112 protein-coding genes and 14 pseudogenes (2 of these 126 cut by a window edge) are annotated in these 112053 nt (G+C 63.5%); 51 read left to right on the forward strand and 75 right to left on the reverse strand.

From position 1 onward, the window contains the following. On the reverse strand, positions 1 to 740 hold the 5' portion of the coding sequence (dctP, locus tag ACFQDL_RS03825; RefSeq protein WP_379907886.1) for a TRAP transporter substrate-binding protein DctP. It extends 268 nt beyond the left edge of the window; only the first 740 of its 1008 coding nucleotides appear in the window; the start codon lies at positions 738 to 740; its stop codon lies off the left edge, out of view. Positions 741 to 1297: 557 nt separating this feature from the next. On the opposite strand from dctP, the gene ACFQDL_RS03830 reads away from it, so the two are divergent. The 5 genes from ACFQDL_RS03830 (at position 1298) to ACFQDL_RS03850 (ending at position 4731) form a co-directional block, all read left to right on the forward strand. Next, positions 1298 to 2410: a Glu/Leu/Phe/Val family dehydrogenase gene (locus ACFQDL_RS03830; RefSeq protein ID WP_379907887.1), complete on the forward strand. Its 1113-nt coding sequence runs from the start codon at positions 1298 to 1300 to the stop codon at positions 2408 to 2410. A gap of 16 nt (positions 2411 to 2426) precedes the next feature. Further along, entirely contained in the window at positions 2427 to 3248 is an 822-nt protein-coding gene (locus tag ACFQDL_RS03835; protein ID WP_379907888.1) for an NAD(P)-dependent oxidoreductase, read from the forward strand. Next, entirely contained in the window at positions 3191 to 3355 is a 165-nt protein-coding gene (locus ACFQDL_RS03840; protein WP_379912859.1) for a hypothetical protein, read from the forward strand. Before ACFQDL_RS03835 ends, ACFQDL_RS03840 begins: the two co-directional genes overlap by 58 nt. A gap of 123 nt (positions 3356 to 3478) precedes the next feature. After that, the gene (locus ACFQDL_RS03845) at positions 3479 to 4429 is read left to right on the forward strand and encodes a DnaJ C-terminal domain-containing protein (protein ID WP_379907889.1); all 951 of its coding nucleotides are present in this window, start codon (positions 3479 to 3481) and stop codon (positions 4427 to 4429) included. Further along, entirely contained in the window at positions 4426 to 4731 is a 306-nt protein-coding gene (locus tag ACFQDL_RS03850) for a chaperone modulator CbpM (protein WP_379907890.1), read from the forward strand. Before ACFQDL_RS03845 ends, ACFQDL_RS03850 begins: the two co-directional genes overlap by 4 nt. A 164-nt stretch (positions 4732 to 4895) precedes the next feature. Here the strand turns inward: ACFQDL_RS03850 and ACFQDL_RS03855 are convergent, their stop codons facing one another. The 4 genes from ACFQDL_RS03855 to ACFQDL_RS03870 all read right to left on the reverse strand — a co-directional run bounded on the left by ACFQDL_RS03855 (position 4896) and on the right by ACFQDL_RS03870 (position 8308). Beyond that, positions 4896 to 6245 carry a diguanylate cyclase domain-containing protein gene (locus ACFQDL_RS03855; protein ID WP_379907891.1) on the reverse strand — a complete coding sequence of 450 codons (1350 nt, stop codon included), beginning with the start codon at positions 6243 to 6245 and terminating at the stop codon, positions 4896 to 4898. Positions 6246 to 6396: 151 nt separating this feature from the next. Beyond that, a complete protein-coding gene (locus ACFQDL_RS03860; RefSeq protein WP_379907892.1) occupies positions 6397 to 6855 on the reverse strand; it encodes an EVE domain-containing protein in 459 nt (152 codons plus the stop codon). 95 nt (positions 6856 to 6950) lie between these two features. Further along, the gene (locus tag ACFQDL_RS03865; protein ID WP_379907893.1) at positions 6951 to 7745 is read right to left on the reverse strand and encodes a GGDEF domain-containing protein; all 795 of its coding nucleotides are present in this window, start codon (positions 7743 to 7745) and stop codon (positions 6951 to 6953) included. Between the two features lie 65 nt (positions 7746 to 7810). Beyond that, positions 7811 to 8308, reverse strand: coding sequence for a CHASE domain-containing protein (locus ACFQDL_RS03870; RefSeq protein WP_379907894.1), 498 nt, complete (start codon positions 8306 to 8308; stop codon positions 7811 to 7813). A gap of 505 nt (positions 8309 to 8813) precedes the next feature. On the opposite strand from ACFQDL_RS03870, the gene ACFQDL_RS03875 reads away from it, so the two are divergent. The 6 genes and pseudogenes from ACFQDL_RS03875 (at position 8814) to ACFQDL_RS03900 (ending at position 13111) form a co-directional block, all read left to right on the forward strand. Further along, positions 8814 to 9917: a polyamine ABC transporter substrate-binding protein gene (locus tag ACFQDL_RS03875; protein ID WP_379907895.1), complete on the forward strand. Its 1104-nt coding sequence runs from the start codon at positions 8814 to 8816 to the stop codon at positions 9915 to 9917. An 85-nt stretch (positions 9918 to 10002) separates the two neighbouring features. Next, entirely contained in the window at positions 10003 to 10851 is an 849-nt protein-coding gene (locus ACFQDL_RS03880; RefSeq protein ID WP_379907896.1) for an ABC transporter ATP-binding protein, read from the forward strand. Positions 10852 to 10859: 8 nt separating this feature from the next. Continuing rightward, entirely contained in the window at positions 10860 to 11120 is a 261-nt protein-coding gene (locus tag ACFQDL_RS32915; RefSeq protein WP_379907897.1) for a TOBE domain-containing protein, read from the forward strand. Continuing rightward, positions 11117 to 12014, forward strand: a pseudogene (locus ACFQDL_RS03890) (ABC transporter permease subunit). The gene ACFQDL_RS32915 and the pseudogene ACFQDL_RS03890 overlap by 4 nt, the downstream one beginning before the upstream one ends. Positions 12015 to 12090: 76 nt before the next feature. Beyond that, positions 12091 to 12306: an ABC transporter permease subunit gene (locus tag ACFQDL_RS03895; protein WP_379907899.1), complete on the forward strand. Its 216-nt coding sequence runs from the start codon at positions 12091 to 12093 to the stop codon at positions 12304 to 12306. Then, on the forward strand, positions 12299 to 13111 hold the full coding sequence (locus tag ACFQDL_RS03900; protein WP_379907900.1) for an ABC transporter permease subunit: 813 nt from the start codon (positions 12299 to 12301) through the stop codon (positions 13109 to 13111). The genes ACFQDL_RS03895 and ACFQDL_RS03900 overlap by 8 nt, the downstream gene beginning before the upstream one ends. A 77-nt stretch (positions 13112 to 13188) precedes the next feature. Here ACFQDL_RS03900 and ACFQDL_RS03905 read toward each other — a convergent pair whose 3' ends face one another. The 5 genes from ACFQDL_RS03905 to ACFQDL_RS03925 form a co-directional block, all read right to left on the reverse strand. Further along, the gene (locus ACFQDL_RS03905; RefSeq protein ID WP_379907901.1) at positions 13189 to 13554 is read right to left on the reverse strand and encodes a hypothetical protein; all 366 of its coding nucleotides are present in this window, start codon (positions 13552 to 13554) and stop codon (positions 13189 to 13191) included. Positions 13555 to 13601: 47 nt separating this feature from the next. After that, positions 13602 to 14045, reverse strand: a complete 444-nt coding sequence (locus ACFQDL_RS03910) for a hypothetical protein (protein WP_379907902.1) — start codon at positions 14043 to 14045, stop codon at positions 13602 to 13604. Between the two features lie 313 nt (positions 14046 to 14358). After that, complete coding sequence (locus ACFQDL_RS03915) at positions 14359 to 14970, reverse strand: response regulator (protein ID WP_379907903.1); 612 nt, start codon at positions 14968 to 14970, stop codon at positions 14359 to 14361. 207 nt (positions 14971 to 15177) lie between these two features. After that, complete coding sequence (locus ACFQDL_RS03920) at positions 15178 to 15840, reverse strand: LysR substrate-binding domain-containing protein (RefSeq protein ID WP_379907904.1); 663 nt, start codon at positions 15838 to 15840, stop codon at positions 15178 to 15180. After that, positions 15798 to 16070, reverse strand: coding sequence for a LysR family transcriptional regulator (locus ACFQDL_RS03925; protein ID WP_379907905.1), 273 nt, complete (start codon positions 16068 to 16070; stop codon positions 15798 to 15800). The genes ACFQDL_RS03920 and ACFQDL_RS03925 overlap by 43 nt, the downstream gene beginning before the upstream one ends. Before the next feature lie 99 nt (positions 16071 to 16169). Between ACFQDL_RS03925 and ACFQDL_RS03930 the strand changes: the two genes are divergently transcribed. Together ACFQDL_RS03930 and ACFQDL_RS03935 are read left to right on the forward strand one after the other, a co-directional pair. Beyond that, complete coding sequence (locus ACFQDL_RS03930; protein ID WP_379907906.1) at positions 16170 to 17144, forward strand: TDT family transporter; 975 nt, start codon at positions 16170 to 16172, stop codon at positions 17142 to 17144. A 59-nt stretch (positions 17145 to 17203) separates the two neighbouring features. Continuing rightward, entirely contained in the window at positions 17204 to 17764 is a 561-nt protein-coding gene (locus ACFQDL_RS03935; RefSeq protein WP_379907907.1) for a gamma-glutamylcyclotransferase family protein, read from the forward strand. 112 nt (positions 17765 to 17876) lie between these two features. On the opposite strand, the gene cysG is transcribed toward ACFQDL_RS03935, so the two are convergent. The 5 genes and pseudogenes from cysG to ACFQDL_RS03960 all read right to left on the reverse strand — a co-directional run bounded on the left by cysG (position 17877) and on the right by ACFQDL_RS03960 (position 23871). After that, entirely contained in the window at positions 17877 to 19310 is a 1434-nt protein-coding gene (gene cysG / locus ACFQDL_RS03940; protein ID WP_379907908.1) for a siroheme synthase CysG, read from the reverse strand. 563 nt (positions 19311 to 19873) lie between these two features. Further along, positions 19874 to 20593, reverse strand: coding sequence for a phosphoadenylyl-sulfate reductase (locus tag ACFQDL_RS03945; protein ID WP_379907909.1), 720 nt, complete (start codon positions 20591 to 20593; stop codon positions 19874 to 19876). 79 nt (positions 20594 to 20672) lie between these two features. Further along, the gene (locus tag ACFQDL_RS03950; protein WP_379907910.1) at positions 20673 to 21002 is read right to left on the reverse strand and encodes a DUF934 domain-containing protein; all 330 of its coding nucleotides are present in this window, start codon (positions 21000 to 21002) and stop codon (positions 20673 to 20675) included. Positions 21003 to 21149: 147 nt separating this feature from the next. After that, positions 21150 to 22813: pseudogene (locus ACFQDL_RS03955) on the reverse strand (nitrite/sulfite reductase). A gap of 272 nt (positions 22814 to 23085) precedes the next feature. After that, a complete protein-coding gene (locus tag ACFQDL_RS03960) occupies positions 23086 to 23871 on the reverse strand; it encodes a sulfite exporter TauE/SafE family protein (RefSeq protein ID WP_379907911.1) in 786 nt (261 codons plus the stop codon). A 266-nt stretch (positions 23872 to 24137) separates the two neighbouring features. Between ACFQDL_RS03960 and cysD the strand changes: the two genes are divergently transcribed. From cysD to nth, 10 genes and pseudogenes are all read left to right on the forward strand, one after another. Continuing rightward, positions 24138 to 25055, forward strand: a complete 918-nt coding sequence (gene cysD / locus ACFQDL_RS03965; RefSeq protein WP_379907912.1) for a sulfate adenylyltransferase subunit CysD — start codon at positions 24138 to 24140, stop codon at positions 25053 to 25055. A gap of 221 nt (positions 25056 to 25276) precedes the next feature. Next, complete coding sequence (cysN, locus tag ACFQDL_RS03970; protein ID WP_379907913.1) at positions 25277 to 27001, forward strand: sulfate adenylyltransferase subunit CysN; 1725 nt, start codon at positions 25277 to 25279, stop codon at positions 26999 to 27001. Between the two features lie 237 nt (positions 27002 to 27238). Further along, positions 27239 to 27820 carry an electron transport complex subunit RsxA gene (gene rsxA, locus ACFQDL_RS03975; protein ID WP_379907914.1) on the forward strand — a complete coding sequence of 194 codons (582 nt, stop codon included), beginning with the start codon at positions 27239 to 27241 and terminating at the stop codon, positions 27818 to 27820. Between the two features lie 14 nt (positions 27821 to 27834). Next, positions 27835 to 28433: pseudogene (gene rsxB / locus ACFQDL_RS03980) on the forward strand (electron transport complex subunit RsxB). Between the two features lie 27 nt (positions 28434 to 28460). After that, positions 28461 to 29783: pseudogene (gene rsxC, locus ACFQDL_RS03985) on the forward strand (electron transport complex subunit RsxC); the annotation flags it as partial. Positions 29784 to 29790: 7 nt separating this feature from the next. Beyond that, entirely contained in the window at positions 29791 to 31122 is a 1332-nt protein-coding gene (locus ACFQDL_RS03990) for a hypothetical protein (protein WP_379913474.1), read from the forward strand. A gap of 11 nt (positions 31123 to 31133) precedes the next feature. Further along, positions 31134 to 32191: pseudogene (gene rsxD / locus ACFQDL_RS03995) on the forward strand (electron transport complex subunit RsxD). Beyond that, positions 32191 to 32841, forward strand: coding sequence for an electron transport complex subunit RsxG (gene rsxG, locus ACFQDL_RS04000; protein ID WP_379907915.1), 651 nt, complete (start codon positions 32191 to 32193; stop codon positions 32839 to 32841). Before rsxD ends, rsxG begins: the two are co-directional and overlap by 1 nt. After that, positions 32834 to 33540 (forward strand): annotated as a pseudogene (locus tag ACFQDL_RS04005) (electron transport complex subunit E). Before rsxG ends, ACFQDL_RS04005 begins: the two are co-directional and overlap by 8 nt. A 73-nt stretch (positions 33541 to 33613) precedes the next feature. Continuing rightward, positions 33614 to 34249 carry an endonuclease III gene (nth, locus tag ACFQDL_RS04010; protein ID WP_379907916.1) on the forward strand — a complete coding sequence of 212 codons (636 nt, stop codon included), beginning with the start codon at positions 33614 to 33616 and terminating at the stop codon, positions 34247 to 34249. Positions 34250 to 34555: 306 nt separating this feature from the next. Here the strand turns inward: nth and ACFQDL_RS04020 are convergent, their stop codons facing one another. The 16 genes and pseudogenes from ACFQDL_RS04020 to ACFQDL_RS04095 all read right to left on the reverse strand — a co-directional run bounded on the left by ACFQDL_RS04020 (position 34556) and on the right by ACFQDL_RS04095 (position 48367). Then, positions 34556 to 36046 (reverse strand): alkaline phosphatase PhoX, encoded by a 1491-nt coding sequence (locus tag ACFQDL_RS04020; RefSeq protein ID WP_465263945.1) that lies wholly within the window; start codon positions 36044 to 36046, stop codon positions 34556 to 34558. A 308-nt stretch (positions 36047 to 36354) separates the two neighbouring features. Further along, complete coding sequence (locus tag ACFQDL_RS04025; protein ID WP_379907917.1) at positions 36355 to 36846, reverse strand: NAD(P)(+) transhydrogenase (Re/Si-specific) subunit beta; 492 nt, start codon at positions 36844 to 36846, stop codon at positions 36355 to 36357. After that, positions 36825 to 37720, reverse strand: a pseudogene (locus tag ACFQDL_RS04030) (NAD(P)(+) transhydrogenase (Re/Si-specific) subunit beta). Before ACFQDL_RS04030 ends, ACFQDL_RS04025 begins: the two are co-directional and overlap by 22 nt. 2 nt (positions 37721 to 37722) lie before the next feature. Then, positions 37723 to 38010, reverse strand: coding sequence for an NAD(P) transhydrogenase subunit alpha part 2 (locus ACFQDL_RS04035; RefSeq protein WP_379907918.1), 288 nt, complete (start codon positions 38008 to 38010; stop codon positions 37723 to 37725). Further along, positions 38007 to 39134: an NAD(P) transhydrogenase subunit alpha gene (locus tag ACFQDL_RS04040; protein WP_379907919.1), complete on the reverse strand. Its 1128-nt coding sequence runs from the start codon at positions 39132 to 39134 to the stop codon at positions 38007 to 38009. The genes ACFQDL_RS04035 and ACFQDL_RS04040 overlap by 4 nt, the downstream gene beginning before the upstream one ends. Before the next feature lie 837 nt (positions 39135 to 39971). Continuing rightward, a complete protein-coding gene (locus ACFQDL_RS04045) occupies positions 39972 to 40982 on the reverse strand; it encodes a cysteine synthase A (protein WP_379907920.1) in 1011 nt (336 codons plus the stop codon). Positions 40983 to 41594: 612 nt separating this feature from the next. Then, the gene (locus tag ACFQDL_RS04050; RefSeq protein WP_379912863.1) at positions 41595 to 41759 is read right to left on the reverse strand and encodes a 2Fe-2S iron-sulfur cluster-binding protein; all 165 of its coding nucleotides are present in this window, start codon (positions 41757 to 41759) and stop codon (positions 41595 to 41597) included. An 18-nt stretch (positions 41760 to 41777) separates the two neighbouring features. Continuing rightward, on the reverse strand, positions 41778 to 42011 hold the full coding sequence (locus tag ACFQDL_RS04055; RefSeq protein ID WP_379912865.1) for a 2Fe-2S iron-sulfur cluster-binding protein: 234 nt from the start codon (positions 42009 to 42011) through the stop codon (positions 41778 to 41780). Between the two features lies 1 nt (position 42012). Beyond that, entirely contained in the window at positions 42013 to 42252 is a 240-nt protein-coding gene (locus ACFQDL_RS04060) for a hypothetical protein (protein WP_379907921.1), read from the reverse strand. Between the two features lie 69 nt (positions 42253 to 42321). After that, positions 42322 to 42555, reverse strand: a complete 234-nt coding sequence (locus tag ACFQDL_RS04065) for a 2Fe-2S iron-sulfur cluster-binding protein (RefSeq protein ID WP_379912867.1) — start codon at positions 42553 to 42555, stop codon at positions 42322 to 42324. A 129-nt stretch (positions 42556 to 42684) separates the two neighbouring features. Next, positions 42685 to 42849: a 2Fe-2S iron-sulfur cluster-binding protein gene (locus ACFQDL_RS04070; RefSeq protein ID WP_379912869.1), complete on the reverse strand. Its 165-nt coding sequence runs from the start codon at positions 42847 to 42849 to the stop codon at positions 42685 to 42687. Between the two features lie 252 nt (positions 42850 to 43101). Then, entirely contained in the window at positions 43102 to 43314 is a 213-nt protein-coding gene (locus tag ACFQDL_RS04075) for a 2Fe-2S iron-sulfur cluster-binding protein (RefSeq protein ID WP_379907922.1), read from the reverse strand. 61 nt (positions 43315 to 43375) lie between these two features. After that, entirely contained in the window at positions 43376 to 44506 is a 1131-nt protein-coding gene (gene nrdB, locus ACFQDL_RS04080) for a class Ia ribonucleoside-diphosphate reductase subunit beta (protein ID WP_379907923.1), read from the reverse strand. 94 nt (positions 44507 to 44600) lie between these two features. After that, positions 44601 to 46865 carry a class 1a ribonucleoside-diphosphate reductase subunit alpha gene (gene nrdA, locus ACFQDL_RS04085; protein WP_379907924.1) on the reverse strand — a complete coding sequence of 755 codons (2265 nt, stop codon included), beginning with the start codon at positions 46863 to 46865 and terminating at the stop codon, positions 44601 to 44603. Between the two features lie 405 nt (positions 46866 to 47270). Then, positions 47271 to 48104: a sterol desaturase family protein gene (locus tag ACFQDL_RS04090; protein WP_379907925.1), complete on the reverse strand. Its 834-nt coding sequence runs from the start codon at positions 48102 to 48104 to the stop codon at positions 47271 to 47273. 77 nt (positions 48105 to 48181) lie between these two features. After that, complete coding sequence (locus tag ACFQDL_RS04095) at positions 48182 to 48367, reverse strand: EamA family transporter (RefSeq protein ID WP_379907926.1); 186 nt, start codon at positions 48365 to 48367, stop codon at positions 48182 to 48184. Between ACFQDL_RS04095 and ACFQDL_RS04100 the strand changes: the two genes are divergently transcribed. After that, entirely contained in the window at positions 48350 to 48517 is a 168-nt protein-coding gene (locus tag ACFQDL_RS04100) for a hypothetical protein (RefSeq protein WP_379907927.1), read from the forward strand. The two genes, ACFQDL_RS04095 and ACFQDL_RS04100, sit on opposite strands and share 18 nt — an antisense overlap. A 112-nt stretch (positions 48518 to 48629) precedes the next feature. Here the strand turns inward: ACFQDL_RS04100 and ACFQDL_RS04105 are convergent, their stop codons facing one another. Continuing rightward, a complete protein-coding gene (locus ACFQDL_RS04105; protein WP_379907928.1) occupies positions 48630 to 48827 on the reverse strand; it encodes a hypothetical protein in 198 nt (65 codons plus the stop codon). A gap of 376 nt (positions 48828 to 49203) precedes the next feature. On the opposite strand from ACFQDL_RS04105, the gene ACFQDL_RS04110 reads away from it, so the two are divergent. After that, complete coding sequence (locus ACFQDL_RS04110) at positions 49204 to 49851, forward strand: TetR/AcrR family transcriptional regulator (protein ID WP_379907929.1); 648 nt, start codon at positions 49204 to 49206, stop codon at positions 49849 to 49851. 81 nt (positions 49852 to 49932) lie between these two features. Here the strand turns inward: ACFQDL_RS04110 and ACFQDL_RS04115 are convergent, their stop codons facing one another. Beyond that, positions 49933 to 51189, reverse strand: a complete 1257-nt coding sequence (locus ACFQDL_RS04115) for a GGDEF domain-containing protein (RefSeq protein ID WP_379907930.1) — start codon at positions 51187 to 51189, stop codon at positions 49933 to 49935. A 236-nt stretch (positions 51190 to 51425) separates the two neighbouring features. Here ACFQDL_RS04115 and ACFQDL_RS04120 point away from each other — a divergent pair, with 236 nt between their 5' ends. Together ACFQDL_RS04120 and ACFQDL_RS04125 are read left to right on the forward strand one after the other, a co-directional pair. Continuing rightward, complete coding sequence (locus ACFQDL_RS04120) at positions 51426 to 51929, forward strand: globin domain-containing protein (protein ID WP_379907931.1); 504 nt, start codon at positions 51426 to 51428, stop codon at positions 51927 to 51929. Between the two features lie 193 nt (positions 51930 to 52122). Beyond that, entirely contained in the window at positions 52123 to 52635 is a 513-nt protein-coding gene (locus ACFQDL_RS04125) for an NO-inducible flavohemoprotein (RefSeq protein ID WP_379907932.1), read from the forward strand. Between the two features lie 50 nt (positions 52636 to 52685). On the opposite strand, the gene ACFQDL_RS04130 is transcribed toward ACFQDL_RS04125, so the two are convergent. After that, positions 52686 to 53285 (reverse strand): hypothetical protein, encoded by a 600-nt coding sequence (locus ACFQDL_RS04130; protein WP_379907933.1) that lies wholly within the window; start codon positions 53283 to 53285, stop codon positions 52686 to 52688. Between the two features lie 307 nt (positions 53286 to 53592). On the opposite strand from ACFQDL_RS04130, the gene ACFQDL_RS04135 reads away from it, so the two are divergent. From ACFQDL_RS04135 to ACFQDL_RS04145, 3 genes and pseudogenes are all read left to right on the forward strand, one after another. After that, positions 53593 to 54951, forward strand: a complete 1359-nt coding sequence (locus ACFQDL_RS04135) for an 8-oxoguanine deaminase (RefSeq protein ID WP_379907934.1) — start codon at positions 53593 to 53595, stop codon at positions 54949 to 54951. A gap of 198 nt (positions 54952 to 55149) precedes the next feature. Further along, positions 55150 to 55640 (forward strand): annotated as a pseudogene (gpt, locus tag ACFQDL_RS04140) (xanthine phosphoribosyltransferase). Between the two features lie 70 nt (positions 55641 to 55710). After that, positions 55711 to 56730: an adenosine deaminase gene (locus tag ACFQDL_RS04145; RefSeq protein ID WP_379907935.1), complete on the forward strand. Its 1020-nt coding sequence runs from the start codon at positions 55711 to 55713 to the stop codon at positions 56728 to 56730. Positions 56731 to 56766: 36 nt separating this feature from the next. Here the strand turns inward: ACFQDL_RS04145 and ACFQDL_RS04150 are convergent, their stop codons facing one another. The 16 genes and pseudogenes from ACFQDL_RS04150 to ACFQDL_RS04225 form a co-directional block, all read right to left on the reverse strand. Further along, positions 56767 to 59103 carry a DNA polymerase II gene (locus tag ACFQDL_RS04150; RefSeq protein ID WP_379907936.1) on the reverse strand — a complete coding sequence of 779 codons (2337 nt, stop codon included), beginning with the start codon at positions 59101 to 59103 and terminating at the stop codon, positions 56767 to 56769. Position 59104: 1 nt separating this feature from the next. Beyond that, positions 59105 to 60103, reverse strand: coding sequence for a diphosphomevalonate decarboxylase (gene mvaD, locus ACFQDL_RS04155; protein ID WP_379907937.1), 999 nt, complete (start codon positions 60101 to 60103; stop codon positions 59105 to 59107). Beyond that, positions 60090 to 60602: a mevalonate kinase family protein gene (locus ACFQDL_RS04160; protein WP_379907938.1), complete on the reverse strand. Its 513-nt coding sequence runs from the start codon at positions 60600 to 60602 to the stop codon at positions 60090 to 60092. The genes mvaD and ACFQDL_RS04160 overlap by 14 nt, the downstream gene beginning before the upstream one ends. 10 nt (positions 60603 to 60612) lie before the next feature. Beyond that, positions 60613 to 60978: pseudogene (locus tag ACFQDL_RS04165) on the reverse strand (GHMP family kinase ATP-binding protein); the annotation flags it as partial. Between the two features lie 311 nt (positions 60979 to 61289). After that, positions 61290 to 61511, reverse strand: coding sequence for a hypothetical protein (locus tag ACFQDL_RS04170; RefSeq protein ID WP_379907939.1), 222 nt, complete (start codon positions 61509 to 61511; stop codon positions 61290 to 61292). After that, positions 61511 to 62290 carry a mevalonate kinase family protein gene (locus ACFQDL_RS04175; protein ID WP_379907940.1) on the reverse strand — a complete coding sequence of 260 codons (780 nt, stop codon included), beginning with the start codon at positions 62288 to 62290 and terminating at the stop codon, positions 61511 to 61513. The genes ACFQDL_RS04170 and ACFQDL_RS04175 overlap by 1 nt, the downstream gene beginning before the upstream one ends. Next, entirely contained in the window at positions 62284 to 63450 is a 1167-nt protein-coding gene (locus tag ACFQDL_RS04180; RefSeq protein ID WP_379907941.1) for a hydroxymethylglutaryl-CoA synthase, read from the reverse strand. Before ACFQDL_RS04180 ends, ACFQDL_RS04175 begins: the two co-directional genes overlap by 7 nt. Before the next feature lie 14 nt (positions 63451 to 63464). Continuing rightward, a complete protein-coding gene (gene fni, locus ACFQDL_RS04185) occupies positions 63465 to 64496 on the reverse strand; it encodes a type 2 isopentenyl-diphosphate Delta-isomerase (protein WP_379907942.1) in 1032 nt (343 codons plus the stop codon). Further along, complete coding sequence (locus ACFQDL_RS04190) at positions 64496 to 65530, reverse strand: hydroxymethylglutaryl-CoA reductase (protein ID WP_379907943.1); 1035 nt, start codon at positions 65528 to 65530, stop codon at positions 64496 to 64498. Before ACFQDL_RS04190 ends, fni begins: the two co-directional genes overlap by 1 nt. Positions 65531 to 65663: 133 nt before the next feature. Beyond that, entirely contained in the window at positions 65664 to 66974 is a 1311-nt protein-coding gene (locus ACFQDL_RS04195; RefSeq protein ID WP_379907944.1) for a TolC family outer membrane protein, read from the reverse strand. A gap of 73 nt (positions 66975 to 67047) precedes the next feature. Then, the gene (locus ACFQDL_RS04200) at positions 67048 to 67680 is read right to left on the reverse strand and encodes a helix-turn-helix transcriptional regulator (RefSeq protein WP_379907945.1); all 633 of its coding nucleotides are present in this window, start codon (positions 67678 to 67680) and stop codon (positions 67048 to 67050) included. Between the two features lies 1 nt (position 67681). Continuing rightward, complete coding sequence (locus ACFQDL_RS04205; RefSeq protein ID WP_379907946.1) at positions 67682 to 68158, reverse strand: HlyD family efflux transporter periplasmic adaptor subunit; 477 nt, start codon at positions 68156 to 68158, stop codon at positions 67682 to 67684. After that, a complete protein-coding gene (locus ACFQDL_RS04210) occupies positions 68095 to 68970 on the reverse strand; it encodes a biotin/lipoyl-binding protein (protein WP_379907947.1) in 876 nt (291 codons plus the stop codon). The genes ACFQDL_RS04205 and ACFQDL_RS04210 overlap by 64 nt, the downstream gene beginning before the upstream one ends. 132 nt (positions 68971 to 69102) lie before the next feature. Further along, a complete protein-coding gene (locus ACFQDL_RS04215) occupies positions 69103 to 70107 on the reverse strand; it encodes an ATP-binding cassette domain-containing protein (protein ID WP_379907948.1) in 1005 nt (334 codons plus the stop codon). After that, positions 70071 to 70337 (reverse strand): 6TM ABC transporter family protein, encoded by a 267-nt coding sequence (locus ACFQDL_RS04220; RefSeq protein WP_379907949.1) that lies wholly within the window; start codon positions 70335 to 70337, stop codon positions 70071 to 70073. The genes ACFQDL_RS04215 and ACFQDL_RS04220 overlap by 37 nt, the downstream gene beginning before the upstream one ends. Further along, a complete protein-coding gene (locus tag ACFQDL_RS04225; protein WP_379907950.1) occupies positions 70310 to 71221 on the reverse strand; it encodes an ABC transporter transmembrane domain-containing protein in 912 nt (303 codons plus the stop codon). Before ACFQDL_RS04225 ends, ACFQDL_RS04220 begins: the two co-directional genes overlap by 28 nt. A gap of 69 nt (positions 71222 to 71290) precedes the next feature. On the opposite strand from ACFQDL_RS04225, the gene ACFQDL_RS04230 reads away from it, so the two are divergent. Further along, positions 71291 to 71671, forward strand: a complete 381-nt coding sequence (locus ACFQDL_RS04230; protein WP_379907951.1) for a hypothetical protein — start codon at positions 71291 to 71293, stop codon at positions 71669 to 71671. Between the two features lie 257 nt (positions 71672 to 71928). Here ACFQDL_RS04230 and ACFQDL_RS04235 read toward each other — a convergent pair whose 3' ends face one another. From ACFQDL_RS04235 to ACFQDL_RS04245, 3 genes and pseudogenes are all read right to left on the reverse strand, one after another. After that, the gene (locus ACFQDL_RS04235) at positions 71929 to 73410 is read right to left on the reverse strand and encodes a tetratricopeptide repeat protein (RefSeq protein WP_379907952.1); all 1482 of its coding nucleotides are present in this window, start codon (positions 73408 to 73410) and stop codon (positions 71929 to 71931) included. Between the two features lie 303 nt (positions 73411 to 73713). Next, a pseudogene (locus ACFQDL_RS04240) lies at positions 73714 to 74939 on the reverse strand (argininosuccinate synthase). A gap of 160 nt (positions 74940 to 75099) precedes the next feature. After that, positions 75100 to 75933: a flagellar protein MotY gene (locus tag ACFQDL_RS04245; protein ID WP_379907953.1), complete on the reverse strand. Its 834-nt coding sequence runs from the start codon at positions 75931 to 75933 to the stop codon at positions 75100 to 75102. 260 nt (positions 75934 to 76193) lie between these two features. Here ACFQDL_RS04245 and rnt point away from each other — a divergent pair, with 260 nt between their 5' ends. Continuing rightward, positions 76194 to 76823 carry a ribonuclease T gene (gene rnt, locus ACFQDL_RS04250; protein ID WP_379912871.1) on the forward strand — a complete coding sequence of 210 codons (630 nt, stop codon included), beginning with the start codon at positions 76194 to 76196 and terminating at the stop codon, positions 76821 to 76823. 74 nt (positions 76824 to 76897) lie between these two features. On the opposite strand, the gene ACFQDL_RS04255 is transcribed toward rnt, so the two are convergent. Beyond that, positions 76898 to 77500 carry a peroxiredoxin gene (locus ACFQDL_RS04255; protein WP_379907954.1) on the reverse strand — a complete coding sequence of 201 codons (603 nt, stop codon included), beginning with the start codon at positions 77498 to 77500 and terminating at the stop codon, positions 76898 to 76900. 131 nt (positions 77501 to 77631) lie between these two features. Next, a complete protein-coding gene (gene grxD / locus ACFQDL_RS04260; RefSeq protein ID WP_379907955.1) occupies positions 77632 to 77967 on the reverse strand; it encodes a Grx4 family monothiol glutaredoxin in 336 nt (111 codons plus the stop codon). 308 nt (positions 77968 to 78275) lie between these two features. On the opposite strand from grxD, the gene ACFQDL_RS04265 reads away from it, so the two are divergent. From ACFQDL_RS04265 to ACFQDL_RS04305, 9 genes and pseudogenes are all read left to right on the forward strand, one after another. Then, positions 78276 to 79469, forward strand: a complete 1194-nt coding sequence (locus ACFQDL_RS04265; RefSeq protein WP_379907956.1) for an aspartate aminotransferase family protein — start codon at positions 78276 to 78278, stop codon at positions 79467 to 79469. A gap of 46 nt (positions 79470 to 79515) precedes the next feature. Further along, positions 79516 to 80427 carry an ornithine carbamoyltransferase gene (argF, locus tag ACFQDL_RS04270; protein WP_379907957.1) on the forward strand — a complete coding sequence of 304 codons (912 nt, stop codon included), beginning with the start codon at positions 79516 to 79518 and terminating at the stop codon, positions 80425 to 80427. A gap of 206 nt (positions 80428 to 80633) precedes the next feature. Next, positions 80634 to 81548, forward strand: a complete 915-nt coding sequence (locus ACFQDL_RS04275; RefSeq protein ID WP_379907958.1) for a LysR family transcriptional regulator — start codon at positions 80634 to 80636, stop codon at positions 81546 to 81548. Between the two features lie 145 nt (positions 81549 to 81693). Further along, positions 81694 to 83052 (forward strand): class II 3-deoxy-7-phosphoheptulonate synthase, encoded by a 1359-nt coding sequence (locus ACFQDL_RS04280; protein WP_379907959.1) that lies wholly within the window; start codon positions 81694 to 81696, stop codon positions 83050 to 83052. Next, the gene (locus ACFQDL_RS04285; protein ID WP_379907960.1) at positions 83049 to 83375 is read left to right on the forward strand and encodes a YqcC family protein; all 327 of its coding nucleotides are present in this window, start codon (positions 83049 to 83051) and stop codon (positions 83373 to 83375) included. Before ACFQDL_RS04280 ends, ACFQDL_RS04285 begins: the two co-directional genes overlap by 4 nt. Positions 83376 to 83645: 270 nt before the next feature. Continuing rightward, positions 83646 to 84344, forward strand: a complete 699-nt coding sequence (locus ACFQDL_RS04290; protein WP_379907961.1) for a cation:proton antiporter domain-containing protein — start codon at positions 83646 to 83648, stop codon at positions 84342 to 84344. 20 nt (positions 84345 to 84364) lie between these two features. Next, the gene (locus tag ACFQDL_RS04295; RefSeq protein ID WP_379907962.1) at positions 84365 to 84685 is read left to right on the forward strand and encodes a cation:proton antiporter; all 321 of its coding nucleotides are present in this window, start codon (positions 84365 to 84367) and stop codon (positions 84683 to 84685) included. A gap of 35 nt (positions 84686 to 84720) precedes the next feature. Then, entirely contained in the window at positions 84721 to 85614 is an 894-nt protein-coding gene (locus ACFQDL_RS04300; RefSeq protein WP_379907963.1) for an NAD-binding protein, read from the forward strand. Positions 85615 to 85732: 118 nt separating this feature from the next. Next, positions 85733 to 86709, forward strand: a pseudogene (locus ACFQDL_RS04305) (DUF3549 family protein). A 246-nt stretch (positions 86710 to 86955) separates the two neighbouring features. On the opposite strand, the gene ACFQDL_RS04310 reads toward ACFQDL_RS04305, so the two are convergent. The 6 genes from ACFQDL_RS04310 to purU form a co-directional block, all read right to left on the reverse strand. Beyond that, positions 86956 to 87249 carry a hypothetical protein gene (locus ACFQDL_RS04310; RefSeq protein ID WP_379907964.1) on the reverse strand — a complete coding sequence of 98 codons (294 nt, stop codon included), beginning with the start codon at positions 87247 to 87249 and terminating at the stop codon, positions 86956 to 86958. Further along, entirely contained in the window at positions 87216 to 87761 is a 546-nt protein-coding gene (locus ACFQDL_RS04315; protein ID WP_379913476.1) for a hypothetical protein, read from the reverse strand. Before ACFQDL_RS04315 ends, ACFQDL_RS04310 begins: the two co-directional genes overlap by 34 nt. After that, positions 87679 to 88356, reverse strand: coding sequence for a DnaT-like ssDNA-binding domain-containing protein (locus ACFQDL_RS04320; RefSeq protein WP_379907965.1), 678 nt, complete (start codon positions 88354 to 88356; stop codon positions 87679 to 87681). Before ACFQDL_RS04320 ends, ACFQDL_RS04315 begins: the two co-directional genes overlap by 83 nt. 59 nt (positions 88357 to 88415) lie before the next feature. After that, positions 88416 to 88556 (reverse strand): hypothetical protein, encoded by a 141-nt coding sequence (locus tag ACFQDL_RS04325; protein ID WP_379907966.1) that lies wholly within the window; start codon positions 88554 to 88556, stop codon positions 88416 to 88418. Positions 88557 to 88719: 163 nt separating this feature from the next. Then, positions 88720 to 89127 carry a CBS domain-containing protein gene (locus tag ACFQDL_RS04330; protein ID WP_379907967.1) on the reverse strand — a complete coding sequence of 136 codons (408 nt, stop codon included), beginning with the start codon at positions 89125 to 89127 and terminating at the stop codon, positions 88720 to 88722. 128 nt (positions 89128 to 89255) lie between these two features. Further along, on the reverse strand, positions 89256 to 90110 hold the full coding sequence (gene purU / locus ACFQDL_RS04335; RefSeq protein WP_379907968.1) for a formyltetrahydrofolate deformylase: 855 nt from the start codon (positions 90108 to 90110) through the stop codon (positions 89256 to 89258). Positions 90111 to 90258: 148 nt separating this feature from the next. On the opposite strand from purU, the gene ACFQDL_RS04340 reads away from it, so the two are divergent. From ACFQDL_RS04340 to nfsA, 5 genes and pseudogenes are all read left to right on the forward strand, one after another. Beyond that, complete coding sequence (locus ACFQDL_RS04340) at positions 90259 to 91791, forward strand: thymidine phosphorylase family protein (RefSeq protein ID WP_379907969.1); 1533 nt, start codon at positions 90259 to 90261, stop codon at positions 91789 to 91791. Then, a pseudogene (locus ACFQDL_RS04345) lies at positions 91788 to 92072 on the forward strand (ribose-phosphate pyrophosphokinase-like domain-containing protein); the annotation flags it as partial. The gene ACFQDL_RS04340 and the pseudogene ACFQDL_RS04345, both read left to right, overlap by 4 nt. 233 nt (positions 92073 to 92305) lie before the next feature. Then, complete coding sequence (locus ACFQDL_RS04350; protein WP_379907970.1) at positions 92306 to 92674, forward strand: phosphoribosyltransferase family protein; 369 nt, start codon at positions 92306 to 92308, stop codon at positions 92672 to 92674. Beyond that, a complete protein-coding gene (locus ACFQDL_RS04355; RefSeq protein WP_379907971.1) occupies positions 92671 to 93291 on the forward strand; it encodes an alpha-ketoglutarate-dependent dioxygenase AlkB family protein in 621 nt (206 codons plus the stop codon). Before ACFQDL_RS04350 ends, ACFQDL_RS04355 begins: the two co-directional genes overlap by 4 nt. Before the next feature lie 54 nt (positions 93292 to 93345). Further along, positions 93346 to 94083 carry an oxygen-insensitive NADPH nitroreductase gene (gene nfsA, locus ACFQDL_RS04360; RefSeq protein WP_379907972.1) on the forward strand — a complete coding sequence of 246 codons (738 nt, stop codon included), beginning with the start codon at positions 93346 to 93348 and terminating at the stop codon, positions 94081 to 94083. A gap of 176 nt (positions 94084 to 94259) precedes the next feature. On the opposite strand, the pseudogene ACFQDL_RS04365 reads toward nfsA, so the two are convergent. Further along, positions 94260 to 94628 (reverse strand): annotated as a pseudogene (locus ACFQDL_RS04365) (flavodoxin domain-containing protein); the annotation flags it as partial. A 169-nt stretch (positions 94629 to 94797) separates the two neighbouring features. Here ACFQDL_RS04365 and ACFQDL_RS04370 point away from each other — a divergent pair. Together ACFQDL_RS04370 and ACFQDL_RS04375 are read left to right on the forward strand one after the other, a co-directional pair. Next, complete coding sequence (locus ACFQDL_RS04370; RefSeq protein ID WP_379907973.1) at positions 94798 to 95127, forward strand: hypothetical protein; 330 nt, start codon at positions 94798 to 94800, stop codon at positions 95125 to 95127. Between the two features lie 77 nt (positions 95128 to 95204). Beyond that, positions 95205 to 95483 (forward strand): hypothetical protein, encoded by a 279-nt coding sequence (locus ACFQDL_RS04375; RefSeq protein WP_379907974.1) that lies wholly within the window; start codon positions 95205 to 95207, stop codon positions 95481 to 95483. Between the two features lie 205 nt (positions 95484 to 95688). On the opposite strand, the gene ACFQDL_RS04380 is transcribed toward ACFQDL_RS04375, so the two are convergent. The 13 genes and pseudogenes from ACFQDL_RS04380 to ACFQDL_RS04440 all read right to left on the reverse strand — a co-directional run bounded on the left by ACFQDL_RS04380 (position 95689) and on the right by ACFQDL_RS04440 (position 107859). Beyond that, positions 95689 to 97194: a fumarate hydratase gene (locus ACFQDL_RS04380; protein WP_379907975.1), complete on the reverse strand. Its 1506-nt coding sequence runs from the start codon at positions 97192 to 97194 to the stop codon at positions 95689 to 95691. Positions 97195 to 97406: 212 nt separating this feature from the next. After that, entirely contained in the window at positions 97407 to 98666 is a 1260-nt protein-coding gene (locus tag ACFQDL_RS04385) for an amidohydrolase (protein ID WP_379907976.1), read from the reverse strand. A gap of 130 nt (positions 98667 to 98796) precedes the next feature. Then, entirely contained in the window at positions 98797 to 99237 is a 441-nt protein-coding gene (locus ACFQDL_RS04390; RefSeq protein WP_379907977.1) for an aldehyde dehydrogenase family protein, read from the reverse strand. Continuing rightward, the gene (locus ACFQDL_RS04395; protein ID WP_379907978.1) at positions 99132 to 100004 is read right to left on the reverse strand and encodes an aldehyde dehydrogenase family protein; all 873 of its coding nucleotides are present in this window, start codon (positions 100002 to 100004) and stop codon (positions 99132 to 99134) included. Before ACFQDL_RS04395 ends, ACFQDL_RS04390 begins: the two co-directional genes overlap by 106 nt. A gap of 8 nt (positions 100005 to 100012) precedes the next feature. Next, on the reverse strand, positions 100013 to 100222 hold the full coding sequence (locus ACFQDL_RS04400; protein ID WP_379907979.1) for an aldehyde dehydrogenase family protein: 210 nt from the start codon (positions 100220 to 100222) through the stop codon (positions 100013 to 100015). An 85-nt stretch (positions 100223 to 100307) separates the two neighbouring features. Further along, positions 100308 to 101342 carry a threonine aldolase family protein gene (locus ACFQDL_RS04405; protein ID WP_379907982.1) on the reverse strand — a complete coding sequence of 345 codons (1035 nt, stop codon included), beginning with the start codon at positions 101340 to 101342 and terminating at the stop codon, positions 100308 to 100310. 9 nt (positions 101343 to 101351) lie between these two features. Next, on the reverse strand, positions 101352 to 102614 hold the full coding sequence (locus ACFQDL_RS04410) for a M24 family metallopeptidase (RefSeq protein WP_379907983.1): 1263 nt from the start codon (positions 102612 to 102614) through the stop codon (positions 101352 to 101354). Between the two features lie 203 nt (positions 102615 to 102817). Then, positions 102818 to 103252: an OsmC family protein gene (locus tag ACFQDL_RS04415; RefSeq protein ID WP_379907984.1), complete on the reverse strand. Its 435-nt coding sequence runs from the start codon at positions 103250 to 103252 to the stop codon at positions 102818 to 102820. Positions 103253 to 103323: 71 nt separating this feature from the next. Continuing rightward, a complete protein-coding gene (locus tag ACFQDL_RS04420; RefSeq protein ID WP_379912873.1) occupies positions 103324 to 103716 on the reverse strand; it encodes a U32 family peptidase C-terminal domain-containing protein in 393 nt (130 codons plus the stop codon). Beyond that, positions 103708 to 104661, reverse strand: a pseudogene (gene trhP, locus ACFQDL_RS04425) (prephenate-dependent tRNA uridine(34) hydroxylase TrhP); the annotation flags it as partial. The pseudogene trhP and the gene ACFQDL_RS04420, both read right to left, overlap by 9 nt. Before the next feature lie 33 nt (positions 104662 to 104694). Beyond that, on the reverse strand, positions 104695 to 105273 hold the full coding sequence (gene thpR, locus ACFQDL_RS04430) for an RNA 2',3'-cyclic phosphodiesterase (protein WP_379907985.1): 579 nt from the start codon (positions 105271 to 105273) through the stop codon (positions 104695 to 104697). 102 nt (positions 105274 to 105375) lie between these two features. Then, the gene (locus tag ACFQDL_RS04435; protein WP_379907986.1) at positions 105376 to 106350 is read right to left on the reverse strand and encodes a coiled-coil domain-containing protein; all 975 of its coding nucleotides are present in this window, start codon (positions 106348 to 106350) and stop codon (positions 105376 to 105378) included. Positions 106351 to 106455: 105 nt separating this feature from the next. Further along, positions 106456 to 107859, reverse strand: a complete 1404-nt coding sequence (locus ACFQDL_RS04440; RefSeq protein WP_379907987.1) for a sodium-dependent transporter — start codon at positions 107857 to 107859, stop codon at positions 106456 to 106458. 378 nt (positions 107860 to 108237) lie between these two features. On the opposite strand from ACFQDL_RS04440, the gene ACFQDL_RS04445 reads away from it, so the two are divergent. The 3 genes from ACFQDL_RS04445 to ACFQDL_RS04455 all read left to right on the forward strand — a co-directional run. Beyond that, on the forward strand, positions 108238 to 110397 hold the full coding sequence (locus ACFQDL_RS04445; protein ID WP_379907988.1) for a transglycosylase domain-containing protein: 2160 nt from the start codon (positions 108238 to 108240) through the stop codon (positions 110395 to 110397). Positions 110398 to 110566: 169 nt separating this feature from the next. After that, positions 110567 to 111373 (forward strand): hypothetical protein, encoded by an 807-nt coding sequence (locus ACFQDL_RS04450; protein ID WP_379907989.1) that lies wholly within the window; start codon positions 110567 to 110569, stop codon positions 111371 to 111373. Positions 111374 to 111734: 361 nt separating this feature from the next. After that, positions 111735 to 112053 carry the 5' portion of a CHRD domain-containing protein gene (locus tag ACFQDL_RS04455; protein WP_379907990.1) on the forward strand. It continues 215 nt past the right edge of the window, so only the first 319 of its 534 coding nucleotides appear in the window; the start codon lies at positions 111735 to 111737; its stop codon lies beyond the right edge, outside the window.

Consider the following 112053-nt stretch of genomic DNA (forward strand, 5'->3'; position numbering starts at 1 on the left):
TCGAGGTTCATCGTCAGGATGCCGGTCATGAAGAAGTGCTTGGTGCGCACGTAGTAGTCGAGGGAGTCGCGGAAGTATTCGTAATCCCAGTAGATGACGTTGCCGGCTTCGCCGTCGACCACGCCGGTCTGCAGCGCGGTGTAAACTTCGCCCCAGTCGATTGCGGCTGTCTGGTAGCCCAGCGCCTGCATGGTCTGGGGAGCCGGGAAGACGGTCATGGTGCGGACCTTGAGGCCGTCGGCCTGCCCGATGTCGAGGGCATACTTGCCACGCGTCGCGACGCCGTTGAAGCCTTCCGGCCAGGGGCCGAAGAATTTCAGGCCTATATCCTCGTAGATGCCGCCGAGCATGTTGTTGACCCAGCCGCCCGGGCTGTAGGCCTTGATCGCCTCGTCCCAGGACAGGGTCATGTACGGGGTGTAGATGACGCCGATACGCTTGTCGTAGGAGGTCATCGGCCAGTTCAGCATGATGTCGATATCACCGGCCACCAGCAGGTCGAACACTTCCTGCTGTCCGCCCAGCTCGTTCTGGTAGAACACCTTGACGTCGAGGTCGCCGTTGGATTTCTCCTCGATCAGCTCGCCCCAGCGCTTCAGTGCATCGCCGGCCGGCGAGCCCTTGGTACCGGAATCGGTCGCCAGTTTCAGGGTTTCGGCCTGGGCAGCGCCGGCCAGCAGCGCGGTCGCGGCGGCCATTGCGGTGACCAGGGAGCGGAATTGTTTTTTGATCTGCGCCATCTCGAACCTCGTAGTAGCTGTGTGCGATGTCGAGTCGGCTTTTATCACGGGCACTTTTTCAGCGGCAATGACGGCGGACAATCGGAAATTTCAGCAAATACAACTGCCTTTTTAACCAAAAAACCGCTTTTTATGCCACCTATTTCAAAACAGACAGGGCAAAACAATCAACACTCCGTATCAGGCCCCTCGGATTACCTGAACGAGGTTTCCAGGCCTGTTCGTAACCGGTACCGTCACGGGTCGCAACCGGAATGCTCAAATGAAAGGCATTCTCATCCTGATCGCCCTCCCGACCCGGAAAAGCGCCTCCAGGCCCGGGAAAAGCGCCTCCAGTCCCGGGAAAAGGCCCGGCGATAATCTTACAATTTATTGATTCATATCATTTTTTCGCCTGATCCGAGCAATGCCTCATCGTCCGGACGACATACTGAAAAGGCGCGCATACGACCTTTACGGGAGGGCGACGGCGCCCATTGAGGCCGCCCTAAAAAGGGCATCCACCATCAGCCACGCGAAAAGCTGCTTTACTTAGCCTGAAACGGAGGAGACTGCAGATGAAGCTGGATTTCGACGGCGGCGACCGTCTCGGCCCCACCCGGATCATCCAGGTGCGGGAGCCGGGCATCGGCCTGGAGGGCGTGCTGGTGATCGACAATGTCGCGGCGGGGCCGGCGATCGGCGGCCTGCGCATGGCACCGGACGTGAGCCTGACCGAGTGCGCGCGTCTGGCACGCGCCATGACGCTGAAGAATGCTGTGGCCTCGCTCTGCCATGGTGGTGCCAAGTCGGTGCTGGTGGGCGATCCGCGCATGCCGCCCGGCGACAAGGAGCGCCTGATCAGGGCCTTCGCCTGCGCGCTGCGCGACTGCCGGGACTATATCTTCGGCCCCGACATGGGCACCGACGAGTCCTGCATGGCCTGGGTCCGGGACGAGATCGGCCGGGCCGTCGGTCTGCCCTCGGAACTTGGCGGCATCCCGCTGGACCAGATCGGCGCGACCGGTTGGGGCCTGTTCCAGGCCATCGACGAGGCGGCACCGGACTGCAGTCTCGAACTCGATGGCGCCCGTGTCGCGGTGCAGGGTTTCGGCGCCGTCGGCCGCCATGTCGCCCGCTTTCTCGCCGAGCGCGGTGCCCGCATTGTCGCCGTCTGCGACTCCCGCGCCAGTCTCTCCGATCCCGCCGGGCTCGATCTCGAGCGACTCGAAACACTGAAGCGCGAGGGACGTTCGGTGGGCGAGTACGGCGAGGGTCGGGTCGCGGCCGCCGAGGCCATCGTCGATATCGAGTGCGACATCTGGATACCGGCGGCGCGCCCCGACGTGATCCGCGCCGACAACGTCGACCGGCTGCGGACCCGTATGGTGGCCCAGGGCGCCAATATCCCGGTGACGCCCGAAGCCGAGGCCCGGCTGCACGCACGCGGCATTCTCAGCCTGCCGGATTTCATCGCCAACGCCGGCGGCGTGATCTGCGCCGCCATGGAATACCGCCATCTGAGCCAGTCGGTCGCCTTCGAGAGCATTCGCGACAAGGTCAGAAGCAACACCCGGGCCATGCTCGATGCCGCCCGGGCAGGCGGCCTGGCACCACGCCAGGCCGCCGAACAGCTCGCCACCGAACGGGTACAGAAGGCGATGCAACTGAAACGCTGGGCCCTCTATTGAGCCAGGAGTTCGCCTGATGAAGATTCTTTTTTACGGCCAGGGACTCGACAGCGAGCGCTGGCTCGATGCGATCCGTCAGCACCTGCCGACCCAGGACATACAGCTCTGGTCGCCCGGGCTGTCGCCGCAGTGGCAGGCCGACTATGCACTGCTCTGGCATCCGCCGGTCGAGCTGTTCGCACAGCAGACGCGCCTGCGTGCCATTTTCAATCTGGGTGCCGGCGTCGATGCGCTGTTGAGCCTGCCGGGACGCCCCACCGAGGTGCCGCTGATCCGGCTGCGCAACGCCGGCATGGACCGGTGGATGCTCGAATATGTGCTCTACGGCATACTGCATTTCGGGCGCGACTTCGACCGCTACCGGCAGCAGCAACAGCAGCAGCATTGGCAACCGCTGCAGGCCCGCGCGCGGGAGACCCTGCGCATCGGCCTGCTGGGACTCGGCGCCCTCGGCAGCCGGGTCGGCCAGTCACTGCAACAGCTGGGCTATTGTGTTCAGGGCTGGAGCCGTACACCGAAATCGATCGACGGCATCGACACCTATTCGGGCCTGGAGCACCTCGATCATTATCTCGGGCACTGCGACTTCCTCGTCAACCTGCTGCCGGCCACGAACGAGACCCGGGACCTGCTCGATGCCCACCGCCTCGCCCAGCTGCCCCGGGGCGCGGTGCTGATCAACCCCGGCCGCGGCGACACCCTGGACCCGGGAGCCCTGCTCGCCGCCCGGAGGCCGGCCACCTGCGCGGCGCCCTGCTCGATGTCTTCGCCGAGGAGCCGCTGCCGGCCGGTCACCCGCTATGGTCACGCCCCGAGGTCATCGTCACGCCCCATATAGCCGCCCCGACACTGATCGACGGGGCGCTGGAACAGATCGCCGGCGACATCCAGGCACTGGAGGAAGGGCGTTATGTACCGCGGGTCGATGAGGCAAGGCAATATTGAGAGGTAGGGTGGAATGAGCGAAGCGAATTCCACCAGAGATGTCGGGAGTTATCTGAAAACACCGGTGGAATTCGCAAGCTCATTCCACCCTACGTAGCGTGCACCTTTGAGCGAAGCGAAACTATGGAGTTCAAGGATTATTACAGGATCCTCGGGGTCGATCCCGAGGCCGACAAGACGGCGATCAAGGCCGCCTATCGCAAGCTGGCACGCCGTTACCATCCCGACGTCAGCAGCGAAGAGGACGCCGAGGCGCATTTCAAGGAGGTCTCCGAAGCCTACGAGGTGCTGAAGGATGCCCAGAAGCGCGCCGAATACGACGAACTGCGTCGTTATGGCCGTCACGGCAAGCCGTTCGAACCGCCACCGGGCTGGCAATCGTCGGCCGAATTCCGTGCCGATACCGACCCCTTCGGCGGCTTTTCGGACTTTTTCGAGTCGATCTTCGGCGGTGCCCGCCAGCAGCACCGGCCCCGCGGTGAAGCCCGCGGTTTCGCCAGCCGCGGCCGGGATATCGAGCTCGATCTGCCGATCTTTCTCGAGGATACCCTATCGGAGGAGTCCAAGCCGATCAGCTTCGAAGTGCCACAGGTCGATGCCAGCGGTCACCTGGTGCAGAAGCGGCGCCGGCTCAACGTCAGGATCCCGGCCGGCGTCGTCGACGGCGAACGCATCCGCCTCAAGGGTCAGGGCGCACCGGGTCTGCAGGGCGGCACCCCCGGCGACCTCTATCTGCGCATCCGCCTGGTGCCCCATCCGCTGTTCGACGTCGAGGGGCACAACCTGATCATCACGGTACCCCTGACGCCCTGGGAGGCGGCGCTCGGGGCCCGCATCCAGGTACCGACCCTGAACGGCCGCATTCAGCTGAAGATACCGCCTTCCAGCCAGACGGGGCAGCGCCTGCGCATTCGCGGCAAGGGACTGCCCGGACGCGGTGGCGCAAGGGGCGATCTTTATGCGGTACTCAAGGTGGTGATGCCGCCGGCCGGCGATACGCAGGCAGAAAAGCTGTGGCAACAGCTGGCCGACGCCGTCCCGTTCGACCCGCGTGCAGACTGGAGCAAGTCATGACCCCTGTGCAGATAGAACTGAGCTTCGAGGAGTTCAGCCTGGCCTCGGACCTGCCGGAGAAAGTCCTGCTGCGGATGGTCGAGGAAGGCATCCTCGAACCTGGCGGCGCGTCGCCCGACCGCTGGCGTTTCGAGTCCACGATGATCGTGACAGCACGCAGGGCCTCACGCCTGCATCGCGACCTCGGCATCGACTGGTCCGGTATTGCACTGGCACTGGAACTGCTGGAGGAACTGGAGCGTGCGCGCCTCGAAAACCGCCTGTTGCGCCAGCGCCTCGGACGTTTCATCGAAGAGCCGTAGCCTGGAATGAACGGAGTGAATTCCGGGTTTCCCCAAGCGCGTGCCACAACGGCATGGGCCGCCACCCCATGGACCGTCCCCGTGGAGCGCCACCCGGAATGCGATTCACCGGTCGGAATTCGCCCCTTCGGGGCATCATTCCAACCTACCGGCATCATTCCAACCTACATAGCGTAGTCCGCCAGGGCGGATTTTCGCCTTGCCTTGACCTGATACATCCGGCTGTCGGCCAGCGCCATCAGGTCGTCGAGGTCATCGGCTTCGGACGGGAACAGCGCCCAGCCCATGCTGGCACCGACCGATATCCGTTGCGATTCGCAATCGAACGGCTCGTCCAGTGCCAGGCGCAGTTTGTCGACCACCTGGTCGGCCTCGCGGGCGTTGCGCACCATCGGCAGCAGCAGTACGAACTCGTCTCCACCGGTCCGGGCCACGGTATCGGAGGCGCGGGATACCCGGCGCAGCCGGGCGGCGACTTCCAGCAGCACCAGGTCGCCGGCGTGATGGCCGAAGCGGTCGTTGACCGGTTTGAAACCGTCCAGGTCGATATAGCAGAGACAGAATTCGAGGCGTCCCCGCCGGCTCAGGGCCAGCAGTTGGGCTGCACGCTCCAGCAGCAGCCGCCGGTTCGGCAGGCCGGTCAGGGGGTCGTGGGTCGCTCGGCGCTCGAAACGGCGGAAGGTCTGCATCAGTTGCAGCAGCAACACCAGGATGATCAGCAGCAGACCATAGGCGAGAATGCGGACCCGCATCGCCGCGAGCCCGCTGTCCGAGTCGTCCGGCAACAGGCCGAGCTGCCAGGCACTGTGCTGGAAAATCACCTCCTGGGTCAGCACGCCCGGCCGCTCGAAAAGTCCCGGCGGGCCGAAGAACTGGGCCCCCTCGGCACCCAGGCCGTCCACCCCGCGGATGGCGACCGTCCCGGCGAGTTCACCGGCGATACCGGCCCCCTGCAGCAACGCCTCCATGTCGATCACGATCGAGGCCATGCCCCAGTACCGGTGGCTGGTGCCGTCATCGACGAACACCGGGGTACGGACGATCAGCCCCAGGCCGCCCTGAACCAGCGCCACCGGGCCGACGACCAGGCTGCTCTGGCGCTCGATCGCCTCCCGTACCGCCGGCCACTGGTCGGGGTTATGACGATAATCGAACCCCAGCACCTTTTCGTTGCCTTCACGGGGATAAACGAAACGCACCACATTATCGGGCGCCAGGGCGATATTGCGGATGTAGGTACCGTCCTGCACCATCCGTGCAGCGACGAACTCGAACTCCGCGCGCGTCAGGTAGGGACGATATTCCAGATAGGCCATCAGGCCCCGGGTGAAATGGATGACCGAATTGATCTCGCTCTCGAGCCGGGCCCTCAGTTCGGCAAGGCGTGCCAGAGACTCGCGCTGACGTGACTCCTGGACCCGCTCGGAGGCCAGCCCCGCAACATACTCGGTCACCAGTGTACCGCTCATCGTAACCAGCAGCAGGCACAGGAGCGGTACCAGGCGCCGGCGCATCAGGCTTCTCCAGCCGAGAAGCATCATAACTGACGGTCGCTGTCGCAGAGATAGACGATCGCTTTCATTGCATTCCCTGTCCGAGCGGCAGTTCCTTCGATTCGTGGGCTTTCAGCAACATATCCGGAAAATCTGGAAAAAACAATTCCGATCAGTCCGCCATCGACAGCAATATCTCCCATTCCTGCGGCCGCACCGGCTGCACCGAAAGCCGCCCCTGACGCAACAGCACCATCTCGGCGAGTGCAGGTTCGCGTTTCAGCTCCTTCAGCGGCAGCACCCGGGCGAAGCGCTGCAGCAACCTGACATCGACGCAGAACCAGCGCGGCGCCCCGGGCGTCGCTCGCGCGTCGAACAACGTATGCTGCGGATCGAACTGGCTGGGGTCGGCATAGGGATCGCTCACCACCTCGGCGATGCCGGCAATGCCGACGTCCTTGCAGCTGCTGTGGTAGATCAGTACCCGATCGCCCGTACGCACCCGGTCACGCAGGTAGTTGCGCGCCTGGAAATTGCGAATCTCATCCCAGCGTGCGGTCTGCTGCGGGCACGCGGCCAGGTCCTCAATTCCGAACACATCGGGCTCGGTCTTGAACAGCCAGTAGTTCATGGCGGAGTCTCATGCAATCGATAACGGCGGCCAGTATAACCGATACCATTGACGCTTCTGTGCCATGATGAGCGACTCCTGCCCTCCCAATAGGGTCAGGCCTGTTTCGAGTAGGCTTTCATCTCGTACATCCGCGTATCAGCGACGGCCATCAGTGCTTCCAGATTCTCCGCGTCGGTGGGATAGAGCGCGCAACCGAAACTGGCGCCGATATCGATCTGATGGCCACGGTAGCTGATCGGTGGCTCAAGTGCCTGCGCCAACTTGCGGATGACCTGCCGAGCCTCGTCCGCGCCCTGCATCAGCGGCAGCAGGATAACGAACTCGTCGCCGCCGGTACGGGCAACGGTATCGGACTGGCGCAGCGCCCCGAGGAGGCGCTTCGCGACCTCGAGCAGTACGGCATCGCCTGCATGATGCCCTAACTTGTCGTTGACCGGCTTGAAGCCGTTCAGATCCACATAGCAGAGCCCGAACCCGAGCCCGCTGCGATTGCTGAGCGACACCAGTTGCCGGGCACGTTCCAACAGCAGTCGCCGGTTGGGCAAGGCGGTCAGGGGGTCACGCGTTGCGCGCTCTTCGGCACGGTGAAAAATCCGCACCAGCTGCAAAGACAGCGCCACCATTGCCAACAGCAGGCCGTAGCTGAGCGCTTTTACCCGCAACCCCGCGGCAAGCGCGCCTCTGGCCCGGGGCACAACGCCCAACTGCCACCAGTTGCGCCGGAAAGATACCACCTGGGTCTGCACGCCTTCCGTCTCGAAAATTCCCTCGTCGCCCCAGAACTGGTCCTGATCCGCCCCCAGGGTATCGACATGCCGGATAGCCAGGGGCCCCAGCTCCTGCTCATAGACGCCGGCCGCCCGCAACACCGATTCGATATCGATCACGACCGAGCTCATGCCCCAGTAGCGGCTGTCCTTGCCTTCGTCGACGAATATAGGGGTCCGGGCAATCAGTCCAGTTCCCCCTGTACCAGCTCGAGCGGACCGGCCACCATCGTATCGTTACGATCGATCGCCTGCAGAATCGCCGGCCACTGCCGTCGATCCTTTTCGTAATTGAGGCCCAGAACCGCTTCATTGCCCTGGCGGGGATAGACGAAACGCACCACATTGTCCGGTGCCAGTCCGATATTGCGGATATGTTGGCTACCGCGCAGGATATGCGAGGCGATGATTTCCAGCTCCCCCGGAGCAGCGTCGGGTCTGGCGACAATATAGGCGCTCAGCCCACGGGTCAGATAAAGCACCGAGTTGATCTCGCTCTCGATCCTTGCCCTCAACTCCGACAGTTGCGCCTGCGTTTCGCGCTGCTGGGACTCAAGCACCCGCTGAGTGGCCAGACCGGCGACATACTCGGTACCCAGAATCCCGCAGACCACCATCAACAGAATGCCAAGATAGGGTATCCAGCGCTTTCTCCATCTGGCCCTGTCCTTGTGTTTTTCCATGCCTCCAACACCCCGGCTTGCCTGAAGCCCTCAGGCAAAAGTCTCCGAACAGCGACAGTCAAACGCTCGCAATCCCCACCCAAGCATATGATTTATTGAGAATAATTCCAGAAATCAGGCGTGCCAAATGTATATTTAATGCCAAGAGACGGACGGTTCGCAGCTCTGTGAATATCCTGCGGGCGGCAACAGCCCCCTACCTTACCGCCCGCTTGACGTCGTCACAATCCCTGTCTAGCTTGAATCGGACGGGCGCAGACAGCCGTTCCACAACCCGCCACTCCTGCCGCCGCGCCGGTCGGGACCGGGGCGCCGCCGGTGCAAACACGGTCGCCACCTTACCAAGGCGAAAACGGGCTAGCAGCAGAAAAAAATGTTGGTGTTTTTTTCCCGTTTTGTTCATATTCGGCGCTGCAAACAGGCGCTGTACCGGGTCTTTTTCGCCCGACCCCGCAAAGCGTTTTACAGCATCCATTTTCCTATTGTTGATGGGGGATCCCATTCGATGAAAAGCCGGTTGTTCGGATTGAAAACTCTCGCCGCGGCCCTGGCGCTGGGCATGTCGCTGCAGGCCTCGGCCGAAGAGGAATTGCATGTCTATAACTGGTCCGATTATATCGCCGAGGATACGATCGACAGGTTCCAGCAGGAGACCGGCATCAAGGTGCTGTACGATGTCTACGACTCCAACGAGGTGCTCGAAGCCAAGCTGCTGGCCGGCAGCAGCGGCTACGACCTGGTCTTCCCGACCGCCCGCCCGTTCGCCGACCGCCAGATCAGCGCCGGTATCTTCCAGCCGCTGGACAAGTCCAAGCTGAGCAACTACGGCAACCTGGATCCGGTGATCCTGGGCTCGCTCGGCGATATTGATGCCGATCACGCCCACCTGGTGCCCTATATGTGGGGTACCACCGGCATCGGCATCAACGTCGGCAAGGTACGGGAGATTCTCGGCGAGGATGCGGCCCTGGACAGCTGGCGGCTGGTGTTCAATCCTGAGGTCAGCGCCAAGCTTTCGGCCTGCGGCGTATCGCTGATGGACGACCCGACCGAGGTGCTGGTCGCGGCCCGCGCCTACCTGGGCAAGAACCCGAACGACTATGGCAGCGAAGCGCTGGATGAAGCGGCCGCCGTGGTCAATGCGGTGCGTCCGAACATCCGCTACTTCCACAGCTCGCAGTACATCAACGACCTGGCCAATGGCGACCTCTGCGTTGCCCACGGCTACAGCGGCGATATACTCCAGGCCAAGGCCCGCGCCGAAGAAGCCGGCAACAATGTCGAGATCGCCTACCTGGTGCCGTCCGAAGGTGCCGTCGTCTGGACCGACGTCATGGCGATTCCGGCCGATGCACCGAACGCCGCCGCCGCCCACAAATTCATCGACTTCCTGATGCGCCCCGACGTCATCGCGCCGATCAGCAACTATGTGGCCTACGCCAACGCCAATGCCGCGGCCACGGAACTCGTCGACGAGGCGGTACGCCAGGATCCGGGTATCTACCCGCCCCAGGCGACCCGCGAGCGCTTCATCACGCTGAAAACGCCGAGCAACCGCGAAACCAAGGCGATCAACCGCCTCTGGACGCGAATCAAGACCGGCCAGTAAGTTCCTTCCAGTGCCCCCGCCAGCCGTCTGGCGGGGGCATTATTGACCCGGAGTACAATCAGAGTTGATGAACCAGGCACGGAACTTGGCCCGCGACACCGACTGGCAGGGGTCCGACAGCGAACCGGCCATCCGCATCCAGAACGTCACCAAGACCTTCGGCAACACCTACGCGGTGGACGATGTCAGCCTAGACATCCACCGCGGCGAGTTCTTCTCGCTGCTGGGGCCGTCCGGCTGTGGCAAGACCACCTTGCTGCGCATGCTGGCCGGCTTCGAAACCCCGACCAGCGGCCGCATCCTGATCGATGGCGTCGACGTCACCGAGGTGCCGCCGTACGAGCGCCCGATCAACATGATGTTCCAGTCCTATGCGCTCTTTCCGCACATGACGGTCGCCGACAATATCGCCTTCGGCCTGAAACAGCAGCGTATGCCGCGCGCCGAGCGCGACGTTCGTGTGCAGGAGATGATGGAGCTGGTGCAGATCGCGGCATTCGGCAAACGCAAGCCCCACCAGCTCTCGGGCGGCCAGCGTCAGCGTGTCGCCCTCGCCCGGGCCCTGGCACGCCATCCCCGCATCCTGCTGCTCGACGAACCCCTCGGGGCGCTGGATAAGAAGCTGCGCGAGAAAACCCAGTTCGAACTGGTCAATATCCAGGAACGCCTGGGCATCACCTTCATCATCGTCACCCATGACCAGGAAGAGGCGATGACGATGTCCTCGCGCATCGCCCTGATGCGCGAGGGCCGCGTCGAGCAGGTGGATCCGCCACGGCGCCTCTACGAATTTCCGGTCAGCCGCTATGCCGCCAACTTCATCGGCTCGGTCAACCTGTTCGAGGGGTGGTGCTGGAGCAGGACGGTGACGAGATCCTGCTGCAATGCGACGAAGCGGGCACCCTATTGCGGGTGCGTGACAGCCGCAGGGTGAGCCACGGCATGCCGCTGTGCCTGGCCGTGCGACCGGAGAAGATTCGCCTGCTGCCGGCCGGCACCGAAGGCCCGAACCGCCTGCAGGGGGTCATCAAGGAGATCGCCTATCTGGGTGACGTCTCGATTTACCATGTCGAGCTCGAAACCGGCAAGCGGGTCCAGTTCACCCAGTCCAACGTGCTGGCCCTGGCCGAACAGCCCCTGAGCTGGGACGACGAGGTCGCCCTCAGCTGGCAGCCGGACAGCTGCGGAGTCCTGACCGAATGAGGCGCCCTGCTCTGCCCCGGGGCCGCCACTGGATCATCGGCCTGCCCTCGTTCTGGCTCGGGCTCTTCTTTCTGCTGCCGTTCCTGTTCGTATTGAAGCTCAGCCTGTCCGAATCGGTACTGGCCCAGCCGCCCTACCTGGACCTGATCCGCGAATTCCAGGACGGCCTGATCACCCTGACGATCAACCTCGGCAACTACCAGTTGCTGCTCGAGGACAGCCTCTACGTCAAGGCACTGATCAGTTCGCTGGAGATCGCCGCCTTGTCGACCCTGCTGACGCTGCTGCTGGGCTATCCGATGGCCTACGCCATCGCCCGTTCGCCGCGCCACTGGCGGCTGCCGCTGATGATGCTGATCATCCTGCCGTTCTGGACCTCCTTCCTGATCCGCGTCTATGCCTGGATCGGCATTCTCAAAAACAATGGCCTGATCAACCAGACCCTGATGGCGCTGGGGCTGATCGACAGCCCGCTGGAGATCCTGCACACCCCGGTGGCGGTCTATATCGGCATCGTCTACAGCTATCTGCCGTTCATGGTACTGCCGCTCTACGCGACCCTGATCCGGCTCGACCTGACACTGCTGGAAGCCGCGGCGGACCTCGGCTGCCGCCCTGGAAGCAGTTCGTCACCATCACCCTGCCGCTGTCGATGCCGGGGGTGCTGGCCGGCGCCCTGCTGGTGTTCATTCCGGTGATGGGCGAGTTCGTCATTCCGGACCTGCTCGGCGGCCCCAATACGCTGATGCTGGGCAAGCTGATGTGGACCGAGTTCTTCAGCAACAAGGACTGGCCCTGGCCTCGGCGCTCGCCGCCGTGCTGCTGGTGGTGCTGATCATACCCTTCATGCTGCTGCGACATTTCGAACAGCGCGCCGAGGAGGGGCAGCAATGATGTCTCAACCGACCTGCTGCGCCCTCATGCTGCTGCGTCGCTCTCGAAAGTCACCGCAACGTGCCGAGGAGGGACAATGATGCTGCGCCGTTCCCCACTCCTGCTCACGGCGTTGATCTTCGGCTACGCCTTCCTCTACGGCCCGATCATCAGCCTGATGGTCTATTCGTTCAACAAAAGCCGGCTGGTGACCGTGCTCTTGGGAAAGGCTGGGTTCAGCACCAAGGAGTACCTTGAGCCACTGCAACGCTATCCTTGGAATTCGCTGATACTTGGGGGCCGATATGCTTAAACGCTCTCCGTTGCTGCTCACGGCGCTGATCTTCGGCTACGCCTTTCTCTACGGCCCGATCATCAGCCTGATGGTCTATTCGTTCAACGAAAGCCGGCTGGTGACCGTCTGGGGAGGCTTCAGCACCAAGTGGTATTTCGAGCTGCTCCAGAACCAGCAGATCCTCGGGGCCGCCTGGCTCAGCGTGAAGATCGCCGCGCTCAATGCCAGTATCGCCGTGATCCTCGGCACCCTGGCGGCACTGGCACTGGTGCGCTACCGGCGCTTTCGCGGCCGCGCCACCCTCGAAACCATGGTCACGGCACCGATGGTGATGCCCGATGTCATTATCGGCCTGTCGCTGCTGCTGCTGTTCATCTCGATGGAGGACCTGATCGGCTGGCCCCAGGGTCGCGGCCAGACCACCATCACCCTGGCCCATATCACCTTCTCGATGGCCTATGTCACGGTGGTGGTGCGCAGCCGCCTGGCCCATATGGACCGCTCTCTCGAGGAAGCGGCACTGGACCTGGGCGCCCGGCCGCTGAAGGTGTTCTTCGCCATCACCCTGCCGATCATCGCGCCGGCGCTGGTCGCCGGCTGGCTGCTGGCCTTCACGCTGTCGATGGACGACCTGGTCATCGCCAGCTTCGTCTCGGGCCCGGGTGCCACGACGCTGCCGATGGTGGTTTATTCGAGCGTGCGTCTGGGTGTCAGCCCGCAGATCAATGCCCTGGCCACCATCATCGTGGTGATTGTCAGCATCGCGGTGGCGATCGCCGGCGTGCTGATGTACCGGCAGGAAAAGCGTAGCCAGTCGTCGTAGGAGCCTCGCCCCGAGGCGAAACGGTCCAGCACTGCGGTCGTTCGCTGCGGGGCGCTGCACCTACGGGGACGTCGCTCCTACGATAAGCGGGTGGAAACTTCGGGAACATCCGTGGTCGGCAGGCTGATGTTGACGCGCCCCTGGGCGACCTGGCCGCGCATGCGCAGGCTGCCACCGTACATTTCGATCACCTCGCAGGCCTGGACCTGGTCGAGGGGCGCGCCCTGCCAGTGTCCGTCGATTTCCAGCCGGCGCATGCCCGGCAACTCCATATCACCGATATCCTGGACGTTGATCAGCAGCTGCTCCGGCTCCTGGCGCAGACGCACCAGCAGGCGATGGCTTCGATGCCTAAGCACCAGCTCCTCGGTAAGACTGCGCAGCGCGGCCGCCAGTCCCGCCGTTCTCCCCTGCAGCCTGCCGAGCGGCAGCGGCACTTGCACGTAAAGTGCCGGCGCGCCCTTGAGCGGCGGCGCCAGCGCCTCGCGTATCAGATCCAGCGGATCCAGCCCCGGGACGCCTTCGTCTGCTCGGCCGGTTGTATCGAAGTTCGGGATGAACCCAGCACCGACTGAAGCGCCAGCCTGTCCGCGGCCGACAATGCGGCCTGAAACCGGGGCTGGCGACAGAGCTCGGTCAACATCCGGTGCCGGACGGCCAGTTCGCTGTCGATGCCGACAGGAGGCGCCTGAAACAGCACGAATTCGAATGCGGCCCAGCGCAGACCTGTCGCCGAGTGCAACTGCTGCGTGCATGGCTGACGCACCAGCAGCCGCTCTCCCTCGCGGTGCAGCACTTCGAGGCGGGTGCCCGGCTCAAGTTCCAGCTGACGACGGGCCAGTTGGCTGGATAGCGCGATTTCGCCATCGCTCCTGATGACCGCCACCCTTGCACACAACAGGTCGAGGAGGCGCTGGAAAAACTGGATTCGCATAGTCCGGTCTAGTTACCCAAAGTCCATTTCCGAGTTTGCGAGATATTACCAGAATTTCCGAATTATAAAAATGAGGATCTTGAGGCCTGAGGCCTGAGGTCTGAGGTCTGAGGCGAAAAGCGTGGGAAGTAGCCTGGAATGAGCCGAAGGCGAATTCCGGGTCCCGAAGCCCAGGCCCTGCATTGGAACGCCTGGGTTTGCGTGGAGCCCACCCGGTGGGGTGCCACCCGGTCGGAATTCGCCCCTTCGGGGCATCATTCCAACCTACGCCCAGCCGACGGGCCCCGGGGTTAAACGTATCCTGGACTCCGGCTCAGCGCTCAAGCAGAGACTCGAGGCGTTCGCGAATCAGTTCGAAGGGCACCGGCTTGGGCAGGACCCTGCACTCGACGCCGACCGGCATGCCGGCAAGCACTTCGTTTTCCTCGAGAGCGGAGATCACCATCAGCTCCATGCGGTCGAGCAGGCCGCTCTGCTTGAGCGCCGAGATCATCTGGAAACCGTCGATATTCGGCAGGTTGAGGTCGAGCAGCAGCAGCTGCGGTTCGACCTGGCCGACCGTCAGCAGGCCAGTGTAGCCATTGTCCGCCAGATGCAGGTCGAGCGGCAGGTGCCAGCTCTTCAGCGTCAGCTCATAAAGCCGCAGCAGTGTCGACTCGTCCTCGACCACGAGTACCTTCAGTGGCGGAGGTGATGCTTTGTCGCCATCGCTGGCACCGGGCCCAGGCAGGACCGGCCCCGCGCCCGAACGCAGCTCCTGCGCCAGCTTGTGGACGTCGGTCAGGCTGAAGCGACGATGACCGCCCGGGGTCTTCCAGCTCGCAATTACGCCGGCATCGGCCCAGAGCTGTACGGTTCTGGCCGAAACACCAAGCAACTCCGCTGCCTTGCGACTGGTGCAGATATCATCCTGTCTGATCGTCATCGTATTCTCTGTGCTGCAAAACTTTCTGCGATTGGCATTCTACACCTTTTCAATGCTTCTTTTATGCCTTTCAAAAAAACCTGTCAAATCAGGCACTGGCCGGCAGCCAGACGCTGACCCGGGAGCCTTCTCCGATAGTACTCTGAATCTCGATCAGGCCACCATGGCGCTCGACGATTTCTCTGCTGACCGACTCGAACATGGTACCTATTGGACCGGGCGCCAGTCACGGCTGTAATCGAGAAATCGCTCGAGCAGGGGGCTGCGGTATTTGTCACGATGACAGATGAGGCTTAGCTGGCGCGAAAAGTGCCTTTCCAGCCGGACCTCGCGCAGTTTCCTGGCCTCGCAGAGTGCCTCGGTCGCCAGACGGGACATGAAACCGAGCCCGAGCCCCGCGGCGACGCTGTTGTTGACCCCCTCGTTGGCATTCATCTCCAGCGCCAGGTGCCAGCGTTCGAGCCTGGGCAGGAGCAGCCGCTCGAACTGTTCGCGGGTACCGGAGCGGGGTTCACGCAGCACCCAGCGCTGATCGTTCAGCGCCGCCAGCGGATGGGAACGGCCGTCCGCCAGCGGATGGTCAGGGGATGCGACCACATGCATTTCGTCTTGCCCCCAGGGCATGATCAGGAGTTCCTCTTCGCCGGACATGCCCTCGATAAAGGCCAGGTCCAGTTCGAAGCGCTGCAGCTGCTCGATCAACAGCGCCGTGCTGCGAATCGTCACCCGGGGCCGGCGGCACGGCACCTGTGCCATAAAGCCTGCCAGCAGGCGCGGCAGCAGATTGTTGCCGATGGTATGGCTGGCGCCGATGCGCAGCTGCCCGGTCAGCGGTCCCTGGGTGCCGAACAGCCCGGTAACCCCCGCCATCCGCTCCAGCAGTTCGTCGGCCAGGGCACCAGTTGCTCGCCGGCGGGATTGAGCACCAGCCGGTTGCGGATCCTGTCGAACAACCGCGTATCGAGCTGCCGCTCGAGTTCCTGCAGCGCCATCGAGACGGCGGCCCGGGTCAGATGCAGTTCCTCGGCGGCGCGCGCCAGCGAGCCCTGCCGCGCCACACTGGCGAACACCCTGAGCTGCTTGAAAGTCACGGCCGACATGTTCAATTTATCTTAACTTTATATAAAAAACGTTTAGATATGCTTTATATCAAGATTTCACTAGGATAGCCGAACGATTTATGCACCGGGGATACATTTATGCTCAGAGCCGTCCGAGAAACGCTGCGTCAGCTGCCCACGCCGCTGGCCGGACTGGCGCTGGGCATCGCCGCACTGGGTGCCAGCTGGGAACTGCTGCTGCCGCTGCAGGACAGGGCCCAGCTGGCAGGTGCCGCCGTGGCGGCACTGCTGCTGCTGCTGATACTGTGCAAGTTCGTGCTGCACCCCCTGCTGCTCTGGCGCGAACTGGCACACCCCGTGGTTGGCGGCGTCGTGCCGACCTTCAGCATGGGCACCATGCTGATCAGTCACGCCCTCTATCCGCTGGCCCCGGCGGCCGCCACCTGGCTCTGGCTGCTGGCGGTGGCGCTGCACCTGACGTTCCTGGTGCTGTTCGTACTCCATCGCCTGCATAGGTTCGAATTGCATCACATGGCGCCAAGCTGGTTCGTGCCGCCGGTGGGGATCGTCGCGTCCGCGCTGACATGCCCGCCCGAAGCGACGGAGCTGGCGCGCAACCTGATGTGGTTCGGCCTCTGCTGCTACTGCCTGCTGCTGCCACTGATGCTGTACCGGCTGATCTTCGCCCGCCGCCTGCCCCGCGCCGCTCGACCGATACTGGCAATTCTGGCGGCACCGGCGAACCTCTGTCTGGCCGGCTATATCAGCATCATCGATCAGCCGTCGCTGCTGCTGATCGCGGTACTCGGCACCGTCGCCCAACTGATGACTCTGGTGATCTACCTGGCATTCGTCGAGCTGTTGCGGCTGCCGTTCAGCCCGGCCTATGCCGCCTTCACCTTCCCGGTGGTGATCAGCGCCACCGCCATGCTGAAACTGGAGCAGCTGCTGCTGTCGCTCTCGGCCCCGGCCGATGTCGTCGGACCGGTACACTGGCTGGCCGAGGCGGAACTCGCCGGCGCCAGCCTGATGGTGGCCTATGTCGCGCTGCGCTACCTGCTGCACTACGGCAGGTTTCTGGTACCCGCACAGTGGCGCCTGCGCACCGCCTGAGCGGTTGCCTGGCGCGCCCCGTTGCGGCACTCTTGGAATGCAGGAGGAGGAAAAGCCGCATGACTGTCTGTGCACCTGAACGCCGAAACAGCCGGTGCCGAGCCCGGAACCGGTCCCTGCACGATCCGCTGCTCTACTTCGCTTATGGTTCCAACATGGCGGTCGAACGCCTGCGCGCACGGGTGGCCGAAGCCGAACGGCTGTCGCCCGGGCTGTTGCAGGGCCACAGCCTGCGCTTTCACAAGATCGGCCGCGACGGCTCCGCCAAGTGCGATGCCTTCGAGACCGGCAATGCACCGGATCGCGTCCACGGCGTGCTGTTTCATATAGAGCGCCGCAGCCGGGTCTGGCTCGACCGGGCCGAAGGGCTCGGGATGGGCTACGATATCCGCGAAGTCGAAATCCAGCTGGACAGCGGTGAACGCCTGACCGCATTCACCTACTGCGCCAGCCTGATCGATCCCCGATTGCACCCTTTCGACTGGTACCTGGAGCATGTGCTGCACGGCGCCCGCCAGGCCTGCCTGCCACCTGACTACATCGAGGCGCTCCTGCGCCAGCCCTGCATCCCGGATCCCGATACCGAACGTGCCGCCCTGGAGCGGGCGATCTATCGATAGAGCCCCTCTGCGGTCAAACTGCCGTTAGCCCCTGTGGGAGCCCACTCCGTGGGCGAATCGCTATTCGCCCGGAGGACCGGGCTCCCACAGGCTCCATGGGCCTCAGACCGCATCAATGCTCGTGGTGCACGCGCATCAGGCTGTGATTGCTGCCCTCGACGAGGTCGTCGCCGAACCAGGACAGGCTTTCGTGCATGTCGACCACCTCACCGACGATGATCAGCGCCGGCGCCGGCAACTGCGCCACCGCCTGCAGCTCGGCGATATTGGCCAGGGTGCCGGTCAGCACCTTCTGGTCCCGCGCCGTGCCTTTCGAGACGATCGCCACCGGCGTCTCGGCCGGCTTGCCGTGGGCCACGAGCTTCGAGGCCAGCTCCGGCAGCGTATGCAGCCCCATATAGAGGACGATGGTCTGGTTCGGATGCACCAGTTCGGCGAAGTTGAGGTCGCTGGTGCGGTTTTTCAGCTGGCCGGTGACAAACTTCACCGACTGAGCAACATGACGGTGCGTCAGCGGAATACCGGCATAGGTGGCGCAGGCACTGGCGGCGGTGATGCCCGGAACGACCTGGAACGGAATACCGTGGGGCTTGAGCGACTGCAGCTCCTCAGCGCCGCGGCCGAAGATAAAGGGATCGCCACCCTTGAGGCGCAGGACCCGCTTGCCCTCGAGGGCATGCTTCACCAGCAGATCGTTGATCCCCTCCTGCGGCAAGGCATGATTGTCGCGTTTCTTGCCGACAAAGACGAGATCGGCATCGCGGCGGCACAGCTCCAGCACGTCCTTCGACACCAGCGCATCGTAGAGCACCACGTCGGCCTGCTGCATCAGCCGCAGCGCCTTGAAGGTCAGCAGCTCGGGATCGCCGGGACCGGCCCCCACCAGGTAGACCTCGCCCACCTGGTGCTCGGGATCCGCGACGTCGAGCTTGGACTGCAGCAGTTGCTCGGCGGCACCGAGACGGCCGGCAAACACCTGTTCGGCCACCTGACCCTGCAGCACCGACTCCCAGAACTTGCGGCGCTGGTTGACACCGGAAAAACGCGTCTTGACCCGGTCGCGGAAACGCCCGGCGAGCTTGCCGAGCTGGCTGTAGCCGTTCGGAATCAGCGTCTCGAGCCGGGCCCGCAGCATCCGCGCCAGTACCGGCGAGTCGCCACCGGAGGAGATCCCGATCACGATCGGCGAGCGGTCGACAATGGCCGGAAATACGAAGGTGCACAAACGCGGACAATCGACGACATTGACCGGAATATTGCGCGCAACGGCATCGTAATGGATGCGTTCGTGCAGAGCCTCGTCATCGGTTGCGGCCACCACCAGCACACGGCCCTCGAGCAGGGCGCTGTGGTACTCACCGACAATCAGCTGCCCTCCCTCGTTCTCGACCAGTTCCGCCAGCTCCGTCCCGATCTGCTGCGCCACCACGGTGAGCCGGGTACCGGCCCGCACCAGCAGCCGCGCCTTGCGCAGCGCCACCTGGCCGCCACCGACCAGCAGCGCCGACTGATCCCTGAGGCGGAAAAAGAGAGGAAGGTACTCCACGTGCTCTACTCCTGCGTCCGAACTTACTCTGTAGTGTAATGCAACTCGCTGCTCTGAAATCGGTCAGCCTGTTCTTCCATGATGCAAGATTGCGGCCAGCCCGGGATAACGCGCCGAAAGGGCTCGGGAGCTGCCTCCGCCTTCCGGGCTGCACCATAACAAGGCACCATGCCGCACTCCTTTGGTGCAAGCCGAAACAAACGCCCGGGGCCTGGAATGAGCGAAGCGAATTCCGGGTTTCGAAGCGCATTCGGGGTCCCAGCCGACGTGCCATATCCGTGCGGAACTCCTTTGGTGCAACCTGAAACAAATTCGCCCGTAGCCTGGAATGAGCGAAGCGAATTCCGGGGGCTCGGCTCGTCGGAATTCGCCCCTTCGGGGCATCATTCCAACCTACAGACAAGCCCCCGCTCCTTCACATCCATATGATCGCGGGATAAATACATCCTTGTACAAGCCCCGCTCCTTCACATCCATGTGATCGCGGGATAAGTACATCCTTGTACAAAAACGCCGCTGCGGCAGAACCGCAGCGGCGTTCGAGCATGCAAAACCGCTTTTCGTTACTTGAACTTCAGCGGCGTGGCCGGGTGCAGACCGCACTCGCGGTTTTCCGGGTTTTCCCACCACCAGCGGCCCGAACGCACATCCTCGCCCATGGAGATCGCACGGGTGCAGGGCGCACAGCCGATGCTCGGGTAGTGACGGTCGTGCAGTTCGTTGTAGGGCACCTCGTTGGCGCGGATATAGGCCCAGACCTCTTTCTCGCTCCAGTCGGCCAGCGGGTTCAGTTTCTGCAGACCGTTGCCCTCGTCCCATTCGCTGAAGGCGATCTCGTCGCGGGTGACCGACTGCTCCCGGCGCAGACCGGTGATCCAGGCCTGCTGACCCGACAATGCGCGCTTGAGCGGCTTGATCTTGCGCACGAAACAGCAGCCCTTGCGCAGCGCCTGGGACTCGTAAAAGGCGTTGATGCCGTTCTCGGCCACGTACGCCTCGACATCGGCGGCTTCCGGATAGTACACGTCCAGCTTCAGGTTGCCGTAATGGCTGCGCACCTGGGCCAGCAGCTTCAGGGTTTCCTCCGGCAGCCGGCCGGTGTCCAGTACGAACATCCGGATCCCGGGCGCATACCGGCTGATCAGGTCGGTCAGCACCACGTCCTCGGCACCGAGGCTGTTGGCGAAAACGATGCCGTTGGCATAGTCGGCCTCGGCCTGTTTCAGCAGGCCGGCGACGTGCTCGATCTTGGCCTGGAGTTCGGCGCTTATCTGCTCGCTCATCACAAATTCCTCACCTCGAATGACAACGGCCGCTGCCCGCCTCCAGTTACGAAAAAGGGAGCCGCGGCCGTTCGGATACTCAGCGGCCCTGGCGGTAGATCGGCCGCGGATCGTCGGCGGCGCCCTGGTAGTAGGCACCCACTTCACCGAAGGCGTTCAGCGTCTCCGGCTTGAAGCGGTCTTCGGGCACCTGGAGGGCATCGAAACCGCAGCGCTGCAGATATTCGAAGCGGTCACGGGTGATGTCGCCCACCGCGCGCAGCTGCCCCTTGAAGCCCGCCCGGCGCACCAGGCGTGCCTGGCTGAAGCCACGGCCGTCACGGAACACCGGGAACTCGATGGCAACCAGCGCCAGTCTGTCGAGATCCTGCAGCACCGGCTCGACCTCGTCGTCGCCATTGAACTGCACGCCCAGGGCACCTGGCGGTTCGCGAGGATCTCGCGGTTTTCCAGGTAGAGTGCCAGCGGCACGACGACATCGCCGTCCTTCGGCAGCTGCTCGATAGTGGCTTCGGCGTCCACGAACTGCCAGTTGTCCTGGCTGACGACTTCGCGATTAATGAGCAGCGGCATAGACCTTCTCCTTGAACGGGTTGACACCGATGCGGCGGACGGTGTCGATAAAGAGTTCGTTTTCCTGGCGATTCTCGACATAGACCAGCAGGATCTTCTCCAGCGTATCGGCGACCTCGTCGGCGGCGACGGACTTGCCCAGCACCTTGCCCAGCGAAGCATCTTCCTTGTCGGAGCCGCCGAGGGTGATCTGGTACCAGTCCTCGCCGTTCTTGTCGACACCGAGAATGCCGATATGGCCGACATGGTGATGACCGCAGGCATTGATGCAGCCGGACATGTTCAGACGGATCTCGCCGAGATCGTACTGGTAGTCCAGGTCATCGAACTTCTCGTTGATCTGGTCGGCGATACCCAGCGTCTTGGCATTGGCCAGCGCGCAGAAGTCGCCGCCCGGGCAGACGATCATGTCGCTCAGGGTGTTGATGTTCGGGCGCGCCATATTGTGCTCGGCCAGCACCTGCCAGACCGCGTAGAGGTCGGCGTTCCTGACATCGGCCAGCACCAGGTTCTGGGTGTGGGTGACGCGGATTTCGCCCCAGCTGTATTTCTCGGCCAGATCGGCCACCACATCCATCTGCAGGTCGGTGGCATCCCCGCCGGCGCCAGCATGGGCTTCAGCGACACGACCACGCCGCGATAGCCCGCGACCTTGTGCTCAACGGTGTTCTTCTCGTACCAGACACGGAAACCGCTGTCGGCCTCGAGCTTGCCGGCGAGGCTCTGGTCGGACGCAGCGGACGCATCGTAGTCGAACGGCCTGAAGAAGCTCTGCACGCGCTCGATCTCTTCGACGGGCAGTTTCAGTTCCGGCTGTTCGGCCTTGATCTGCTCCCACTCCGCCTCGACCAGGCGCGCGAATTCCTCGGCCCCCAGGGCCTGCACCAGAATCTTGATGCGGGCCTTGTACTTGTTGTCGCGGCGTCCCTTGAGGTTGTAGACACGCAGGATCGCCTCGAGGTAGGACAGCAGGTCCTCCCGCGGCAGGAATTCGCGGATCGTCTTGCCGATCATCGGGGTACGGCCCAGGCCGCCGCCGACCAGCACCTCGAAACCGACTTCACCGGCGTCGTTCTTCACCAGGTGCAGCCCGATGTCGTGGACCTGGGACGCGGCGCGGTCCTCCGGACCTCCGGTCACCGCCATCTTGAACTTGCGCGGCAGGTAGGCGAATTCCGGGTGGAAGGTCGACCACTGGCGAATCAGTTCGCAGTACGGACGCGGATCCTCGATCTCACTGGCGTTGATGCCGGCGAAATGGTCGGTGGTGGTGTTGCGAATGCAGTTGCCCGAGGTCTGAATGGCGTGCATCTGCACTTCGGCGAGTTCCGCCAGGATATCGGGCACGTCTTCCAGCTTCGGCCAGTTGAACTGGATGTTGGTACGGGTCGTGAAGTGGCCATAGCCCTTGTCGTAGGTGCGGGCAATGTGCGCGAGCTTGCGCAACTGTTGCGACGACAACAGCCCATACGGGATCGCGACACGCAGCATCGGCGCATGGCGCTGGATGTACAGGCCGTTCATCAGGCGCAACGGCAGGAATTCTTCATCGGGCAGTTCGCCCGCCAGGAAACGGCGAGTCTGGTCGCGAAACTGGGCGACGCGGTCATCGACCACTTTCTGATCTACTTCGTTATATAAATACATGCTCCAACACCTTGCCTGGCGGCGGCGCCGCCATTCACCTCAAATTCTGTGGACATTGACCCGGCTTGTCCGGGTCAATCCTGTAATGCATGGATGCATCACCATTGGTCGAAGACCAATGCGAGCCCTTGACATAAAATTGCTCCTGCATTTTTTGCATACAGGCCATCCATGGCCTTCAAAATCAAGGGATTTCGCAAAATTCCGCCCGATTTTCAAGGGCGGCCATCCAACAGGCAAGGATGCCTGTTGGGTGGCTGGTCAAAAGCCGATCAGCCCGCGAGTACGAAACGCAGTCCGATCGCAAACAGAATGGAACCCATGATCGGCTGCATCACCTTGGGCGAGAGCCGCACCCCGACATGACTGCCCAGAAAAACCCCCGGCAGCGAACCGGCGAGCAAGTATATCAGCAGTGACAGGTCGACATTACCCATGGTGTAGTGTCCGGCCCCGGCGATGCTGGTCAGTACCACCGCATGCACCAGGTCGCTGCCGACGATTGCCGGCATGGTCATGCGCGGATACAGCAGTATCAGCATCGCCGTGCCCAGGGCACCGGCGCCGACCGACGACAGCGTTACCAGGCAGCCGAGCAACAGCCCCATCAACACCGTCGCATAGGGGCGCACGAGACGCGCCCGGTGGGCCAGCGGATGATGCTCGAAGCTCAAGGCCTTCTCGCGAATGCGATTGCGCAGAAACACCGCCACCGAGGTCAGCACCAGCGACACACCCAGCGTCATGTTCATCAGCGACTCGATGCTTTCGAGCGCCTCGAGCCCCTTCAGGTAATTCAGCGTCAGCAGGCTGCCCGGAATACTGCCGGCCAGCAACAGCCCGACGACTTTCCAGTACACCATTTTCTTGCGGGCATAGGACCACATGCCGCCGAACTTGGTGATCGCGGCATAGAGCAGGTCGGTACTGACGGCGACCACCGGGGCGATACCGAACACCACGATCAGGATCGGGGTCATCAGAGCCCCGCCGCCGATCCCGGTCAGGCCGACGATAAAGCCCACCACCAAACCTGCAAAGCTGTATGCGACTTCCATGCTGGCAACCCACTTCTAATAACAGGCGCCCATCATACTGATCGCCGTTTATAACGCAAAATACTAATTAGAAATTTTGTTATAACCATCAGGCAGAAGCAGAACCGGCCAGCGACGCCTTCGCATATTCCTAAAAGACATAAATGAATTTGAATTTATTCTTTTTGATTGTATGTAAATCTCTGTAATAATGCGCCGCAAAATGGCCTGCGTGCGCAAGTGAAGCCGCGGCCCAGATTTACACCTATAAAGGAAGGGCTCGATTCATGAATCAGTTGCCGGAACACCGTCTGACGCATCTAAGACAGCTGGAAGCCGAGAGCATCCACATCATCCGGGAAGTCGCCGCGAGCTTCGACAACCCGGTCATGCTCTACTCCATCGGCAAGGACTCGTCCGTGATGCTGCACCTGGCCCGCAAGGCCTTCTATCCGGGCAAGCCGCCGTTTCCGCTGATGCACATCGACACCACCTGGAAGTTCCGGGAAATGATCGAGTTCCGCGACCGCATGGCCGAGAAAGCCGGCATGGACCTGATCGTCCATATCAACCCCGAAGGCGTCGAGATGGGCATCAGCCCCTTCGTCCACGGCTCCAAGAAGCACACCGATATCATGAAGACCCAGGGCCTGAAACAGGCACTGGACAAGTACAAGTTCGATGCAGCCTTCGGCGGCGCCCGTCGCGATGAAGAGAAGTCCCGCGCCAAGGAGCGCGTGTTCTCGTTCCGCGACAAGCACCACCGCTGGGATCCGAAAAACCAGCGCCCGGAGCTCTGGAACATCTTCAACACCCGTATCGACAAGGGCGAGAGCATCCGCGTCTTCCCGCTGTCGAACTGGACCGAACTGGATATCTGGCAGTACATCTACCTCGAGCAGATCGAGATCGTGCCGCTGTACTACTCCGCCCTGCGCCCTGTGGTCGAGCGCGACGGCATGCAGATCATGGTCGACGACGACCGCCTGCCGCTGAGCCCGGGCGAAGAGCCGGTGATGAAGAAAGTCCGCTTCCGCACCCTGGGCTGCTACCCGCTGACCGGCGCCGTCGAGTCCGAGGCCGATACCCTGCCGGAGATCATCCAGGAAATGCTGCTCACCACCACCTCGGAACGCCAGGGCCGCGCCATCGACCACGACAGCGCGGGATCGATGGAGCAGAAGAAGATGGAAGGATATTTCTGACGAAGTAGGAGCGCCGCCCCGGTGCGAACGGGGGTTGATCCGGCACCGCGCCACAACCCTTCGCCGCGAGGGCGCGGCTCCTACAACGACATGCAGCAAAGAACCTGGCGCTGTTCCGGTATTTAACACCCGATACAGCCCACGCTGAACAAGATCCGCGAGCCCTGAACGCCGGCACCTGCCGCTTGGGGCTTGCCGCTAAAAGCCTGGAGCTTTAAGAAATGAGTCATCAAAGCGACCTGATCGCCACCGATATCGAAGCCTATCTGGCACAGCACGAGAACAAGGAACTGCTGCGGTTTCTGACCTGCGGCAGCGTCGACGACGGCAAGTCGACACTGATCGGCCGGCTGCTGCACGATTCCAAGATGATCTACGAGGATCAGTTGGCGGCGATTCAGTCCGACAGCAAGAAGGTCGGCACCACCGGCGACGAGATCGACCTGGCGCTGCTGGTCGACGGCCTGCAGGCGGAGCGCGAGCAGGGCATCACCATCGACGTGGCCTACCGCTACTTTTCCACCGCCAGGCGCAAGTTCATCATCGCCGATACCCCGGGGCACGAGCAGTACACCCGCAACATGGCGACCGGCGCCTCCACCTGCGACCTGGCGATCATCCTGATCGACGCCCGTCACGGCGTCCAGGTGCAGACCAAGCGCCACAGCTTCATCGTATCCCTGCTGGGCATCAAGCATGTCATCGTCGCGGTCAACAAGATGGACCTGGTCGATTTCAGCGAAGAGCGCTTCGAGCAGATCAAGGCCGACTATCTCGACTTCACCAAGTCGCTGAATCTGCCGGACATTGAATTCGTGCCGCTGTCGGCGCTCAAGGGCGACAACGTCGTGACCCTGTCGGAGAAGTCCCCCTGGTACCAGGGCGAGCCGCTGATGAGCCTGCTCGAGTCGATCGAGATCGCCAACGACGCCAACTTCGACGAGCTGCGTTTCCCGGTCCAGTACGTCAACCGTCCGCACCTGGACTTCCGCGGTTACTGCGGCACCCTGACCGCCGGCACCGTCAAGCCCGGCGACGCCGTTACCGTGCTGCCGTCGGGCAAGTCGAGCAGGGTCAAGTCGATCGTCACCTTCGACGGCGACCTGGACGAGGCCTTCCCGCCGATGTCGGTCACCCTGACGCTGGAAGACGAGATCGATATTTCCCGCGGCGATATTCTCGTGCCGAGCGACAAGGTACCCGATGTCACCAGCCGCTTCGATGCGATGGTGGTCTGGATGGCCGAGGCGGAACTGGTGCCGGGCCGGACCTACGACATCAAGCTCGCGACCCAGACCGTCGCCGGCGGCATCAGCCATATCCGCCACCGCATCGACGTCAACACCCTGGAGCAGTCGCCTGCGACCAGTCTGGGCCTCAACGAGATCGCCCGCTGCGAACTGAGCGTCGAGCGCCCGATCATCGCCGATGACTATCGCCAGCATGCAGGCACCGGCTCCTTCATCATCGTCGACCGGCTGAGCAATGCCACCGTGGCCGCCGGCATGATCGTCGCCGACGGCCAGCAGACGCTGCTCGAGGATATCGATGTCGTCAGCGCCGAGCCGCTGGTGAGCCGCGCCGACAAGGAGCGCCGCTACGGTCAGCGCGCCGGCGTCGTCGCCGTCAGTGGCGGCAGCGAGGAAGCCCGCGCCCAGCTGCTCTTTACCGCCGAGAAGCGTCTGTTCGACGCCGGCCGCGCGGTGGCGGTACTGAACAGCCGGACACTGCCGGCGTCGCTGCAGCCGAACCTGGCCGAAACGGCCCAGCTGCTGGCCAACAACGGCCTGGTGGTGCTGGTCGAAGGTGTCACGGAGCTGCCCGGCGCGCTGAGCGTCGACCTCAACGGCCAGAGCGGTGACCTGCGCATCAACAGCGAGGCGCAGAGCCCGGCCGAACAGGTCAAGGCCCTGCTGGCACTGCTCAAGGCCCACGCGCTGGCATAATCACCGCCCACGCCGCGCAACTCCCAGGCCCGGGTGCAGTTCGCTGCCCCGGGCCTTGGTTTTGGGCCAAGAGCGTAGGGTTGTGGCCCGTTAAAATGGTTGCGGACCTTACCGCAGGCGCCGCAATCCGGTAAAATTTGGCCCGCTGCTTTTATCGGCTGATCGAAAATCGACCAGCCTTCACGACCTGGACGGACCAAGGAACGGTATGTTTATACCGGCTTATTAGGCATCGCGATGACGGAATTTCTGCTTATTCTGATCAGCACCGTGCTGGTGAACAACTTCGTACTGGTGCAGTTTCTTGGACTCTGTCCGTTCATGGGCGTGTCCAACAAGCTGGAAACCGCGATGGGCATGTCGCTGGCGACCACCTTCGTGCTGACCCTCTCGTCCGTCTGCAGCTACCTGGTCTACAGCTATCTGCTGGCGCCGCTGGACATGGCCTTCCTCAAGACCATCTCCTTCATCCTGGTGATCGCCGTGGTGGTGCAGTTCACCGAAATGGTGGTGCGCAAGACCAGCCCGCTGCTGTACCGGGTACTGGGCATCTTCCTGCCGCTGATCACCACCAACTGCGCGGTGCTCGGCGTCGCGCTGCTGAACATCAAGAAGATGAACGGCTTCATGGAGTCGATCGTCTATGGTTTCGGCGCCGCTGTCGGCTTCTCGCTGGCGCTGATCCTGTTTTCCGCCATTCGCGAGCGTGTCGCCGTCGCCGACGTGCCGGTACCCTTTCGCGGCGCCGCCATCGGCATGGTCACCGCCGGGCTGATGTCGCTGGCCTTCATGGGCTTCACCGGCCTGGTTTCGTTCTGAGCGGAGAGACAAGCATGAGTGCTGTAGTTATCGCCATTCTGGTCCTGCTTGGGCTTGCCACCGTTTTCGGTATCCTCCTCGGTTTCGCCTCGGTGCGCTTCAAGGTCGAGGGCAATCCCATCGTCGACCAGATCGACGCCCTGCTGCCCCAGACCCAGTGCGGCCAGTGCGGCTATCCGGGCTGCCGGCCCTATGCCGAGGCGATCGCCGGCGGCGATGCGATCAACAAGTGCCCGCCGGGCGGTCAGTCCACCATCGAGGCACTGGCCGACCTGCTCGACGTCGAGGCAGTGCCGCTCGATGACGAACACGGCGAGGAAAACCGCGCTCGGTCGCCTATATCCGCGAAGACGAGTGCATCGGCTGCACCAAGTGCATCCAGGCGTGCCCGGTCGATGCGATCCTCGGCGCCGCCAAGCAGATGCATACCGTCATCGTATCCGAGTGCACCGGCTGCGACCTCTGCGTAGAACCCTGCCCGGTTGACTGTATCGACATGATCCCGATCGAGACCACCCTGAACACCTGGAAATGGCCGGCACCGACGCCCGGCATCGAGCTGATCGCCACCGATCTCGGTCGCGGCCGGCTACAACACGGAGACGCTGCCTGATGGGCCATATCTTTGCCTTTCACGGCGGTGTCCATCCGCCCGAGAACAAGCGCCAGTCCACGCGCCTGCCGATCCGCCGCGCCGCTGCCGCAGCACCTCATTCTGCCGCTGGCGCAACATATCGGCGCGCCGGCCGAGCCGCTGGTGAAAGCGGGCGACCGGGTCCTCAAGGGACAGCGCATCGCCGAACCGGCCGGCCGCGTCAGTGCCGCGCTGCATGCGCCCACCTCGGGCGTCATCACCTCGATCGGTCCCTACCCGGTGCCGCACGCCTCGGGCATGGAGGGCACCTGCATCATGCTCGAGGCCGACGGTGAGGACCGCTGGATCGAGCGCCAGGGACTGGCCGATTATCGCCGCCTGCCCAAGGCCGAGCTGATCGAGCATATCCGTCTGAGCGGCATCTCCGGCATGGGTGGCGCGGGCTTTCCGACCGACGTCAAGCTGCACCTGGGCGAACACCATATCGTCAACACCCTCGTCATCAATGCCGCCGAGTGCGAGCCCTATATCACCGCCGACGACATGCTGATGCGCGAGCGCGCCGACGAGATCCTCGCCGGCATCGAGATCATCGCGCACCTGCTGGAGCCCAGCCATGTACTGATCGGCATCGAGGACAACAAGCCCCAGGCGACCCGGGCGCTGGAAAAGGCACTCAAGGGCTGCAAGCTGAATATCGACATCCGGGTGGTGCCGACCAAATACCCGTCCGGCGGCGAGAAGCAGCTGATCAAGCTGCTGACCGATGTCGAAGTCCCGGCCGGGCGCATTCCGGCCGATGTCGGCATCGTCTGCCAGAACGTCGGTACCGCCTATGCGATCGCCCGGGCGGTGCACCGGGGCGAACCGCTGATCTCCCGCATCGTCACCCTGACCGGCGAGGCCCTGGGTCAGCCGCAGAATTTCGAAACCCTGATCGGGACGCCCTACCGGCTGCTGCTCGAAGCCAGCCGCGTCAACCGCAATGCCCTCTACCGCCTCGTGGTCGGCGGCCCGATGATGGGCTTTTCGGTCGACAACGACGAGATCCCGGTGATCAAGACCACCAACTGCCTGATCGCCTCGAGCCTGGACGAAATGCCGCCGGCACCTCCGGCCCAGGAATGCATCCGCTGCGGCCTGTGCGAGCAGGTCTGCCCGGCCGAGCTGCTGCCACAGCAGCTGTACTGGTTCGCCAAGGGGCGCGAGCTGGACAAGGCGAAGCACCACAACCTGTTCGACTGCATCGAGTGCGGCGCCTGTTCCTATGTCTGCTCCAGCTATATCCCGCTGGTGCAGTATTACCGCAATGCCAAGGCCGAGATCCGCACCGAGGAGGCCGAGCAGCGCAAGGCCGAGCACGCGCGTCAGCGCTTTGAGGCACGCCGGCCCGTCTCGAGGCGGAGAAAGCCGAGAAGGAAGCGCGCCGCAAGGCCCGTGCCGAAGAGGCCGCCCGCAGCCAGGCCAAGCGCAAGGACCAGGACGCCGTCAAGACGGGCGCCGCCGCCCCGCTGGCGAAACCGATATCAAGACGCTGAAAACCGCTGCCGCCGTTGCCCGCACCAAGCTGAAGAAGGCCCAGAAGGCGGTCGACGATGCCCGCGCCGCCGAGGCCGGCGATCTGGCCGGGCTGGAAGCGGCACTGAAACAGGCGCAGCAGAAGGCCGACGCGGCGCAGCAGGCGCTGGACGCGGCCGAACGTGGCGAGGCGACGCCGGCCGGCGCCCCGGATCTGAAGCAGCTGAAGACCGCGGCGGCCGTCGCGCGCACCAAGCTCAAGCAGGCCGAGAAGGCGCTCAAGAGCGCCGAGGACAAGGGCCTCGACGGGGTCGAGGCGCTGCGCGCCACGGTGCAGGAACTGACGGCGAAAGCCGAAACCGCCCAGCGGGCCTACGAGGCCGCCGACAAGGGCGAAGGTGGCGGCGCGGATGCAGCGAAGCTGGCCGAGCTGAATGCCGACATGGAGGCCGCGAAAGCCAAGGTCGAGAAGGCTCGGAAGGCGCTCGACGACGCCATTGCCAGCGGCAGCCCGGCGGCCGAGAAGATGAAAGCCGGTGTCGAGAAGCTGCAGGGCAAATACGACGAGGCGAAAGCCGCCTGGGAACAGGCCTCGGCCGCGACCCCGGCTGTCGACAGCGCGCGCCTCGACGATCTGAAAGCCGATATGGATACGGCGCAGGCCAAGGTCGAGAAGGCGAAGAAGGCGCTCGATGACGCCATCGCCAACGGCAGTCCGGCGGCCGAGAAGATGAAGGCCGGTGTCGCGAAGCTGCAGGGCAAGTTCGAGGAGGCGCGTCAGGCCTGGCGCGATGCCGGTGGCCAGGACAGCCCCGAGGCCGCAAAACCCGACCTGAAGGCGCTGAAACAGCAGGTGTCGATCATGCGCACCAAGCTGAAAAAGGCCGAAAAGGCTCTCGAAGAGGGTGAAGGCGACGAGGCGGAGGTCCGGGAACTGCAGGAGCGTCACGATGCCGCCAGGGCAGAGCTCGATGCGGCCGAGCGCGCCCGAATCGAGGATGCGGCGGCCGCCGGTGTCGACCTCAAGCAGCTGCAGATAGACGCCGCGCTGGCCCGTGCCGCCGTCACCAAGGCCGAGCGCGCCCTCGACAAGGCGGGCGACGACGAGCGGGGCGCGCTCGAGCAGGCCCTGAAAGCCGCCAGTGCCCGCGCCGACGAACTGAACCAGACGCTCAGTCGTTTTGAATAGGACTTGAAACAATGGCACTGATCCGTTCCAGTTCACCTCACCTGCATAATGCCGGCAGCACCGCCAGCATCATGCGGCTGCTGCTGATCGCAACACTGCCCGGCCTCGCGGCGATGACCTTCTTCTTCGGCTGGGGCACCCTGCTCCAGGTTGGCTGGGCCATGCTGCTGGCGGTCGGTTTCGAAGCCGCGGTGATGAAGTTGCGCCGGCGTCCGATCGGTTTCTACCTGCGCGACTCCAGTGCCCTGGTCACGGCGATTCTGCTGGGCCTGGCACTGCCGCCGTTCTCTCCCTGGTGGCTGATGATGGTCGGTATCTTCGTCGCCATCGTCATCGCCAAGCACCTCTATGGAGGCCTCGGCAACAACCCGTTCAATCCGGCGATGGTGGCCTATGCGCTGCTGCTGGTGTCCTTCCCGGTCGAGATGACGCGCTGGACGGCGCCCTTCGTACTGCAGGGGGATGAAGGCTGGCAGGTGCTCGGTCTGGTCGACACCTTCAAGCTGATCTTCGGCGCCCTCGATCACAGTGCCGTCGATGCCTTCACCTCGGCCACGCCGCTCGACGAGCTGCGCCACCGCGGCGGCCTCACCACCGAGGAGGCGTTCCGTCAGTCCGAGGTGCTCGCCAACGGCGTCGGGGCCTGGCATGCGGTTGCCGCCGCCTACTTCATGGGCGGTGTCTTTCTGCTCTACCGCAAGGTCTTTACCTGGCACACGCCGATATCCATGCTGGGAACCCTGGCGGCGGTCTCGACGCTGTTCTATCTGTTCGTACCGGACAGCTACGCCGATCCGTTTTTCCACCTGACCATGGGCGCGACCATGCTCGGGGCCTTTTTCATCGCCACCGATCCGGTCACGGCCGCCACCAGCAATCGCGGCAAGCTCATCTACGGCGCCGGTATAGGCCTGCTGGTGTTCATCATCCGCACCTGGGCAGCTACCCCGACGCCGTCGCCTTCGCAGTGCTGCTGATGAACCTGGCCGCGCCCTTTATCGATCAGTACACCCAGCCGCGCACCTATGGCCATGCCAGGGCCAAGCGCGGCCTGAAGGAGAACGCCTGATGCAGATGCTCAGCGCCATCAGCCGCAGCACGACCGGCATTGCGATCTTCGCCGTCGTCACCGCCGGGCTGATCGCCATCACCCAGGTTGGCACCGCCGATCGCATCCGCCAGAACGAACTCGAACAGCAGGCCCGGGCACTGTACGAGATCGTGCCACGGGACAGCCTCGACAGCGACCTGCTGGAGCATCCGGTGGAGTTCGTCGCACCCGATCTGCTCGGCCATGAGCGCCCCGAGACCGCCTACCGGGCCTTCCGCGACGGCGAACCGGTGATGGTGATCCTGCCGGTGACCGCGCCGGACGGCTATACCGGCGAGATCAGCATGATCGTCGGCATCAACCGGGACGCCAGCGTAGCCGGCGTCCGGGTGCTGGCCCACAAGGAAACCCCGGGCCTTGGCGACAAGGTCGACCTGAAGAAATCGAAATGGGTGCTGGGCTTCGAGAACCAGTCCAAGGCCGAGGGCGAGGATCCGAGCTGGGCCGTGCGCAAGGATGGCGGCCGCTTCGATCAGTTTACCGGTGCCACCATCACGCCGCGGGCTGTCGTCACGGCCGTCGGCCGCGCGGTCGACTATTTCCGCGAGCACCGCGCCGAACTGCTCGGCCTGCCGGAACAGACGCAACAGGAGGTCAGCAATGGCTGATTACAGAAAGATCACCCTCGACGGCCTCTGGCACAACAATCCGGCGCTGGTTCAGCTGCTGGGACTCTGCCCGTTGCTGGCGGTCACCGGCACCGTGGTCAACGCCATCGGCCTGGGACTGGCCAGCACCCTGGTGCTGACCGGCTCGAACCTCACGGTCTCGCTGTTCCGCCATTTCGTGCCCGATGCGGTGCGGCTGCCGATCTTCGTCATGATCATCGCCGCCTTCGTCACCTCGATCGAGCTGCTGATGCAGGCCTTTACCTACGAGTTGTACCAGATTCTCGGCATCTTCATCCCGCTGATCGTCACCAACTGCGCCATCATGGGTCGCGCCGACGCCTTCGCCTGCAAGAATCCGGTCGGCGCCTCGGTACTCGACGGCCTGATGATGGGCATCGGCTTTACCGCGGTACTGATGATACTCGGCGCCATGCGCGAGGTGCTGGGTCTGGGCACCCTCTTCTCCGACATGCAGCTGCTGTTCGGGCCGATGGCGGAAAGCTGGAAGATTACCCTTGTGGGCGACTATTCCGGCTTCCTGTTCGCAATCCTGCCCCCGGCGCCTTCGTCGGCATGGGCCTGCTGATCGCATTGAAGAACATCATCGACACGCGTCTCGAAGAACGCCGACGCGCGCTCAAGCCAAAGGCCGAAGGCGGTTCCAAGCGGGTCCGCGTTACCGGACACATCAGCTAGAAGCGACAAGCGGCAAGCAGGCCGCTGCCACGCTTGTCGCTTGTCGCTTAAAACTTGCAGCTGTCTTTAAACCATGAACGCAACCAAACGCCACCAGATATTCAGCCGCCTGCGCGACGACAATCCCGAGCCGACCACCGAACTCGAGTACCGGACGCCGTTCGAGCTGTTGATCGCCGTGATCCTCTCGGCCCAGGCCACCGACGTCGGGGTCAACAAGGCCACACGCAGGCTGTTTCCCGTCGCCAATACCCCGGAGGCGATCCTGGCCCTGGGCGTCGACGGCCTGAAGGAATACATCAAGACCATCGGCCTTTTCAACAGCAAGGCCGAGAACGTCATCAAGGCCTGCCGCATGCTCATCGAGCGTCACAGCTCCGAGGTGCCCGAGACCCGCGAAGCCCTCGAGGCCCTGCCCGGCGTCGGTCGAAAGACCGCCAACGTGGTACTCAATACCGCTTTCGGCCAACCCACCATGGCGGTCGACACCCACATCTTCCGCGTCTCCAACCGCACCGGCATCGCCCCGGGCAAGACGGTGCTCGAGGTCGAGAAGAAGCTGATGCGTTTCGTGCCGAAGGAGTTTCTGCAGGATGCCCACCACTGGCTGATTCTGCACGGCCGCTACGTCTGTGTCGCACGCCGCCCCCGCTGCGGCGCCTGCCTGATCGAGGATCTGTGCGAGTACAAGCACAAGACGGAGATTTAGGGATCCCATCGTAGGTTGGGTGGAGTCCGAAGGACGAAACCCAACATTGGCGCGAGGCGCGAGGCGTAGGGTGCCGGTGACCGCCACGGACGGTGGAAGGCCGCCCCGCTGAAATGTTGTAAACGCAGGAGCGCTTTACAGTGAAGTGAAGCGAAGCGCACCATCTCTATCGGTGCGCTTCGCTGCGCGCAGGACGCATTGAGCGAGGCAACCGCCATGGACGGCGGGAGGCCGACCGGCATTGCAGGAGCAAATGCCAGCGAACTGCGCCATGCCCCCGGCAGGTTTCGCTCCGCTCAAGGTGCCCTACCACTCACAAATAGATCGAGCGGCCGTCGTCGCGCCAGATGGCATAGGTGATGCCCGCGCCCTGGCCGTTGACGAACATGAACTTGCCGTCGGGCGAGAAGCAGGCGCCGCAGAACTCGCTGGTATCCAGGTTGTTGTGGGCGAACTGGAACAGGCCGCCGCTGGCATCGACGCCGACGATATACTGGCCGTAGCGTGCCTCGCCCGGCTGACCGCCGCTGCCGTCCTCGCACAGATAGAGGGTGCCGTCGCGCGCGACGGTAATGTTGTCGGGGCCGTCGAGCAGGTTTTCGTCGGTGGACTCGACCACCAGCCTGATCGTCTCGTTGCGCGGGTTGTAGCACCAGACCTGCCCTCCCCTTCGTCGCCGGCATTGCTGGCGACGAAGTAGATGCTGTTCTGGTGAGTCCAGGCGCCTTCACCGCGGTAGAACAGTGCTGCGCCCTTGAACTGGGCTTCGTGACGCAGCGTATCGCCGGCCGGATCCACGTCGTCCAGCCTGACCCAGCGAACCTTCAGTTCCTGGCCGAGGAACGGCAGCATGCTGCCGGCGGCGCCGCCGCCATAGCCGCGGGTATCGACCTGGGATCCGTTTGAAAGATTGTTGAGCGGCAGCAGATCACCGTTGCAGTCCGACGCCTGGTCCGGCTCGATCACCATCGCGTAGAGGTCGCCGCCCTGCTGCAGGTCGCCGAAGCCGTTCGGCCGCTTGTGCGGCACGAAGCGGTAGAAGGCGCTGTCGCCGCGGTCTTCGGTCTCGTAGACGAAGCCGGTCTGCGGATCGACGGCGATCGCCTCATGGTTCATCCGTCCCATCGCCACCAGCGGCACCGGCTCGACGGCTTCGCCCAGCATCGACGGCACCTCGAAGTTGTAACCGTGCTTGCGGGTCGCGCGGCCGTCCGTATCCGGGGTGGTCATGTTTTCCTCGCAGCTGATCCAGGAGCCCCAGGGCGTCTCGCCGCCGGCACAGTTGCGGATGGTGCCGCCGAGGGAGACATAGTCCTGCACGACCCGCCCCTGGCGATCCACGATCAGAGTGCTGGTACCGCCGCCGCCCAGGCCGCCGAAGTCGTCGTAGTTCTGGCCGTTCGGCGCCACGCATTTCAGGGAGCTGCCGATGCTGCACTCATGGTTGCGCACCAGCACATAGCTGCCGGCACGGCCCTGGAAACAGCCCATGCCGTCGTGTTTTTCGGGCACCAGGGTGCCATCGTTCATCTGCGATCCCTTGATCGAAATGGCGCTGTAGCTGAACCCCTGCGGCAGGCGCAGCAGCGGCATGTTGATCAGATCGCCGAGCTCCAGACTATTGACCGGGATCTTTTCGACCAGGGCACCGAAACCGGGGACCAGGAAGCTGGCCGGGCTGCAGCCGGGCGCAGCCAGGGCTCGGCGGCTGTGCAGCAGCCCGAGCGGGCTCAGGGCGGTGCCGGCCGCGGCAGCGGACACCAGACTGACGAACTGACGACGGGACATCTTCGACATGGAGTTTGCCTCTCGTAAAGCCTTGATTAGGTTCGTGAGTTGCGCGAGAGCGGCAACAACGTTCGCACTCAGGACGACAGCGGCGCGAAAGCCGCTCCTTAAGGCAAGATGGTTTCAGCGCCACCCGGCGGGCAGCGCAAACAGAATAGGCGTTCAGGAAGTCGGTTCGGTGAAGGAAAGGTGACGGTCGAATGAAGGGCCAAGGCGTGAGGCGTGAGGCGTGTTGTGGGAGCCCACTCTGTGCGGCGAATGACCTCGGTGCCAAACACATTCGCACGGAGGCCGCGCTCCTACACACTTGTAGCTCTTCATAACGTCTTCACCGCCGCGATCAGGTGACCGATCACCTTCTGGGCATCGCCGTAGACCAGCCGGCAGTGGTCGAGGTAGAAGAGCGCGTTCTCGATGCCGGAGAAGCCGGTGCCCTGCCCCCGCTTGATGACCACCACATTGCGTGCCTGGTCGACGTTGAGGATCGGCATGCCGTAGATGGGACTGTCCGGACTGGTACGGGCCATCGGATTAACGACATCGTTGGCGCCGACCACCAGCGCCACGTCGGCGGTCTCGAATTCGCTGTTGATCTCGTCCAGGTCGAAGATCTTGTCGTAGGGCACACCGGCCTCGGCCAGCAGCACATTCATATGGCCGGGCATGCGTCCGGCCACCGGATGGATGGCGAACTTCACCTCGACACCGCGCTCCTCCAGCAACTCCACCAGCTCCCAGACCTTGTGCTGGGCCTGGGCCACCGCCAGGCCATAGCCCGGCACGATGATCACCTTGCCGGCGTAGGCCATCTGAATCGCCGCATCCAGGGTTCGAACGAACGGATGCTGCCCTCGACGGTCTGCTCCGCGGCAACCGCACCCGGTCCGAAGCTGGAGAAGAGCACGTTGCGGATGGAGCGGTTCATCGCCCTGGCCATCAGCTGGGTCAGCAGGGTGCCGGCGGCGCCGACCACGGTGCCGGCGATGATCATCGCCGAGTTCTCCAGCACGAACCCCTCGAAAGCGACCGCCAGCCCGGTGAAGGCGTTGAACAGCGAGATCACCACCGGCATATCGGCGCCGCCGATCGGCAGTGCCATCATGACGCCGAACGCCAGTGCCAGCGCAAAGAACAGCAGCAGCGTGAAACCACCGGGGTGACCGAAACAGATCACCAGCCCCAGCATCAGCATCAGCGCGAAGACCGCCAGATTGATGCGCTGCTGATGCGCGAAGCGCACCGCACGCTGGATGCGGCCATCGAGTTTGGCCCAGGCTACCACGGAACCGGCGAACGAGACGGTACCGATCATCGCGCCAATTACGGCCAGCAGGACCACCAGCAAGGGATGGTCACCGCCGCGCAGCAGCTCGACCGCGGCGATGGCGCCGGCCGCGCCACCGCCCATGCCGTTGTAGATCGCGATCATCTGCGGCATATCGGTCATCGCCACCCGGCGTCCGCTGCGCCAGGCCAGCCCGCCCCCAGCACGATCGCGACGACCATCAGCAGATAGTTGCCGGCGATCTGCGGGTGCAGGAAGCTCACCACCGTGGCCAGTATCATCCCGGCGCCGGCCCAGACCACCCCGCTGCGGGCGGTCCTGGGCGACGACATTCGCTTCAGGCCGAGTATGAACAGCACCGCCGTGGCGAAATAGCTGATCTCGATAAGTTGCAGCATGCTCAGTCCTCCCGACTGGACTTGAACATCTCGAGCATGCGTTCGGTTACGACGTAACCGCCGACGGCGTTGCCGGCCCCCAGCAGCACGCCGACAAAGCCGATCAGCTGCTCGAGGAAGGTCTGTGCCTGCCCCAGCGCGACCATGGCGCCGACCAGCACGATACCGTGGACGAAGTTCGAGCCGGACATCAGCGGCGTATGCAGGATCACCGGTACCCGCGAAATAACTTCGTAGCCCACGAAGCCGGCCAGCATGAAGACATAGAGCAGAATAAATCCATCGATCATGACTCGGTCTCCAGCAGTTTGAGTGTCGGTTCATGGCGGACTTCACCGGCATGCGTCAGGACGCTCCGGGCAATCACTTCGTCTTCCCAGTTCAGTTCCAGCCTGCCGTCGCTGATCATCGGCGACAGGAAATTGAACAGGTTGCGGGCATACATCTCGGTCGCATGCACCGGAATCAGGCTGGGGACATTGAGCGGGCCATGGATGATGACGTCCTGGTGGACCAGGGTTTCGCCCGGGCGGGTCAGTTCGCAGTTGCCACCGGACTCTGCCGCCAGGTCGACGATCACGGCACCGGGCTTCATGGCCTCGACCATGGCGGCGCTGACGATCCGCGGGGCCGCTCGTCCCGGAATCGCCGCCGTCGAGATCACCGCATCGGCCAGGGCAATGTGTCGGGCCAGCACCTCGGTCTGAATCCCGAGCTCTTCGGCCGTCAGCTCCCGGGCATAGCCACCGCTACCTTCGGCTTTCACACCGGTATCGATCAGCCGGGCGCCGAGGCTCTCGACCTGCTCCTTGGCTGCCGGTCGGATATCGTAGGCCTCCACCTGGGCGCCGAGCCGTCTCGCGGTGGCGATCGCCTGCAACCCGGCGACACCAGCACCGATCACCACGACCTTCGCCGGCCGCACGGTACCGGCGGCGGTGGTCAGCATCGGGAAAAACACGCTCGAGAGTTCCGCCGCCATCAATGCGGCCTTGTAACCCGAGATCGATGCCTGGGAGGACAGCGCATCCATACTCTGGGCCCGGGAAATCCTCGGTACCAGTTCCATGGCAAAGCTGGTGACCTTGCGATCGCGCAACAAACGCACCATTTCAAGATGACGATGCGGCTGGAGAAAGCCGACGAGTACAGCACCTTCGCGCAGCTGCCCTGCCTCTTCGGGCGTCGGCGGCTGAACCTTGAGTAACACCTCAGCCTCGGCAAGAGGCGGCTGCTCGACCAGTCGTACCCACTCCTGGTAGGCAGCATCGGGAAAGTGGGCCCCCGCCCCCGCGCCACGCTGGAACAGCACCTCGGCGCCAAGCTGAGCAAAACGCGCAGCCATGCCCGGATCCAGTGCCACTCTGCGCTCTCCCGGAAATATTTCGCGCGGGACCGCTATCCGTACCCCCATGATCGACCTCCCGTTGCAACCTGACGCCCCTGCGTCACCTGCGGATCCTAGTGTACTGTTTCACCCTAATAGATACTTATAGAGTCCACCAATTCGTGTCCGGCAAGGCGCCGTTCGCCGGGAATAGTGGCGCTCTTGCCAAGAACGGCAACGCCGCTGGGCGCGAATTGGCGGACTCCCTACGGGCGAGCCGCCAAGGGGCCGTCCGCAGTGTTGCATTTTCTCGACATAGGCCCACTATGCCTTCAAAAATGCGCCTTGCGGCCAGCCCCTTGGCGACTCGCTATAAGTGCCTTTAAGGGTGAAACAGTACACTAGATCTAAGCATAGCCAGCTATCGGATAAAAAAGAGAGACGTGATGGGTGCTGCCAGCGCCATCGTCAGACACCGGATTTAAGCCTTCGCAGAGAGGGGACTCAGACACAAATCGGGCCACTGCCGTTCTTGATCATTGAATCAGATTGTGAAGCTTTGATTGAGGAATGTTGATAATTCGGTTACCCCCACAATCTGTGGATAAAACTGTTTGCAATTTTTGGACAGGCGGCTCTGACGCCCATGGTTACAGGCCATTACTTAGATTGAACAAAAAACATACAGAGGTATTTTTTACTTATTTTTCAATAGCTTATATAAGTCAACACGGTAATATCAAAATTCTGCCGTCCCCTGAGGATATTTATCGCGATCCATTCCCGGGGTGTGGATGAACAACAGGAGGTGGCTCTGTCAAGACTGTATTCGTCGCCATTTCACCACATTACGACTTGTTAATTATTCATCTTTATGATCATTCGGCGGCGTTCCGCACAGGCGGTGGCAGCACCGCCGACAACTCAGTCCGATGCGGCCAGCCAGGCCGGCACCGGCAGATCCTTACTGCGCAGAAATTGGGGGTTGAACAGCTTGCTCTGATAACGGCTACCGATATCGCAGAGAATCGTGACCACCGTATGTCCGGGACCGAGCACGCGCGCGATTTGCACCGCGCCGGCGATATTGATCGCACTGGATCCACCCAGGCAAAGACCCTCGTGCTCCAGCAGGTCGTAGAGATAGGGCAGGGCTTCCGCGTCGCTGACCTGGAAGGCGTCATCCACATCCAGCCCTTCGAGATTGGCCGTGATCCGGCTCTGGCCGATACCTTCCATCACCGAGCTGCCCTCGGCCCGAAGTTCCCCGTCCCTGAAATAGTGAAACAGCGAGGCGCCCATCGCATCGGTCAGCATGATTTTGACATTCCGGCCGTGCTGTCGCAGCGCCTGGGCTACGCCCGCTAGCGTACCGCCGGTCCCGACCGCGCAACCGAAGGCGTCTATCTGGCCGTCGGTCTGCTGCCAGATCTCGGCTCCCGTGGTTTCGTAATGGATGCGGCGATTGGCGGTATTGTCGAACTGATTGGCCCAGATGGCGCTCTGCCCCCGCTGCTGCAGCTCCTCGGCGATACGCCGGGCGACTTTGGTGTAATGGTTGTCGTCGGCATAGGGCACCGCCGGCACCAGGCGCAGGTCGGCACCGTAGAGGCGCAGAATATCCTTCTTCTCCCGGCTCTGGGTTTCCGGCATCACGATAATGGTGCGATAGCCCAGGGCATGGGCAACGAGGCAGATCCCGATACCGGTGTTTCCGGCGGTCCCTTCCACAATGGTGCCGCCGGGTTCCAGCAGCCCGCGGCGCTCGGCGTCGCGGATGATGCCAAGCGCCGTGCGGTCCTTGACCGATCCGCCCGGATTGAGAAATTCGGCCTTGCCGAGAATGTTGCAGGCGGTCAGCTCCGAAACCCGACGCAGCCGGATCAGCGGCGTATTGCCGATCAGCGACAGCAGCGCCGGTTGATGCTCGTTCATGTTGAAGCCTCCCATGTCGGACCGGCCCCGCGTGAACACGGGCCCCGGGATTGACGCATTGACTGCTGCAAAGTATGGCACCTGCAGCACTTTTCCGGCTGTGGAAAGCCGAAGAAGCCATGCACTGGATTACTCACACAAACTGTGGATAAGAGTCTGGATAAAACCGGGACACTCTCGCCAAAGCCAGTCAATACGGGCAAATCAGCAAATCGAACGAAAACCGGACAGTACGATATAACTTCTTAAGTTTCAGCAAGTTATAGATAAAGTAGAAAATTTACGGATAGAAAATAAGGCCCCTGTCAAGCTTGACAACAGCCATTTCGACATTGTGTAAAAGATTTTCGATGCGGGCCGGAATCGGGCACCGGGCCTGCAAAGGCGTAGGGTGGAATAAGGGCCGAAGGCCCGCATTCCACCGGTGACATCTGGCACCGGCGGGCCTATCGAAGCGACTACATGCGCCGGAGGCAGCGGTCACAAGGTACCGCGAAGCATCCCGAAGCCGTCGGTGGAACGCCACCCGGAATGCGATTCACCGGAGTGCGACTCACCGAAGGAGTTCGTAGGCTCATTCCAGCCTACGCGCTATGGAGAGCGGTGCCGGCTTTACTCCTCCGGTATTTCGATCTCGATATGGGTCTTCGGTTTGGTGCAGCAGGTCAGGATCTCGCCTTCCGGCAGGTCGAGCAGGCTGTCCTGTACCATCTCCACCTCGCCGTCGATCAGCCGCACCTTGCAGCAGCCGCAGTAGCCGCCCCGGCTGCTGACTATGGAGAGCGGTGCCGGGTTTTACTCTTCCGGCAGCTCGATCTCGATATGGGTCTTCGGTTTGGTGCAGCAGGTCAGGATCTCGCCTTCCGGCAGGTCGAGCAGGCTGTCCTGTACCATCTCCACCTCGCCGTCGATCAGCCGCACCTTGCAGCAGCCGCAGTAGCCGCCCCGGCTGCTGACTTTGGAGAGCGGTGCCGGCTTTACTCCTCCGGCAGCTCGATCTCGATATGGGTCTTCGGTTTGGTGCAGCAGGTCAGGATCTCCCCTCCGGCAGGTCGAGCAGGCTGTCCTGTACCATCTCCACCTCGCCGTCGATCAGCCGCACCTTGCAGCAGCCGCAGTAGCCGCCACGGCTGCTGACTATGGAGAGCGGTGCCGGCCTTACTCTTCCGGCAGCTCGATCTCGATATGGGTCTTCGGTTTGGTGCAGCAGGTCAGGATCTCCCCTCAGGCAGGTCGAGCAGGCTGTCCTGCACCATCTCCACCTCGCCATCGATCAGCCGCACCTTGCAGCAGCCGCAGTAGCCGCCGCGGCTGCTGACTATGGAGAGCGGTGCCGGCTTTACTCCTCCGGCAGCTCGATCTCGATATGGGTCTTCGGTTTGCAGCAGCAGGTCAGGATCTCGCCTTCCGGCAGGTCGAGCAGGCTGTCCTGCACCATCTCCACCTCGCCGTCGATCAGCCGCACCTTGCAGCAGCCGCAGTAGCCGCCCCGGCTGCTGACTTTGGAGAGCGGTGCCGGCTTTACTCCTCCGGCAGCTCGATCTCGATATGGGTCTTCGGTTTGGTGCAGCAGGTCAGGATCTCCCCTCCGGCAGGTCGAGCAGGCTGTCCTGTACCATCTCCACCTCGCCGTCGATCAGCCGCACCTTGCAGCAGCCGCAGTAGCCGCCCCGGCTGCTGACTATGGAGAGCGGTGCCGGCCTTACTCCTCCGGCAGCTCGATCTCGATATGGGTCTTCGGTTTGGTGCAGCAGGTCAGGATCTCGCCTTCCGGCAGGTCGAGCAGGCTGTCCTGCACCATCTCCACCTCGCCATCGATCAGCCGCACCTTGCAGCAACCGCAGTAGCCGCCACGGCTGCTGACTATGGAGAGCGGTGCCGGGTTTTACTCTTCCGGCAGCTCGATCTCGATATGGGTCTTCGGTTTGGTGCAGCAGGTCAGGATCTCCCCTCAGGCAGGTCGAGCAGGCTGTCCTGCACCATCTCCACCTCGCCATCGATCAGCCGCACCTTGCAGCAACCGCAGTAGCCGCCACGGCTGCTGACTATGGAGAGCGGTGCCGGCTTTACTCCTCCGGCAGCTCGATCTCGATATGGGTCTTCGGTTTGGTGCAGCAGGTCAGGATCTCCCCTCAGGCAGGTCGAGCAGGCTGTCCTGCACCATCTCCACCTCGCCATCGATCAGCCGCACCTTGCAGCAACCGCAGTAGCCGCCACGGCAGTTATAAGGTGCCGGCACCTCATTGGCCTCCAGGGTATCGAGCAGCGAGAACTCGTGCTCGTAGAAGTAGGTGCCGTAGTTGTAGACCTTGATGCGGGGAATCCCGGACATGCTGAATTCCTTGTCTGCGGAGCCCGCCACTGTTGCGGCGGCAGGCCCCTCTCTGAGTGCCTTAAAGATCGAAGTCGTCGAAATCGCCGTCGCCAACCTCGTTGTCGATCTGCCCCACCAGGTAGGAGCTGATCTCGGACTCCTGCGGCGCCACCTGGACGTTGTCGCTGACCAACCAGGCGTTCATCCAGGGCAGCGGGTTCTGCTTGCTCGGGAACAGCTCCTCGAAGCCCAGCGCCTTCATCCGCACATTGGTGATGTACTCGACGTAGTCGCTGAGGATCTTGGCGTTGAGGCCGATCATCGAGCCGTCGCGGAACAGGTACTGAGCCCAGTCCTTCTCCTGTTGCGCCGCTTCGGCGAAGATCCGTATCGCCTCTTCCCGGCACTCGCGGGCCACTTCCTTCATTTCCGGGTCGTCGGCACCGGAGGCCATCAGGTTCAGCATGTGCTGGGTGCCGGTCAGGTGCAGCGCCTCGTCGCGCGCGATCAGCTTGATGATCTTGGCATTGCCCTCCATGATCGCACGCTCGGCAAAGGCGAAGGAGCAGGCGAAGCTGACATAGAAGCGGATCGCCTCGAGCACGTTCACCGACACCAGCGTCAGATAGAGCTTGCGCTTGAGGTTGCGCAGGCGGCTGTCGAACACGCGGCCGTTGATTCTGTGCTCACCCTCGCCGTGGGTGACGTACACCTGCACCAGCGCGATGAACTCGTCGTACAGGCGCGTGACCGACTCGGCCCGCTTGACGATCTCCTCGTTGGTGACGATCTCGTCGAACACCGTCGACGGCTCGGTAATGATATTGCGGATGATATGGGTGTAGGAACGACTGTGGATCGTCTCGCTGAACGCCCAGGTCTCGAACCAGGTTTCCAGCTCCGGCAGCGACACCACCGGCAGGAAGGCGATATTGGGCGAGCGCCCCTGCACCGAGTCCAGCAGCGTCTGATACTTGAGGTTGCTCAGAAAGATGTGCTTCTCGTGGTCCGGCATCCCCATGAAGTCCTTGCGGTCGGTCGACAGGTCGACCTCCTCGGGACGCCAGAAGAACGACAGCTGTTTTTCGATCAGCTTCTCGAAAATCGGGTACTTCTGCTTGTCGTAACGGGCGACGTTGACACTGCGGCCGAAGAACATCGGTTCGCGGGTGGCGTCATGGGTAGAGGTACTGAACGTGGAGTAAGACATCGCTTCCCTAAAAACTCCGCTTAAGAGCGCACAACCGGACAGGCGGGCACCGCCCTCGACTGGCAGCCCCGCCCGGTATCACTGAAAAGAACGGTTACAGCTTGCAGGCGCCGCCTTCACAACCGCCGTCGTCCTGGCCATCGGAGGCCCCGTCGCGGGTATTGTGGTAGTACAGCGTCTTGACGCCGTATTTGTAGGCGGTCAGCAGATCCTTGAGCAGCTGCTTCATCGGCACCTTGTCGCCCGGGAACTTGCTCGGGTCGTAGTTGGTGTTGGCCGAAATCGACTGGTCTACGAATTTCTGCATGATTCCGACCAGCTGCAGATAGCCGTCATTGTTCGGAATGCTCCAGAGCAGCTCGTAGTGGTTCTTCAGTTCGGTGTATTCCGGCACCACCTGCTTCATGATGCCATCCTTGCTCGCCTTCACCGACACATAGCCACGCGGCGGCTCGATCCCGTTGGTGGAGTTGGTGATCTGGGAGCTGGTCTCGCAGGGCATCAGCGCGGTCAGAGTGCTGTTGCGCAGCCCGAACTCGCGGATATCCTCGCGCAGGGTTTCCCAGAAGTAGTGCAGCGGCTCGTCGCAGAACTCGTCCACCTCGCGCTTGTAGGTGTCGATCGGCAGCAGTCCCTTGGCGTAGGTGGTCTCGTTGAACTTCGGACAGGCGCCCTGCTCCTTGGCCAGCTGGTTGGAGGCCTTGAGCAGATAGTACTGGATCGCCTCGAAGGTGCGATGCACCAGGCCGTTGGCCGAGCCGTCGGAGTAGCGCACACCGTGCTTGGCCAGATAATAGGCGAAGTTGGTGACGCCGACACCGAGGGTACGGCGGGCCATGGTGGCGTTGCGCGCCGCTTCGATCGGGTAGTCCTGGTAGTCCAGCAGGCTGTCGAGGGCACGGACGATCAGGTCGGCCAGATCCTCGAGCTCGTCGAGGTTGTCCAGCGCACCGAGGTTGAACGCCGACAGGGTGCAGAGCGCGATCTCGCCATTCGGGTCGTTTATGTCGTTCAGCGGCTTGGTCGGCAGCGCAATCTCGAGACAGAGGTTGGACTGCTTGACCGGCGCCACGGCCGGATCGAACGGGCTATGGGTATTACAGTGGTCGACGTTCTGCACGTAGATGCGGCCGGTGGAGGCACGCTCGGAGGCCATCAGGCCGAACAGTTCGACCGCCTTGATGGTCTTCTTGCGGATGCTCGGGTCCTGCTCGTACTGCACGTAGAGACGCTCGAACTCGGCCTGGTCGGCGAAGAAGGCATCATAGAGTCCCGGCACTTCGTGCGGGCTGAACAGGGTGATGTTCTCGCCCTTGATCAGGCGCTGGTACATCAGCTTGTTGATCTGTACGCCATAATCGATATGGCGGACGCGGTTTTCCTCGACGCCACGGTTGTTCTTGAGTACCAGCAGCGATTCCACTTCGAGATGCCAGATCGGGTAGAACAGCGTCGCCGCCCCACCGCGCACGCCGCCCTGGGAGCAGGACTTCACGGCGGTCTGGAAGTGCTTGTAGAACGGGATGCAGCCGGTATGGAAAGCCTCGCCGTTACGGATCGGGCTGCCAATGGCGCGGATCTTGCCGGCATTGATGCCGATGCCGGCACGCTGCGACACGTACTTGACGATAGCGCCGGCCGTCGCATTGATCGAATCGAGGCTGTCGTCGCATTCGATCAGCACACAGGAGCTGAACTGGCGGGTCGGCGTGCGCACACCGGCCATGATCGGTGTCGGCAGCGACAGCTTGAAGCTGGAGGTCGCATCGTAGAACCGCTTGACGTATTCGAGACGGCTGTCGCGCGGATAATTGGCGAACAGGCAGGCAGCCACCAGCATGTAGAGGATCTGCGGGCTCTCGAAGATCTGGCCGGTCACGCGATTCTGTGCCAGGTACTTGCCTTCGAGCTGCTTGACGGCGACGTAGCTAAAGTTCATATCGCGGTCGTGGGCCAGATAGCTGTTCAGCTCGTCCCAGTCCTGCTCGCTGTAGTCTTCGAGCAGGTGACGGTCATAGCGCCCGGACTCGACCATGCGGGTCACGTGATCGAACAGGCGTGGCGGCTCGAAACTGCCGAAGGCACGCTTGCGCAGGTGGAAGATCGCCAGGCGCGCCGCCAGGTACTGGTAATCCGGCGCGTTCTCGGAAATCAGATCGGCCGCGGACTTGATCAGGGTCTCGTGGATATCGGACGTCTTGATGCCGTCGTAGAACTGCAGATGCGCCTTGAGCTCGACCTCGGACGGAGACACGTTATCGAGCCCCTGTGCGGCCCAGATAACGACGCGGTGAATCTTCTCCAAATCGATGATTTCGCGTCGACCGTCCCGTTTGGTAACCATCAAATCTTGCTGCATAGCGCCGCCGCCCTACTCCTGGATGCTCTCTTGAATCTGAAGTCCGGTATTGCACGCCGCTCAGCCCCGTACCCTGCCCAGCGGTAACCGAAGGCGGACTACAGGCAACGGCAAAGGCTGCTCTAGTGGAATGATCACTGGAACAACACTATATCTTGTGCAAACCGGATGAATGGGCACTAAATATAGTTACACCGCGTTTTTTCAATACTTGATTTGCCCCGGCGTTGGGTGTAGCCCCGGCCCTTTTCAGCCTCGAATCCCGATAACCCGGGACCTGCGTCCATTCACCGCGCCACACAAATTTTGTAAAAAAATTCCTTTACAAAACCGCCCTTTGAACCATTGCGCCAATGGCGAAAAACCACTGATCAACCGTTGTACAGAATCGCGCCACCAGCCGATTCATGATGCGCCCCTCCCGGCATCGGAGCGCGGCTGGTCCGACGCCTGGGGTGAAGACTCGAACGGTAGCCAGAGCAGCCGCGCAAGGCCGAGACGGGACGGCTGCCGATAGTCGGCCAAGCCGATGGTCATGGCCCGGTGACCGGCTTCGGGCTGCGCCCGATAGGTACCGAACAGCCGGTCCCAGCAGGCGAGGAAGAAACCGAAATTGCTGTTCGTCTCCTGCGCAATGACCGAATGGTGGACCCGGTGCATGTCGGGCGTCACCAGCAGCCTGCGCAGCTGGCCATCCACAACGGCCGGCAGCCGCAGGTTGGCATGGGTAAAGAGCGCCGCCCCGCTCAGGGTCGCCTCGAACGCCAGCACGACCCAGGGCGAGATGCCGAGCGCCGCCACCACCGCGACCTTGTACAGCAGGGACAGCAGAATCTCGAACGGGTGGAAACGAAAGCCCGAACTCAGATCCAGCTCCAGGTCCGTATGATGTATCCGGTGCAGCCGCCATAGCAGCGGCACCGCGTGGAAAAGCACATGCTGAAAATAGATCGCCAGGTCCAGCAGCACGAATCCCAGCAGTGCCGTAAACCAGCCCGGCATTTCGACCAACCTGAACAGCCCCCAGCCATGGCTCTGGGCATAACCGGCCATCAGGAAAGCCGCGGCTCCCAGCGTCAGCCGCTGGGCCACTACATCGACGAGCAGCAGACCTGCGTTGATCGCCCAGCGCCGGCGCCGGGGCTGGCGACGCAGACGGCGGGGCCATCGGGCCTCCAGCAGCGCAACGGCACCGAAGAGGGCGATAAACAGCAACAGGCGAAACAGGATCTCAGACACGCATTTCCCACCCTGACAGATCGTTCGGTTGCCTGGTTTGCTACAGAGACAGCGCTGCTGCCACGCCGTTCCCCGAACTAGCGATCCCGCCCGGGTCGCTGCAGCAGCCAGCGCCAGCGGTTGATCAGCAGCGCCAGAAAGATCAGCGTACAGCCGGCCAGCTGCAGCGCCCCCATGCGTTCATCGAGCCAGAAAACGCCGAGAATCGCTGTCCATACCGGTTCCAGGGTGAGGATAATCGCCGCATGACTGGCCGTCGCCATGCCCTGCGCCTTGATCTGAAAAAGAAACGCAGGCTGGTCGCGATCAGGATACTGGCCAGCAGCCAGCCCAGCGCCTGCCAGCCCGGCGCCTCCCAGGACTCCAGCAGCAGTGAGGCGGCCAGGGCGATCAGTCCGACCACCGTCAGTTGAATCCCGGTCAGCGCCACCGGCGGTATGCTGACGGCGAAGCGGCTGTTGAGATTGAAATGCACCGCCAGAATCACCGCGGCGGCTACGAAGAAGGCATCGGACGCGCTGAAGCTCAAGCCCCCTCGAGGGACAGGCAAGCCATGCCGAGGGTCGCGACCAGCACCGCCACCCAGGTACTGGCCGTGGGCTGCTGACGGAAAAACAGCCAGCCCACCACCGGCACCAGCACCACTCCGAGGCTGCTGATAAAGGCCCCCACCCCCAGGTGGGTGGCGTGAAAGAGCCCCAGGATCCAGCACAGCATCGCCATGCCCATCACCACACCGGTGGCGCCGGCACGGCGCCAGGCGCCAGGGGAGCCGTCCGAGCTCAGTCCAGCCGACGCTGCTCACCAAAAGGCCGGCGAGCAAAAAACGAACCCCCATAAAGCCCATCGGTGGAAACCCCTGCAGCGCCTCATGGGAAAAGATCCAGCCCATGGCCGCCAGCAGGGTGACCAGCAGCAGCAGCAGGTCGGCCTGCAGACTCTTGGTTGTCATTCCGAACCAGTTCCTTCTGTTCTCAATTCATCGCCAAAACCATCCATTCTATGTCACAGACCGACATACCAACAGCCGGGGAGCCCCACAAGCGCAGCCCCTTCCCGTATAATGCCCCCTTGATTTCGATGATGAGAGTGACCAGGCATGCAGTTCGAAGTGGACGCTCACCGGGCGGACAGGCCCGCCGGCCGCATACGGCAACAGAACGAAAAGCTGATCCTGGAGGCCGCCGAGCAGGAATTTGCCCGTCACGGCTTCAAGGGCACCAGCATGCAGCAGGTAGCGGATCGCGCCGGCCTGCCAAAAGCCAACATCCACTACTACTTCAACAACAAGCTTGGGCTCTATTACGCCGTGCTGGCCAATATCATCGATCTCTGGGACAGCACCTTCAATGAGCTGAGCGCCGATGACGATCCCGCTGTCGTACTGCCGCGCTATATCGCCACCAAGATCGAGTTTTCGCGCAAGTACCCGCAGGCCTCTCGCGTGTTCGCGATGGAAATTCTCAGCGGCGGCCCGCATCTGAGTCAGTATTTCCAGCAGGACTACCGCGACTGGTTCCGGTCCCGTGCGGCCGTCTTCGAGCAATGGATCGCAGCCGGCAAAATGAAAGCGGTCGACCCTGCCCATCTGATATTCCTGCTCTGGGGCGCGACCCAGCACTATGCCGATTTCGCCGTCCAGATCGAGGCGGCACTGGGCCAACAAACGCTGGCCCCCGAGGTCTTCGACACGGCCACCGAAACCCTCACGGAGATCATCCTCACGGGCTGCGGCATCCGGCGGTAGGAACAGGGAAAGCGGACGACCACCCCGCCTGCATGCTTCGCTGCAGACCAGAAATGGGGGCGGTTTCGGCAGGCCCTGGCATCAGGCGGCGCAGACCACCCGGTCCCGCCCCTGGTCCTTGGCCAGATAGAGCGCTTCGTCGGCCTCCTTGAGCAACTGCCTGGGATTGCTCTCCATTGACGGCACGAGACTGGCCACCCCCATGCTGATGGTGACCAGGTCGCTCACTTTCGAAGCACGGTGGGAGATGCCCAGGGCCTTGACCGCTTCACGCATCTGGTCCGCCAGCCTCATCGCATCCTCCAGAGAGGTTCCAGGCAGCAGCACGGCAAACTCCTCGCCGCCGAACCGGGCCACCGAATCCCCGGCGCGGCGGGCATGCATGTCCAGTTCATGGGCCACCGCCTTCAGGCACTCGTCACCGAGCAGGTGACCGTAGTGGTCATTGAAGTCCTTGAAGTAATCGATATCGCAGATAATCAGCGACAGCACCGTTTCGGTACGCAGGGCACGGCTCCATTCGTCGGCGAGCAGTTCGTCGAAATAGCGCCGGTTGGGGATCTCGGTCAGGCCGTCGATCGACGACAGCTCGTAGAGTTTTTCGGCGAGCGTCTCGGCACGCTGCTTTTCCACGCGCAGCTGCTTCTCGGTATTGATCCGCCTGACCAGATCCTGACGCAGCTGATCGTTCAGTTTCAGCACCCGACGCTGTTCCTTGCGCAGGTCCCGCAGCAACTGCTCGTTGACCATATTGGTCGACATGAAACCCTCGAAGACCTGATAAATCCGAAAGGTCGAGCGCTGGGTGAAAACGAAGAAGGCGATGCAGATCAGCCCCATCGCCACTTTCTGCGGCAACATCGACACCAGCAGCAAAATCGACAGTGGCAGCAGGGTGATCGCGGAAAACAGCAGGTACAGGCTCGGAGAGACCGACGCCGTGCTGGCCACGCTGCCGGCCACCATGCCAGCCAGGCAGACATAGATGAACGCCGCTTCGGAAAAGGGCAGCGTCAACTCGACGTAGAGGCCGATCGCGGCCCAGCTGATCGCGGCCATCACCACGCTGACGGAATACAGCTGTTGCCAGCGGGCGACATCTGGAAGGTCCGCCCGGGCCCGCTGCGCCTCCAGTCGCAGATAGAGACCGAGGCGAAACAGTACGATCAGGCCGGCGGCCAGCAGCCAGACAGGGAAAAAAGCGTCCTCTGTTCGCCACCAGTAATAGCCGCCTGCACAGAGTGCCACAAAAGCGGTACCGGCCAGGGCGACCGGCGTCTGCTCATGCTGCGCCTCGAGAAGCCTCCTGCGCAGATAACGAGCATCCAGACGACTCATCGGGGTCAGACCTATAGAGTAATGGGCGCATCCCTGATCCGGTAATCTCAGCAAACTCGCTGGTTCGTTTTTTCTGTCCTGTTCTATTGACCATAGACCCTGGGGCACAGAACTGTCATCCAGCGGCGACAAAAAAGGCCCCGTTCGCCGGCCAAACAGCACTTGACGGCAACATACATATATCGATAATACACCTTCTTAACATATATCAATTTTACATTTTAAGGATAAGAAATATGCTGGCCCCGCATCATATCGCGATCGTGCAATCCACACTGCCGCTGCTTGAATCCGCCGGCAGCGCCCTGACCGAACATTTCTATGCCCGGATGTTCCGTGAGAACCCCGAGCTCAAGGAGGTGTTCAACCTCTCGCACCAGCATTCCGGCCAGCAACCGGTCGCTCTGTTCAATGCGATCTTCGCCTATGCCCGCTATATCGACAACCCGGGCGTCCTGGCCCAGGCCGTCGAGCGCATCGCGCAGAAGCACACCGGCTTCCTGATCCGCCCGGAGCAGTATGATATCGTCGGTCATCACCTGCTCGAGACCCTTCGCGAGCTGGCACCGGACGCAGCCACTCCCGAAGTGCTCGAGGCCTGGGAGCCGCGTACGGACAGCTGGCGGCCATCTTCATCGGCCGCGAAGCCGAGATCTACGACCAGGCAGAAGCGGCCACCGGCGGCTGGCGCGGCAAGCGCCGTTTCCGCCTGGCGGAGAAGCGTGCCGAGAGCGAGCTGATCACGTCCTTCGTCTGGGCCCCGGTCGACGGCAAACCGGTCAGCGACTACAAGCCGGGCCAGTATCTGAGCCTGTCGATCCAGGATGAGACGCTGCCGCATCATGAGTTCCGCCAGTACTCGCTGTCCGACGCCCCGAACGGAAAAACCTACCGCATCAGCGTCAAGCGGGAGCAAAGCCCCTCCCCGGCCAGGTGTCCAACTTTCTCCATGACCGCATGGAGGTCGGCGACGAGATCGACCTGCTGCCCCCCGCCGGCGACTTTTTCCTCGACATCGCAAAGACCACGCCGGTGGTGCTGTTGTCCGGCGGAGTCGGACAGACCCCGATGCTGAGCATGCTCAATACCCTGGTGCAAAAGGATCATGCAGCGCCGATCCACTATCTGCACGCCTGCGAAAATGGTCGCCAGCACGCCTTCCGTGACCACATTGCCACGCTCGACAGCCGGCACGAGCAGCTGCACAGCTTCAGCTGGTACCGCTCGCCGCTGGACAGCGATGTCATCGACCGGGATTACGATGCCGTGGGGCTGATGGACCTGGCGCCGCTGAAAGCCTCGATTCTGCAGGACAACACCGAGTTCTATTTCTGCGGTCCGATCGCATTCATGCGTGCGATCTACAAACAGCTCAAGAGCTGGGGCCTCGAGGACAGCCGTCTGCATTACGAACTCTTCGGTCCGCATCAGACGCTGGAAGACTGACCGACAGGTGACGCGTAACGCGTCACCTGTTACCTGTTACCTGTCACCCGTTATTCCCGATACTGCTGCCAGTCCCGCCGCCAATACGCATCCAGGCGGGGCAGCAGCGGGCGCACGATGGCCCGGTCCGCCGGTTCGACCGCCGCCACGACCCTGGCCAGCACGGCAAGCTGAGTCATTCTCGCCTGCAGCTGCGGCGGCATCAGGGCCAGCATCTGCGGATCCATCCCGTCCATGCCGGCGGCCAGCTGCAGCAGCTCCGGCCCGGCCTGATCGGCCTTCAGCGCCGCATAGCCCAGCAACACCTGATCCCCGACGCGGGCCCAGTCCTCTGCGCTGGCAAATCCGCCTTGCCGCACCAGCCCCGTGAGCTCACGGTAGTCTCCGGCCTGTCGCTGACGCAGGATTTCCAGCCCCTTGCGATGGGGCTGGAAAGGTTCGCCGCTGCGCGGCTGCAGCTCACCCTGCAACTGCTGACCGAGCACCGGATCCAGGCGGTCGGAAAAGGCCCGCACCTGTGGCAACAGACTGACATAGGCCTCGGCCAGTTGCCTCGAGAGCGGCGAATTCGCCTGGGCCTGGAAAGCGACGCCGAACAGCATCAGCGGCAACAGCCAGATGCAGAAAAAGGAACCTTTGGTGGACGACATGGGAGACCTCGTGAGTGGTGAGGCGTGAGGCGTGAAGCATGAGGTATCATGCCAGCTCCGCTTAACGCTTAACGCTTAACGCTTAACGCTTAACGCTTAACGCTCATTATGATTCTTGAGGGGCAATGCTGTACAGCAGCTGAGCCGCACTTGAAGAGCGTGGCGGGTCGTCGCATAATGCTCACTATTGCCCAAAGTTTTGTATACATAACTCCCGATCGGAGCACGGCGAAGGGTTCACGCCTAAAACAACCCGATGGCCCGACAGCGCGCTGTCGGTACGCAATCTGTTTTAGGAACCCCATTCATGACTCGACTCTGGATCAAGAATCCCCTCGCCATCTACACCGGCACCGAGCAGGACGCTGCCGGCGGTATCGTCGTCAGCGGCAGCCATATCGTCGAACTCGTTGGCCGCGGCCAGCAGCCCTCCGCACCCTGCGATCAGGTATTCGATGCCGGCGAGCACGTAGTGCTGCCTGGCCTGATCAACTGCCACCACCACTTCTACCAGACGCTGACCCGGGCCTGGCCCGGTGCCCTGAACAAGGAGCTCTTTCCCTGGCTCAAAAGTCTCTATGGCGTCTGGGCCCATCTGGATCCGGAGATGCATGGCCAGGCCACCCGGCTGGCGCTGACCGAGCTGCTGCTGTCCGGCTGCACCACCGCCGCCGATCACCACTACCTCTTTCCCAATGGCATGGAGGAGGCGATCGATGTGCAGGTCGAACAGGCAAGGGCCTCCGGCGTACGGGTAATGCTGACGCGGGGTTCCATGAGCCTCGGCGAAAAGGATGGCGGCCTGCCGCCCCAGAGCACGGTCCAGAGCGAGGAGCAGATTCTCGAGGACAGCGAACGGCTGATCAACCGCTACCACGAGCGCGGTGACGGCGCCCGGGTCCAGATCGCGCTGGCCCCCTGCTCGCCGTTTTCGGTCACCACCGGGATCATGCGCGAAAGCGCCGCCCTCGCCGGGCGACTGGATGTACGGTTGCATACCCACCTGGCCGAAACCCTCGATGAGGAAACCTTCTGCCAACAGCGTTTCGGCATGCGTACCGTGGATTATCTCGACAGTGTCGGCTGGCTGAACGGCCGCACCTGGCTGGCCCACGGCATCCATTTCAACGACGACGAAATCGCCCGCCTCGGGCGCGCCGGCGTCGGTATCTGCCACTGTCCGAGCTCGAACATGATGCTGGCCTCCGGCATCTGCCGCAACCTCGAGCTCGAAGCGGCCGGCGCACCGGTCGGCCTGGGAGTCGACGGCTCGGCGTCGAACGACGGCTCCAATATGATCAGCGAAGTACGCCAGGGCATGTACCTGCAGCGTCTGCGTTACGGCGCTTCGAAAGTCACCCATTTCGATGCCTACCGCTGGGCCACCGCAGGCTCCGCCCAAGTACTCGGCCGTGACGATATCGGTGTGCTGGAAGCCGGCAGGCAGGCCGACCTGGCACTGTTCCGTCTCGACGAACTGCGCTTTTCCGGCAGCCACGATCCCCTGGCCGCGCTGCTGCTGTGCGGCGCCCAGCAGGCCGACCGGGTCATGGTCGGCGGCGCCTGGAAGGTGGTCGACGGCACCCTGCCGGACGTCGACCTCGAACAGCTGCTCGCCGGGCATCGCGCCGCCGCGCAGCGGCTCGCCGCAAAGGCAATGGTGTAGGGTGGAATGAGCCTGCGAATTCCACCGGTGCTGCACATTTACTCCGTGGTTGGCGTTGATTGGCCCCGCTGCTTGCTGGTATCCCCGGTGGAATTCGCTTCGCTCATTCCACCCTACGAATCGGCTACTGGTTAGAAAATCCTGTCGAATCGGTTATGATTTCGCGGTCGCTACAGAGCAAACGATGGAGAACGACCGATGGCCTCCGTGCCCTACCGAAAAGACTTTCCGGTTTCCTGGGAGGAACTGCACCGCAATGCCCGGGCTCTGTCCTGGCGCCTGCTCGAACAGGGCCCCTGGAAAGGCATCATTGCCATCACCCGGGGCGGCATGGTGCCCGCCGCAATCCTGGCCCGTGAGCTGGACATCCGGCTGATCGATACCGTCTGCGTCACCAGCTACGGCAAGAGCGACGATGGCGCGGAAATGGCCCGGGGTCAGCTCAATATCCTGAAAAGGGTCGAAGGCGACGGCGAAGGCATGATTCTGGTCGACGACCTGGTCGACACCGGCAAGACCGCCCAGTGCGTGCGCGATATGCTGCCCAAGGCCCATTTCGCCACCATCTACGCCAAGCCGGCCGGCAAACCCTGGTCGATACCTTCATCACAGAGGTCAGCCAGGACACCTGGATCCGCTTCCCCTGGGACATGGACTACACCTTCGCCACGCCTCTGGCGGACCGATAAGAGGGTGACTCTGGCATCCGTCGTCTTTTTCGGTTTAACTCAGGGAAGATTCAAGCGAAGGAGACGGCGTATGGAACACTTTCTCAGCAGCATGCCGAAGGCCGAGCTGCACATGCATCTCGAAGGCAGCCTGGAGCCCGAGCTGATGTTCGAACTGGCCCAGCGCAATGGCATCGAGTTGCCCTGGGACACCGTCGACCAGGTACGGGCCGCCTACAACTTCGGCAACCTCCAGGACTTCCTGGACCTCTACTACCAGGGCGCTGGTGTCCTGCAGACCGAGCAGGACTTCTACGACCTGACCTGGGCCTACCTGAAGCAGTGCGAGACGCAGAACGTCATCCATACCGAGCCCTTTTTCGATCCCCAGACCCATACCGCCCGCGGTATCGATATCGGCACCGTCATCAGCGGAATCGACCGGGCGCTGCTGCACGGTCGCGAGCAGCTCGGCATCAGCAGCCGGCTGATCCTCAGCTTTTTACGTCACCTCAGTGAAGAGGACGCCTTCCGGACCCTGGAACAGGCCCTGCCCTACCGCGACAAATTCGTGGCGGTCGGCCTCGACAGCTCCGAAGCCGGCAATCCGCCGGCCAAGTTCCAACGCGTCTTCGAGAAAGCGCGCCACGAGGGTTTCCTGACCGTTGCCCACGCCGGCGAAGAGGGCCCGCCCGAATACGTCTGGCAGGCGCTGGACCTGCTCAAGGTCTCGCGTATCGACCACGGCGTCAGAGCCAGCGAGGACCCGGCACTGATCGAACGTCTGGCGCGCGAGCAGATCCCGCTGACCGTCTGTCCGCTGTCGAACGTACGGTTGCGGGTATTCAGGAGCCTCGACCAGCACAATATCCTGCAACTGCTCGAACAGGGCCTCAAGGTGACGGTCAACTCCGACGACCCGGCCTATTTCGGCGGTTACATGGGGGAAAACTTCATCGAGATGTCCCGCCAGCTGCCGCTGACCCGGGACCAGGCCGTGCAGTTGTCGCACAACGCCTTCGAGGCGGCCTTCGTCTCAGACGACGAAAAAGCCGCGATGCTCCGGCGCCTCGACGACTTCGTTACCGGTTACGGCAACGCCGGGGCTTGATTCGTATGTCTACAATTTGTTCGACCATTGAGGTGATCAAAACAGTCCAAGCTGCGGGGCGACGAGGGAGTCGAAATCCTGGCCGAGAAACGGCAGCAGGGTGTCGACCACCGGTTTCAGCTGACGATCGATATAGTGCTGGTAGTCGATCGGCGAGCCATGGAACTCCAGCGGCTCCGGGCCATTCACCGTGATCAGGTACTCGACGCGGCTGCCGGCCCGGTAGGGACTGCGCCTTCCCTCCCGGAACAGTGCCTGTTCCGCCTTCAGTGCCGCCTGCACCTGGGGCGGGCGGTTGCGCTGATACTGATCGAGCGGCCGGCGCAGCCGCTTGCGGTACACCAGCTCCCCGTCGCGCCGGCCCGCCAGCACCTCGTCCACGGTGGCACGGATAAAAGCCTCGAATGGCTGCCCCCGGAACACCCGCTCATAGAGTTCCTGCTGCACCCGCCGGGCCAGCGGCGTCCAGTCGGTGCGCACGTTTTCCAGCCCCTTGAACACCAGTTCGTCGCCGCCGTCGGCCTGGCGCCGGAGGCCGGCGTAGCGCTTCTTGCTGCCCTTTTCGGAGTGGCGCATGCGCGGCATCAGAAAGCGGCGGAAATGGCTCTCGTACTGGATCTCGAGAAAGCTCGGCAGGCCAAAGCGCTGCTCGAGCTGGCGCCGCCACCAGTCATTGAGATGCAGCGCCAGCGCTTCGCCCGCCTTGTGGGCCTCGTCGTCGCTGCAGTCGTCGCCGAGCCAGACGAACACCGAGTCGGTATCCCCGTAAATCACCCTGTAACCGAACTGCCGCTCGATCTCGTCGCGGGTACGGTTTAGGATCTCGTGCCCCCGCAGCGTGATCGAGCCGGACAGGCGCTGGTCGTAGAAACGGCAGAGGTTCGAGCCGAGCACGCCGTAGAAGGAGTTCATGATGATCTTGATGGCCTGGGACAGCGGCGCGTTGCGTTCGCGCTTGGCTTCGTCGCGTGCCTGCCAGAGGCGCTCGATGATCGACGGCAGGATGCTGCGGCTGCGGGCGAAGATGGCGCCGTTGAAGCCCGGTACCAGATCGTCCGGATCGGCGCCCTCGCGCAGCCCCTCGGCCAGGCCGCAGGGATCGACGCAAAAGGTGCGGATGATGCTCGGGTACAGGCTCTTGAAATCCAGCACCAGCACCTGGCGATAGAGCCCGGGCTGCGAGTCCATCACGAAACCACCGGGTATCGACAGGCCGGTCAGGCCCGAGGCGTATTCGGCGGCGACATAGCCGCTGCGGTGCAGCCGCGGCAGGTACTGGTTGTCGAACGCCGCGGCCGAGCCGCCGACCTTGTCCAGCGGCAACCCGGTGAGACGGCAGCGCTCGACGAGAAAGTGCAGCAACTGGGCCCGTTCGAAGATTTCCTGCACCAGCGCGCAGTCCTCGAGATTGTAGCGGGCCAGGGCCACGGGGTCCTCGCGGTAGAGACGCTGGATCTCGGCGCCGCGGGCATCCACATGATCGATCAGCTTGCCCCGCCCGAGCAGCTCACGGGCCACGAACTCCAGCGAAAAGCTCTCGAACTGCCAGGTCGCCCCGCGCAGGGTATCGATACCGTCGATCACCAGCCGTCCGCCGAGACGCACGAAGCTCTTGCCCTGGCCGGAGCGCACCAGCTGCGCCGGCTCGGTGTCGCGCCCCAGGCGCAGTTTCAGACCCAGCGCCCGGGCCCGCTGCTCCAGCACCCGGACGTCGAAGTCGATAACATTCCAGCCTATGAAGATGTCGGGATCGAAGGCCTCGACCTCCTCCAGAAACCGCTGCAGCAACGCTTTCTCGTCTGCGACGAACTCGAGCCAGTCGCGGTTTTCCCCCTGACCGCAGAGCAGCACCCGGCCGTACCCCGCGGCCTGAAGACCGATGGAGAGAATACGGTCGGCACTGAGCGTGGTTTCCAGATCGATCGACAGCATCCGCAGCCGGGGCCGGTAATCGGCGGCCTTCAGTCGAGGCTGGCCGTCCCGAAACCACTGCACCTCGACTCCGCCCTGGATAAAGCGCTCCATCAGGTAGCGGTCCACCGGGCGGATGTCCTCTTCCAGCAAGGCCACCCCGGCTGCTGCGAGGCATTCGGTCACCTGGCGCAGCCGTTTGAGACTGCGGCAATAGAGTGCCGCCACGGGCTCGCCGGTCAGATCCCGCAGCGGACGCTCCTCGAGACGCCAGTCTTCAAGGCCCTGCAGAGCGTCGGCGACCCGCTCGACCTCGCGGAGCCGCACGAAGAACACCGCCTCCTGGCCCGGAACGCGGACTTCCCTCGGTCCCTGGTCGGTGCTGACCCAGTAAGTCAGCTCGATGCCATCCCGCCGGTCCCGCTGCTGACGGCTCAGTATGAAACCGGTAACGGGCTCCACCTCAGTCTCCGAACGGCGCCACGACCTCGAGACCGGCAAAGGCCTGTTCGACGGCCGCGCGATCCCGAGCCTCGAACAGCAGCTTGAGATTGGGCCCGGCATCCATGGTGAAATAGAGCGCCAGCCCCTGCTCGCGCAACTGCCAGACCCGCTGCATCGCCGCCACGGACTCCGGCTGCCAGTACAAAAGCGGCGGCCAGGAGGCGATCATGGTGGCATGCATCGACAGGGCGTTCTGCTCGGCGGTCTGGCCCAACAGCGCAAAGTCGCGGGTCTCGATTGCCCGATGCAGCTTCTCGAGATCCGCCGCCGCCTGCAGCGGCCAGCTCTGGTAGAGGTGGGCGGTTTCGAGGGTACGCTGCATGCCGGCCCGGCTGCCGACCGCCTTTTCGCCGGTGGCGACCTTGACCAGACCGATCTGCAGCCCTGGCCAGCGCGCCTCCAGCGGCACGCCATGGGAGTCCATGCCGTCGTCATGAATGCCGTCCTGCCACTCGACGAAACCGTCGAACAGGGAGCGGCAGGCGCTGCCACTGCCCAGTCGCGCAAAAGCCGAAAGCACCGTTGGCTCGAGCGCCAGTTGCAACCATTTGTCCAGCGCCAGGGTCAGGGCGGCGAAGCCCGAGGCCGACGACGCCAGGCCCGCCGCCGTCGGTATGTTGTTCTCGGTATGCACATGCACCGGCAGCACGCGGCCGGCGCGGAACAGCTCGATGAACGCCAGCAGCTTGGCGGCAAAGTCCCCGCTACTGTCCTGCTCGATACCGTTGAGCCAGACCCGGTCGCGCCCGTCGGGCGAGCGCTGCAGCCGGGTACGGGTGCCCAGATGCCCCAGCGACACCGACAGGCTGTTGTTGATCGGCAGGTTCAGTTCGGCATCGCGCTTGCCCCAGTACTTGCACAGGGCGATATTGCTCGGTGCGAACGCCTCGGCCTCGTCCAGCGGCGAGAGCTGTGCCGGCAACCGAGACTGCACCAGTTGTTGTCTAGAGATACTCAATGCTGACTCCCTCTCCGCTGACGGCGACCGGAATGGACTCGAAATCGGCCGCCAGCTGTTCATCCCGTCCCAGCGCCAGCACGCAGTCACCGAGCCCCGAGCCGCTGATCTTGCTGCCCTGCACCCCGGGACTGTGCCGCAACCGGTAGACCATCTGTGCCAGGGTCGCGTCGTTGACGCCCAGGGCATCCAGCAGCCCCTGGTAGACATTCATCAGCCGCCCCAGCGCCGGCCAGTCCTGTCTGAGGATAGCCGTTTCTGCCTGTTCGGTGGTAGCGCCCATAAGGCGGTAGAGCTGCGCATTCAGGTTTTCGAAACCGGCGGATGCCTCGGCCACCCGGGCCAGCACCTGCGGCGTAGGGGTCTTGTAGCCGCAGTAATAGAGCCCGATGGGCGGCAGCCCGGGCAACGCGTCGATGCGTCGCGGCGAGACACTGTAGCCGACCAGCCCCCTGGACACTGGCCGCCAGATCGGTGCCGGAGCCACGCCCCTGGACATGGTGGATCACAGCCAGTGCCGAGTCGAAGATATTCGTCTTTTCGGTGTTTTCGCCAGCATGAGCCAGCAGCGCCGCGACCAGCGCCGCCGTCACCGCCGCCGAGGAACCGAGCCCGACGGTGTGGGAAAAGTCCGATTCGATCTCGAGATCGAAGCCGCCCGGCAGGCGTTCGACGAACAGGCCGATGGTGGCGAGCACGAAGCTCAGACGCGGCTCGTGCGGCAGGCAGTCGAGGCTGCCCCCGACCTCGGCCAGCGCCGACCGGATCTGCAGCCGGCGATCACGGCGCGGCAGTAGTCGCAGATGCATGTAGCGGTCGACGGCGCAGGCGATGGCCCGCTCGCCGAACAGCACCGAATGTTCGCCCATCACCATGATGCTGCCGGGCGCCGAAACCCGGATTTCACGCAAGTTGTCCAATTTTGCCAGAACCTCCCCTATCAACCTGTAGGATGGGTGGAGCCGCTTCACTGCCTTGTTCGCCAAGCTGCACCGAGTCTATGGCGGCGCAACCCATCATGCGTGATAGGCACCATGAGCCCCTCCGGCATACATGGTTGATCGCAAACTACGCTGACCAGGCATCCAGAAACCCTGTATGCCTGATGGGTTACACCGCCGGAAACAGCGGTGCATAACTGATCGGCACTACCGGTCGCGGCTCCACCCATCCTACATCAGCTGATCTACAGCAACCGCACGCCTTCGCGGTCCTCGTGCAATTCGCCCCACTGCCAGCCCCGCGGCAGTCCCAGCCGGTCGGGTGTGCCCTCCGGCAGCCGGAGCAGCATCAGCCCGCCCCTGTCGCCGGAGATGGCGCCGGCGCCGCAGATCTTGGCGGCACCGCCGCACTGTTCGACCTGCTCGGCGAAACGGCTGAGCTCCGCCGGCACCACACCGATTCGCATCAGCAGCCGGTGGTTTTCCCGCACCAGCTCGGCAATTTCGCCCCCTGTCCCAGCGCCGCCTCCAGCCGGGTCGTCAGATCGGCGAATTCGCTCCAGATATCGGAATCGGCGAAGCCGCGGCGCACATGCTCGACACAGGTGCCGGTGCTGCTCGACGGCGTACCGGTAAAGAGCCAGTACCAGCCCGGCCCGAGCCCCTGCGATGGCAGCGGCAGGCTGTCGATCCGGTCATTCTGAACACGCACCAGACCGCCCAGGCAGACCGTAGCGGCATCGATCAGGCTGCCGCGGCCATGCTGCAGACGCTCGCAGTGGCGCACCTGCCGGATCAGCTCGTCAGTGTTGTCGAAGTGGCCGAAGAGTTTCAGCAGCGCCGCGATCAACGCGGCCGACGAGCCCATGCCCGCGCCGACGGGGATGTCGGAGTCGATCCGCACCCGGCCGCGCGGCAACTGCTCGAGGCCGGACAGCAGCCGCGCCATGTCGACGGCGTAGAACACCAGTTCGCCGGGCTTGCCGAGGATCTGGCCGATACTGAGTTCGCCGCGCAGATAGCGCTCGAAGTAGCTGTCGAGCCGGCGCCGCAGGGCGGCGAACTTTTCCAGTCCCAGGGCATGGGCCTTTTCCCGGCTGTGCCAGCTGAGCCGGGGCAGCCGGTCCGGCTCGAAGCTCACGTCCATGTGGCGGTCCACGGCCAGCGCCAGTGCCGGCTTGCCGTAGACCACCGCATGCTCCCCGCTAAGTATCAGCTTGCCGGGGGCACGGGCATGCTTCAGCACACGACATATTCACGCTTGTGGTGGGAAATGGCCGCCAGGCGGAACCGACCGGTGGTCGAATGCGGAATCTCGAGGTGGTCGCCGTCGCGGGGGTCCGGATAGCGATACAGCTCGAGGTACTCCTCGTGGCTGACCTCCTGACGCGCTTCGAGCATGCGCCAATGCGCGTCACGGTGCAGACAGCGCTCGTAGCCCTCGACCACCCGGCCGGAGAAGAACTCGGCGACGCAGCCGGAACCGTAGCTGAAGAAACCGATACGCCTACCCGTCAGGTCCTGACGGCCGTTCTCGAGCAGCGATGCCAGGCCGATGTACATCGAGGCCGTATAGCTGTTGCCGATGGCGCGATTGTAGAGCAGGCTGTCCTCGATCTGCCGCTCCAGCTGCTCGGAACCCAGCGGGCTCTTGTTGAGCTTGGCCAGATGCTGGTGCGCCTTCTGCGCCATGCGCCCGAACGGCAGGTGATAACAGAAGTGACTGAAATCGCCGAACGCCAGCGGGCTCGCCTCGCGGAAATGCTCCCAGGCCCTTTTCAGCGACTTGAGGTAGATCTTGGTGGAGTACTTGCCGTCCACCAGCGCAGTGCTGCGGTAGTTGGGCCGCCAGAAATCCATCACGTCCTCGGTGTAGCTGCCGACTTCGGGATCGATTTCGACCAGGCGGGGATTGGCGGTGATCATCATCGCGACGGCGCCACAGCCCTGTGTCGCTTCGCCCGGGGTGCCGAGATCGTAGCGGGCGACATCGGATGCCACCACCAGCACCTTGCTTTCGGGCTGCCGGGCTACCAGCGCACAGGCCATCTGCAGGGCAGCGGTGGCGCTGTAGCAGGCCTGCTTCAGCTCGACGACGCGACAGTTCGGCTGCAGTCCGAGCAGGCGGTGCACATAGACCCCCGCTGCCTTGGACTGGTCGATGCCGGTCTCGGTGGCGAACAGCATCGTGCCGATGCGGTCCGATCCGACCGTTTCGACCAGCGGCATGGCGGCGTTCGCCGCCATGGTGACGATATCCTCGTCGGGCGCCGCCATGCCCATTTTTTCCTGCCCTATACCGACATAATACTTGTCCGGATCGGTCTCCTGGGCCTGCGCCAGGGTGCGCAGATCCAGGAAGTAATTCGAGGTATAGAAGCTTATTTCATCAATACCGACTGACATAGATGGTTTGGTCCTCAACGCTCCTCAAGAACAAGAGCCTGGTTCCTGAACAGCGACGCGATATCCGGAGTTCCCAGCAGAAACATGGCGATTGTAAATTCCCTGCGCAACTGTTCGATAACAGTGACCACGGCATCCGCAGAGTCCATGGCAGGCCGCAGGAAGGGCGCCGCCAGGCCGCACAAAGAGGCGCCGAGTATAACAGATTTCACCATATCAATCCCATCTCTGAGCCCGCCGCTGGCGATCAGCGTCGCGCGATCGCCAAAGGGCTCGGCCAGGCGCAGCGCCGTCGGCGTCGGGATGCCCCAGTCCTGGAATCGCAGCCCTGTCGGATCCTCGCCGGCATTGCAGCGGTGGTATTCGATACGGCTCCAGGAGGTGCCGCCGCTGCCGGCCAGATCGAACAGCCGTACGCCCTGGGCGAGTCCTGCGGCGATCGCCTCGGGACCCAGGCCGCAGCCGACCTCCTTCAGGATCAGCGGCACCGACAGCTGGCCGGCCAGCTCGCCGATACGCGCGCTCAGCCCGGCGAAATCGGTATCGCCCTCGGGCTGGATCGCCTCCTGCAGCGGATTCAGGTGCAGATAGAGCGCATCGGCACCGAGACAATCCACCGCCTGCTGGCAGTGTACCGCTTCGAAACCGTAGTTGAGCTGAACGGCGCCGATATTGGCCAACAGCACCGTGGTCGGTGCCAGTTCGCGCAGCTCGAAGCTGGCGCGGGCCTCTGGCTGGGTGAACATGACCCGCTGCGATCCCACGCCCAGGGCGACCTGGCAGCGCTCCGCCGCTTCGGCAAGGTTGCGGTTGATGCGCCTGACCAGATCATGATCGCCACCGGTCATCGACGAAATCAGCAGCGGAAAGCTGAGCCGCTTGCCGAGGAACTCGGTCGAGGGGTCGACAGCGGCCAGGTCAAGCTCCGGCAGCGCCCGGTGACGCAGCCGGATACCGTCGAAGTGGGCGCCGTTGCGCTCGATCGCCGGGTCCCGCTCGATCGCGCGGATATGCTCGATCTTGCGCTCGTTGGTCGGGTCCGACATCATCGCTCCAGCTTGAGGTGAGCCTCCATCAGCTCGCCGGGATTGGTCTGGGCCGCCAGCAGCGACAGTTCGCCGCAGAGCACCGTGGCCCCGCAGATCGCCGCCAGACGGCGGGCGTTGGCGCCGGGCTCGCGCTCTTCGCGACAGCCCAGCTGCTCGAGGTTCTCTTCGACGAAATCGAGCCCCTTGCCGTTCCCGACGGTGCCGACGATCAGGTTCGGCAGCGTGCAGGAGAAGTAGAGATCGCCGTCGCGAACTTCGGCATGCACCACGCCCTGAGAGCCCTCGATGATGTTGGCCGCATCCTGGCCCGTCGCCAGGTAGAAGGCCAGCAGCATGTTCGCGTAATGGGCGTTGGCGCTGCGCAGACCGCCGGCCATCAGGGTACCGATAAGGTTCTTCTTGATATTGAGGTCGACGATTTTTTCCGGTGTGGTGTGCAGCCTGCGCTCGCACAGGTCGCGCGGTACCAGCAACTCGGTCACCACGTACTTGCCGCGTCCGAGAATGCCGTTGACCGCCGTCGCCTTCTTGTCGGAGCAGTAGTTGGCCGAGATCGACGAATAACGCAGCCCCGGGTACCGGGTCAGGATCCAGGGGATCAGCTGGTCCGCGGCGTTGGTCACCATGTTGTGGCCCGATGCATCGCCGGTGGTGAACTCCAGCCGCAGGTAGATCAGGTTCGCCACCACCTGGGAGTGGATATCGATCAGCCGGGCAAAACGGCTGCTGCGCCCGACCACCTCGTTGAGCTCCGGCTGACGCGCCTTGAGCGACTCGATCGCCTGGTGGGCGGCCAGGGCATCCTCCGCTTCCAGCAGGATCGAGCGGGTCATGCGCTCGTCGATCACCGACGTTTTGATGCCGCCGGCCAGAACCGAAACGCGTGCGCCACGCCCGACCGAAGGCCAGAGCGGGGTTTCATAGGTCGCGAGCGGAACCCAGACCTTTTCATCGACGATATGGCCGGTCAGCCGCATCGGACCCACCAGCCTCATCGGGACCGGGGCCTGCAGTATCTTGTGTGCTTTCATCAGTTGCGCCGCGCCAAAAATCGAAAGTAATGTGCCAAAAACAAAAAGGGTTGCGCCACGCAACCCTTGGGATCTGAATGCTCAGGCAGCGCGGATTTTATCCAGCCGCCTGAGCAGATGCAAACCGGCGCCGTTACCGGGAGGCGTCCGCCATCTCCGGCGAGCCGTCCATTTCGCCGTTCTGCGGCAGCGGCACCTCGAGGGTATCGAGCAGCTGCCCCATGCCGCTGACGACACGGTACTGGGCGATGAGGTAGTCGAAGGTGGTGTCGGTCAGGGAGTTCTGCGCCGAGAACACCTCGTTTTCGGTATCCAGCAGGTCGAGCAGCGAACGCTGGCCGATATCGAACTGTTTCAGATAGGAATCCCGGGTCTGCTCCGCCGAGCCGACATAGGTTTCGAGGTACTTCATCTGCTGACCCAGGATCTCGTAGGCGTTCCAGGACAGCCCGAGCGACTGGGTGACCTGGCGGTCGGCGCTGTTGCGGATCTCTTCGGCCTCGTGGATCTGGTGCTGGGTCTTGCGGATACGGGCCTTGTCGGTGCCGCCGTTGAAGATGTTGTAGCGCATGCGCAGCATCGCCGTGAAGTCTTCGTTCTGCCCTTCCACGCCATCGATATCGTGGTACCAGGTACGCTCCATCTCGAAGTGAAGGGTCGGATAAAGACGGCTGAAGGCCGCCTCGTACTGTGCCTGGGCCGCTTCGATATCGGCCGCCGCCAGCTGCAGCGTCGGCTGGGTCATGTCGGCCTGCTGCAGCGCCTGCTCGTAGCTGGCGGGCAGCGACAGATCGACCGGCACCTCGTAATCCTCGGGCGGCTCGACGCCGACCACGCGGATATAGTTGGCGCGCGCATCGCGCAGGTTGTTCTCGGCCGCCAGCACGTTGACCTCGGACAGCGCCAGACGGCTTTCCGCCTGCTGTATCGAGGCCAGGCTGCCAAGCCCCGACTCCGAACGGCGGCGGATCTGGTCATAGATGGTGACGTGGTTGCCGAGCGTCTGCCTGGCCAGACGCAGCAGCTCCTGGCGGCGCACGACCTCGAGGTACTGGCGGGTCGCGTCGAGGGCGAACTGCTCCGCCACTTCACGCACCCGGGCATCGGCCGAACGCAGGCGCGCTTCCTGGCGTGCGACCTCGCTCTGGGTGCCCTCGCCGTCGAACAGCATCTGGCGGAAGTTCAGCGTCGCCTCGCTGCGCCACAGGTCCTCGTCGCCGTCACCGTCAGGCTGGTTATCTCGGGTGGTGGGACTGTCGGTCCATTCACGACCGATGCCCAGCAGCATGTCGATATCCGGATAGAGACCGCCCATGGCTTCGCGCACTTCCTCGCGCACCGCCCGGCGGGCGTTGATCGCGGCGGCGACCTCCGGATTGCTCAAGATGTTGTCGGCTATGACATCCTGCACCGACGTCGCATGCGCCACCTGAATCGCCGACATCAATGTCATTCCTGCGATTATCCCTGTCCTGATACCCATCTTCCTGTTCTCCCTAAAATGTCCATCTACGGCGTTAGTGTTGTCGTTCCTGAGCCTTCGCCATCAGTATCAGCGAGACCCGGTCGCCGGCTCCCGTTTTTCTGAGAATGGCGCTGATATGCGCCTTGACCGTACGTTCGGTGATCTTCAGTTCCCTTGCAATCACCTTGTTCGCTACGCCGCTGATCAGTATATCCATAACCTGCTGCTCACGCTCGCTGAGATCGGCGGCGAGTCCCAGGCGCTCGGCCTGAACCGACAGCAACTGTGCCGGCTGGCCATTGAGCAGTCGTTTCAGCAGCTTCTGCATCACCAGCGGACTGGCCCAGATATCGCCGCGTCCGACGGTTTCGATCAGTTGCTGCAACAGCGAACCGGTAATGAAAGTGCTGGCATACGCCCGGGCACCGAGGGCCAGCATCCGTATCCCCTCGTCGTCTCTTGGCCGGTCCGTCAGCACCGCATACAGCTGTCCCCCGCTCTGCAGCGCCTTGAACAGCGGATAGCGGTACTCCTGCGGCAGCGAATCCAGATGCAGCAGCAGCAGACCACCGGGCAGCCCCAGCTCCAGCGCATCAAAATGCAGACGCCGCGCCGACCAGCCATGAAGCAGTCTCTCCCAGCGCTCCCCCACATTCCTCTGTGTCGAATAATATCCCAGTTCCATCTCAGCGTTCCGTCAGCGCCCTGTTGCGGGCCTTGAGTATCGGTTTCAGAAGATAGTCCATTATCGTTTTCTTACCGGTGAGGATATCGACGCTCACCGTCATGCCGGCAATCAGCGGCAGCGGCTTGTCGGCATTGCCGAGATAGGGATTTTCCGTCTCCAGCCGGACCCGGTAAAACGCCTTTTTCTCCTCGTCGAGGATGGTGCTGGGCGAAACGAAGACCACTTTGGCGTCGAGTCCGCCGTAAATCGAAAAGTCGTAGGCAGAGACCTTGACCGTGGCGGGCAATCCGACCCTGATCTGGGCGATATCGGCCGGCCGGATCCGCGCCTCGACCAGCAGGCGATCCTCCCAGGGCACGATGTTCAGCAGCTCGTCTCCGGGCTGAACCACGCCCTCGACGGTATTGACCATCAGCTCCTTGACCGTTCCCTTGACCGGAGCCCGCACCTCGGTGCGGGTGATCCGGTCCTGCATGCCCTGCATTGATTCCTGCAGGCGGGCCAGCTCGCCACTGACTTCGTTGAGTTCCCCCGGGCCCGGGTGCGGAACTGCAACTCCCCTTCGCTCAGACGGCTTTCATGTTCGGAAATGGCCGCCTCGATACGGGGAATGCTGAGGCGGATCCCGGCCAGATCGCCTTTCATATCATTGACCTGGCGCTGCAGCCGGATGTACTCGACCTCCGAGATTACCCCTTCGCCAACCAGCGGCTGCATGATATTGAGTTCCTTGAGCAGCAGGTTATAGCTGCTCTGGATCTGATCAATTTTGGAGCGGGCCTCGCGCAGCTCCTGACGGCGCTGCTCGAGCTGGCGCTCGGTGATCGCCAGGGTGGTGCGCAGCTCCTGTGCGCGGGCGCGGTAAAGGGTGCGTTCGCGCTCGAGCTGATGACGGTAGGCCTCAGGGAAGTCCCCCGGCACCTCGAACTCGGTGCCGTCCGACTCGGCCTGCAGCCGGATCTGCTTGGCCAGCAGCTCGTACTGGCGCACGCGGTTTTCGTTGAACGAGCTCGAAAAGCGGGTATCGTCGATACGCAACAGCACCTGGCCTCGCTCCACCAGGTCCCCCTCTTTCACCAGGATCTCGGAAACGATGCCGCCTTCGAGGTTCTGCACCACCTGCAGCTGCCGCGACGGAATGATCTCGCCGTCGCCCCGACTGATCTCGTCCAGCTCCGCCCAGTTGGCCCAGAGAATTGCCAGCAAGATGAACAGCGCCATGCCCCAGAGCAGCAGTCGGGCGCTACGCGGCGTCTGCTCCAGCATGGCTTCGCTGATGCTGGTCATAAAGCGGCTATCTTGGTTCGACACTGAGCTTTTCATGGTTGTCCTGTCTGCATACCGGCGCCACTGCTGGCGGGCCGCTACGGGTCTTGAAGTCACGCCCCGGCTGCTTTCCTGATTGGGTTCTGGACCCCGCTATTTGCGAATCTGCAGGCGACCCTGCTTGAGGGCCTCGAGCACCGCCTGTTTCGGCCCGTCCGCCACGATCTTGCCGCCATCGACCACAATTAGCCGATCGACCAGGGTCAGCAGCGACATCTTGTGGGTAACCAGCAGCAGCGTCCTGTCCCGGGCGTAATCGGCCAGCTGCTGCTTGAGCAGCTCTTCGGAACTGTTGTCCATCGCATTCGAGGGCTCGTCGAGAATCAGCACCGAGGGATCGTGAATCAGGGCGCGGGCCACGGCTACCGCCTGGCGCTGGCCGCCCGACAGCGCTGCGCCGCGTTCGCCGACCTGCATGTCGAAGCCCAGCGGGTGACGATTGACGAAATGATCGGCCCCGGCCAGCTGCGCCACCCGGACCACCTGCTCGTCGCCGGCCCAGGGTGCGCCCAGGGTAATGTTGTCGCGCAGGGTGCCGGCAAACAGCATGATATCCTGGGGCACGTAACCGAAATGACGGCGCAGATCGACCGGATCGATCTGCTTGATGTCGATGCCATCGACGCGCACGGCCCCGTCCCCGGCACTGTAAAGCCCCATCAGCAGCTTTTCGATGGTCGACTTGCCCGAACCGATACGGCCGATCAGGGCCACCTTTTCGCCGGCCTTGATACGGAAAGAGATGCCGTCAAGCGCCTTCTGCTGCTCGCCCGGATAACTGAAACTGACCTGATTGAACTCGATATCGCCCTTCAGTTCCGGGCGGTGCACGAAGTGGCGTTCGCCATCCCGCTCTTCGGGCATGTCCATGATCTGATTCAGGGTCTTCAGTGCCGTCGACGCCTGATGGAAGTTGGTGACAAGTCCCGCCAGTTGCCCCATCGGCGCAATCACCCTGCCCGACAGTATCACGCTGGCGATCAGGGCTCCGAGCGTGAGTTCCCGTTCGGAGATCAGGTAAACGCCGAAGATCACGATCGAGGTCGAAGTCAGTTGCTGGATCAGGCCGGCGAAATTGACCACCGACGACGACAGCATCCGCGAGCGCAGCCCCAGCGGGCGATATAGCCGCCGGCCTGCTCCCAGCGCAACTGCAAAGGCGTCGCGGCGCGCTGGGTCTTGACCGTTTCCATCGCCGTCAGACTCTCGACCAGGGTGGCATTCTTCTGCGCCGCCGATTCGAAGGTCTTTTCCACCGACTCGCGCAGCTTCGGCCGCACGATCAGCGAGAAGATATAGATCAGCGGGATCGCCGCCACCGGCACCACGACAAGCGGCCCCCGATCAGCGCGATCACCGCCAGGAAAATGAGCGCAAACGGAATATCGATCAGCACCGTGTTGATGGTCGAGCTGAGCATCGCCCGGATGCTCTCGAACTCGCGCAGGTTGTTGGCAAAGGAGCCGACCGAGCGCGGCATGGCGCCATAGCTGAGCGACAGCACCTTTTCGAACAGCATCGCCGACAGCAGGATGTCGGTTTTCTTGCCCGCCACCTCGATGAAATAGGCACGCAGCATCTTCAGGCCGAAGTCGAACAGGTAAACCACGAACAGGCCGATCGCCAGCACCCAGAGCGTTTCGATCGCACTGTTGGGCACCACCCGGTCGTAGACGTTCATGACGAACAACGGGCTTGCCAGCACGAAGAGATTGATCAGCAGCGACGCCAGCAGCACATCGCGATAGATACGTATCGAACGCTTCAGAGTGCCCCAGAACCAGTGCCCTTCACGGTCCTCCAGCACCTTCGACACCCGTTCGCTGAAGCGATACTCCATGCGTACGAAAATGGCATAGCCGGTGTAGTGCTGCTCGAGTTCCGCCAGGGCAATGCGGTGCTTGCCGCCGCTCTCGGTCTGGATGATCAGCGCCGAGTCGTCCTCGAGGTCCAGCTCCTGCAGAATGCAGGCCTGGTCGTTTTTCAGCAACAGCACGGCTGGCAGTACCAGCGGCGAGATATCCCGCAGCGAACGGGGCAGAACGCGGGCCTTGAGACCGCCACGCTGCGCCGCTCGCACGAACAGCTTCGGTGTCAGCCGGTTGTTCTCCAGCGGCAATCCGGCGCTGAGCACTTCGGCTGACAGGGGGTTGTGATTCTGCCGGGTCAGCTCGACCAGACAGCTTAAAAGAGGGTCCTGAATGTCGTCCATGTCCTTGACCTGCTCGGATTGCGGGCACCATACTAGCACGCAATCCAACTACCGAATATCTGTTCTCTGATGCTCTACGCAATACGGAACGCGGAGGGCCGCATCGTCGGCCTGACCGAAACGGCCGGGGACGGCACCGAGCCGATCGACATGAAGAACCGGGAGGTGCTCGAGTTCCTGTCGATCAACGACGGCTCCTTTTCACCGGAGGCGTTTCTCGATCGCTCCGATGCTGGTACCGTGCGCATTATCGAGGACATGATAGATATCCTGATAGCCAAAAATATTATTCTTTTCACCGACTTTCCGCTTGCGTCCCAGACGAAGCTGCTCAGCCGGAAACTGGCCCGCTCCTACCTGCAACCGGAGACGGCGGAGGCACAAGATAGCGAACCGCAGCCGACTCTACAATCCCGCATCCTGATCGAAGACGACGACAGCTGGATATAAGGCCAGGGATGGCCTGTAGATCGAAAACGCAGGAGCAGTTTTCGACTAAGGCCAGGGATGGCCTGTAGATCGGAAACGCAGGAGCAGTTTTCGACTAAGGCCAGGGATGGCGGAAGGCCGCCCCGCCTGTAGATCGGCTTTTTACGACAAGACGGCAGGAGCAGTTTTCGACTAAGGCCAGGGATGGCGGACGGCCGCCCCGCCTGTAGATCGGCTTTTTACAACAAGACGGCAGGAGCCGTTTTCGACTAAGCCGTTTATCCTGACCCGCCCTGCGAACGGTTCAGCTCCCCCAGCCGCCGGCACAGCGCGCGATACCGCTCCTGCTGGCGATGACTCAGGACTCCGAAACGCACATCGAACAGAAGGTCGCTGCACTGGCGCAGAATCTCCGCGCGCCGGGCAGGCGTGGATACCGCCACCCGTAGCCCGCTCTGCACCAGGTTCAGCACCACCCCGGGACTGCCGCCGCGCAGCGCCTCGGCTTCACGGAAACGGTCGAACGCCTGCTCGTAGTGCCCCTTGCGGTAACTGACCATGCCGGCCAGATTGGCCCGCCCCCAATCGAGCGTCGCCAGCCGGCGCATCACCTCCTGACGCCGCTCCAGCGACGCCTGGGCCAGGCTGCTGAATTCGAGCGCGTCCACCAGCGGATCGACCAGTTCGGCCTGATCGGACAGCGGCAAAGCGGCATAGCGCTCGAATGCATCCCGGGCTGCCTGTTCGGCCATCGACCTGTTGCCGCTGCGCTGATAGATCTGGGCGCCCATCAGACGCGCCCGAAACAGCACCACCGGCTCGCCCATGAAGTCGCGCACGGCAGCCTCCAGGGTGCGCACGGCCTCAGCCTCTGCGGCAACGGAGGCCGGCGACTGCCGCTCGTCGATCTGCTGCAGCAGCGCCTGCACCAGGCCATAGTAATCGTCGGCGCGCTGAAATGGGGAATGACGCGCGTAATTCAGAGCCTCCCGCCAGGCGGTAACGGCCTGGGCCCAGTCGCCCTCCAGCGCCATCAGGTTGGCCAGGTCACTCTGCAGCTGAGGCATGCTGGGCTGCAGGATGACCGCCTTGCGCAGCAGCATCTGCGCCGCTCCCGGGTCGCCCAGCACCCGGTGAACCAGGGTCAGCAGGATAAACGCCTCCACCGCGGTATGATGCTGCCCGGTCAGGCGCAACAGACACTCCTGAGCCTCGCGATAACGCCCGAGGCGAAACAGGGCGACCCCCTGACCGATATGCGCCCAGTCGACGTCACGCTCCTGCAATACCCCGGCGAAGAGCGCCAGCGCCTCTTCGTAACGCTGCAGACGCAACAGCACCAGTCCCTTGAGCCGCAGAAAGTAGGGCCTGACACCCGGGTAAAGCCCCTGGAAGTGCTCGAAGCACCCGAGGGCTTCAGCCCACTGCTCCCGGTCCAGCAACGCCTCCAGCGGCAGCAACAACTGCTTGACCCGCGCCAGCCGGTCCAGGCACTGACGCAGCCTGACAGGATCGTAGGGTTTGGACAGACAGCTGTCGGGCGCATATTCCAGAGCTCCCGCCAGGACTTCCGCCTGCTCAGGCTCGGCCACCAGAACGAAGGTATCCTGAAAGCGCCGGGCGCCATCCAGCGTGGCCTCCTGTATCACCTGCAGACCGGTCTTGGCACGAGGCCCCAGATCATAGGCGACAAAGCAGAAATCGAAAGACTGTTCCTGCAGGTAGCTGACCGCCATGTTGGCCGAAGAGGCCGCGGCCACCGGCGACAGACCCAGCTGGGCGAGCAGCGCACGCAGCCCCCAGATCGTCCCGGTTGGTATCGACGATCAGTGCCGACTTGCCTGCGAAGAAATTATCCATGGGCCTGCGAACTGGAAGAATGTCGCCAATTTAACACAGCCGCCGAAAGCGATACAAAGCGCTGCATTCACCGCCCGACGGGCGTGCCCCTCCCCGGAATTCGCTACGCTCACTCCAGGCGACAGCCAGACGCGCGACTGGCGAGGCGTCACAAAACAAAAAAGCCCGCAAAGCGGGCTTTTCTTGTGGGGCCTGCCGGACGATCAGTCTTCCAGCAGGTTACGGCCCTTGCTGGCTGCGATGCGCATGCGCAGCGCGTTGAGCTTGATAAAGCCCTCGGCGTCCTTCTGATCGTAGGAGCCCGCATCGTCCTCGAAGGTCGCGATGCTTTCGTCGAACAGACTGTCGGCGGAACGACGGCCAACCACGTCGACATTGCCCTTGTAGAGCTTCAGGCGCACATCGCCATTGACGTTGCGCTGGCTGTAGTCGATCAGCTGCTGCAGCATCTTGCGCTCTTCGGACCACCAGAAGCCGTTATAGATCACCTCGGCATAGCGCGGCATCAGCTCATCCTTCAGGTGAGCCGCTTCGCGGTCCAGGGTGATCGACTCGATGGCACGGTGGGCGCGCAGCATGATGGTGCCCCCGGAGTTTCATAGCAGCCGCGGGACTTCATGCCGACGAAGCGGTTCTCGACGATGTCGAGACGACCGATGCCGTTGGCGCCGCCAACCTTGTTCAGGGTCTCGAGCACCGTGGCCGGGCTCATGGCCTGACCGTCGATGGCAACGATATCGCCCTTTTCGTAGGTCAGCTCGATGTAGGTCGCCTGATCCGGTGCCTGCTCCGGCGATACCGACCAGCGCCACATGTCCTCCTCGGCCTCGGCCCAGGGCTCTTCCAGCACGCCGCCCTCGTAGGAGATGTGCAGCAGGTTGGCATCCATCGAGTACGGGGACTTTTTCTTCTTGCCGGTGAAGTCGACGGGAATATTGTGCTCTTCACAATATTTCATCAGCTTCTCGCGGGAGTTCAGGTCCCATTCGCGCCAGGGCGCAATCACCTTGACACCCGGCTTGAGCGCATAGGCGCCAAGCTCGAAGCGCACCTGGTCGTTACCTTTGCCGGTGGCGCCATGGGAGATGGCATCGGCGCCGGTTTCGTTGGCGATCTCGATCAGGCGCTTGGCGATCAGCGGGCGTGCGATGGAGGTGCCGAGCAGGTACTCGCCCTCGTAAATGGTGTTGGCACGGAACATCGGGAACACGAAATCGCGCACGAACTCTTCGCGCAGATCCTCGATGAAGATCTCCTTCACGCCCAGCGCCTGGGCCTTGGCGCGGGCCGGCTCGACCTCTTCACCCTGGCCCAGATCGGCCGTAAAGGTGACGACTTCGCAGTTATAGGTATCCTGCAGCCAGCGGACGATAACGGAGGTATCGAGTCCGCCGGAGTAGGCCAGCACAACCTTTTTGATATCGGACATGTCTCAGCTCCAGATGAGATCGCCCGGCCGCCACCTGAGGCCGCCGGGACTGGGAATCTGTGGGTCGAAAAATCGTCGGAACGAGGGCCGCACCCTCGAGACGCCTCGAAAAAGCGACGCAGTATAGCAGGAAAGCCGCAGACTCAGAAGCGGGACGGACTCAGTTGCGTTCCAGCCGGACGGTCACACGGCGGTTGCGGTCACGGTTCTGCGGGCTGCTATTGGGCACCACCGGATAACGCTCGCCATGGAAACGGGTCGTCACCATCGCTTCATCGACGCCCTGGGATACCAGATAACGCGTCACCTCCTCGGCGCGCCTTTTCGACAGGTCGCGGTTGAGCAGCCGGCGCCCGAGGTTGTCGGAATGCCCGTCGACATAGACGGAGCGCACGGAATCGTCATTGCGGACATAAAGCGCGATCAGGTCCAGGCGTTCGCGGGCCGCATCCGACAGAGTGACGACCGCGGACGGGAAAAGCACCGCAGTGCGCGCGATCTGACGGTAATTCACCGGCAGCAGACGCTCGATGCAGCCACTGTACTCGCGATAGGCCGCCGGAAAATTCGCCGCCGACACACCGACCCGCAGCGACTCTCCGGTACCCTGCCAACCGCCGCGGGTAAAGGTGGGCACCAGCCCCTGCTGCAGATAGGCCAGCATCTGGCGGGCATGGGCGCTGCCGACATCGATGACGCCGCTGGCGTCGTCCACCTGCACGGAACCGATCACGCGGGGCGCCGTCCCGGGCTGCCAGGGCGGCGCCTCCGCCACCAGCAGCGCTTCGGACGACGCCCGAACCCGCTGCACAGACTGCAGACTGAAACGCACATCCTCACCCGCCTCCTGCTCGAACAGCGCCCGGCCGTAATCGGGCACCGACTGACTCAGGCGACAGCTGAATTTCGACGACTCGAGGTCCCAGCGCGCATCGTCGATCACGGCCCTGAAGGTGACCGCACCGGCGACCTGGACACAGAGCCAGAGAGACACAAGCACCAACAACCTGGGAATCAATTCATCAACCTCAATACTCGACAGACCGCTGAGAGCTTATCGACCCTGGCGGACGTTTCTTTAGCGCTGCCATTCGTGATACCGGCACCGGCCACTTCGCGACGCGACAGCGCCTGCGCCGCGGCTCATCAAATTGGAGGCCGGGGAACCAGACTGCTAGAATGGCCTCTCATCTTATTCGAGCAGACGCTGCACATTAAGGACCCCACTTGAGCAACAGCACCATACCGCAATTGATGGCCGATCGTTTCCGCGGATTTCTTCCCGTCGTCGTGGACGTCGAAACCGCCGGCTTCAATGCCCGTACCGACGCACTGCTGGAGGTGGCCGCCGTCACCCTGACGATGGACGAAAACGGCTACCTGATGATAGACCAGTGCTTCGACGAAGCGGTCGAGCCGTTCGAGGGGGCCAATTTCGAGCGCTCCGCCCTGGAATTCACCGGCATCGATCCCTTCGACCCCGAACGCGACGCGATACCGGAAACCCTGGCCCTGGAGAACATCTTCAAGCCGATTCGCAAATCGATCAAGGCCCACGGCTGCAAGCGCGCTGTCCTGGTCGGCCACAATGCCGCCTTCGACCACGGCTTCGTCCAGGCCGCATCGGCACGCGCCGACATCAAGCGCAACCCCTTCCACCCGTTCTCGACCTTCGATACCGCCACCCTGGCGGGCCTGGCCTACGGTCAGACCGTCCTGGCCCGCGCCTGCGACGTCGCCGGCATCGACTTCGACGGCAAGAAGGCCCACTCCGCGCTCTACGACACCTGCAAGACCGCCGAACTCTTCTGCTCCATCGTCAACCGCTGGAAGGACCTCGGCGGCTGGGACATGGTACTCGAGGCGCGCCAGTACGAGGATTGAAGGTTACGCGTAACGCGTAACCCACAAAAAAGGCCCGTCACGATGACGGGCCTTGTTTTGTTTCAGGGGCTTGCTTACAGCTTGCCGGATTCTGCAGCCAGGTAGGACGCAACGCCTTCCGGAGAGGCGTTCATGCCCTTGTCGCCCTTGGTCCAGCCAGCCGGGCAGACTTCGCCGTGCTCTTCGTGGAACTGCAGCGCGTCGACCAGACGGATCAGCTCTTCCATGTTACGACCCAGCGGCAGGTCGTTGACGATCTGCGAACGGACAACGCCGTTCTGGTCGATCAGGAAAGCGCCGCGGAAAGCCACGCCACCCTCGGCTTCGACATCGTACGCCTGGCAGATTTCGTGCTTGACGTCAGCCACCAGGGTGTACTCGACCGGGCCGATACCGCCCTGATTGACCGGGGTGTTGCGCCATGCATTGTGGGTAAACTGGGAATCGATGGAGACACCGATCACTTCGACATTGCGCTCCTTGAATGCGGCGATGCGGTTGTTCAGCGCGATCAGCTCAGAGGGGCAGACGAATGTGAAGTCCAGCGGGTAGAAGAAAACCAGACCGTATTTACCGCTGATGGCTTCTTTCAGGTTGTAGGTATCGACGATCTCGCCGCTACCCAGAACCGCTGCAGCTGTAAAATCCGGTGCCTGCTTACCAACTAGTACGCCCATTGCTTATCTTCTCCGTTTGTAGTCCGTTTTTAAGCACTAAAATCCATCGGCGCGGCCGGGAAGGCCCGGTCGCGCCGATGAAGGGGTCGGGCACGCTGTCCGGACGACTGCCGGAACAGCATGCCGCTCGATCAGGATTCGTCCGCCGGCTGCTCGGCCGCCACCTGTTTGATCAGGGTTTCCAGCTCGCCGCTGGCTGCCATCTCGCAGATGATGTCGCAGCCGCCGACCAGCTCGCCCTTAACCCACAGCTGCGGGAAGGTCGGCCAGTTCGCATATTTCGGCAGCTCGGCACGGATCTCGGGGTTTTCCAGAATATTGACGAACGCAAAACGCTCACCGCAATTCATGATCGCCTCCGCCGCACGGGACGAAAAACCACACTGCGGAAAACGCGGGGTTCCCTTCATGTAGAGCAGAATGGAGTTGTTCTCGACCTGCTCCTTGATGGTATCGATTACGCTCATTGATACACCTTTAACAATGCCTGAATTCGCTCTCGCTCGCATGCTGCGAACACATGGCGCTAGCCTATCACATATCCGAGCGTTATGGTCAGGTAAAAATGGCCACCTGTCACGCGTTACGCGTTATGCGTAACCAGTCACCAAAACGGATATTGGGTCCCTCGCCGCCATTACAACCCCGCCCTGTGAAAATCAGGTTAGGATCGGGCTGCGCATTGATTTGATTGCCAAAATGCAAGCATCTCAATAGAATGCCTTTCTTTTGTTTGGCAGCCGGGGCTGCCTTTTTGCGTTGTAGGGAGAGGGAGATGGCCGTGACACCGATCATGAACACGTACAACAGGCTGTCCGTGGCCTTTGACCACGGCGAAGGCGCCTGGCTGTACGACACGGACGGCAACAAGTATCTCGATGCGCTGTCCGGCATTGCCGTATGCGGCCTCGGTCACGCCCATCCGGCCGTTACCCACGCCCTCTGCGAACAGGCCGGCAAGCTGGTCCATACCTCCAACCTGTATACCGTCCCGCTGCAGGAGCGCCTCGCCGCCCGGCTGACCTCCATTTCCGGCATGGACAACGTCTTCTTCGGCAACTCCGGCGCAGAAGCCAACGAAGCCGCGATCAAGCTGGCACGCCGTTACGGCCACCAGAAGGGCATCGACAACCCGGCTATCATCGTCATGGAGGGCGCCTTCCACGGCCGCACCCTGGCGACCCTCAGCGCCACCGGCAACCGTGCCGTGCAGGTCGGTTTCGAACCGCTGGTCGGCGGCTTTGTGCGCGCCCCCTACAACGACGTCGAGGCGATCCGCACCATCGCGGCCAACAATCCCAATGTGGTGGCGATCCTGGTCGAACCGATCCAGGGCGAGGCGGGCATCCGCATTCCGGCCGATGACTACCTGAACCAGCTGCGCGAGATCTGCGACAGCCACGAATGGCTGCTGATGCTCGACGAGGTCCAGACCGGCAACGGACGTACCGGCGAGTATTTCGCCTACCAGCTCAACGGCATCCTGCCGGATGTGGTCACCACCGCCAAGGGCCTCGGCAACGGCGTCCCCATCGGCGCCTGCCTGGCCCGGGGCGTTGCCGCCGGCATCCTTACGCCGGGTACGCACGGCTCCACCTACGGCGGCAACCCGCTGGCCTGCGCGGCCGCTCTGGCCGTCGTCGACACCATCACCCAGGACAACCTGTGCGCGCGAGCGGAGCAGCTCGGCAAGCGCATCTGCGACGGTTTCCGCGCCCAGCTGGCCGGCTCCGACTATGTCCGGGAGATTCGCAACAAGGGCCTGATGATCGCCATCGAGCTGACCGAAGCCGGCACCGAGCTGGCCGTGCTGGCAAAGGTCAAGGGCTTGCTGCTGAACATCACCGGCGGCGGTCGCGTCGTGCGCCTGCTGCCGCCGCTGATCCTGAGCGACAGCGAAGCGGACCTGCTGGTGAACACCCTTTCCAAACTGATCCAGATCTACGCGGCTGACGATCGGGAAGCCTGAAACCTAATTGCCGCACTCAGAGGACCTGCTACAGCAGTTACCACCTATGAGCACGAGACATTTTCTGACGTTGAACGACCTGACCGCCGGTGAGCTCAAGCAGCTCATCCTGCGGGCCGGTGAACTGAAACAGATGCGCAATGCGGGCCAGGTCTACGAGCCGCTGCAGAATCACGTAATGGCCATGATCTTCGAGAAGGCCTCTACGCGAACCCGCGTCTCCTTCGAGGCCGGCATGGCGCAGCTCGGCGGACACGCCATGTTCCTGTCGTCCCGGGATACCCAGCTGGGTCGGGGCGAGCCGGTCGAGGACAGCGCGCGCGTCATTTCGAGCATGGTCGATGTGGTGATGATCCGTACCTTCGATCATGCCACCGTCGAAACCTTCGCCCGCTACTCCAGGGTGCCTGTGATCAATGCGCTGACGGACGACTACCATCCCTGCCAGTTGCTGGCCGACATGCAGGCCTACCATGAGCATCGCGGCTCCATCCAGGGCAAGACTGCGGTCTGGATCGGCGATGGCAACAACATGTGCAACTCCTATATCAATGCCGCGGCACTGCTCGACTTCCGCCTGCACATCTGCTGCCCGGAAGGCTTCGAACCGATGCAGTCGCTGCTGGAACAGCATGCCGACCGCATCCAGCTGTTCCGCGACCCGCGCGAAGCGGTGCGGGGCACCGACCTGATCGCCACCGATGTCTGGGCCTCGATGGGCCAGGAGGAAGAGGCCAAGCTGCGCGAGAAAAAGTTCGTCGGCTTCCAGGTCAGCCCGGAACTGATGGACCTCGCCAACCCGGACGCGGTATTTCTGCACTGCCTGCCGGCCCACCGCGGCGAAGAGATCAGCGAGGACATGCTCGACGATCCCCGCTCCATCGTCTTCGACGAAGCCGAAAACCGGCTCCATGCGCAGAAAGCGCTGCTGGAATTCCTGCTGGTCAAAAAGGCCTGACGCAGGCGGACGCCGGGCGGCTTGCAGGTCGTGACCGCCCGCCCCTGGTCCCCATGCAGCAGCCCGGGCCGGCGCGGGCTTCAGGGGGCACCGCGCGCGCGCCCCACCGTACCGGAGCACACCGCCAATACCACCGCGATCCCGACGCGCAATGGGATAACCGCTATAATTTTCTTCACGACAGAGATCCGGGACGGGAGTCAGGCATGATCGAATTGAGGCATCTGAAGACGCTGGCGGCGCTGCGCGACGCCGGCAGTCTGGTCGAAGCCGCCGAACGGGTCCACCTGACCCAGTCCGCCCTGTCCCACCAGATCAAGGACCTCGAGGACCGCCTCAGCTGCTCGCTGTTCATTCGCAAGACCAAGCCGATCTGCTTCACCTCATCCGGCCAGCGCCTGCTGACCCTGGCCGACGACGTGCTGCCGATGATCCGCAATGCCGAGCGCGACATCGCGCGCCTGGCGGGAGGCGAGGCCGGGCGGCTGAATATCTGTATCGAGTGCCACAGCTGCTTCGACTGGCTGATGCCCACCATCGACCATTTCCGCCAGCACTGGCCCGAGGTCGAGATGGACCTGTCCAGCGGTTTCAGCTTCCAGCCGCTGCCGGCGCTGGCCCGCGGCGACCTCGACCTGGTGATCACCTCGGACCCGGAACAGCGCAACGGCATCACCTACATCCCGCTGTTCAGCTACGAATCGGTGCTGGCCATGGCCAAGCAGCACCGTCTGGTGGCTCGGCGCTTTGTCCACCCGGAAGACCTGGCTCAGGAAACCCTGATCACCTACCCCGTGGACCACGGCAAGCTGGACATCTTCAATCACTTCCTTGATGGCGCCGGCGTCGAACCGGCGGACATCCGCACCGCCGAACTGACCGTCATGATCCTGCAGCTGGTCGCCAGCGGCCGCGGCGTTTCCGCCCTGCCGAGCTGGGCCATTCACGAATACCTGGAGCGGGATTACATCGCCGCCCGCCCGCTGGGCGAAAAAGGCGTCTGGTGCACCCTTTACGGGGCCATCCGGGACGACCAGAAGAATGCCGAATTCATGGTCGACTTCATCAATACCGCCAAAGAAATCTCGTTCCGCAACCTCAGCGGGATCAAGACAGCTTGAAGAGCAGTTACGGGTGACGCGTAAATGCAGCCACGGAGCCACATTTCACGCGTAACGCGTCACCTCTGCGCAAAGCCTTGTTTATTATCAGTGTTGCCGTAAACTGACCGTTTCGAATCACACCGACCAGAGACAGACGTCCCCGATGCAAGACTGGAGCCCCAGCAGCTGGCGCGACAAGCCGATCGTGCAGCAACCCACCTATACCGATCCCGCCGCCCTCAACGCCGTTGAGAAAGAGCTCGGCCGCATGCCGCCACTGGTCTTCGCCGGCGAAATCCGCTCGCTGCATCAGCAGCTGGCTCAGGTCGCTGAAGGGAAGGCCTTCCTGCTGCAGGGCGGCGACTGCGCCGAGAGCTTTTCCGAGTTCAACGCCAACAAGATCCGCGACACCTTCCAGGTGATGCTGCAGATGGCGGTGGTGCTGACCTTTGCCGGCAGCTGCCCGGTGGTCAAGATCGGCCGCATGGCCGGCCAGTTCGCCAAGCCGCGCTCGGCCGATACCGAAAGCCGCGACGGCGTTGCGCTGCCGAGCTATCGCGGCGACATCATCAACGCCATCGACTTCACCGCCGAGGCCCGGATACCGGATCCGCAGCGCCTGCTGCGCGCCTACCACCAGTCCTCCGCGACGCTGAACCTGCTGCGCGCCTTCGCCCAGGGCGGTTTCGCCGACCTGCACCAGGTGCACAAGTGGAACCTCGGCTTTGTCGAAAAGAGCCCGCTGGGCGAGAAGTACCAGCACCTGGCCAGCCAGATCGACCAGACCCTGGCCTTCATGGAGGCCTGTGGCATCGATTCGGACAACACGCCGCAGATCAAGGAAACCACCCTCTATACCTCCCACGAAGCGCTGCTGCTGGGTTACGAAGAGGCCCTGACCCGTCGCGACAGCCTGACCAATGACTGGTACGACTGCTCGGCCCACATGCTCTGGATCGGCGACCGCACCCGCCAGCCCGACCATGCCCATGTCGAGTTCCTGCGAGGGGTCAAGAACCCGATCGGCGTCAAGGTCGGCCCCAGCACCAGCCACGACGACCTGATGCGCCTGCTCGAAATCCTCAACCCGGACAATCTGCCGGGCCGCCTGACGTTGATCGCCCGCATGGGCGCCGACAAGATCCTCGACAAGCTGCCGCCGCTGGTGCGTGCCGTCAAGGCGTCCGGCCGCTCCGTGGTCTGGAGTTCCGACCCGATGCACGGCAACACTACCACGGCATCGAGCGGCTACAAGACCCGCAGCGTCGAAGCAATCCTGCAGGAGATGAAAGGCTTCTTCGAGGTACACCGCGCCGAGGGCACCTATGCCGGCGGCGTCCACTTCGAGATGACCGGCCAGAACGTCACCGAGTGCGTCGGCGGCGCCTACCAGATCACCGAAGAGGGACTGGGCGATCGCTATCACACCCAGTGCGACCCGCGCCTCAACGGCGAGCAGGCGCTGGAGCTGGCGTTCCTGATCGCCGACACGCTGAAACAGGCCCGGAGCGGCAGCCGGTGACACAGCATCAGCAACTGGCCGGACTGCTGGCGTCCATCGAGCGGGAGATGCGTCTGCTCGAACTCTGGCAGCCGGTGCCTCCGCCCCCTGAGGCACTGGCCAGCACCGAGCCGTTCTGCATCGACACCCTGACGTTCTGCGAATGGGTGCAGTGGGTGATGATCCCGCGGTTCGGCCTGATGATCGAGCGACAGGCGGCACTGCCGGCCAGCAGCGATATCGCGACGCTGGCCGAGGAGGCCTTCAAGCAGATCGATGCCGATACCGAGGCACTGCTGGTACTGATCGAAGAGATCGACCGTACGCTGCGCGCCCTGCATTAGGCGCCCCATTCCAGGCAACGGTTTGACCGAGTAGGTTGGAATGATGCCCCGAAGGGGCGAATTCCGACGGGCAGCTCCCGGAATTCGCTGCGCTCCCCCGGCATCTGCTCCTGCAATGCCAGGATTCCCACCGTCCCTGGCGGTCATTCCAGGCTAAGGAGGCCTTGAAGCTTTCGGGGCCCTCCGGCCCCTGAGTTGATCCACGGCATTGCGCCCCGGCCGAAAATGCCGGATAAAGACATACTCAGCCCGCAACGCAGTCAACCGCTCATGGAACAGGGATTTTTCCAGCAGTTTCTTACCATCATCGCCTCCGCCGTCGTCGCCATTACCCTGTTCCGCCGTGTTCAGCTGCCGCCGATTCTCGCCTATCTCGGGGTCGGCGTACTGCTCGGCCCCTACACCCTGGGCATCGTCGCCAATGACGATAACATTCATCTTCTCAGCGAACTTGGCGTGGTGTTCCTGCTGTTCATGCTCGGCCTCGAGTTCTCGCTGCCACGGATGATCGCCATGCGGCGCACCGTGTTCGGGCTCGGCTCGCTGCAGGTGATATCCACCGCCGTCATCATCATCGCCGTCGCCTGGTTCAGCGGTCTCCCCTTCTCCAGCAGCCTGGTCATCGCCGGCGCCCTGGCACTGTCGTCGACCGCCATCGTCACCCGCGAGCTGATCCGGCGCAACGAAATCAATGCCGACCATGGCCGCCTTTCGGTCGGGGTGCTGATCTTCCAGGATCTGGCGGCGGTGTTCTTCCTGATCGTGGTGCCCACGCTGAGCGGCGAGCAGCAGGCCCTCGATACCCAGTCGCTCGTGCTGATGCTGCTGCAGGGCTCGGCACTGCTGGTGGCGCTGCTGGTATTCGGCCGCACCGTCCTGCCGATGCTGTTCAACGAGGTCGCCAAGTCCCGCTCGGACGAGCTCTTCGTGCTGACCACCCTGGTCGCGGCCCGGCGGCGGCCTGGCTGACCCACGCCGCGGGGCTCTCGATGGCCCTCGGCGGCTTCCTCGCCGGCATGATGCTCGGGGAAAGCCGCTATCGCCACCAGCTGGAAGCCGATATCCGGCCATTTCGCGACGTCCTGCTCGGGCTGTTCTTCGTCTCGGTCGGCATGCAGCTCAATCTCGAGGCGCTGGCCGATCATATTCACTGGGTGCTGCTGCTGACCCTGGGCCTGCTGGTGCTCAAGAGCGGCCTGACCACCCTCTCGGCCTACCTGCTGCACCGTGACGCCCCCAATGCGCTGCGGGCCGGCATCTGCCTGTCCCAGGGGGCGAGTTCGGTTTTGCGCTGCTGGCGCTGGCGTTAAGCCACCAGCTGGTCAGCTCGGAACTCAATGCGCTGGTGGTGGCGATCATCATCCTCAGCATGGTGACGACACCGATCCTGATCCGCTTCAGCGAGCCGCTCAGTCGCGCCCTGCTGCGCCGCTCGGCCCAGACCCGCGCCCCCGACAGCATCCACCAGATTTCCAGCGAGCTCGAGGAGCTGACCGATCACGTCATTCTCTGCGGCTACGGCCGCGTCGGCCAGGTCATCACCCGCTTCCTGCAGCCGCTGCAGATCCCCTACATCATCATCGACAACGATCCGCTGCGGGTACAGGAAGCCGCCATCGCCGGCGAACGCATCTATTACGGCGATGCGCGCCGTACCGACCTGCTCAAGTCCCTCGGCTCGAGCCGGGCCCGGCTGATGATCCTGACCTTTCCCGACGACGGCGACGCCCTCAGCGCGCTGCAGGGACTCAAGCACCACTTCCCGGAACTGCCGGTACTGGTGCGCACCCAGGATGACGGTCGGCTGCAGCAGCTGCAGGAAGCCGGTGCCACCGAGGTGATTCCGGAGGCGCTCGAGGGCAGCCTGATGCTGGTCTCACATGTACTGACCCTGCTGGATATCCCGCGCGACGCCATCGAGGCCAGCATCAACCAGGTGCGCGAAGAACGCTACCGCCTGCTGCATGGATACTTCCATGGCGGCCAGTCGCGCAAACTGGACAAGAGCGGCGCCCCGACCGAGGTCATGCACCCGGTGGTACTGGCACCCGGCAGTCACGGACCCGGCCACCGCATCGGCGACCTCGGCCTCGAGGTCGAGGTCGAGTCGATCCGCCGCGGCAACGAATTGCTGAGCAGCCCGGACCCGCAGATGCAGCTCGAGGATAACGACATCGTGATCCTCAGAGGTTCCGTAACCGGGGTCGAGAAAGCGGAATCACTGCTGCTGGCCGGCTAGCGGTTGCGGCTGATAGAATGCGCGACTTCGTTTGAGCCTGGAGGAGCCGACCTTGAGCCCGATACAATCGCTGCTGGAACTGATCGACCAGACCGGCGCGCGCTGCCGCCTGTTCGATATGGGGCGCCGGGTCGGCAAGCTGTCCGGCGCCACCTTCTCGAAGGTCGAACAGGGCCTGATCCCCTACCCGCAGCCTTACCTGCACCATGCCTGGCTCGGACTGCTGCTCTGGCACCCGGACGATCGCGCACGCAACGCCGTCTGGTTTCTGAAGCTGCCGCTCGACGAGCAGGGCTACCTGGTGCAGGCCGTACGCGACGACCTGCTGCACCGACTGCTGAAGAATATCGGCGGCCTGGTCGAGGGCGGTGCCGACGCCCTCAAGGACAACCCCTTCTCGTTCAAACCGGACGCCGAGAAGATGGCGATGTTCCATGCCCATGCCGGCCGCCTGCTGAAGCAGCCGGCTTCGGCCTACTACGAATACGCCCAGCATTACTTCGCCGGCCAGCTCGAGCCCGAACTCTGGCCCAACCTGGGTCTGCAGGGCATTGCCGACCTGGTGGTGCGCCTCGACCAGGGTCGCAACGAAGCCCTGCTGATCGATGCTGTCCGCTGGCTGCCGGACGAACCGCTGCGGGCGCTGTGCTGCGCGCTGGAGCATGTCGAGCCGGGCCATCGGCTGATACAGGCACTACAGCCCCATTTCGAGCGGGCCCTGTCGATGGGGTCTGACGACAACGGTCTGCTGGCGGCCCTGCTGCGGGCCGTTTCGAACAGCCCGTCCGAAACCCTGCGCCGGGACTGGCTGACGCAGGCGCTGCAAAGCCCCCGCTCACTGGAGGCCGAGGTGATCGTGGCCATCGCGACCCGCTGCAGCCACAGCCTCGAGGAGCCTGCGCTGCTGCACCCTTCCTCGAACACCTGGCCGGCGGCGAAGCCGGTCAGGCGGGTTTCTCGCGGGTACTGGCGGACCTGATGTTCATGCCGGCGCTGCGTGGCCCGATCATGGCCGCACTGCGCAACCCCGAACGCAGCGAGACCCTGTCGCGGGCCATTGGCAAGATGTTCGGGCAGGGGATGAACAAGGCGTAGGATGGGTGGAGCCGCCATGGCGCCTTTCTTGTCGGATCGCACCGGGTTCGTGGCGGCGTAACCCATCATAGGCGCCACCGGCGCCTTCGCTTCCGGCGGCACGAACGTTGATTGATCCGCTGATGGGTTCCGCGGCGCCCAAATCGCGTGGTATGCCGCCGGCATCCGGCGCGATGCGCCGCTTCACCCATCCTACTCGCTCCCACGGGTCACCCGTCACCCGTCACCCGTCACCCGTCACCCGGATTATTGATAGTCCTCCGGCAACTCGAGATCGAGGCCCTTTTCCTTCGCCTCCTGCTGCGCATGGGCACGAAAACGCTCGCGCACCTTCGAGCCTTTCGGCTTGGTCAGGTAATACAGCAGCGATGCGGCCACTTCCGGTGCCAATCCCTGCTCATCGCCCCAGCGCTGGATGAAAGCCACCAGTGTATTGTCGCGCCGGTCCGGCAATGCCATCGGCACCGGCACTTCCAGATCTTCGCCCTCCCGGGCCCGACGCACCATCACCCCATAGTGGTAACGGAAATCCGGCAGCACCTGGCCCTGCTCTTCGCTGCGCAGGCGAAACCAGCCCGTGGCCCGGCCGGCATGATAGACCGCCGGATGGCTCCAGGCGTGCCGGGTCGGGTGGTCGGCATGCAGGCAGGCCTCCTCGTAGGCGCGCAGCAGCCCGGCATGCGGCGGTCGCCCTGCTCCTGCAGAATCTTGAGGAACTCCGAGATGGTCGGCATCCAGGCCAGCTGTTCCTTGCAGTGGTCGATGGCGGCCACCAGCTCCGCCTCGCCATACCCGCGCAGGCTCAGCGCCCATTCACGCTTGGCGATACGGATCTCGTCCTGGGTTTCGAAGCAGCTCTTGAACTTGTGGCCGTAGATCGCCATGAAGCGGGCGAACAGCATATTCACCAGCGCTTTGGTCTCGACCGGCAGCGCATTCGCCTGCTGCCGGGCATCTGCCTGCCCGGCGTCACCAGTCGGTGTCGCGGATGTCCATGATTGCTGCGGTAACCTGTTTGCGTTTTTCCCGAGAATCTCGGCGGGTGTTTTCATGCTGATAACCTGTCTGTTGCGTCTGTTCGCCACGGGCACCGGCGTCCCGCGCACCTCCGTCCCGGGACTGCTTGCGTACCCACTCCCGCTTCACCCAGGCGAGAAATTTCTGATCCCAGTTGCTTTCCCTGCGATCCTTGGCCAGCCAGTAGAGCACAAACTCGTCGAGCAGCTCCTCGGCATATTCCCGGGGAATCTGGTGTCGCGGCAATAGCTCGAAGAAGGCCTCGGACGGCCGCCAGCCCAGCTCCATCGGCTTGAGCTGCTGATTGCGCACCTCGTGCTGCTCGAACAGCACCTGCAGTTCATCCTTGTGTCGACGCCAGCCACTGGCACCACCGAAGGTGGGTGCCGGCCCCTTCTCCTCGATCATCCGAGCCGCCGGCTGGGGCTGGGGGCGCATGGCCTGCTTGGTCAGGGGTCTGGGCGGCGCCTCCCGCACCGGCAGGCGGCTGACGGCCTCGTTTGCCGGCGTCGGCGCCTGGCTGGCGGCGGGCTCGGGCCGGGCACCGCGCTCGGGCAGCAGGCGCAGCCGCACCAGGTTGCCGTCGCAGGACGCCTCCAGGCACCCCTGCCGCACCAGACTGTCGGTCACGGCCCGCAGCCGCGTCTCGTCCCAGAAATCGGCCAGCTGCAGCCACTGACTGCGGCTGATCAGCAGCTCCCCGGCTCCGCGCGCCCACCATTGCGGGCACGGTCGTGATAGAGCGCCAGCAGCAACGCTTCGTCACTGCCGAGGCGTCGCGCCAGTGAGGGGTAAAACAGGATCGGTTGTTCCGGGAAAGGGTAACCCATGGGACTCCAGTATACAGGCTGCGGCCGCAATCGGCGGCCGGGTGAATCGGGCTCCGGCTCTGTGACAGGTCAGTTGCCGGGCCATCGGCGTTTTTCAAGATAGGTGCCGGCCGGCCCTGCCGGGCGACGTCTATCGACCTTCCCTGTCCCGGTTGCGCCCGCTCTAGCCCTCCTGGGCGAAGACTTCGACCGCACGCAGCACATCGCGCCGGCTGATCTGGCCGATCAGGCGCCCCTGCTGCACAACGGGCAGGCGACGCATGCCCTGCTTGATAAAGATATCGGCGACCCTGATGATATCGGCATCGTGCTCGACGGTACAGACATCCCGCGACATGTAGTCGGCCACCGTGCCTCCGAACTCCTCTTCGTGATAGGTCAGCGTCAGTATCGCCCGCAGGCAGTCGACTTCGGAGAGCACGCCGACCAGGCCACCCTGGCTGTCGACCACCGGCGCGCCGCTGATCTGGTATCTGAGCAACTGGTTGATGGCATAAAACAGCTGGGTATCCGGTTTGAAGGTCACCAGATCCCGCGCCATATAATCCCGTGCCTTGACGGACCTGAGCATCGCGAGCCTCCTGCGGGAGCGGACGGCAGGTCCCGCCCGTACGGGACCTCATACCTGAATACTAGTCCAGCTCACGGGCTTCAGGAGGCTGCCTGCACCGGCATAGCGCCGGCACCGCGCGTGCCCTGTCAGTTGAACACCACGGTTTTGTTGCCGTGCACCAGAATGCGATCTTCGAGGTGCCACCGGAGGCCGCGGGCCAAACAGGTTTTCTCGACATCGCGGCCGAGCCGGACCATCTCCTCGGGCATGTCCCGGTGGCTGATGCGGGTGACCTCCTGATCGATGATCGGACCGGCATCGAGCTCCTGAGTCACATAGTGACAGGTCGCCCCGATCAGCTTGACGCCACGCTCATGGGCCTGATGATAGGGCTTTGCGCCGGCGAAGGACGGCAGGAAGCTGTGGTGGATATTGATGATCCGGTGCGGGTAAAGCTCGCACAGTGCTTCCGGCAGTATCTGCATGTAGCGCGCCAGCACCACCACATCGGCCTCGTGGTCGCGCACCAGTTGCAGCACCCGGTCGAAATGCGGCTGCTTGTCCGCGGTCTCGACCGGCACATGGTAATAGGGAATCTCGTGCCACTCGACCATGCTGCGCAGCGCATCGTGGTTGGAGATGACACAGGGAATTTCACAATCCAGCTCATCGGCGTGATAGCGGTACAGCAGATCCGCCAGGCAGTGGGCCTCGCGGCTGGCCATCAGCACCACCCGCTTGGGCCGGGCCGAGTCGGTAATCTGCCACTCCATCTGGAATGACTGGGCAATGGGCGCGAACTGCTCCCGCAACCGCTCCAGACTGAAGGGCAGCGATTCGGCGAATATCTCCACCCGCATGAAAAACCAGCCGGTGGTCGGGTCCGAATGCTGATTGGCGTCGGCGATCGAGCCGCCGTGGCTGGAAATGAAATTGCTCACCATGGACACTATCCCGACGCGGTCGGGGCAGGAAAGCAGCAGCCGGTATCGATGTTCCATCCTAATCCTTCTTCCTGGGTCTCAACCGGCGGGATTCTATCAGCTAATCACCTCGGGTACATTAAGGCAGAGGACCGGCACCCGCCTTGACCCCGGTCCTGTCTGTCGACCAGAGAAGCTGTTACATTGAGGCATCGGAGGCCCAAGCATGATATTCACACCCGAACGGATGATTCCGCTGGAAGCCCGCCGCCTGGGCATCGATACGCGCCAGGAACCGATCGTCTTCATGCGGTCCGACTGCCCCGTCTGCCGCTCGGAGGGTTTTGCGGCCCTGTCGCGCGTGCTGGTGTCGAGCGACTCCCAGCACATTATCGCCACCCTCAATATCGTCACCGGCGATATCGTCGCCGACGGTCAGATCGGCTTTTCCGAGTCGGCCTGGAAGCGCCTGGGGCTGAGGGAGGGGGCGCCGATCCGCGTCTCACACCCGCCGCCGGTACAGTCGCTGTCCTACGTCCGCGCCAAGGTCTATGGCCATACCCTTGACGAAATGCAGCTGCAAAGCATCGTCAACGATATCGTCGATGGCCGCTATGCCGACGTCCATGTCGCCGCCTTCATCACCGCCTGCGGCGACGACAACCTCAGCCTGCCCGAGGTCTCGGCCCTGACCCGGGCCATGATCAAGGCCGGCGAAACCCTCGACTGGGGGCTGCCGATGGTGATCGACAAGCACTGTGTCGGCGGACTGCCGGGCAACCGTACCACGCCGATTCTGGTGCCGATCCTGGCCGCCTGCGGCCTGACCGTGCCGAAAACCTCGTCCCGCGCCATCACCTCGCCGGCGGGCACCGCCGATACCATGGAGGTGCTGACCAATGTCAGCCTTACCCAGAAGCAGATGCGCGACGTGGTCAGCCGCGAGGGCGCCTGTCTGGCCTGGGGCGGGTCGGTACGCCTGAGCCCCGCCGACGACCTGCTGATCCAGGTCGAGCGGGCCCTGGATATCGACAGCGAAGGGCAGCTCGTCGCCTCGGTGCTGTCGAAGAAGATCGCCGCCGGCGCCACCCATGTACTGATCGACATTCCGGTCGGCCCCACCGCCAAGGTGCGCAGCCAGGAAGGTGCCGAGAAGCTGGCGATCACCTTCCGCAAGGTGGCGGCCGAACTGGGGCTCGAAGTACGCGTCTGCTGCACCGACGGCCGCCAGCCGATCGGACGCGGCATAGGCCCGGCCCTCGAAGCCATGGACGTCCTCGCAGTGCTGCAGCGCAAACCCGATGCACCGCTCGACCTGCGCGACCGCGCCTGCTATCTGGCCGGCGCCATCCTCGAGATGGCCGGCACCGTCAAAGAGGGCCTGGGCGAGCAGCTGGCACGAGAAAAGCTCGACAGCGGTGAAGCCTGGCAGAAGTTCCAGGATATCTGCCGCGCCCAGGGCGGGCTCAAGCGCCCCCTGGTCGCCCCCTATCGCTACAGCCTGACCGCCCGCCAGGCGGGTATCGTGCGCGCCATCGACAACCGGCTGCTGGCCAAGATCGCCAAGCTGGCGGGCGCCCCGGCAGACCCCGCCGCCGGCGTCGAGATTCCGGTCAAACTGGGCGATCGCATAGATCCCAACGACATGCTGCTGAGCATTCACGCCGAAAGTTCGGGCGAGCTGAACTACGCCGTCGACTATCTCGAGGACCACCCCGGCGTCGTCGAGCTGGAACCGATCGAGGAGACCGTCCCATGAGCGCCCTGCTGTTCAACCTGGCCTCGGACCCGGCCCTCTCCGCGCGCCTGACCGACCTGCTCGGGGCCGAAGCCGGCGAACTGGAACAACACCGGTTTCCCGACGGCGAAAGCTACCTGCGGATCCACAGCGACTGCCAGGACCGTGACTGCGTCCTGTTCTGCAACCTCAGCTTCCCGGACGGCAAGCTGCTGCCGCTGCTGCTGGCGGCGGATACCCTGCGCGACCTGGGCGCGGCCCGCGTACTTCTGGTCAGCCCCTACCTCCCCTATATGCGTCAGGACAAGCGCTTCAAGACCGGCGAGTGCGTCAGCTCCGCCAGTTTCGCGCGACTGCTGTCGGGCTATTTCGACGGTCTGATCACCGTCGACCCCCACCTGCATCGCTACGACTCGCTCGATGAGATCTACAGCCTCGACAGCCGGGTGATTCCATCGGCACCGCTGATCGCCGCCTGGATCGGCCGCCATATCGACAAGCCGCTGGTGATAGGTCCCGACAGCGAAAGCGAGCAGTGGGTGTCCGAGGTGGCGCGGCTCGCCGGAGCCCCTGCCAGATTCTGCGCAAAGAGCGTCAGGGCGACTACGAGGTCGATATCCTGCCACCGGACGTCACGCCCTGGCAGGATCATCAGCCGGTACTGGTCGACGATATCGTCTCCAGCGGGCGTACCCTGCTGGCCACGCTCGAACACCTCCGGACCGCCGGCATGCCGAGGGCCACCTGCATCGCCGTGCACGGCCTGTTCGCCGGCGATGCCTACGAGCGCCTGCAGCAGAAGGCCGAGGTTCTCACCACCGATACGGTGCCGCACCCGAGCAATGCCATCAGCGTGGCCAACGCCCTGGCCAGCGCCTGCCGGGAGTGGCTCGGCAAGACATGACCCCCGAGCGCTACGAGCTGCCCGGAGCCGTCCAGCCCGGAGCTATCCACCCCGGAGCCGAACTGCTGCTGTGGCAGCGGTTCATTTCACCGCAACGGTGCCGTTCGCTGATGACCCGCCTCGAACAGGAGATCGACTGGCGCCAGGACCGGATCCGGCTGTTCGGCCGCGACTGCCTGATCCCGCGGCTGCAGCAGTTCCAGGGCGATGCCGGGCTCAGCTATCGCTACTCCGGACTGCGCCTTCACAGCGCGCCCTGGCACCCGCTCGTCGAGGAACTGAGACAGCAGCTGGCGGAGGTAGAACCGACCGTCTTCAATTGCGTGCTGCTCAACCTCTATCGCGACGGCAACGACAGCATGGGCTGGCATAGCGACGACGAGGCGGAACTCGGGCCGGATCCGGTGATCGCCTCGATCAGTCTGGGCCAGCCGCGCCGGTTTCTGATGCGTCACCGCCGCGACAGGACCCTGCCGAAGGTCGAACTGGAACTGGGCAATGGCTCGCTGCTGCTGATGCGCGGGTCGACCCAGCATCACTGGCAGCATGCGTTGCCCCGCAGCCGGCGTGTCCTTGCCCCCAGAATCAACCTGACCTTTCGCCACATCGCTGCCTGAAACCCGTATCGCGGAAGTGTTAAGATGGCGGGCTTCGAAGGAGAAGGACCCGCCATGAACGAAACCATCGAACTGCTGAAATCCCACCGTTCCATCCGCAAGTTCAAATCCGATGCGATCGAACAGTCGCTGATCGACGAGCTGGTGCGCGCCGGTCAGGCCGCCGCCACGTCGAGTTTCCTGCAGGCCTGCACCGTGATTCAGGTCGAGGATCGGGACAAGCGCGAGCGCCTTGCCGCCTGCGCCGGCAACCAGGCCTATGTCGCCACCGCGCCGGCCTTCCTGGTGTTCTGCGCCGATATGCAGCGCCATCGTCTCTGCTGCGAGATGCATGACGCCGACATGCAGGCCGGCTTTACCGAACAGTTCATCACCGCCACCGCCGACTGCGCACTCTTCGCCCAGAACGTCGCGGTCGCCGCCGAGTCCTTCGGCCTCGGCATCGTCTATATCGGCGGCCTGCGCAATCGCATCGACGAGGTCGCCGAGCTGCTGGAGCTGCCCGACCTGGTCTACCCGGTGTTCGGTCTCTGCCTGGGCCATCCGGCCCAGAATCCGGAGATCAAGCCGCGCCTGCCGCTGGAGGTGGTGCTGAAGAAGGACCGCTACGACAGCAGCCGCGACCGCGAGCTCATCTGTGACTACGACGACCAGGTACGCGAGTACTACCGTACCCGCACCGGCGGCACCAAGGAGATGAGCTGGAGCGAACAGATCTCCGGCATGCTGATCAAGGAGGCCCGCCCGCACATGCTGGCGTTCCTGCAGCGCAAGGGATTTCTGAAGCGGTGAACGGTGGGAGCCCGGTCCTCCGGGCGAACCGGTGCAGCACCGGGGCCTTTCGCCCACGGAGCGGGCTCCCACAGCATCGTTAGTCCTGGGTGGGCGGCCTCAGAGCGCCCTGACGAAGCCCTGAAGCCGGTGTCGACCTCGGCTTCGGGATCGAGCGTTTCGCAGGCGTCGAGGAACAGAGGCGCGACCAGCTCGCGGGCCTGCAGCTCGCGCAGCAGGTCGGCAACCTGGCGACCGCCCTCGGCGAAATTCTCGTAGGAACTGTCGCCGCGGGCAATCAGGCCGAAGCCGACCTGCGGCATCAGCGGAAAGCGGTCGTTCAGCTCCAGATAAAGCGGCAGCAGACTATCGGGCACTTCGCCCTGGCCGATGGTGGCGGAACAGACCAGCAACACCTCGGTATCCTCGGCGACCACCTCGTCATATTTCGGCTGGCGCAACACCGTCGCGCTGTGGCCCAGCACTTTCAGCTGCGCGGCGCAGTCGTCGGCGATTTCCTGGCTGCTTCCGTAGGTCGTGCCCACCAGTATCTTGATATTGGCCATGGTTTTCAGCGCTCCTCCTCTGGCTGTCGTTCGGTATTTTGCAGATGCAGCATTCTAGTCAATCGGGCGCCTCAGAAAAACCTTCGTCGACACCCGGGCGCCTCGCGAAAAGCACCGGGCTGAACTACCTTGGAAGTTGTAGTATCGCCGTAATCATTGGAGATGGACCATGCCTACCAGCCATGTATCCCGCCTGCTCGAAGCGCTGGAGTCCAAAGCCCGCCAACAGGAGAGCCTGACCGAGCTGAACGTCACCATCGCCCGGGAGGATCAGATCCGCCTCGAGGCGCTTGCCAGCGCTTTCGGCCTGACACGCGAAGAAGTCTGCAGCTCGCTGCTGCACAGCATCCTGCTGGAGGTCGAGGAGAAAATGCCCTACCGCCCCGGGTCCAAGGTGATCCGCATCGAGGATGGCGATCCGATCTACGAGGACGTCGGGCCGATGCCCCGCTACCTCGAAGCCAAGCGCAAGCTGGAAAAGGACCGCGACTGCGCCTGAAGCGCTTGATAAAGGTCAATTTCAAATCCGCTCGGGCACACTAGGATCGGGAGATTCCCCTCTGCACGGATATCTCCATGCCCAGACCCGATCCCCGTACCGCCCTGCAGAACCTGCTCGACGAGGTCCGCCAGACCCTGCCCTTCGACATGCCGGCCGCCCAGGTCTGCAACGGCATCTGCAGTGGCTGCTCGAAAAAACTGCTGGACTATCTCGACTGCGAACTGCTGGACTGGCAGCAGCGGCTGGACGACGGCGAGGTGCCGGGTCTCGGCGATCTCGACCGGCTCGGACGTACCTGCCGCAAGGTGTACCGGGTGCTGGAGAGGAATGGGCTGGTGGGGAGCAAGGTGTAAGAGGCGCCCCTCAACCAACGGTTCCAAATCCCCGGAACCAAGGATGGGTAAAGCGATGCAGTGGTAAATTCGTAACCGGTTACCGCATCGTTTGGGCATCGCGTAACCCGTCATATCGATCGCAGTGCAGATCGATTGGCCTCGGCGGCACCAATCCGTCACAGATAACGGAGCCCGCAGGCTCCGTTATCTGTTTCGCTCGGGATCAGGCCGACTTGGCGATGATCTCTTTCCACTTGGCGGGGCCGGTGGTGTGCACCGATTCGCCGTTGACGTCGACCGCCACGGTAACCGGCATGTCCCTGACCTCGAACTCGTAGATCGCTTCCATGCCCATTTCCGGGAAGGCCAGGACCTTCGAAGCGGTGATCGCCTTGGACACCAGGTAGGCGGCGCCGCCGACAGCCATCAGGTAGACCGCCTTGTTGTCCCGGATCGCCTCGATCGCCACCGGGCCGCGCTCGGACTTGCCGATCATGCCCAGCAGGCCGGTCTGTTCGAGGATCTGTCGGGTGAACTTGTCCATGCGTGTCGCCGTGGTGGGACCGGCCGGGCCGACCACCTCGTCGCGCACCGGATCGACCGGACCGACGTAGTAGATGAAACGCCCCTTGAGATCCACCGGCAGCTGTTCGCCGTTGTTCAGCATCTCGACCATGCGCTTGTGGGCGGCATCGCGACCGGTCAGCATTTTGCCGTTGAGCAGAATGGTATCACCGACCTTCCAGGTCGCGACCTCTTCCGGGGTCACTTCATCCAGGTTGACGCGGCGGGTATTGGCGCCGACCTCGAAGGTCACCTGGGGCCAGTCGTCCAGGCTCGGCGGCGTCAGCACGGCCGGACCGTTGCCGTTGAGCTTGAAGTGGGTATGACGGGTCGCGGCGCAGTTCGGAATCATGCAGACCGGCAGCGAGGCGGCATGGGTCGGATAATCCTTGATCTTGACGTCCAGCACCGTGGTCAGGCCGCCGAGCCCCTGGGCGCCGATGCCCAGCGCGTTGACCGCGTCCATGATCTCCAGACGCAGTTCCTCGACGCGGTTCTGCGGGCCGCGCTCGCGCAGCTCGTGAATGTCGATCGGGTCCATCAGCGACTCTTTTGCCAGCACCGCGGCCTTCTCGGCGGTGCCGCCGATACCCAGACCCAGCATGCCCGGAGGGCACCAGCCGGCGCCCATGGTCGGCACGGTCTTGACGACCCAGTCGACAATGCTGTCGGACGGGTTCAGCATCACCATCTTGGACTTGTTCTCGGAGCCGCCGCCCTTGGCCGCGATATGCACCTCGACCTCGTCACCCTCGACGATCTCGTAATGGATCACCGCCGGGGTGTTGTCCCTGGTGTTCTGGCGCTTGCCGGCCGGATCCGCCAGGATGGAGGCACGCAGCACGTTGTCCGGATTGTTGTAGGCGCGACGCACGCCCTCGTTGATCATGTCGCTGACGCCCATTTTGGCGTCCCAGGTCACGTTCATGCCAACCTTGACGAACACGGTGACGATGCCGGTGTCCTGGCAGATCGGACGGTGGCCCTCGGCGCTCATGCGCGAGTTGATCAGGATCTGGGCCATCGCGTCCTTGGCGGCCGGGTTCTGCTCCTTCAGGTAGGCTTCGTGAACGCCCTGAATGAAATCGATCGGGTGATAGTAGGAGATGAACTGCAGCGCGTCTGCAACGCTGCTGATGAAATCGTCTTGGCGAATCACGCTCATTGAGACTCTCCGTCAGGCTCCGGGTCAGTAGGGGCAGCTCTTTTGTCAGCCGGCTGCTTGGATGATTGCGGCGCGATTATACACGAAAACGACAGAGGACGAGTTTAGGGCCTTGGTCTAAGGTGGGACCCCACTGCGAGAGCCGATTGTGGGAGCCCCTTGTGGGCGAATGATATCGGTGCTATATCCCGTTCGCCCGGGGGGCCGGGCTCCTACGATCCTTCCATCACCAGGCGCTCGAACAGCAGCACGCCCCAGCCAAGCAGCTCTTCGTCGAAGTCGAAGGTCGGGCTGTGGTGGCCGCCGCCGACCGGCGAGCCGAGGATCAGGTGGGTCGCCTCGCCACCCTGCTCGCGCACCTTCTGGATCAGAAAGCCGGCATCCTCGCTGGCCGAGACCTGGAAGCTGTCCTGCAGCAGCGCCTGTGGCAGGCCGATCCCGAGCGCTGTCGCCGCGACCCGTTCGGCCAGCTCACGGCTGTTGGGGTAACTGGAAAACTCGGCGAAGGTTTCGCGCTCGACCTCCACCGCGTTCATCTTCGCGGCGCCCTCGAGCACCCGTTCGGCCGCCTCGGCCATGAAATCGCAGATGGCGTTGTCGCCGCCGCGCACCTCGTAGCGAAAACGCACCTCGTCGGCGATGACATTGTGGGCGTTGTCGGAGTGAAAGCGCCCGACATTGACCCGCGACATGCCGGCGCTGTGGCGCGGCAGCGCATAGAGCCCCTGCACAGCCTGGCAGGCGGCCAGCAGCGCATTGCGCCCGGTCTGGGGCGCATTGCCGGCATGGCTGGCCTGCCCGCGGTAGACGACATCGTAGATCCGCGCCGCGATCCAGGTGGCGTCGAAGACGATGCGGTAGCGGTCGAGAATGCCCAGATGCAGCGTCATGAAGCGCTCGACCTCGGCCAGTTGCGGCAGATCGGCGAACAGGGCGCCGCCGCCGGCCACCTCCTCGGCCGGCTGAAAGAACAGATGCACCCGGCCGCCCCAGCGCTCGCGGCTGGCGGCCAGGCGTCGCGCCAGCCCCAGGCCGATGGTCAGATGACCGTCGTGGCCGCAGGCGTGCATGATGCCCGGATGTTCCGAGGCGAAGCCCTCCCGGGCCGGCAGGTGGCCGCTGTCGCCACCCTCGCGAATCGGCAACGCATCGATATCGAAGCGAAAACCGAACACCGGGCCAGCCCCGGCCCCGTCCAGGCTTGCCACCAGCCCGGTACGGTTGCCCTTCATCGACGACAGGTAGCGGTTGCCCGCCCCCAACTGCTGTTCGGCACGGTCAAAAGCGGCCCGGTCGGTTTCGCCGTCCGGCGGGTTCGATGGCTGCCGGAGCCCGTACAGCGTTTGCCCCCACTGGACCTCGAAGCCCAGCGCCTCGAGCGCCTCGCACAGCCTCGCGGTGGTCAGGTACTCGGTCCAGGACAGCTCCGGCGCGCGGTGAAAGGCGCGCCGGGTTTCGCTCAGTTCCCGCATCAGGTCGGCATCGGGACAGGGGGCAGGTCGGACATGGGGGTCTCCGGATGGTGATGGGTTACGCGATGCCCGATCCAATCAGAAATCGTTGCAATCAGGGCAATGCATCGCTCCACCCATCCTACTCGATCTATTTCAAGTCAGACGGGTCGATATTGACCGACTTGCGGGCACTGAAGGCCTGCAGCCCCTCGGGCGCCAGCGCCACCGAGCCGTTGCCGGAGTAATGCTGACCAATCCAGCCCAGGCGCGCATCGACGAAATTGCAGCGGTTGACGTAGACGGTGCCGGTATCGACCGCAGCGATGAATTGCTCGGCACGGCTGCGCGACGTCGTGAAGATCGAGGCGGTCAGGCCGTAACGGCTGTTGTTGGCCTGCTCGATCCCCTCTTCGTCGCTGGCGACCTTCATCACCGGCAGCACCGGGCCGAAGGTCTCCTCCTGCATCACCCGCATCTCGGGGGTCACGTCGGCCAGCAGCGTCGGCCTGAGAAACTGCACATCTCCGATCTGCTCGGTGTCGCCGCCGCTGAGCAGGCGGGCGCCGAGACGCTCGGCCTGGCGCACCATCTCGATGAGCCCGCCCACCGCCTTCTCGCCGCCGTGCAACGGCCGAGGGTTGTCTCCGGCAGCATTGGATCGCCGCAGCGTTCCGCCTCCATGATCGCCTGGGCCTGCTCGAGGAAGCGCTCGTAGTGGCGCTCGTGCACATAGACCCGCTTGACGGCGCAGCAGGACTGGCCGGAGTTGTGCAGCCGGCCGATCTTCACGGCCCAGAAGGCCGCCTGTTCAAGGTCGGCATCCTCGGCGATATAGCAGGCGTCGCTGCCTCCGAGCTCCAGCGAACACTGGATAAAGGGATCCGGAACCTCGTTGAAGGCTCTTTTGGCAACGCTCTGCTGCACCACCCGTCCGCCCTGTACCGAGCCCGTGAAGGCGACATGATTGATATCGGCTTCCTCGATCAGGCGCGCGGAGACGTCGAAGTCGACCACCGCCTGGGTCACCAGATGGTCGATCCCGGCCAGGGTGCCGAAGGCCTTTTCGAAATGGTCGCCGACCGACGGCGTCGTGGTGTGCTTGAGCAGCACCGCGCTGCCGCTGAGCAGTGCACAGATGGTGCCGTTGATGGCACAGAACAGCGGGTAGTTCCAGGGCGAGATGATATAGACCACCCCCTTGCCCCGGCATTCGATGCGGCCCTCGAAACCACTGTCCTCGTATTCCGGCCGGCGCGGGGCCGCCAGCGCGCCGTCGCGGGCGAAGCGGCACAGATAAGCGGCGCGCTCGACCATGTACTCGATCTCCTCCTTGGCCGCTTCGAAGGGTTTGCCCATCTCCCGGGTCACGCCCCGGCGATGGCATCACGGTGCAGGCGGAAATAGTCCAGCGCCGCCTGGATCTGCTCGGCCCGCTGCGTCGGATCCAGTTTGCGCCAGGCGCGGGCCGCCTTCTGGGCGTCATCGATGCGCCGGCACATCGCCTCGAAAGTTTCCGACGGTTGCGAGAATACGCGCTCGCCGGTAAAGGGGTTGAAGACTTCGATCTGGCTCATGGTTTGGCCTCCAGGCTCTGTAGATTGATCGGCGGGACACTGGCCGAGGCGGCCTGACTATCGCGCCTGCATTTCCCGCACAGGGCTAGCGTTCGGAAAGCGGACGGACGGCCTCGATGAACAGGTCGATATCCCCGGGCCGGGTATCGAAGGAGGTGACCAGGCGCACCTCGGAGTGGGTCTCGCCCGGCCACACCAGGAACGGCGTGAGCTGCTGCAGCGGCTCGATCCAGTCTGTCGGCAACTGGGCGAAGACCATGTTGATTTCGACCGGCGCCGTCAGCGTCACGCCGGGAATGGCCGCCAGTCCCTCGGCCAGACGCGCCGCCATCGCATTGGCATTGGCGGCATTGGTGCGCCAGAGATCGTCCTCGAAATAGGCCAGGAACTGGGCCGCGAGAAAGCGCTGCTTGGACGCCAGCTGCATGCCCTGCTTGCGGATATAGGGATAGGCCCGTTGCAGCTCGGGATTCAGCACCACCAGGGCTTCGGCCATCATCAGGCCGTTCTTGGTGCCGCCGAACGACAGCACGTCGACACCGGCACAGAGTTCGTGGAAGCCGACATTCAGCGCCACCGCCGCATTGGCCAGGCGGGCCCCGTCCATATGCACCAGCAGCTCATGCTCGCGGGCAAAGGCCACTATGGCCTGCAGTTCCGCGAGACTGTAGACGCTGCCCCGTTCCGTCGCCTGGGCCAGCGATATCACCCGCGGCTGGCTGCGATGAACGACGCCGCGGTCCGCCGCCAGCAGTTGCTCGATCTTTGCCAGCGTCAGCTTGCCGCGCAGGCCGGGCACCGGCGACAGCTTGCAGCCGATGTAATGTTCCGGCGCACCGCACTCGTCGACCTGCAGATGCGCCTCCTCGCAGCAATAGACGGTTTCGTGGCTGTGCACCATACCCTTCAGCGCCAGCACGTTGGCGGCAGTGCCATTGAACAGCAGCAGGGTTTCGCTGCCGGCGCCGAAATGGTCGCGGAACAGCGCCAGCGCCCGCTGCGTCACCTCGTCGTCGCCATAACCCGGTACATGGCCCTGGTTCACCTCGGCCAGTTTCGCCAGCACCTGCGGGTGCACGCCCGAAGCATTGTCGCTGGCCAGCAGATGCCTGTTTTCCATTACGCCTCCTCAGCGCGCCAGCACATCGCGATTGACCGAAGTCAGAAAGCGACAGCCTTCGGCCGTCACTTCGACGGTATCGGACAGGAAGGCATCGCCGAGGGTCGAACCGACCAGCCAGCTCATCAGATGGAAGGTCATGCCCTCGCGCAGTTGCATGCGGGAGTTGCGCCTCAGCCCCACCGGCACGCCGCTGCCGGACCAGCTCGGCGGGTAGCCGATGCCGATCGAATAGCCGCAGTGATGGCGGGAATATTCGGACAGGCCATTGGCGTCCAGCACCGAGTGCCAGGCCTCGTAGACGTCGCCGGCCAGCACGCCCGGGGCGATCTTGTCGGCCGCCGCCATCATCGCCTGCTGGCAGACCTGGTTGACCTTCTGCGCGTTGTCCGGCGCTTCGCCGATGAAGACGAAGCGGCCGATCGGGGCATGGTAGCGACGCGCGCAACCGGCCATCTCGAGGAACAGCAGATCGCCGGACACCAGCGTCAGGTCCTGCCGGGTGCCGTGTTCATGGGCGAGATTGCGGGTCGAGCGCACCAGCGGCACGAAGCCCGGATAGGTGCCGCCGCGACGGAACATCGCATCGTAGATGGCTGCCATGACTTCCCGGGCGTTGACGCCGGGCCCCGCCGCCGCGATCGCCGAGAGCATCATCGAATCCGAGATCGCGGCGGCCTGGCGGGTCAGCTCGAGTTCGGCCGGCGACTGGACGATGCGCACATCGTCGACCAGGCTCTCGAGCTGCTGCCAGTCGGCATCGTCGACCCCGTTCATGATCCCTTCGGCAATCGAGTACGGCAGGAAGGTGCTGTTCATGTCGATGCCGATCACGGCCTTCGCCAGCCCCGCCTCCTTCAGCGCCCGTACCGTCTCGCGCACGGCGGCACTGGGCATCAGATAGGGCCGGCGCCGGGGTTCGCGGGTCGGGGCGCCCATCGTCATCGGCCAGGCTTCGTCGGCGATACTGTCCTCCCCCGGCGGCGGCTCGGTACCGTCGCTGTAGCCGACGTGCCTGACGTCCGGCGCCTGGTCCCGCACCGTGGCCTTTTCCATTGCCCGGGTGATCAGAATCGGCTGCCCCTCCGCCGGCAGCACCAGCAGTTGACAGGCGAAATAACCCTGGTGGTCGAGACCGGTGAGGTAATAGATATTTTCGGGACTGGCGATCAGGCAGGCATCCAGTCCGCGCGCCGTCATCGCCTCCCTGACCTCGCGACGACGCCGCTCGTACTCGGCATCGTCGAAATAGCGACCGCTGATATTGTCCACTGTGACTCCTCCCGACCCCGACTGTTAGGTGACAACCTTCCCGGCCGTGTTAGCGCCATCGACCTAACAGCAGCGTAGGAAACATTGCCGAGGTATAAAATTGGCTATGAAAAAGTTTCAGGACGGAAAAAAGCAGGAACCGCTCAGGGATCTGGCGGGCGGCGCGCCCGGCAAGGCTGCCGGGCGACGGGCGGATGCCGGGGTCAGGCGACCTCTATCGTGATCGACAGGCGGGTTTGGGCGCTGAGGGAGTTGGTGATCAGACAGCTCGCCTCGGACTTTTCCAGCAGCTTGCGCGCCTGCTCCGGATCGGCGCCGGCGGGAATGTTCAGGCGGGCCTCAGTATGAATCTCGGTAAACTTGATCTGGCGTTCCACGCGCTCGAGCGTGCCCTCGGAACGGCACTCGATCCCGGTCCAGTCGAAACCCGAGGCCCGGGCGACGGCCCTGAAGGTCAATATCAGGCAGTCGGCGACGGCGGCCATGAGCAGCTCTTCGGGTGACCAGCGATCGCCGGGGCCACCGAACGGGCGTGGTGGCGCCGCTTCGATCGGATCCTTGTCGTCGGCCGTGGTGACGACACTGCCTTCGGCCTGCGCCCGGGCCTCGACCCGGTAGTGGTGCGGAAAAGCCTGCATGACGATCTCCTGTGCGTACGGTTTGCCGCATTATAGGCAGATCGCCGTTGCGAAAGATTGGCCCCGGTCAACTATCGCGCCGGGGCATTCGGCAGATCCCGCATCAGCAGCGCGAACTCGAGGTCGCCGGCGGTATCGAGCGGAATGCGCACCCGGTGCCCGGAGCCCGGCGCCACCTCGATGGCCTGGCCGTTGCGGTTCTCGAGAACATCGAGGCGGAAGCGGCGGTTGCCGGCCGGCGTCATCAGTTCGAGACTGTCGCCGCGCTCGAAGCGGTTCTTGACGTCGATCTCGAGCATGCCGCTCTGGCTGTCCCGCCCCAGCACCTCGCCGACGAACTGCTGATGCACGCCGACGGAATTGCCGGTCTCGTAGTTCTGGTACTCGTCGTGGACATGGCGGCGATAGAAGCCTTCGGTGTAGCCGCGACTGGCCAGGTTCTCCAGCTCGTCCATCAGCCCCATGTCGAACGGCTTGCCCGCGACGGCATCGTCGATGGCGCGACGGTAGGCCTGGGCGGTACGGGCGACGTAGTAATGGGACTTGGTGCGCCCCTCGATCTTCAGCGAGTCGACCCCCATCTCGGCCAGCCGATGCACATGCTGGATGGCGCGCAGATCCTGGAGTTCATGATGTAGGTGCCGTGTTCGTCTTCGAATGCCGGCATGTAATCGTCCGGGCGGCCCTCCTCCTGCAACAGGAAGATGCGGTCACTCGGCGCCCCCTCCCCGGGCCGGCTGCGCCGGATCGAAGGACTGCACCGGCACCACATCGCCGGAATCCGTCTGCTGCGCCTCGTGGGCGTCGTATTTCCAGCGACAGGCATTGGTACAGGTACCCTGGTTCGGGTCGCGGTGGTTGATATAGCCCGACAGCAGGCAGCGGCCGGAATAGGCGATGCACAGCGAGCCGTGAACGAACACCTCGATCTCCATCTCCGGACAGCGGTCGCGGATCTCGGCGACCTCCTCGAGGGACAGCTCGCGGGACAGTATCACCCGCTCGATGCCAACGCTGTGCCAGAACTTCACCGCCGCCCAGTTCATGGTATTGGCCTGCACCGAGAGGTGGATCGGCACCTCCGGAAACTGCTCTTTCACCAGCATGATCAGCCCGGGGTCGGACATGATCAGCGCATCCGGTCCCATCTCGATCACCGGACGGATGTCCCTGAGATAGGTGGTCAGCTTGCTGTTGTGCGGCAGGATATTGCTGGCCAGGAAGAACTTCCTGCCCAGGCGGTGGGCATGGTCGATACCGGCCGCCAGGTGCTCCATGTTGAAGTCGTTGTTGCGTACCCTCAGGCTGTATCGCGGCTGTCCGGCATAGACCGCATCGGCGCCATAGGCAAAGGCATACTTCATGTTCTTCAATGTCCCGGCGGGGGACAGCAATTCAGGACTGCGCATCGAACTCGACTCGGATCAGGCTATAAAGGTCATTCAGGCATAGCGGGCACGCTGCAGGCCGTAGTGCAGCGGCACCTCGAACAGCGGCGTGTAGATGGAACCATTGGCACCGGGCTTGCTCTGGTAAAGCACCACCGAAGAGGCGGGAAACATCAGATCCAGCGCCGGCCATTCTTCGGGCGGCTGAAAGCCGTTGTCGGCACCGAGGCGTCCGAGGGTGACATGGGGCCGGAAGTCGGCTTCCTCGTGACGCACGCCGGCTGAAGCCGCGATCCTCACGGCCTGGCGGTGCAGGCCCATGAGCTCGTCGCTGCCGTCGCTGAGGGCGGCGATCACCGCCAGCCGGCGGCTGACCTGGAAATAATCCACGGAATCGAGCTGGACCTGGAAGGGTTCGACGTCGGCAAGCTGCTCACGGCAGAGACGCTCGAGGCGCTCGACCTGGGACAGCGAGATGTCGCCGAGGAAACTGAGCGTAAGGTGGTAGCTCTCGGAGTCAACCCAGTGCACTTCCATATTGCGGTCGTAGGCACAAAGGGTATCGGCATGGTCGGACAGGCGGCGCACCACCTGGTCGGCCATCTTCAGTGCAAAAAATGCACGTATGTTCATCAGCTGTTCAATCATCCATCAAGTCGGACGGGTCATTGTGCACTGACCACAGGTCCGACGCAATGACCCTTACGGCGAAAATGGCGGCCCTGTCCTGCAGCCCTATTGCAGCTGCAGCTGCAACTGGTTCAGCTGCGCCCTGATCTGCAAAAGTTCCTGGTTGAGCTGCCGGCGACTACCGTCGATCGCCTGGATCGCCTGCTCGTTGACCCGGACACGCCGCCCGAGATCGCCGCCGCCGGCCCCGTTCTCCAGCGCCGCGACGCGGTCGCCGAGCTTGTTCAGCAGGGCCCGCTGCGCCGCGACCTTCTCGGCCTGAACCTCCTCGCTGATGCGCACCTGGGTGTCCAGCGTCGCCAGCGAGCGGCGCAGCTCCTCGACCCTCGTCTCGAGTTCCGACTTCAGTGCCGCCTGCCCCTTCTCGACCCCGGCCAGTGTCTTCAGGTCCTTGCCGAAACCGGATTGCGCGGACTCCACGGCCTTGAGCCGGGCCTCCTGGCCCTCGATCCGGGCGAGACCTGCCTGCAGCTCCCCGGTCTGGGTCTTGCGGGCGGCCTCCTGCTGCTTCAGCACGGCCTCCTGCGCCTTCAGTTGCTCGGTCTGACCGGCCAGTTGCTGTTCCAGCTGCTCCAGCTTGGGCTTGTTGCGCTGATAGGCCACGGTCCAGAGCTTGGCGATCTCGGAGTCGAAGTGGCCATATTTCTCCTCGGCTGTCTTGCCCAGCTGTTCAAGGCGCCCGCTGAGGGTCTGACCCGACTGGGCGGCGCTGTCGCTGGTCACTTCGAGCAGCTGTTCCAGGTCCGACAACCGGCTCGACGCCTGCGCCAGCTGCGTGCGGCTTTCATCGAGCGACTGCTGCAGACCGTAGCCCCAGTAACCGAGCGCACTGGTGGAGGCGGTCAGCAATACCAGCACCAGGCTGTGCAGCAGGTTGGCGCCACCGCGGGCCTGGCCCGACTGCCGGGGCGCCCCGCGTCCCCTCGCCTGACTGCCGGCTGGATCGGCAACGACGGCCTCGCCTTCGCTGCGCTTTGCCGGCCCTAGTGCCGGGACCTCTATCTCTTGCGGACGGCTCATGCTCGCGACTCTACCTCTTCAGCGGATCAGGCCCGCCTCTATGCCAGGCGGGCAAATCGCCCTCACCGTAGCAGTTTTCGGGCCACCGCAAAAGCGTGCCCCCGCTCAGACCAGGTTATAGACGAAGACCACCAGTACGGCGGCCGGGCTCAGGAAACGCAGCACGAACCGGAACAGCTCGAACACCGCGCCGTCGCCAAGACCGATCTGTTCGCGCAGGATATCGGCCTTCATCACCCAGCCCGCATAAAGCGCGATGGTCAGGCCGCCCAGCGGCAGCGCCAGGTTCGAGACCAGGAAGTCGAACAGGTCGAACAGTGTCTTGCCCTCGAAACGGCTGAGGAAACCCAGGGGATGGAAGTCTGCCCAGTGATTGAACGACAGCACCGTGCAGATCCCCAGGGCCCAGATCAGGCTGCCCGACAGCAGCGCACCGAGTTTGCGCGCCACGCCGCGGTCCTCGAGCCACTCCACCACCGGCTCGATCATCGAGATCGCCGAGGTGATGGCCGCCACCAGCAGCAGCGCGAAGAACAGGGTGCCGAAGACCACGCCACCGGTCATCTGACCGAACGCCAGTGGCAAGGTCACGAAGATCAGCCCGGGACCGGCGCCGGGCTCGAGGCCGTTGGCGAACACCAGCGGGAAGATCGCAAGACCCGCCAGCAGCGCCACCAGGGTGTCGAGTACGCCGATGGTGACCACGGTGCGGGCGACGTTGACTTCCTTCGGCAGAAAGGAGCCGTAGGCCATCATCACGCAGATGCCGGTGCTGAGGGTGAAGAAGGCATGCCCCAGGGCGGTCAGCACGCCCTCGGTCGACAGCTTGCTGAAATCCGGCGCGAACAGAAACTCGAGGCCGCGACCGAAATCGCCGCGCACCATCGCGTAGCCCACCAGCACCAGCAGCAGCACGAACAGCAGCGGCATCAGGGTATTGATGGCGCGCTCCATACCGGCCCTCAGGCCCGCGCCGACGATCGCCACCACCATCAGCATGAACACCGTATGCCAGAGCAGCAGCGTGCCCGGGCTCGACAGCATGCCGCCGAACATGCCGCCGATCGCCTCGGCATTGGCGCCGGCGAAGGCGCCCCGGGCGGCATGACCGATATAGGCCAGCGACCAGCCACCGACCACCGAATAGAAGGACAGCAGCACGAAGGCCGCGACAAAGCCCATCCAGGCGACCCAGGCCCAGCCGCCCGAGGCGCCGTCCCGGCGGCACAGCTGTGCCATGCTGCGGATCGGGCTGTGACCGCCGCGCCGCCCCAGCAGCACTTCGGCCGCGAGGATCGGCAGACCGATCACGGCGATGCAGGCCAGGTACACCAGTACGAAGGCGCCACCACCGTTCTCGCCGGTGATATAGGGGAACTTCCAGATATTGCCAAGCCCCACCGCGGATCCCGTCGCGGCGAGAATAAAGGCCAGTCGGGAAGACCATTGCGGGCGCGCTGCGGCCGTGCCGCCGGTGGTGGCGTCGAGACCGGATCCGGTACTGGACATCGAGCTGTCTCCTGTCGTTCGGGCAGCCGGAAGGGATGGCCCCGGCCCCCTGCCCCAGCGGATAAACTGCGGCGGATCAATTCAGGGCCTGTGCGGCCCCCGTTCAAGGCGCGCAAGGATAGCATGGTTACGCGTTACGCGTTACGCGTCACTGCACCTGACGCCTTACGCGATTTAAACCTGCACCGGTAAAAAATATTTCTGCCGTTCCGCTGGCGGGCACGGCGCCTGCGATGCTATTGCTGTAGAGACGTCGGTGGCATGGATTCTGCGCTATCTATACTGATACAGGACGCCCTGTAGCACGTGCCGACGATGGAACGGTCGACCTGCACGGGGCCGCAGTCGTCATTCATCATCTTGAGCAGGGCCACGGGAATGGGCGCATTTTGGCAATCCGGGATTTCTCCGACGGCGGACAGGGAGGGCACTATCGGCAAGGTCAGACAGGAATCGCCGGCACCGAAGCCGGCACCGACCTCCCGGACGGGCAACCGGCGCTGGCGCATTGGCTGGCTGTTCTGGGTGTCGCCGCCGATCACCATCGCTGCTGTCCTCGGACTGCTGGCGGTTCACGAACTGCAGACGGGCGACTTTCAGGCCCAGCAGCTGAGTCGCTATGCCGCCCGGCTCGACTATTCGGTCGAGCCCGGCCCGAGCGACGCCATTCTATACCCGCCGCACGGGCCCTTCGACCTGCGCCTCGGCTATGCCCGCATGCCGGAGCTGATCCAGCGGACCCAGCAGCAGAATTTCGAGATCCTGCAGCAGTCGCATTTTTCCGATGCGCTGCTCGAGTACAGCCGCAACGGCTTTTTCCCGCCCTTCACGGAAAAGTCCCAGGCCGGACTGACACTGCTCGACTGCCGCGGCGAAACCCTCTACCGCTTCCAGTACCCGGCGCAGCACTACCCGGACTTCGAGTCCATTCCCCCGCTGATCGTCGACAGCCTGCTGTTCATCGAGAACCGCGACCTATTGAAGCCGGACCAGCCCCATGCCAATCCGGCTGTGGACTGGCCCCGGTTCGTCAAGGCGGCGCTGTCCCAGGTCGGCAAGCGGCTCGATATGGCGGACGATTCAGCCGGGGGCAGCACCCTGGCGACCCAGCTGGAGAAGTACCGCCACTCCCCGGACGGCATCACCTACACCCCGCTTGAGAAGCTGCGGCAGATGTTCTCGGCCAGCGTCAGGGCCTACCGGCAGGGCCCGGAGACCCTGGAGTGGCGCAGGCAGGTGGTGCGCGACTACCTCAACAGCGTGCCGCTATCGGCCGCCCCCGGGCACGGTGAGGTCCATGGCCTGGCCGCCGGGCTCTTCGTCTGGTTCGATACCGACTTCGATCGGGTCAACCGGGCCCTGACCTCGGACGCCACGCCGGACGCCGAGCGCGGCCTGGCGCTGCGCCAGGTGCTGTCGCTATTGATCGCCCAGCGTCGCCCCACCTGGTACCTCAATGCCGGTCGCAGCGAGCTCGATGCCCTGGCCGACAGCCATGTGCGCCTGCTGGCCCAGGCCGGCGTGATCGACGGCAGGCTGCGCGACGCGGCGCTGCAGGCGAAGGTGCAGTTCCGCGACTGGTCGACCTCGCCGATCCGTCACCGTGTCGACGGCTCCAAGGGCGTCAACGCCGCCCGCAACCGGCTCTCGAGCCTGCTCGGAAGCCCCCTCTACGACCTGGATCGCCTCGACCTGGACGCCGGCAGCACCCTCAACGGCGAGTTGCAGCGCCAGGTAAGCGAGTACCTGCACAACCTGAGCGATCCGGAATTCGCGGCCCGGGCCGGCCTCTACGGGCATCGCCTGCTGCAGGGCGACGACGATACCGAACCGATGCAATACAGTTTCACGCTGTTGGAGCGTACCCCGACCGGTAACCTGGTGCGGGTGCAGACCGACAGCACCGATCAGCTGTTCGACATCAACGAAGGCAGCAAGCTGGAACTGGGCTCCACCGCCAAGCTGCGGGTGCTCGCGCACTATCTCACGGTAGTGGCTGAACTGCACGGCCGTTACGCGGGCCTCAGTCCCACCAGCCTGCGCCAGATCGAGGTGGAGGAGACCGACTTCATCACCCGCTGGGCCCTGGACTACCTGGCCGGCAACGCCGGCCAGAACCTCGAGGCAATGCTCGAGGCGGCGCTGGAGCGCCGCTACTCCGCCAGCCCCTGGGAGCGCTTCCCGACCGGCGGCGGTCTGCATAGCTTCAGCAACTTCCGCAGCGAGGACAACGGCCGCCGGCCGACCGTGCGCGAGTCGCTGCGCGAGTCGATCAATCTACCCTTCGTGCGTCTGTTCCGCGACCTGGTGCGCTACAGCATGTATCAGACCCCGGGCAATGCCTCGGCCCTGCTGAAGAGCGACGACAACCCGCTGCGCGAACAGTACCTGCGCAACTTCGCCGACCGCGAAGGCAAGGTCTACCTGCTCAGGTTCTGGAAAAAGTACCGCAACCGTTCGCCGGCCGAACAGCTCGACATTTTCCTCGATGGCGTGCGCCAGCACCGGTGCGACTGGCCGCCGCCCACCGCTACCTGATGCCCAACGCCCGGCGCGTGACCTTCGAGGTATTCCTGCGCGAACGGCTGCCGAACGAAAAGCTCGATGACAAGAAGCTGACCAAGCTCTACGACGATTACGGCCCCGGCGCCTGGATCTCAACGACCAGGGCTACATCGCCCGGGTCCATCCGCTCGAACTCTGGCTGGTGCGCTACCGTCTCGAAAACCCTCTCGCGAGCTTCGCCGATGCCGTCGAGGCCAGCCGCGACGAACGTCAGGAGGTCTACCGCTGGCTGTTCCGTTCGCGCCACAAGAGCGCCCGCGACAACCGCATCCGGGTGCTGCTGGAGGTCGAGGCCTTCCTCGACGTGCACGAACGCTGGCAGCGCCTGGGCTACCCCTTCAGCTTCCTGGTGCCGTCGCTGGCCACGGCGCTCGGCAGCTCCGGCGACCGTCCGGCCGCCCTGGCCGAGCTGATGGGCGCCATCCTCAACGACGGCGTGCGGATGCCGACCGTCCGTATCGAGAACCTGGCCTTTGCCACCGACACCCCCTACGAAACCCGTTTCGGCCAGCGCCCGAACGCCGCCCTCAGGGTCATGCCGGCCGAAGTCGCCCGGGCCCTGCGCAGCGTGCTGTCTGAAGTGGTCTCGGCGGGCACCGCCCGGCGCCTGTACGGCAGCTTCGATACGCCGGAGCATGCACTGATACTGGGCGGCAAGACCGGCACCGGCGACAACCGCATCGAACAGTACGGTCGTGGCGGCCGGCTGATCAGCTCGACCGCCCGCAACCGCACCGCGACCTTCGTGTTCTACCTCGGCGAGAACCATTTCGGCACCCTGACCGCTTTCGTCCAGGGCGAAACCGCCGACGCCTACGGCTTCACCTCGTCACTGCCGGTGCAGGTGCTCAAAGGCATGGCACCGATCCTTCAGCCCTACGTCGCCCCCGGCGCCGCCACCCAGTGCCGCCCGCCGGTGATGCCGCTGCAGCAGGCGAGCGTCAAATGAAGCAGGGCGGACTGACCGCCATGGATGGAGGAAATGCTGTAAACGCCGAAACGGTTTACAGTGTAGCGAAACGAGAGCCGCCATGGCGTTTCCTGAACGCCCGCGTGAAGTGCGCTCGAACATTTTTGCTGCCTGGTACCGGAGATCGCCGGCGTATCCGGAAAGGCCCCATTCATTCGACTTTCAGGGCCCGCGCAGGACATGGCCACTCGAGTGTTCACTGGCGAGTTCCGATAACCTGACTCACCCTTAAAAAACATGGATCGATGGCAGCCGGACGCTGCAAACAGCCTGTAAATGCATATTTGACGTCAGGAAAACCTTAACCCCAGTAATCAACTGATAAAACAGGGGTATCAGAATGAACCGCAAGCATTATGCAGCGACCTTTGTCACAGCGCTCTTGTTGTTGACCGCCGGACCTGCAGTCGCCGAACCATCCGCTGCTTTCAATTTCGTCGCTCACCTCGATGGTACCCAGGAGGTGCCCTTGCGCGAGACGAGTGCCACGGGCCAGACCACTTTCCAGCTCGATACCGATGGAACCGCATTGTCCTACAAGCTGATCGTGGCCAATATCGAGAACGTCGTCGCCGCTCATATCCATTTGGCTATAGCAGGCATAAACGGCCCTGTCGTCGCCTTCCTGGCCGGTCCCTTTGCGCCAGGGGAAGGCCGGC

Source organism: Marinobacterium aestuariivivens (assembly GCF_042661465.1).
In the GTDB taxonomy this organism is placed as follows: Bacteria; Pseudomonadota; Gammaproteobacteria; order Pseudomonadales; family Balneatricaceae; genus Marinobacterium_A; species Marinobacterium_A aestuariivivens.

Bases quoted from the DNA above. Each gene is read 5' to 3' on its own strand.
- rsxA (WP_379907914.1), top strand. From the start codon at position 27,239: ATGACGGAATTTCTGCTTATTCTGATCAGCACCGTGCTGGTGAACAAC.
- nfsA (WP_379907972.1), top strand. From the start codon at position 93,346: ATGAACGAAACCATCGAACTGCTGAAATCCCACCGTTCCATCCGCAAG.
- ACFQDL_RS04210 (WP_379907947.1), bottom strand. From the start codon at position 68,970: ATGACCAGCATCAGCGAAGCCATGCTGGAGCAGACGCCGCGTAGCGCC.
- ACFQDL_RS04395 (WP_379907978.1), bottom strand. From the start codon at position 100,004: ATGGGCAAACCCTTCGAAGCGGCCAAGGAGGAGATCGAGTACATGGTC.
- ACFQDL_RS04020 (WP_465263945.1), bottom strand. From the start codon at position 36,046: ATGTCGAAGATGTCCCGTCGTCAGTTCGTCAGTCTGGTGTCCGCTGCC.
- ACFQDL_RS04115 (WP_379907930.1), bottom strand. From the start codon at position 51,189: ATGAGTCGTCTGGATGCTCGTTATCTGCGCAGGAGGCTTCTCGAGGCG.
- ACFQDL_RS04340 (WP_379907969.1), top strand. From the start codon at position 90,259: ATGATATTCACACCCGAACGGATGATTCCGCTGGAAGCCCGCCGCCTG.
- ACFQDL_RS04380 (WP_379907975.1), bottom strand. From the start codon at position 97,194: ATGAGCGTGATTCGCCAAGACGATTTCATCAGCAGCGTTGCAGACGCG.
- ACFQDL_RS03900 (WP_379907900.1), top strand. From the start codon at position 12,299: ATGCTTAAACGCTCTCCGTTGCTGCTCACGGCGCTGATCTTCGGCTAC.
- grxD (WP_379907955.1), bottom strand. From the start codon at position 77,967: ATGAGCGTAATCGATACCATCAAGGAGCAGGTCGAGAACAACTCCATT.
- ACFQDL_RS04230 (WP_379907951.1), top strand. From the start codon at position 71,291: ATGCTCTACGCAATACGGAACGCGGAGGGCCGCATCGTCGGCCTGACC.
- ACFQDL_RS04105 (WP_379907928.1), bottom strand. From the start codon at position 48,827: ATGGCGATGCTGTGCTGGATCCTGGGGCTCTTTCACGCCACCCACCTG.
- ACFQDL_RS03845 (WP_379907889.1), top strand. From the start codon at position 3,479: ATGGAGTTCAAGGATTATTACAGGATCCTCGGGGTCGATCCCGAGGCC.
- ACFQDL_RS03870 (WP_379907894.1), bottom strand. From the start codon at position 8,308: ATGGAAAAACACAAGGACAGGGCCAGATGGAGAAAGCGCTGGATACCC.
- ACFQDL_RS04215 (WP_379907948.1), bottom strand. From the start codon at position 70,107: ATGCTGTCGTCGTCGGTGGTCAATTTCGCCGGCCTGATCCAGCAACTG.
- ACFQDL_RS03875 (WP_379907895.1), top strand. From the start codon at position 8,814: ATGAAAAGCCGGTTGTTCGGATTGAAAACTCTCGCCGCGGCCCTGGCG.
- ACFQDL_RS04035 (WP_379907918.1), bottom strand. From the start codon at position 38,010: ATGATCGATGGATTTATTCTGCTCTATGTCTTCATGCTGGCCGGCTTC.
- ACFQDL_RS04130 (WP_379907933.1), bottom strand. From the start codon at position 53,285: ATGTCGTCCACCAAAGGTTCCTTTTTCTGCATCTGGCTGTTGCCGCTG.
- ACFQDL_RS04275 (WP_379907958.1), top strand. From the start codon at position 80,634: ATGATCGAATTGAGGCATCTGAAGACGCTGGCGGCGCTGCGCGACGCC.
- ACFQDL_RS04330 (WP_379907967.1), bottom strand. From the start codon at position 89,127: ATGCTCAGGTCCGTCAAGGCACGGGATTATATGGCGCGGGATCTGGTG.
- ACFQDL_RS04145 (WP_379907935.1), top strand. From the start codon at position 55,711: ATGGAACACTTTCTCAGCAGCATGCCGAAGGCCGAGCTGCACATGCAT.
- ACFQDL_RS04135 (WP_379907934.1), top strand. From the start codon at position 53,593: ATGACTCGACTCTGGATCAAGAATCCCCTCGCCATCTACACCGGCACC.
- rnt (WP_379912871.1), top strand. From the start codon at position 76,194: ATGGCCGATCGTTTCCGCGGATTTCTTCCCGTCGTCGTGGACGTCGAA.
- ACFQDL_RS04075 (WP_379907922.1), bottom strand. From the start codon at position 43,314: ATGTCCGGGATTCCCCGCATCAAGGTCTACAACTACGGCACCTACTTC.
- ACFQDL_RS04120 (WP_379907931.1), top strand. From the start codon at position 51,426: ATGCTGGCCCCGCATCATATCGCGATCGTGCAATCCACACTGCCGCTG.
- ACFQDL_RS04420 (WP_379912873.1), bottom strand. From the start codon at position 103,716: ATGGGGCTGATGGACGAGCTGGAGAACCTGGCCAGTCGCGGCTACACC.
- ACFQDL_RS04200 (WP_379907945.1), bottom strand. From the start codon at position 67,680: ATGGAACTGGGATATTATTCGACACAGAGGAATGTGGGGGAGCGCTGG.
- rsxG (WP_379907915.1), top strand. From the start codon at position 32,191: ATGCAGATGCTCAGCGCCATCAGCCGCAGCACGACCGGCATTGCGATC.
- ACFQDL_RS03960 (WP_379907911.1), bottom strand. From the start codon at position 23,871: ATGGAAGTCGCATACAGCTTTGCAGGTTTGGTGGTGGGCTTTATCGTC.
- ACFQDL_RS32915 (WP_379907897.1), top strand. From the start codon at position 10,860: ATGCCGCTGTGCCTGGCCGTGCGACCGGAGAAGATTCGCCTGCTGCCG.
- ACFQDL_RS04280 (WP_379907959.1), top strand. From the start codon at position 81,694: ATGCAAGACTGGAGCCCCAGCAGCTGGCGCGACAAGCCGATCGTGCAG.
- ACFQDL_RS04045 (WP_379907920.1), bottom strand. From the start codon at position 40,982: ATGAACGAGCATCAACCGGCGCTGCTGTCGCTGATCGGCAATACGCCG.
- ACFQDL_RS03910 (WP_379907902.1), bottom strand. From the start codon at position 14,045: ATGCGAATCCAGTTTTTCCAGCGCCTCCTCGACCTGTTGTGTGCAAGG.
- fni (WP_379907942.1), bottom strand. From the start codon at position 64,496: ATGTCGGACCCGACCAACGAGCGCAAGATCGAGCATATCCGCGCGATC.
- ACFQDL_RS04170 (WP_379907939.1), bottom strand. From the start codon at position 61,511: ATGCGAATCGGTGTGGTGCCGGCGGAGCTCAGCCGTTTCGCCGAGCAG.
- ACFQDL_RS03830 (WP_379907887.1), top strand. From the start codon at position 1,298: ATGAAGCTGGATTTCGACGGCGGCGACCGTCTCGGCCCCACCCGGATC.
- ACFQDL_RS04110 (WP_379907929.1), top strand. From the start codon at position 49,204: ATGCAGTTCGAAGTGGACGCTCACCGGGCGGACAGGCCCGCCGGCCGC.
- ACFQDL_RS04415 (WP_379907984.1), bottom strand. From the start codon at position 103,252: ATGCAGGCTTTTCCGCACCACTACCGGGTCGAGGCCCGGGCGCAGGCC.
- ACFQDL_RS03860 (WP_379907892.1), bottom strand. From the start codon at position 6,855: ATGAACTACTGGCTGTTCAAGACCGAGCCCGATGTGTTCGGAATTGAG.
- thpR (WP_379907985.1), bottom strand. From the start codon at position 105,273: ATGAACATACGTGCATTTTTTGCACTGAAGATGGCCGACCAGGTGGTG.
- ACFQDL_RS04160 (WP_379907938.1), bottom strand. From the start codon at position 60,602: ATGTCCAGGGGCGTGGCTCCGGCACCGATCTGGCGGCCAGTGTCCAGG.
- ACFQDL_RS03945 (WP_379907909.1), bottom strand. From the start codon at position 20,593: ATGAGCGAGCAGATAAGCGCCGAACTCCAGGCCAAGATCGAGCACGTC.
- ACFQDL_RS03895 (WP_379907899.1), top strand. From the start codon at position 12,091: ATGATGCTGCGCCGTTCCCCACTCCTGCTCACGGCGTTGATCTTCGGC.
- ACFQDL_RS04315 (WP_379913476.1), bottom strand. From the start codon at position 87,761: ATGAAAACACCCGCCGAGATTCTCGGGAAAAACGCAAACAGGTTACCG.
- cysN (WP_379907913.1), top strand. From the start codon at position 25,277: ATGAGTCATCAAAGCGACCTGATCGCCACCGATATCGAAGCCTATCTG.
- ACFQDL_RS04390 (WP_379907977.1), bottom strand. From the start codon at position 99,237: ATGGTGCGCCAGGCCGAGCGTCTCGGCGCCCGCCTGCTCAGCGGCGGC.
- ACFQDL_RS04180 (WP_379907941.1), bottom strand. From the start codon at position 63,450: ATGTCAGTCGGTATTGATGAAATAAGCTTCTATACCTCGAATTACTTC.
- ACFQDL_RS04255 (WP_379907954.1), bottom strand. From the start codon at position 77,500: ATGGGCGTACTAGTTGGTAAGCAGGCACCGGATTTTACAGCTGCAGCG.
- ACFQDL_RS04375 (WP_379907974.1), top strand. From the start codon at position 95,205: ATGCCCAGACCCGATCCCCGTACCGCCCTGCAGAACCTGCTCGACGAG.
- ACFQDL_RS04295 (WP_379907962.1), top strand. From the start codon at position 84,365: ATGGCCCTCGGCGGCTTCCTCGCCGGCATGATGCTCGGGGAAAGCCGC.
- ACFQDL_RS04400 (WP_379907979.1), bottom strand. From the start codon at position 100,222: ATGAGCCAGATCGAAGTCTTCAACCCCTTTACCGGCGAGCGCGTATTC.
- ACFQDL_RS03925 (WP_379907905.1), bottom strand. From the start codon at position 16,070: ATGTCGGCCGTGACTTTCAAGCAGCTCAGGGTGTTCGCCAGTGTGGCG.
- ACFQDL_RS04405 (WP_379907982.1), bottom strand. From the start codon at position 101,342: ATGGAAAACAGGCATCTGCTGGCCAGCGACAATGCTTCGGGCGTGCAC.
- ACFQDL_RS04040 (WP_379907919.1), bottom strand. From the start codon at position 39,134: ATGGGGGTACGGATAGCGGTCCCGCGCGAAATATTTCCGGGAGAGCGC.
- cysD (WP_379907912.1), top strand. From the start codon at position 24,138: ATGAATCAGTTGCCGGAACACCGTCTGACGCATCTAAGACAGCTGGAA.
- ACFQDL_RS04060 (WP_379907921.1), bottom strand. From the start codon at position 42,252: ATGGCGAGGTGGAGATGGTGCAGGACAGCCTGCTCGACCTGCCTGAGG.
- argF (WP_379907957.1), top strand. From the start codon at position 79,516: ATGAGCACGAGACATTTTCTGACGTTGAACGACCTGACCGCCGGTGAG.
- nth (WP_379907916.1), top strand. From the start codon at position 33,614: ATGAACGCAACCAAACGCCACCAGATATTCAGCCGCCTGCGCGACGAC.
- ACFQDL_RS03930 (WP_379907906.1), top strand. From the start codon at position 16,170: ATGCTCAGAGCCGTCCGAGAAACGCTGCGTCAGCTGCCCACGCCGCTG.
- ACFQDL_RS04205 (WP_379907946.1), bottom strand. From the start codon at position 68,158: ATGCAGGACCGGATCACCCGCACCGAGGTGCGGGCTCCGGTCAAGGGA.
- ACFQDL_RS04265 (WP_379907956.1), top strand. From the start codon at position 78,276: ATGGCCGTGACACCGATCATGAACACGTACAACAGGCTGTCCGTGGCC.
- ACFQDL_RS04190 (WP_379907943.1), bottom strand. From the start codon at position 65,530: ATGAAAGCACACAAGATACTGCAGGCCCCGGTCCCGATGAGGCTGGTG.
- ACFQDL_RS04435 (WP_379907986.1), bottom strand. From the start codon at position 106,350: ATGAGCCGTCCGCAAGAGATAGAGGTCCCGGCACTAGGGCCGGCAAAG.
- ACFQDL_RS03850 (WP_379907890.1), top strand. From the start codon at position 4,426: ATGACCCCTGTGCAGATAGAACTGAGCTTCGAGGAGTTCAGCCTGGCC.
- ACFQDL_RS03920 (WP_379907904.1), bottom strand. From the start codon at position 15,840: ATGGCGGGGGTTACCGGGCTGTTCGGCACCCAGGGACCGCTGACCGGG.
- ACFQDL_RS04445 (WP_379907988.1), top strand. From the start codon at position 108,238: ATGGGCGCATTTTGGCAATCCGGGATTTCTCCGACGGCGGACAGGGAG.
- ACFQDL_RS03935 (WP_379907907.1), top strand. From the start codon at position 17,204: ATGACTGTCTGTGCACCTGAACGCCGAAACAGCCGGTGCCGAGCCCGG.
- ACFQDL_RS04290 (WP_379907961.1), top strand. From the start codon at position 83,646: ATGGAACAGGGATTTTTCCAGCAGTTTCTTACCATCATCGCCTCCGCC.
- ACFQDL_RS03915 (WP_379907903.1), bottom strand. From the start codon at position 14,970: ATGACGATCAGACAGGATGATATCTGCACCAGTCGCAAGGCAGCGGAG.
- ACFQDL_RS03855 (WP_379907891.1), bottom strand. From the start codon at position 6,245: ATGCGCCGGCGCCTGGTACCGCTCCTGTGCCTGCTGCTGGTTACGATG.
- ACFQDL_RS03835 (WP_379907888.1), top strand. From the start codon at position 2,427: ATGAAGATTCTTTTTTACGGCCAGGGACTCGACAGCGAGCGCTGGCTC.
- ACFQDL_RS04195 (WP_379907944.1), bottom strand. From the start codon at position 66,974: ATGTCGGCGATTCAGGTGGCGCATGCGACGTCGGTGCAGGATGTCATA.
- ACFQDL_RS04385 (WP_379907976.1), bottom strand. From the start codon at position 98,666: ATGCGGGAACTGAGCGAAACCCGGCGCGCCTTTCACCGCGCGCCGGAG.
- ACFQDL_RS04095 (WP_379907926.1), bottom strand. From the start codon at position 48,367: ATGGCGACGGCCAGTCATGCGGCGATTATCCTCACCCTGGAACCGGTA.
- ACFQDL_RS04355 (WP_379907971.1), top strand. From the start codon at position 92,671: ATGACCCCCGAGCGCTACGAGCTGCCCGGAGCCGTCCAGCCCGGAGCT.
- ACFQDL_RS04370 (WP_379907973.1), top strand. From the start codon at position 94,798: ATGCCTACCAGCCATGTATCCCGCCTGCTCGAAGCGCTGGAGTCCAAA.
- purU (WP_379907968.1), bottom strand. From the start codon at position 90,110: ATGGAACATCGATACCGGCTGCTGCTTTCCTGCCCCGACCGCGTCGGG.
- ACFQDL_RS04025 (WP_379907917.1), bottom strand. From the start codon at position 36,846: ATGGCCTACGCCGGCAAGGTGATCATCGTGCCGGGCTATGGCCTGGCG.
- ACFQDL_RS04325 (WP_379907966.1), bottom strand. From the start codon at position 88,556: ATGGGTTACCCTTTCCCGGAACAACCGATCCTGTTTTACCCCTCACTG.
- ACFQDL_RS04100 (WP_379907927.1), top strand. From the start codon at position 48,350: ATGACTGGCCGTCGCCATGCCCTGCGCCTTGATCTGAAAAAGAAACGC.
- ACFQDL_RS04225 (WP_379907950.1), bottom strand. From the start codon at position 71,221: ATGGACGACATTCAGGACCCTCTTTTAAGCTGTCTGGTCGAGCTGACC.
- nrdB (WP_379907923.1), bottom strand. From the start codon at position 44,506: ATGTCTTACTCCACGTTCAGTACCTCTACCCATGACGCCACCCGCGAA.
- ACFQDL_RS04440 (WP_379907987.1), bottom strand. From the start codon at position 107,859: ATGTCCAGTACCGGATCCGGTCTCGACGCCACCACCGGCGGCACGGCC.
- nrdA (WP_379907924.1), bottom strand. From the start codon at position 46,865: ATGCAGCAAGATTTGATGGTTACCAAACGGGACGGTCGACGCGAAATC.